This is a genomic window from Streptomyces finlayi, from assembly GCF_014216315.1.
Taxonomy (GTDB): Bacteria; Actinomycetota; Actinomycetes; order Streptomycetales; family Streptomycetaceae; genus Streptomyces; species Streptomyces finlayi_A.
Map to the genome: position 1 here is coordinate 2,799,782 of NZ_CP045702.1, position 114,038 is coordinate 2,913,819.

A 114,038-nucleotide genomic window follows, 5' to 3' on the forward strand; every position below is an offset into this window, starting at 1 on the left:
CCCGACGTGGACAGCCGCATGGCGTGCGGCACGTCCTTGATGTCGTACTCACCCTTGCCGTCGTCGTCGGTGAAGCCGACCGTCGCACCGTCCATCCGGGTCTCCTTGAACTTCTCGGAGATCACCATCTCGCCGTTGTACGTCGGGTTCTCCGAGGAACCGGCGGAGATCGGGATGGTCTTGATCGTCTTGCCGTCCTGGGTGACGGTCATGGTCTTCGCCCGGACGTCGACGGTAGAGACCTGGTTGCGGCCGACCTTGAAGGTGACCGTCTTCTCCTGGACACCGAAGACGCCGTCCGCGCCCTCGACGCCGTCGAGCTCCAGCTTCAGGGTGACGGTGGAGCCGCCCTGCCAGTAGTCCTCGGGGCGCAGGTCGAGCCGCTGCGCGTTGAACCAGTGGCCGGCGACCTCCTGGCCGCTGCTGGACGTGACCTTGATGCCGTCCTGGACGGCCTTCCGGTCGCTGATCGGCTTGTTGAAGTTGATCGAGACCGGCATACCGACGCCGACGGTCGAACCGTCCTCGGGCGTGAAGTTGCCGATGAAGCTGTTGTCGGGCGACACGGTGGTGAAGGAGCTGTTCTCGTGGGCCTCACGGCCCTTGGCGTCCGCCGCCGTGGCGTTGATCTTGTACGTGGTCGAGCGCTCCAGCTGGCCGGCGGGCGCCCAGCTCAGACCGTCCGCGGCGAGGGTGCCCTCGATGCTCTGGCCGGCCGACGTGGTCATGGTGACCTCGGTCAGCTTGCCCTTGGTGACGGTGACCTTGACGTCCTTGTTGATGCCCGCGTTGGTGGCACCGTTCTTCGGCGCGATCGTTATCTGCGCATCCGAGGTTTCCTTGGCCGCCGCCTCGTCCACCTGAGCCTGCGACTTCTTCGAGCTCTCCGCAGTCGGGGCGGCGCTCTTGCCGCCGTCGTCGCTACAGGCCGAGAGCACCAGTACGCCGCCGAGCAGTGCGGACACGGCCGCGAGGCCCCTGCGCCGCTTGCTGTCCGTCATCACACGCTTCTCCATCGTTGCCGATTCCCCAAATCCCCGTAACGGGTTCGCCGGACGGCGTTTCCCCGTCAATGTTCCAAGAACACCCCAAGGGGGTGTCCGGTTCCACATCCTGCGCGGATGTGGGGAACACCACTCACCGACGCGGTGGCGTCGGCGCCGGTTCCCGTCGGCGGACACGTAATGGCGGCCGGCCCGCAGCCGGCCCCGGTCCGCGGTCGGATGCGGGCCGGGGCCGGGTTCTCACGCCTGTGGCCTACCGTTCCGCGTCGGCGCGCTCACCATCGCCCTGCCCATTGTCCTCGACCTCGCCGTCCTCACGTGCGCCCTCGAATCCGTAGCCGCTCTCGTCGTCGTCCTCGTCGCCGTCCCAGTCCTCGGACCAGTCCTCGGCGTCGGGGTCGTAGTCGACGGTCTCACTGCTCCAGGACGCCTGGGCGAGTTCCACCCCGGGCACCTCGCTGACCAGGTCGAAGGGGTCGACGAGTGAAGCAATGGCCTCCGCACCGTCTTCCCGTACGGTGGCCTCCGCATGCGTCCGCTCCTCGGCGGATTCTCCCGGGGCGGGTGCGATGCCCGCTGCCGCGTATTCGGCGGCGATGCCCGCCAGGGCGCTGCCGGTCAGGGCTGCGGCGTCGGTGATCTCCAGCACCATCTCCACGCGAAGCCGAACAAACCTGGATGTCTCTGAAGTGGTCATAGGCGGGAGCGTAAGGCTCCTGGAGTCTGCGGCTTTCCCACGACCCACTGCTTTGCTTAGCATCGGCCCACGGGGCTAACTGATGGTTGTCGCAAGGGGATCGATTCTGTGTCCATCGCTCGTCGCACGCTGCTGACCACGACCGCCGCGGGCACCCTGCTCTGCGCTCTGTGGTTCGTCCCCTCCGCCAACGCGACCGGCGGAAGTCAAACGGAGGACGCCGCCGGCTCCGTGCGGAATCAGTCGGCCGTCACCCCCGCCAGGCGGACGGATGCGGACACCGTGCTCGCCGACACCGGGGCGGGCGTCGACACCACCCCGTATCTGATCGGCGGCACGGCGTTCCTGCTGATCGGCGCGGGTTTCGTCACCTACTCGGCCCGGACGGGCCCGTCGGGGGGCCCGTCCGTCAACTGAGAGCCTCCCCTCAGGCCAGCGGTCCGGTGACCGGCTCCACGGCCGCGACCAGCTTCCCTTCGCGTACGAAGGCGTCGGCGCCGGCCAGGTCGGGGGCGAGGAACCGGTCCGGTCCCGGGCCCTCGACACCGGCCGCGCGCAGCGCCTCGATCGCGGCGAGCGAGGCGGGCGCGGGGGTCAGCCCCTGCGCGACGCGCAGCTCGACGGCGCGGGTCGCCGTGTACATCTCGACGGCGACGATCCTGGCCAGGTGGGTCACGGCGGTACGGAGCTTGCGCGCCGCCGACCAGCCCATGGAGACGTGGTCCTCCTGCATCGCGGAGGACGGGATCGAGTCCGCGGACGCGGGGACGGCGAGCCGCTTCATCTCGCTGACGAGGGCGGCCTGTGTGTACTGGGCGATCATCAGCCCGGAGTCCACCCCGGCGTCGTCGGCCAGGAACGGCGGCAGCCCGTGCGAGCGGTTCTTGTCCAGGAGCCGGTCCGTGCGGCGCTCGGAGATGGACCCGAGGTCGGCGGCGACGATCGCCAGGAAGTCGAGCACGTACGCGACGGGGGCGCCGTGGAAGTTCCCGTTGGACTCGACCCGGCCTCCCCCACCCTCGGCCTCGCTCGAGCCGGAGGTGCTCCCTCGCAGCACGACGGGGTTGTCGACGGCGGCCGCCAGCTCGCGCTCGGCGACCACGCAGGCGTACGCGAGGGTGTCGCGTCCCGCGCCGTTGACCTGCGGCGCGCAGCGCACGGAGTAGGCGTCCTGGACGCGGGGCGCGTCGTCCTGGTGGTGACCGGTGAGGCCGGACCCGGCGAGCACCCGCAGCATGTTGTCGGCGCTGGCGCCCTGGCCGGGGTGCGGGCGGATGGCGTGCAGCTCGGGGGCGAGGACCTTGTCCGTGCCGAGCAGCGCCTCCAGGGAGAGCGCGGCGGTGATGTCGGCCGAGATGTAGAGGTTCTTGAGGTCGGCCAGGGCCATCACGAGCATGCCGAGCATGCCGTCGGTGCCGTTCAGGAGGGCCAGGCCCTCCTTCTCGCGCAGTTCCACGGGGGCGATGCCGTGGGCGGCGAGGAGCTCGCCAGCGGGACGCACCACGCCGTCGGGGCCCTCCGCGTCGCCCTCGCCCATCAGGGCCAGGGCGCAGTGGGAGAGCGGGGCCAGGTCGCCGGAGCAGCCGAGCGAGCCGTACTCGTGGACGACGGGGGTGATGCCCGCGTTCAGTACGTCGGCCATGGTCTGCGCGACCTCGGGGCGTACGCCGGTGTGCCCGGAGGCCAGCGTCTTCAGCCGCAGGAACATCAGGGCGCGGACGACCTCGCGCTCCACGCGGGGGCCCATGCCCGCGGCGTGCGAGCGCACGATGTTGCGCTGGAGCTGGGCGCGGAGTTCGGGGCTGATGTGACGGCTGGCGAGGGCGCCGAAGCCGGTGGAGACGCCGTAGACCGGCTCGGGTTTGGCGGCGAGCGCCTCGACGATCTCGCGGGCTGCGGCAAGCGCGTCCACGGCTGCGGCCGAGAGCTCGACGCGGGCGCCCGCGCGGGCCACGGCGATGACGTCCTCAGCGGTGGTACCGGACGTCCCCACCACGACTGTATGCATATCCATATTCAGAACCCTACGGATTGAATCCCTTCATGTCACTAGGGAACGTCCCTCGCGAATGTCACCAGTGGTCATCCAGTTGACCCCTTACCGTTCCGCGTGCCCTGCGCGCTGCTCGCGTACCGCCGCCCCAGCTCAGGGACGGTTGCCGCGCAGCCTGCGCCGGTCGTGTGCGGACTTCGGCGGGGAGTCGGCGAGCCGGATCACCTCACCGTCACGCCCGGCCACCACGGGCTTCGCGGAGCGCGCCGCCTTCGCCCGGTACTGGGCCGCGTCGGCCAGCCGGAAGAGCCTGCGCGCCGAGTGCAGCGGACCGATGGGGTCCCCGCTCGACGCGACCCCGCAGGCGACCCCGTCACCGAGTTCGAGCACGGCCGCCCGCTCGCAGAGCTCCGTGGCCACCCGGACCACGTCGTCCGCATCGGGCCCGAGGGTCAGCAGACAGAACTCGTCCCCGCCCAGCCGGGCCGCCAGAGCGCCGGGCAGCATCGCGCCGCACAGCGAGAGCACCGAGCCGAAACGTTCCAGCAGGCGGTCTCCGACCGCGTGCCCATGGGTGTCGTTGACCGCTTTGAGGCCGTTCAGATCGCAGACGACCAGGCTCACCACGACCCCGTCGGCGCGATGCCGCTCGACCGCCTCGTCGAGCCGGATGTCGACGGCCCTGCGGTTCGCGAGGCCGGTGAGCGGATCGGTGAAGGCCAGTTTGCGGACCTCCTCCAGCCGCTCCGTCTGAGCGATCCCGGCGGCGACCACGGCGGCCAGGACGGTCGCGAAGTCGACGTCGTCCCGGCCGAACACCGGCTGCGCCGCCGAGCGCGCGACGTACAGCTCGCCCCAGGCGCGCCCGTGCAGCACGATCGGAGCCACCACGCAGCAGCCCCGCCCGCGCCGGCGCAGGGCGGCGACCCGCTGATGACAGAACGGCCGGGCCCCCCGCGCCGGAGCACCGTCGGACGGGGTGCCGTCGGCGGTCTCCACCCAGGCGTCCGGCTCACCACCACCCGCCCAGCGCTCGTGGAGGAACTCGGTGATCTCCGGGAACTGATGCACGGGGTACGCCTCGTCCTCGGGGAACTCCTCCTCCCCCTCGGCCCGTTCGCCCGCGTTCACCAGCACCCGCAACCGCCCGCGATCGCGCTCCCACACGGAGAGCGCGGCGAAGCTGCCGTCCAGCGCCTCGCACGCCCTCAGCGCCGCCGCACGCCACGAGTCCCGCGGGGTGTATGCCGCGGCCATCGACTGCGCAAGGGAAACCACGGCCCGCAGCCGCGCATCATCACCGCCCATTGCCACAGCTTATGTAGTTTTGTGCTTTTTTGATCAGACTGGACCATGCATGATTGCCGGTTCGCGCAGAAAAGGGCGTCTTGTCGTCACTCACGGTCACCTGGTGCCCCGGAGCCGGCCGCCTACTCCCCGGGCCAGTTCGGCTTCCGCTTCTCGTTGAAGGCGGCCACACCCTCCGCGCGGTCCCCCGAGAAGGCCACCGACCGCCAGGCCGCGTCCTCGACCTCCAGGCCGGCCCGCAGGTCGAGCCCGTGCCCCAGTCGCAGCGCCCGCTTGGCCGCGCGCAGCCCCACGGGGGAGTTGGCGGCGATCCGCCCGCCGAGCGCCAGCGCCTCGTCCCGGTCCAGGCCTTCCTCGACCAGCTCGTCGACGAGCCCCAGTTCCCGGGCCTCGGCCGCCTCCACGCGCCGGGCGGTGAAGACCAGCTCGGCCGCGCGGGCCGCCCCGACCCGGCGGGGCAGCAACTGCGTACCGCCGCCACCCGGGATGACCCCGACCGACACCTCGGGCAGCCCGACGACGGCCGTGCGGTCGGCCACGATCAGATCGCAGGCGAGCGCCAGCTCGAAGCCGCCGCCGAGCGCGAAGCCGTGCACCGCGGCGATCGTCGGCATCGGGAGTTCCAGTACGCCGGTGTAGGCGGCGCGGGCGGTGGGCCGCTGCCGCACCAGCTCGGCGTCCGTGAAGGAGTTGCGCTCCTTGAGGTCCGCGCCCACGCAGAAGGCGCGCTCATGGCTGGAGGTGAGCACGGTGACCCGTACGCCACTGTCCGCGCCGAGCGCCGCGCAGGCGGTCCCGATCGAACGGGCCATGTCCGTGGACACGGCGTTCATCGCCTTCGGCCGGTCGAGCACCAGCTCCGCCACGTGCTCCTGGCCCTCGTGGCGCCGTACGACGACGAACTCCCCGTACCGCTGCTCGGACATGACGGTCATATGACTGCACCCCTCCGGTGAACGAGCTCGACAGTTAACGAGCGTTACCGGGCGATCCTAGGTCCTGTCTGGAGTTCCAGCGCGGGAGAAGGAGCGGCGTCCGGTGCCGTCGAATCCAAGGCGGAGGAGGGAGCGATGGCGGAGCCCTCGCGACTGACGACAACGCCGGAGGCGGCGGTGCCGGACGCCGCGACGCCGCGGGGGAACTCCAGACAGGACCTAGAGCGCTCCCCGGCCCAGGCATACGGGCGCCGGGACCCGGAGGCCCTCAGGCCGACGGTCCGGGCGTGCCGCGCCGCGCGAGCAGCCACGGCTCCACGACCCCGAGCCCTCGCACCGGCCGCTGCCACATCGGCTGGAGACCGAAGCGATAGCGCGGCGGGGCGGGCTCCTCCGCCTCGCGGCCCTCCTTCTCGGCCAGCCGCACCCGCTCGGCGGCGGCCGCCGCCTCCTCGGCCGCCTGCGCCTCGGACGCAGGGGCGTCACCGGTCCGTGTGAGCTCCTTGGCGAACGCCCCGTCGACCAGGACGGCGTCCTTCGGAGCTATCGAGGTGAGCCGGCTGGCGAGGTTCACGGTGGTGCCGAAGACATCGCCCATCCGGGTGGTGACCGTGCCGAAGGCGATGCCGACGCGCAGCGCGGGCATGGTCTCGTTCTGGGCCATCGCCTCGACCAGCCGCAGCGCTATCTCGGCGGCCGTGCCCGCGTCGTCGGCGGCGAAGAGCACTTCGTCCCCGAGGGTCTTGATGAGCCGTCCGCCGTGGGCGGCGACCAGGTCGGCGGCGGTCGTCTCGAACGCCTCGACCAGCTCGCCGAGCGCCTCCTCCTCCAGCCGTCGGGTGAGCCGCGTGAAGCCGACCAGGTCCGCGAAGCCGACGGCCAGCCGGCGGTCGACCATCTCCTCGTCGTCGGCCGCCTGCACGACCCGGCCCGTCGCGGCGGCGAGCTGCCGCCGCCACACGTACACCAGGAACTCCTCCAGCTCGGGCAGGAGCAGCTCGACCAGCGGATACGTGACCTCGGTACGGGTCATCCCTGGCTCCGGGGGCTCGGTCAGCCCCTCCAGGAAGGAATCGATCTGCCACTCCGCCAGCCGGGCGGTGGTCTGCCCGGTGGAGCGCGCCACCTGGATCGCCATCGGCTCGCTGAGCAGTCCCGCCTCGACGAGTCCGGCGAGGCGGCGCAGGGCCAGGACGTCGGCCTCGGTGAGCGCCTTGGCCTGGCCGATGTCGGCGAACCCCATGGCGCGCCAGAACCGGGACGCCAGGTCCATGGAGACACCGGCGGTGCGGGCCGCCTGGAACGGCGTGTAGCGGCGGTCGGCCCCCAGGATCAGCTGTTCCAGCCTGATCGCCAGCGGATCGTCGGTCGGCTCCGCCGTGTGATCGACTTCGTGATGCGGTGTCGCGTGGACCGAGGAGTCCGACGGGGGCTCCTCGCCCTCGCCGGACGTCGTGTCGTCGACGGTCACCAGCCGCCTCCTGCCCGTTCCCTGCGCACTGCCCTGCCGATCTGTCGCTGGATCGCCTCAACGATACGGCAGATGTGCGCTACCTCACGTCGCCCCGGCCGTGACCACGAAATGTCACCCGTGTCCGCCCGGCGGCCGTTTTGTCGTCAGCCCTCCGACGGGCCCGCGAACAGGTGCACGATGTCGCCCGCCGACACCGGTTCCTGGAGCCCGTCGCCGGTGGACAGGACGAGGCGGCCGTCCCCGTCGATCGCGACGGCCTCACCGACGAGGGACCGGCCACCCGGCAGCTCCGCCCGTACGGTCCGGTCCAGCGTCGCGCAGCCCGCCGCGTACGCCGCCTGCAGCCCGCTCGCCGCGGCGTCGCCGTCCGCCGCGCGCCACCTCCCGTACCAGTCCTCCAGACCGCGCAGAACGGCCCGCAACAGCGTCTCGCGGTCGGTGGAGACCGCCCCGGCCAGGGCGAGCGAACCCGCCGTGGGCACGGGCAGCTCGTCCGCGCGCAGCGAGACGTTGAGCCCGATACCGATGACGACGCCCTCCCCCGCGCGCTCGGCGAGGATGCCGCCGGTCTTGCGTTCGGCGCCGTCGACCGTGACCAGGAGGTCGTTGGGCCATTTCAGTGTCGTGTCGACGCCCGCCGACTGCGCGAGGGCGGTCGCCGTGGCGACCCCGGCGAGCAGGGGCAGCCATCCCCAGCGCCGGACGGGCACGTCACCGGGCGTGAGGTGGACGGAGAAGAACAGCCCCGAACGCGGCGGCGCCGTCCAGGTCCGGTCCAGCCTGCCCCGCCCCGCGGTCTGCTCCTCGGCGACCAGAACGGTGCCCTCGGCCAGTCCGTCCGCGCGCGCGGCGAGGTCGGAGTTGGTCGAGCCGGTCGTGTCCACCACGTCGACCGAGCTCCACAACGAGTCCGGCCGGAGCAGCCCACGGCGCAGCGCGGCGACGTTCAGGGGCGGCCGGTCCAGGTCCGACCAGCGGTTGTGTGGCGCATCGGAAGGTGTCATGCAAGCCACCCTAGGTGTGGGGAACGACGCACTGCCGAACGGTAGCCGCGCCGATACGCTACGAGTCAGTAGCAACCCGGCCGTCCAGCCCGGCCTGTCGATCCGCGTCCCCCACGCCGTCGCGCACGCCCCGGCCGAGCACCGCTGCTGAACGTTCTAGCCGTCCCCCGTGACCAGGCAGGGAGCCGCCACCCGATGTCCGAGCCGCAGAGCGACATCCACACCACCGCGGGCAAGATCGCGGACCTGCAGAAACGTATTGACGAAGCCACGCACGCAGGCTCCGCACGCGCCGTGGAGAAGCAGCACGCCAAGGGCAAGCTGACCGCCCGCGAACGGATCGGGCTCCTCCTCGACGAGGGCTCCTTCGTCGAGCTCGACGAGTTCGCCCGGCACCGCTCCACCAACTTCGGCATCGAGAAGAACCGCCCGTACGGAGACGGTGTCGTCACCGGCTACGGCACGGTCGACGGCCGGCCCGTGTGCGTGTACTCGCAGGACTTCACGATCTTCGGCGGCTCGCTCGGCGAGGTCTACGGCGAGAAGATCGTGAAGGTGATGGACTTCGCGATGAAGACCGGCTGCCCGGTCATCGGCATCAACGACGGTGGTGGCGCGCGCATCCAGGAAGGTGTGGCAGCGCTCGGGCTGTTCGCGGAGATCTTCCGCCGCAACGTCCACGCCTCCGGTGTGATCCCGCAGATCTCGCTGATCGTCGGACCGTGCGCGGGCGGGGCGGTCTACTCCCCCGCGATCACCGACTTCACGGTGATGGTCGACCAGACCTCGCACATGTTCATCACGGGCCCCGACGTCATCAAGACCGTCACCGGCGAGGACGTCGGCTTCGAGGAGCTGGGCGGCGCCCGCACGCACAACACCACCTCCGGTGTGGCGCACCACATGGCGGGTGACGAGAAGGACGCCATCGAGTACGTCAAGTCCCTGCTGTCCTACCTCCCGTCCAACAACCTCTCCGAGGCACCCGCGTTCCCGGAGGAGGCGGACCTGGAGACGACGGACGAGGACCGCGAGCTCGACACGCTCATCCCGGACTCCGCGAACCAGCCGTACGACATGCACACCGCGATCGAACACGTGCTGGACGAGGGCGAGTTCCTGGAGACGCAGGCCCTGTTCGCGCCGAACATCATCACCGGCTTCGGCCGCGTCGAGGGGCACCCGGTCGGCATCGTCGCCAACCAGCCGATGCAGTTCGCGGGATGCCTGGACATCAACGCCAGCGAGAAGGCCGCGCGTTTCGTGCGGACCTGTGACGCCTTCAACGTCCCGGTCCTGACCTTCGTCGACGTCCCCGGCTTCCTGCCGGGCGTCGACCAGGAGTACGGCGGGATCATCCGCCGCGGCGCCAAGCTGATCTACGCGTACGCCGAGGCGACGGTCCCGCTGATCACGGTCATCACCCGCAAGGCGTTCGGCGGCGCGTACGACGTCATGGGCTCCAAGCACCTGGGCGCCGACCTCAACCTGGCCTGGCCGACCGCGCAGATCGCGGTGATGGGCGCGCAGGGCGCGGTCAACATCCTGCACCGCCGCACGATCGCCGCGGCGGAGGATCAGGAAGCGACCCGCGCCGAGCTGATCGCCGACTACGAGGACGCCCTCCTCAACCCGTACGTCGCCGCCGAACGCGGCTACGTCGACGCGGTGATCATGCCCTCGGACACCCGTGCCCACATCATCAAGGGCCTGCGCCAGCTGCGTACCAAGCGGGAATCCCTCCCCCCGAAGAAGCACGGCAACATCCCCCTCTAGAGAGGACCCAGGCCATGATCAAGGTCGTACGGGGCAATCCGACCCCGGAGGAGCTGGCCGCCGCACTGGCGGTGGTCCAGGCGCGCGCCGCGGCGACGGCCGCCGTGTCGTCCGGCGCGCCGGTACCGCCCGAGCAGTGGTCCGATCCGGGACGCATAGCGCGCCGGGGCGCGATCCGGCCCGGTCCGCGCTCCTGGGCGCGCACCTACTGGCCCGTCTGAGCACCCGCAGGCCGGGGCGCGGTCCGTAGCGCTGTGACGGTTGAGTACCTGTACTCAGGCGTCACAGCGGTCACGGCAGCAGGATCGTTTCCATGCTGTGGTCAGATCCGGAGAACGAGCCGCCCAAGGAGCTCCGCGACGTGCAGGCGATGATGCGCCGCGCGGGGCTGCTGCTGGCGCTCGCCATGGTGATCGCCATGTTCGTCCTCGGCATCCGCTGACCCGGCGCCCACGGACCCTTCGTCCACCGACCCGGCATCCGCGTGAGCAGGCATCCGCCGACCCGGACGTTTCCCCGGCTCCGCGGTGCCTTCTACGATGGCCCGTATGACTGATCAGCGCCGCCTCGTCCTCGCCTCCGCCTCGCCCGCCCGCCTCGGCCTCCTGCGCCATGCCGGTTTCGCGCCCGAGGTGATCGTCAGTGGTGTCGACGAGGACGCGCTGTCCGCACCCACCCCCGGCGAGCTGGCGCTCGTCCTGGCCGAGGCCAAGGCCAAGACCGTCGCGGCCCGCCCGGAGGCGGCCGGCGCTCTGGTCATCGGCTGCGACTCGGTTCTCGAACTCGACGGCGAGGCGCTGGGCAAGCCCGCCGACAGCGAGGAGGCCACCGCCCGCTGGAAGTCCATGCGCGGCCGGGCCGGAATCCTGCGGACCGGGCACAGCGTGATCGACACGGTGAGCGGCCGCACGGTGTCCGCGACGGCGTCCACCGTCGTACGGTTCGGCGAACCGACCGACGCGGAGATCGCCGCCTACGTCGCGTCGGGCGAACCACTGCATGTGGCGGGCGCGTTCACGCTGGACGGCCGCTCGGCACCGTTCGTCGACTCCATCGAGGGCGACCACGGCAACGTCATCGGGCTCTCACTGCCGCTGCTGCGCCGGCTCCTGGGCGAACTGGGCCTCTCCGTCACGGACCTGTGGGTCTGAGGACCGGAGGCGGGGGCTGCTGACCGGGCCGGGTCAGACGGGCACCGGAGCTTCGGCGCCGCTCGACCGCCCCTTGCCCCCGCGCGGTTCCGCGTCCTCGGGGCCGTAACCCAGCAGGGTCAGGACGAGCAGCGCGAGCACGGCCATCATGAAGCCGAACGCCGACCAGCCGACCAGGCCCACCGTCAGGGCACCCAGCACCCCGTGCACGACGGCGCAGCCGATCAGGGCGATCCGTCCGGCGCGGCCCGGCGCCCGGTCGCGGATGCCGGCGACCAGCGCGACGAGACCGCAGAGCACCAGCAGAAGACCGGAACCCCCGCCCATCGCCCAGGTGCCCGCCGACATGGCCCCGGGGTCCATGCCCGCCAGGGACATCCTCTGGTTGTCCACGACGGTCGCGAGCACCGCGTTGATGAGGACGATCCCCACCGCTTCCCCGAACAGCACGATCCCGGTCACCACGGCCACTGGTCTGCGTATCACCGCACCCACCCCCTGTTACCTGTAGTACCTGCGGTATCGCGGACCCTACTAACGGGTAATCGTTCGGACAAGAGGTCGGCCGCCCCTGAGGCACCGGCAAAGAACCGCCGGGTGGTTCGTAGGGACCCGACAAAGAAACACCGGACGTCGTTGACCCTACGGACAGAGACCTGGACCACACCTCGTGGCTACTGTGCGGTTAAGGAACCCGGCGTAACGTGGTGCGACAAGGGATTTCACGACTCCAGCAACCCTCGAATGACACTCCGTGTGGGCAAGCTCACCTGTGGGGACGGGTCGTACGGCCGTGTCGGTAGTCCCTAAACTCAGCTTGTTTCAAGGAGGGAGTCATCGTGCGCAAGGTGCTCATCGCCAACCGTGGCGAAATCGCTGTCCGCGTTGCTCGGGCTTGCCGGGACGCCGGAATCGCGAGCGTAGCCGTCTACGCCGATCCGGACCGGGACGCTCTACATGTCCGCGCGGCCGACGAGGCGTTCGCTCTGGGCGGTGACACCCCGGCCTCCAGTTACCTGGACATGGCCAAGGTGCTCCAGGCTGCCAAGGACTCAGGGGCGGACGCGATCCACCCGGGTTACGGCTTCCTCTCGGAGAACGCCGAGTTCGCCCAGGCCGTGCTCGACGCCGGTCTGACCTGGATCGGCCCGCCGCCGCAGGCCATCCGCGACCTCGGTGACAAGGTCGCGGCCCGTCACATCGCCCAGCGCGCCGGTGCGCCGCTGGTCGCCGGCACGCCCGACCCGGTCTCCGGCTCGGACGAGGTCGTCACCTTCGCCCGCGAACACGGCCTGCCGATCGCGATCAAGGCCGCCTTCGGCGGTGGCGGACGTGGCCTCAAGGTCGCCCGCACGCTCGAAGAGGTCCCGGAACTGTACGACTCCGCGGTCCGCGAGGCCGTCGCCGCCTTCGGCCGCGGCGAGTGCTTCGTCGAGCGCTACCTCGACAAGCCGCGTCACGTCGAGACCCAGTGCCTCGCCGACACCCATGGCAACGTGGTCGTCGTCTCCACCCGTGACTGCTCCCTCCAGCGCCGCCACCAGAAGCTGGTGGAGGAGGCTCCCGCGCCGTTCCTGAGCGAGGCGCAGAACGCCGAGCTGTACGCCGCGTCGAAGGCCATCCTCAAGGAGGCCGGCTACGTCGGCGCGGGCACCGTCGAGTTCCTCGTCGGCACCGACGGCACGATCTCCTTCCTGGAGGTCAACACCCGCCTCCAGGTCGAGCACCCGGTCACCGAAGAGGTCACCGGCATCGACCTCGTACGCGAGATGTTCCGTATCGCGGACGGCGAGGAGCTCGGTTACGGCGACCCCGCCGTGCGCGGGCACTCCTTCGAGTTCCGGATCAACGGCGAGGACCCGGGCCGCGGCTTCCTGCCCGCCCCGGGCACCGTCACCACCTTCGACGCGCCCTCGGGTCCGGGCGTCCGCCTGGACGCGGGCGTGGAGTCCGGCAGCGTCATCGGCCCGGCCTGGGACTCGCTCCTGGCCAAACTGATCGTCACGGGCGCGACCCGTGAGCAGGCGCTCCAGCGGGCCGCGCGCGCACTGGCGGAGTTCAGGGTCGAGGGCATGGCCACCGCCATCCCGTTCCACCAGGCCGTCGTGGTCGACCCCGCCTTCACCGCCGACCCGTTCCGGATCCACACCCGGTGGATCGAGACGGAGTTCGTCAACGAGATCAAGCCCTTCACCCCCGCGAGTGCGGACGCGGAGGACGAGGACGGCAGTCGCGAGACGATCGTCGTCGAGGTCGGCGGCAAGCGCCTGGAGGTCTCGCTGCCCGTCTCGCTCGGGATGAGCCTGGCCCGTACCGGTCTCGCGGCCGGTGCGAAGCCCAAGCGCCGCGCGGCGAAGAAGGCAGGCTCCGCGGCCTCGGGCGACACTCTCGCCTCGCCGATGCAGGGCACGATCGTCAAGGTCGCGGTCGAGGAGGGCCAGGTGGTCAAGGAGGGCGACCTCGTCGTCGTCCTCGAGGCCATGAAGATGGAGCAGCCGCTCAACGCGCACCGCTCCGGCACCGTCAAGGGCCTGGCCGCCGAAGTCGGTGGCTCGGTCTCCTCCGGCGCCATGATCTGCGAGATCAAGGACTGACCCGACCGGCTCCAGGGCCCCGCAGGAGTCGCGCGACTCCTGCGGGGCCCTGGGCGTTCCACGGGACGCGAGGTGATACGGAGGGCACCTCCTGTTACCCGATGGCATCCTGGACCCTGGGGCGTACGCGCGCAGGGGCGTGCACCCGGACGATGTGGAGGACCGTGCGATGGCCACGAGTACGGCACAGACGCCGGCCCGGACCCCGGGGCGGCCGATGCGCGCCGATGCGCGCCGCAACTACGACCGGCTGCTCGACGAGGCGCGTACGTCCTTCGCCGAGCACGGCACCGACGCCTCGCTGGAGGACGTCGCGCGCCACGCGGGCGTGGGTATCGGCACACTGTACCGGCACTTCCCGAACCGCCAGGCGTTGATGTACGCGGTGTTCCAGGAGGCCCTGGACGCCCTGCTGGCCCGCTCCCGCGAGCTGGCGGAGGCGGAGCACCCGTGCCGGGCCCTGGTGGAGTGGCTGGGCGCGATCGTCACGTACGCCGGTGAGTACCGGGGGGTCGCCCAGGCACTCATGTCGGCTTCGCGGGACGAGACTTCGGCCCTGTCGCAGTGCAATGTGCCGCTGCGCGAGGCGGGGGCACGCCTGCTGGCCCGGGCGCAGGAGAGCGGAGCCGTACGGGCCGACGTGTCGATCGAGGACCTGATGCAGCTGACGAACGCCATCGCCCTGGCCGCCGAGCAGTCACCGGACGATCCGGCTCTCGCGGACCGCCTGCTGACGCTGACCCTCCAGGGCCTGAAGGGTCCCCGGACGGAACGGGCCTGACGGGGGCCCGGCACCCCCGCCCTAGGCCCTGCCTGGAGTTCCCCCGCGGCGTCGCGGCGTCCGGCACCGCCGCCTCCGGCGCTGGAACTCCAGACAGGACCTAGCGGCGTCGCAGGTCCGCCACCCGGGCCCGGTCGCCCGGTCCCTGGTCGGCCGGCGCGGCCGCGCTCCGCAGCTGGGGCCCCAGTCCACCGGAACCACCCGCCTGCGTACGGCGCTGGCCCGGCAGCGGCATCTCACGTCTGGTCCGACGGCCGGGCGGGGCCCCGTCACCGACTGACGACGCGTCCGCGCCGGGACCGGCGATCGTGATCTCCACACCCTGGTCGGCCAGGGCCTGAAGCTCGGTCGCGGCCCGCTCGTCATGGACCGGGGGCTCGTCCGTGACCAGCCGGGTGATGAGATCGGTGGGCACCGTCTGGAACATGGTGTCGGAGCCGAGCTTGGTGTGGTCCGCGAGGACCACCACTTCCGCGGCCGCCTGCACCAGTGCCCGGTCCACGCTGGCCGAGAGCATGTTGGACGTGGACAGCCCGCGTTCGGCGGTGAGGCCGCTCCCGGAGAGGAACGCCCGCGAGACCCGCAACCCCTGGAGGGACTGTTCGGCCCCGCTGCCCACGAGCGCGTAGTTGCTCCCGCGCAGCGTGCCGCCGGTCATCACCACTTCGACCCGGTTGGCATGGGCCAGCGCCTGGGCGACCAGCAGTGAGTTGGTGACGACGGTCAGACCGGGAACCCGCGCGAGCCGGCGGGCCAGCTCCTGCGTGGTCGTTCCGGCGCCGACCACGATGGCCTCGCCCTCACCGACCAGACCGGCGGCCAGGTCGGCGATGGCCGTCTTCTCCGCGGTGGAGAGATGGGATTTCTGCGGAAAGCCGGACTCCCGCGTGAATCCGCCCGGCAAAACCGCACCGCCGTGCCGGCGGTCGAGGAGTCCTTCTGCCTCCAGTGCCCGCACGTCCCGCCGTACGGTCACTTCGGAGGTCTGGACGACGCGGGCGAGCTCACGGAGCGATACCGCCCCGTTGGCACGCACCATTTCGAGGATCAACTGACGACGTTCTGCAGCGAACACGGAACAGACAGTAACCTGGCCATCCGTTAGTTCTCAGCAGTTTGCGCCGAATTACAGAAGTTGCCCATGAATGGGGCCGCCGAGTGATATAGGCGGCCCCGCTGTTGTGTCGGAGTCGGAAGAGACCGGACGGGAGCGGTCACAAACGCACCGCCGAGCCGCCCGAGTTGCCGGGGGTTGCCGGGGAATCACCAGGAAGTCACCGGGGAATCACCGGACTTCCCCACGCCCTACGAGTCGCCCGTGAGCTTCCGGGTGTGCAGCTGCCGGGCCACTTCGGCGATCGATCCGGACAGGGACGGGTACACGGTGAAGGCGTTCGCGATCTGTTCGACCGTCAGGTTGTTGTCGACCGCGATCGAGATCGGGTGGATCAGCTCGCTGGCGCGCGGGGCGACGACACAGCCACCGACCACGATGCCGGTGCCGGGCCGGCAGAGGATCTTGACGAAGCCGTCGCGGATGCCCTGCATCTTGGCCCGCGGGTTGCGCAGCAGCGGCAGCTTGACGATCCGGGCGTCGATCTTGCCGGAGTCGACATCGGACTGGCTGTAGCCGACGGTCGCGATCTCCGGGTCCGTGAACACGTTGGAGGAGACCGTCTTCAGGTTCAGCGGAGTGACCGCGTCACCGAGGAAGTGGTACATCGCGATCCGGCCCTGCATCGCGGCCACCGAAGCCAGGGCGAAGATCCCGGTGACGTCACCGGCCGCGTACACGCCGGGGGCACTGGTACGGGAGACCCGGTCGGTCAGGACGTGGCCCGAGTCCTTGAGCCGGACCCCCGCCTCCTCCAGGCCCATGCCCGCGGTGTTCGGGATCGCGCCGACGGCCATCAGGCAGTGCGAGCCGGAGATGACGCGGCCGTCGGCGAGGGTGACCTCGACCCGGTCGCCCACCCGCTTCGCGGACTGGGCGCGGGAGCGGGCCATGACGTTCATGCCACGGCGGCGGAAGACGTCCTCCAGGACCGCGGCGGCGTCCGGGTCCTCACCGGGCAGCACCCGGTCACGGGAGGAGACGAGCGTGACGCGCGATCCGAGCGCCTGGTACGCACCGGCGAACTCGGCACCGGTGACACCGGAACCGACGACGATGAGCTCCTCGGGGAGCTCATCGAGGTCGTAGACCTGGGTCCAGTTCAGGATGCGCTCGCCGTCGGGGAGCGCGTCCGGGATCTCCCGGGGGTGTCCGCCCGTCGCGACGAGCACGGCGTCGGCGGTCAGCGACTCCTCCGTGCCGCCTGCGGCGGTCACGACGACCTGGCGGGAGCCGTCGGCGGCCTGGAGGCCCTCCAGCCTGCCGCGGCCGCGCATCACACGGGCGCCGGCCCGGGTGACGGACGCGGTGATGTCGTGTGACTGGGCCAGCGCGAGACGCTTGACCCGTCGGTTGACCTTGCCGAGGTCGACGCCGACCACGCGCGCCGCCTGCTCCAGGTGGGGCGTGTCGTCCGCGACGATGATGCCCAACTCCTCGTACGAAGAGTCGAAGGTGGTCATCACCTCTGCCGTCGCGATCAGGGTCTTGGAGGGCACGCAGTCGGTGAGGACCGAGGCGCCGCCGAGGCCGTCGCAGTCGACGACGGTCACCTCCGCGCCGAGCTGGGCTCCTACCAATGCCGCCTCGTAGCCGCCGGGGCCGCCGCCGATGATCACGATCCGGGTCACGAAAAGTCCGCCTCGCGTGGTGTCATCCCGCGGCCGTATGCCGCCGCGGCCGGGGTCCGGGGGATCGCCCCGGGGGAAAGCAGTACGTCCTCCATTGTCCCGCACGCGCCAAAGTGCTTCGCCCCGGGGCCCTCCATACGTGGCGGGGGCTCTCCCGGACCGGGTCCGGCGTGCGCGAACGGGGCGCTCCGGCAGTGCCGTGCGCCGAGGAACCGGCACTCCCGCTGCCGCCTCCCGTACCCTCGACCACATGTCGCTCTACGCCGCGTACGCCGGCAACCTCGACGCGCGGCTGATGACGCGCCGCGCCCCTCATTCCCCGCTGCGCGGCACCGGCTGGCTCAACGGCTGGCGGCTGACCTTCGGCGGGGAACAGATGGGCTGGGAAGGCGCGCTGGCCACGGTGGTCGAGGCGCCCCGCTCCCAGGTCTTCGTGGCGCTGTACGACATCGCGCCGATGGACCAGGACTCCATGGACCGGTGGGAAGGTGTCGGCCTCGACATCTACCGGCGGATGCGGGTACGGGTGCACACCCTGGACGGCGAGGAACCGGCCTGGATGTACGTGCTGAACGGCTACGAGGGCGGGCTGCCCTCCGCGCGCTACCTGGGAGAGGTGGCCGATGCCGCCGAGTCCGCCGGAGCCCCGCACGACTACGTGATGGAGCTCCGCAAGCGCCCCTGCTGAGCACCGGCCGCCCCGTGCCGCTGTAGGAACATACGAATACCTCCAGCCAGCCTCTGCGCACGGTCATCTACGCGCGTAGGGATTCACCGGTTACCCTCGTCCGCGTGAACGCATCTGTTATTCCGGACAACATCCAGGGCGACCCGCACGCCGCCGCCGACGCCGCCGCCGCCCGCCTCCGCGAGCTGACCGGCGCCGAGACCCACGACGTCGCCCTCGTGATGGGCTCCGGGTGGGCCCCCGCGGGCGACGCGCTCGGCGCACCGGAGGCCGAGTTCCCGGTGACCGAGCTGCCCGGGTTCCCCGCGCCGGCCGTCGAGGGCCACGGCGGCACGGTCCGCTCGTACCGCATCGGCGGCAAGCGCGTCCTCGTCTTCCTCGGCCGCACGCACTTCTACGAGGGCCGCGGAGTCGCCGCCGTCTCGCACGGGGTGCGCACCGCGGTCGCCGCGGGCTGCAAGACCATCGTGCTGACCAACGGCTGCGGCGGTCTGCGCGAGGGCATGCGCCCCGGCCAGCCCGTGCTGATCAGTGACCACATCAACCTGACGGCGGCCTCGCCGATCATCGGCGCCAACTTCGTCGACCTCACCGACCTGTACTCGCCACGGCTGCGCGCCCTGTGCAAGAAGATCGACGAGACGCTCGAAGAGGGCGTGTACGTGCAGTTCCCCGGCCCGCACTACGAGACCCCGGCCGAGATCAACATGGTCCGCGTCCTGGGCGGCGACCTGGTCGGCATGTCCACCGTGCTGGAGGCCATCGCCGCGCGCGAGGCGGGTGCGGAGGTCCTCGGCATCTCGCTCGTGACCAACCTGGCCGCCGGGCTGTCCGGCGAGCCGCTCAACCACGAAGAGGTCCTTCAGGCCGGCCGCGATTCCGCTGTGCGGATGGGATCTCTGCTCGCACGCGTGCTGGAACGGATCTGACGTTCCCCGGGGCTCAGCCCCACACCCTCACACCCCACACCCCCACACCCCCGCGCCTCGGACGCCGACGGGGCCGGGAAGGCCCGGCTCAGCCGCGTCTCGTAGCCCGTCCGGTGATTGAGGAGCGGGGGTCCGGGGGCAGCGCCCCCGTGCAACAGCCCGCGCCCCACCCCCCGTACCCCAGAGAGGCGGACCCCGTGCAGCAGGACCTCATCGCCCGCGCCAGGACCTGGCAGGCCGAGGACCCGGACCCCGAGACCCGTGACGAGCTCGGCAGGCTCATCGACTCCGAGGACCTCGACGAACTCGCCGCACGCTTCGCAGGCACCCTGCAGTTCGGCACGGCGGGGCTGCGCGGGGAGCTGGGCGCGGGTCCCCTGCGGATGAACCGGTCCGTGGTCATCCGGGCGGCCGCCGGCCTCGCCGCGTATCTGACCGCGCGGGGCCAGGGGGGCGGGCTCGTCGTCATCGGGTACGACGCCCGGTACAAGTCCGCCGACTTCGCCCGGGACACCGCCGCCGTCATGACCGGCGCCGGTCTGCGGGCCGCGGTGCTCCCCCGCCCGCTGCCCACCCCGGTCCTCGCCTTCGCCATAAGGCATCTGGGCGCCGTCGCGGGCGTCGAGGTGACCGCCAGCCACAACCCCCCGCGCGACAACGGCTACAAGGTCTACCTCGGCGACGGCTCGCAGATCGTCTCCCCGGCCGACGCCGAGATCGCCGCCGAGATCGCGGCGGTCGGCCCGCTCGGCACGGTGGCCCGCCCCGACCGGGGCTGGGAGACCCTCGGCGACGAAGTCCTGGACGCCTACCTCGCCCGTACGGACGCGGTCCTCGACGCCGGGTCCCCGCGCACCGTCCGTGTCGTCTACACGGCGATGCACGGCGTCGGTACGTCCGTGCTCACCGCCGCGTTCGCGCGGGCCGGGTTCCCGGAGCCCGTGCTCGTCGCCGAGCAGGCGGAGCCGGACCCGGCGTTCCCCACCGTTGCCTTCCCCAACCCGGAAGAGCCCGGCGCCATGGATCTCGCCTTCGCGACCGCACGCCGGACCGGTCCTGACCTCGTCATCGCCAACGACCCCGACGCCGACCGCTGCGCGGTCGCGGTGCCCGACGCGGCCACCCCGGGCGGCTGGCGGATGCTGCGCGGCGACGAGGTGGGCGCGCTGCTGGCCGCCCATCTTGTCGAGCGCGGCGTCACCGGCACCTTCGCCGAGTCGATCGTGTCGTCCTCGCTCCTGGGCCGCATCGCCGGGAAGGCGGGCCTCGGGTACGAGGAGACGCTGACCGGCTTCAAGTGGATCGCCCGTGTCGACGGGCTGCGTTACGGCTACGAGGAGGCGCTGGGCTACTGCGTCGACCCCGAGGGCGTGCGCGACAAGGACGGCATCACGGCCGCCCTGCTCGTCGCCGAGCTGGCCTCCGTGCTCAAGGAGCGGGGCCGTACACTCCTGGACCTGCTGGACGACCTCGCCGTCACGCACGGACTGCACGCCACGGACCAGCTGTCGGTCCGCGTGGAGGACCTGACGGTCATCGCGAACGCCATGCTGCGGCTGCGGGAGCGGCCACCGGCCGAACTGGCGGGTCTGCCCGTCACCTCGGCCGAGGACCTGTCGCTGGGTACGGAGCTGCTGCCGCCGACCGACGGTCTGCGCTACCACCTGACGGGCGCACGGGTGATCGTCCGCCCGAGCGGCACCGAGCCGAAGCTCAAGTGCTACCTGGAGGTCGTGGTGCCGGTCGCCTCGGCGGACGAGCTCCCCGCGGCCCGCGCCAGGAGCGCGGAACTGCTCGCCGGCATCAAGCGCGACCTCTCGGCGGCGGCGGGGATCTGACGGCGGCGGAGCGGCGGTATCCGGTGACGGCGGTCAGTCCAGCAGGGCCCGGCGGACCGCCGTCACCACGATCAGCACCACGGGCGGGGCGAACCACCACCGGCCCACCGACCCATCGCCCGGCGCACCGAGGGGGCCGCGGTGATCAGCACGGCGAACCCGCTGATCCCGATGGTGAGCATGCAGGAGAGTTCGATGCCGGCCGGCGCGTCGTCGTCCCCCGGGCCCGAGGGCCGGATGGTCAGCGCCCAGGAGCACGCGAGCCCGGCCGACAATGGCGCGCCGGAGGCCGGGCGGAGCCCCGGCAGGGCCCGGATCAGCCGATGGCGAGCAGCACCACGAGCAGCACCACGCCCGCGGTGGCCGGGGCGATGACCTCGTACGCCCAGCGGACCGAGGCCGTCACCGTGGTGGTCGCGTCCTTGCGGTGCCCGGCTTCCTCGGCCAGCTCGCGCAGCTCGGCCGCGGTCCGGTCGGCGGCGGCGACGCGTGCCGCGGTGTCGCGGACGTCGGCGTTGACGGACGACCTGCCGTGCGGGTCGTCCTGGGACTGCCGTGCCGCCTGCCTGGCGGCTCGCTTGCGTTCGCGCAGCGAGACCGGGACGGCCCACAGCTGGTACTTGACGCCCGCCTGGGTGAACAGCTCGGTCGAGTACCCGGCGCGTACGTCGGCGACGTCGGACCAGGGCAGCACGATCGTCCGGAACGGGTTGCGGATACGGACGCGGTCCTCGTTCACGGACACCACGGGCCGCACCGTGAACGCCGCGACCAGCGGAATCACGGCGAGCATCCCCGCGAGTGCCGTCCACGGGGTCCGGCCCTCGCCACGGAACAGGGCGTCGCCGCCGATCCAGGCGGTCAGCGCGATCAGCAGCACCCCGCAGACCAGACCGGGGACCGAACGGAAGGTCCGGTCGGCGTAGGCCGGCTCGGGGACAGGCGTGGGGCTCGTCATGGGCCCGATTCTGCCTGACCGCCTTCCGGGACGGCCGGGCGGCCGTGCCGCGCGGGTGCGGCGCTGGGGCGGCACGGAAGGAAGAAGGGCCCTGTACAGGTCGCTACGCGCGTAGATATGCTCATGTGGTGACCATGCCCACCACTGCACCTTCCCCCAGGCTCTCAGCTGCGTTCGAGCAGGGAGGGGCCCCCCTCGCCGACGCGACGGCGTCCGACAGTGCGCTGCGCCGCTTCCTGCACGGGCTGCCCGGCGTCGACCCTGTCGGCCTCGAAGCGCGCGCCGCCTCCCTCGGGACCCGATCGATCAAGACGACTGCCAAGGCGTACGCCATCGATCTCGCCATCTCGATGATCGACCTGACGACGCTGGAAGGCGCGGACACCCCGGGCAAGGTCCGGGCTCTCGCCGCCAAGGCCGTCAACCCCGACCCCACCGACCGCACGAGCCCGCACACCGCCGCGGTCTGCGTCTATCCCGACATGGCGGCGACCGCCGTCGCGGCGCTGGCCGGCTCCGGAGTGAAGGTGGCGTCCGTGGCGACGGCCTTCCCCGCCGGCCGTGCCGCACTCGCCGTCAAGCTCGCGGACGTCCGCGACGCCGTGGCGGCCGGGGCCGACGAGATCGACATGGTGATCGACCGCGGCGCCTTCCTCTGCGGCCACTACCTGAAGGTGTACGAGGAGATCGTCGCCGTGAAGGCCGAGTGCGGCTCCGCCCGCCTCAAGGTGATCTTCGAGACCGGCGAGCTGTCCACGTACGACAACATCCGACGGGCCTCCTGGCTCGGGATGCTGGCGGGCGCCGACTTCATCAAGACGTCGACGGGAAAGGTCGCGGTCAACGCCACGCCCTCGAACACCCTGCTGATGCTGGAGGCCGTGCGCGACTTCCGGGAGCAGACCGGGGTACAGGTCGGCGTGAAACCGGCCGGCGGTATCCGCACCAGCAAGGACGCGATCAAGTTCCTCGTGCTGGTCAACGAGACCGCGGGCGAGGACTGGCTGGACAACCACTGGTTCCGCTTCGGCGCGTCCAGCCTGCTCAACGACCTGCTGATGCAGCGCCAGAAGCTCAGCACCGGCCGTTACTCCGGCCCCGATTACGTGACGGTGGACTGATCCCCATGGCATCTGCATTCGAGTACGCACCGGCTCCGGAGTCCCGCTCCGTCGTCGACATCGCCCCCTCCTACGGGCTGTTCATCGACGGAGAGTTCACCGACGCCGCCGACGGCAAGGTCTTCAAAACGGTCAGCCCCTCGTCCGAGGAGGTCCTCTCCGAGGTCGCGCAGGCCGGGGCCGAGGACGTCGAACGGGCCGTGAAGGCGGCCCGCAGGGCGTTCGAGAAGTGGTCGGCACTGCCGGGCTCCGAGCGCGCGAAGTACCTGTTCCGCATCGCCCGGATCATCCAGGAGCGCAGTCGCGAGCTGGCCGTCCTGGAGACCCTGGACAACGGCAAGCCGATCAGGGAGACCCGCGACGCGGACCTCCCTCTCGTCGCCGCGCACTTCTTCTACTACGCGGGCTGGGCCGACAAGCTGGACCACGCCGGCTACGGCGCGAACCCGCGCCCGCTGGGTGTGGCCGGCCAGGTCATCCCGTGGAACTTCCCGCTCCTGATGCTGGCGTGGAAGATCGCCCCGGCGCTCGCCACCGGCAACACGGTGGTCCTGAAGCCCGCCGAGACGACTCCGCTCTCCGCGCTGTTCTTCGCGGACATCTGCCGCCAGGCGGGCCTGCCCAGGGGCGTCGTCAACATCCTCACCGGGTACGGCGACGCGGGCGCCGCCCTCGTCGGCCACCCCGACGTGAACAAGGTCGCCTTCACCGGCTCGACCGCGGTCGGCAAGGCCATCGCCCGCCAGATCGCCGGTACGGACAAGAGGGTCACCCTCGAACTCGGCGGCAAGGGTGCCAACATCGTCTTCGACGACGCCCCCATCGACCAGGCGGTCGAGGGCATCGTCACCGGCATCTTCTTCAACCAGGGCCAGGTCTGCTGCGCGGGCTCCCGGCTGCTCGTCCAGGAGTCCGTCCAGGACGAGGTGCTGCACGCCCTGAAGCGCCGCCTGTCCACGCTGCGCCTCGGCGACCCGCTGGACAAGAACACCGACATCGGCGCGATCAACTCCGCGGAGCAGCTCTCCCGGATCACCGCGCTCGTCGAGACCGGCGAGGCGGAGGGCGCCGAGCGCTGGTCCGCGCCCTGCGAGCTCCCCTCGTCCGGCTACTGGTTCGCCCCGACGCTCTTCACGAACGTCACCCAGGCGCACACCGTCGCCCGCGACGAGATCTTCGGCCCCGTGCTGTCCGTCCTCTCCTTCCGTACCCCGGACGAGGCGGTCGCCAAGGCCAACAACACCCAGTACGGCCTCTCGGCCGGCATCTGGACGGAGAAGGGCTCCCGCATCCTCGCGGTGGCCGGCAAGCTCCGTGCGGGCGTCGTCTGGGCCAACACGTTCAACAAGTTCGACCCCACGTCGCCCTTCGGTGGCTACAAGGAGTCGGGCTTCGGCCGCGAGGGCGGCCGTCACGGCCTGGAGGCATACCTCGATGTCCGATAACCGTCTGAGTGTCTTCAAGACCTACAAGCTGTACGTCGGGGGCAAGTTCCCCCGCTCCGAGAGCGGCCGGGTGTACGAGGTGACGGACTCGAAGGGCAGGTGGCTGGCGAACGCGCCGCAGTCATCCCGCAAGGACGCACGCGACGCGGTCGTGGCCGCGCGCAAGGCGTTCGGCGGCTGGTCGGGCGCGACCGCGTACAACCGCGGCCAGGTCCTCTACCGCGTCGCGGAGATGCTGGAGGGCCGCAAGGACCAGTTCGTACGCGAGGTGGCGGACGCGGAGGGCCTGTCGAAGTCCAAGGCTGCGGCCGTCGTAGACGCGGCGATCGACCGCTGGGTCTGGTACGCGGGCTGGACCGACAAGATCGGCCAGGTCGTGGGCGGGGCGAACCCGGTCGCGGGTCCGTTCTTCAACCTCTCCACGCCCGAGCCGACCGGTGTCGTCACGGTCCTGGCGCCGCAGAAGTCCTCGTTCCTGGGACTGGTCTCGGTGATCGCCCCGGTGATCGCCACCGGCAACACGGCCGTGGTCATCGCCTCGGCCGGTGCGCCGCTGCCCGCGCTCTCGCTGGGTGAGGTGCTGGCCACCTCCGACCTGCCCGGTGGCGTGGTGAACATCCTGTCGGGGAGGACGGCGGAGCTCGCGGCCCCGCTCGCCTCCCACCAGGACGTCAACGCGATCGACCTCACCGGCGCGGACGCCTCGCTGGCGAAGGAGCTGGAGATCGCGGCGGCGGACAACATGAAGCGCGTCCTGCGACCGCAGCCCGCCGGCCGCACGGACGGCGCCGCCGAGGACACCGACTGGTCGGCCGATCCCGGCACGCGCCGCCTGACGGCCTTCCTGGAGACGAAGACGGTCTGGCACCCCACGGGCGCCCTGGGGGCCACAGGCTCCTCGTACTGATGCCTGGAGGCCCTTGCGCGGGCCTCGCGGGTCTGCGGGCCGCTCCCTCCGGACGACGGACGGGGCGGCCCGCAGGCGTTCGGCCGGGTCAGCCGGTGAGCAGTCCGGTCGCCTGCCCGACCACGGGCAGGTCACTGATCGCGCCGCCGCTGGTCAGCGGGTCCGTCACGACGGCCGTGGTCAGCGGCTTGAAGTCGGCGATCTGGGTGCCCACCGCGTTGTCCAGCGGGTCGACTCCCGTACCGGCCAGCGGGTCGAGCTGGAGGTCGGTGACGGGTGCGATGCCTCCCGCGAGGGAGTAACCGAGCGCTCCGGTCAGCGCGGGCCCGGCCGTCTCGGCGACCGCACCGAGCGTGCTGTCGGCGCCCGTGGCCGGAGCCGCGGGCATCGGCGCGGCCTGGGCGGCCGCGCCCCCGGCGCCGAGCGCCGCGCCCACCGCCGTGACGGTCAGGCCGGCGCGCAGCAGGATGCGGCGCCGGGTGCGTGAAGGTGCAGACAGTGCGTGACGAGCCATGATTTTCCCACCTGAATAGAGCCTGTTCGGGTAATCGTCTGTGCGCGCAGAGTAGTTGAGGTGTGATGCTCGATACCACCAGGACCTCCGGGGGGTCCCCTGCGCGGGTCAATGCCTCACACTTGTGTTCTGTGAATCCCCCATCGATCCCGGCCCGCGTCGTCCTGCTCGCGGGGCCCTCCGGCTCAGGCAAGTCCTCCCTCGCCGCGCGTACCGGTCTGCCGGTGCTGCGCCTGGACGATTTCTACAAGGAGGGCGACGACCCGACACTGCCGGTGGTCGCGGGCAGCAGGGACATCGACTGGGACTCCGTGCGGTCCTGGGACGCGGACGCGGCGGTCGCGGCCGTCGCGGAACTGTGCCGCACGGGACGTACGGACGTGCCGGTGTACGACCTCGCCACGAGCGCCCGCGTCGGGCACGAGGCGTTCCGCATCGACCGCACGCCCCTGTTCGTGGCCGAGGGCATCTTCGCCGCGGACATCGTGGAGCGCTGCCAGGAGCTGGGCCTGCTGGCGGACGCGCTGTGTCTGCGCGGACGCCCCTCGACGACGTTCCGGCGGCGGCTGCTCCGGGATGTGCGGGAAGGGCGCAAGTCGGTGCCGTTCCTGCTGCGGCGCGGCTGGCGCCTGATGCGGGCCGAACGGCGGATCGTGGCCCGCCAGACGGCGCTGGGCGCGTACGCGTGCGGCAAGGAGGAGGCGCTGGGGCGGCTGGCCGCGGCGGCGGGACGGTCCCGCCGCGCGACGGCGGGACAGGGCGCGTGAACTGGGGCTGAGCCCCGGGATCCGGCGGCCGCACACGCGGAACGGGGGCCGGCGGATACGGAACGGGGTCCGGCGGCCGCACACGCGGAACGGGGGCCGGCGGATACGGAACGGGGTCCGGCGGCCGCACACGCGGAACGGGGGCCGGCGGATACGGAACGGGGTCCGGCGGCCGCACACGCGGAACGGGGTCCGACAGGACCCCCCGGCCCGTCCGACCCCGCTGCGTACCCCCCCCCCCCCCCCCCCCCCCCCCCCCGTACCGCCGCCTCCCCCGAAGCGGCGCCCCCCGTTCCCCCGTCGCCTCAGGCCACCAGCTCGCCGAAGGACTCCTCCTCGTCACGGCCGAAGCTGAGGACCTCGTCCTCACGCAGCCGGCGGAGCGACCGCCAGATGCTGGACTTCACCGTGCCGACACTGATGTCGAGGATGGACGCGATCTCCGGGTCGGTGCGGCCCTCGTAATACCGCAGGACCAGCATCGTGCGCTGGAGTTCCGGCAGCCGCGCGAGCGCCTGCCAGAGCACCGCGCGCAGTTCCGTGCCGCGCATCGCGTCCGTGTCGCCCACCGTCTCCGGCAGCTCCTCGGTCGGGTATTCGTTGAGCTTGCGCCTGCGCCAGGCGCTGATGTGCAGATTGGTCATGGTGCGGCGGAGGTATCCGCCGACCGCCGCCTTGTCGCTGATCCTGTCCCACGCCCGGTACGTCGAGAAGAGGGCGCTCTGCAGCAGGTCCTCGGCCTCGAACCGGTCGCCGGTCAGGTGATAGGCGGTGGCGTACAGGGAGGCGCGGCGCTCCTGGACGTAGGCCGTGAACACCGCTTCGGCGTCCTCGGTCCGCGCTGCGGGCTTCCGCTCCCCCGTGACCTCCCCGTACGCACTTCCCCCGTTACCCCCGAAGGGTGTGTCAACCACCGTCATGTACGACGGGTGCTGACGCCCGGCGCCACGAACGCACCCCCGCGCGTTCACACCGGACTTCTCAGGACCCCGGCCGACGTCGTGGAGACGCGTGACAACTGCGCTCGTCGAGCCGGTGCTGTGCGTTGCGTTCATCTCGCGCCCCCCGTCGGTGGAGTCGGTTGGTTCGTGTGTCAACGAGCTTGCCCCGGCTGTTTCATGGCGTTGTCCCCCGACTGTCACAGGCGTGTCACAGGCCGACTTCCGGGCGTGCCGGAACCGTGAGAGCCGTCCAACTGTCGAACTGAGGCGCCACCATGGGCCAGAATGACCCCCGTGCCTTTCCTGTTGCTGATCGAGGACGACGACGCCATCCGCACGGCTCTCGAACTCTCGTTGTCACGCCAGGGCCACCGAGTGGCCACTGCGGCGACGGGAGAGGACGGCCTGAACCTGCTGCGAGAGCAGCGGCCGGACCTGGTCGTGCTGGATGTGATGCTGCCCGGGATCGACGGTTTCGAGGTGTGCCGGCGCATCCGCCGCACCGACCAGCTGCCGATCATTCTGCTGACCGCGCGCAGCGACGACATCGACGTCGTGGTGGGACTGGAGTCCGGCGCGGACGACTACGTGGTGAAACCCGTGCAGGGCCGGGTGCTCGACGCCCGTATCCGCGCGGTGCTGCGCCGGGGCGAACGCGAGTCCACGGACTCCGCGACCTTCGGGAACGTGATCATCGACCGTTCGGCGATGACCGTCACCAAGGCCGGTGAGGACCTTCAGCTCACCCCCACCGAGCTGCGGCTGCTGCTGGAGCTGAGCCGCAGACCCGGTCAGGCGCTGTCCAGACAGCAGTTGCTGCGCCTGGTGTGGGAGCACGACTACCTCGGTGACTCCCGGCTCGTGGACGCGTGTGTCCAGCGGCTGCGCGCGAAGGTGGAGGACGTGCCGTCCTCGCCGACGCTGATCCGTACCGTGCGCGGAGTGGGCTACCGGCTGGACTCGCCTCAGTGAGTGGACCCGCGAAGCGGACCGTGCTCACCGGTCTGCGCTGGACCAGTCTGCGCCTTCGGCTCGTCGTCGTGTTCGCACTGGTGGCCCTGACCGCGGCGGTGTCCGCGTCGGGGATCGCGTACTGGCTCAACCGCGAGTCGGTGCTGACGCGTACGCAGGACTCCGCCCTCGGCGACTTCCGCCGCCAGATGCAGAACCGGGCGGCCGGCCTGCCCACGTCCCCCACCGGGGACGATCTCCAGAACGCCGCCGTGCAGATGGCGAGCAGCAGCCCCGGTTACGACGTGCTGCTGATCGGCGAGCACGAGGGGAAGCCGGTCGTCGGCTACTCCGACCTGGACTCCTTCACCCGCCAGGACGTGCCGGCCTCCTTGCAGAAGCAGGTGGGCAAGAAGCAGCCGATGACGTCGGGCAACACCTTTGAGTACCACCTGTTCTGGCAGCGCACGAGTATCGGCGGCAGGCCGTACCTGGTGGCCGGTACGAAGATCATCGGCGGTGGTCCGACCGGCTACATGCTGAAGTCGCTCGACCAGGAACGTCAGGATCTCAACTCACTGGCCTGGTCGCTGGGGATCGCCACCGCGCTGGCGCTGGTCGGATCGGCGCTGCTCGCCCAGGGTGCGGCGACGACCGTCCTGCGCCCGGTGCAGCGGCTGGGCGACGCGGCCCGCAAGCTCGGTGAGGGCAAACTCGACACCCGGCTCATGGTGTCCGGCACCGACGAGCTGGCCGATCTGTCCCGTACGTTCAACAGGACCGCGAGCGCGCTGGAGAAGAAGGTCGCGGACATGAGCGCGCGGGAGGAGTCCAGCCGCCGGTTCGTCGCCGACATGTCGCACGAGCTGCGGACCCCGCTGACCGCGATCACCGCCGTCGCGGAGGTTCTGGAGGACGAGGCCGACAGCCTCGATCCGATGATCGCTCCCGCGGTGCATCTGGTGGTCAGCGAGACCCGCAGGCTGAACGATCTGGTGGAGAACCTGATGGAGGTGACCCGCTTCGACGCGGGTACGGCCCGTCTCGTCCTGGACACGGTCGATGTCGCCGACCAGGTCACCGCCTGCATCGACGTCCGGGCCTGGCTGGACGCGGTGGATCTGGACGCCGAGCGGGGCATGATGGTCCGGCTCGATCCGCGCCGGCTCGACGTGATCCTGGCGAATCTGATCGGCAACGCGCTGAAGCACGGCGGTTCACCGGTGCGCGTGTCGGTACGGACCGTCGGCGAGGAGCTGGTCATCGAGGTACGGGACCACGGCCCCGGCATCCCCGAGGACGTCCTTCCGCATGTCTTCGACCGCTTCTACAAGGCGAGCGCCTCGCGGCCCCGGTCCGAGGGCAGCGGTCTCGGCCTGTCGATCGCGATGGAGAACGCGCACATCCACGGCGGCGACATCACGGCCGCGAACTCGCCGGACGGCGACGGCGCGGTGTTCGTACTGCGGCTGCCCGTCGATGCCGAGCGGCTGACCTCCGAGGCCGGGGAGCACGGCGCGGAGGACGGGAACGAGGGGGGCGGCGCCACGTGAGGCGAGGCGACCGGGCGGACGGCGCACGCCCCACCGGGCGGGCGCGGCGTACCGGCAGGGTGCTGGCCGCCGTCGCGACGGTGACGGCGGTGGCGGCGCTGGCCGCCGGGTGCGGGATCAGGTCGACGTCGGTGCCGGTGGACGCGGGCGCCGCACCGTCCCGGGTGCCGTGCCGCACCCCGGCCCATGACGTCACCTCCCAGGCACTGGAGGACATCGAGGTCCAGGTGTATCTGGTCTGCGCCTCGCAGCTGATGACCGTGAACCGTTCGGTGCGGCTGGACTCGGCGGAGCCCGACCGTATCCGCGTCGCGCGGGTCCTGCTGGACGAGTTGCAGAAGGCCCCGTCGGCCGACGAGCGGCAGGCCGGGTTCTCCACCGGTGTACCGACCGGTCTGCGGGTCTCCGCGGCCCGCGCGGATGATCCGGCCGGCACGCTGCGGCTGAACGAGCAGCCCGAGGACCTGCCGGCCGAGGCGCTGGCGCAGATCGTGTGCTCGTACGCGGACAGCGAGACGCTGGTGACCGGGGGCACGGTCGTGCTCGGTGGTCCCGGGGACTACGCGCCCCGGGGCTATCCGTGTGCGTCGGAGACGAAGACCCGGCCCGGTGAGGTGCCCACGCTCGGGGCGCTCGAACGGCCCTGAGCGGCCGTGCCGCATTTCTTCCCCAGACCGCGCGGAACCGATCCTGCCGGTCATGGCGTCTTGGGGGACGTGCGTCAAGGTCCGGACGGCCAGGCCGTCATCCGCTTCCGCGCGGCGGGGGTACTCCTCCTCCTCGGGCATCTGCTGATCGTCGGGTGGCTGACTCTGCGCCCCCTGGATGTGGCGTGGGTGAGCGCCGCGAATTTCCAGCCCCTCGCGGGCATCAAGGCAGATCTGGCTCTAGGCCCGGTCGAGGCCGCGCATCGCTTCGGCTCCGGGCTTCTGCTGCTCGCGCCGCTCGGGGTGCTGCTGCCGATGGCAGGGGGCCGGCTGTTCGTGTCCCCGTGGGCGTCGCTGGCCCGTACGGTCGCGGCCGGGGCGCTGATCTCGCTGGCCATCGAGCTGGCACAGACGGGCGTGGCCGGCCAGGTCGTGGACGTCGACTCGCTGCTGCTGAACACCGTGGGCGTGGCGCTCGCTCATCTGCTGGTCGTGCCGGTCTGCCGGGCGCGGCTGCGGCGGGGGCAGCGGGCGGGGGCGGGAGGACGCACGGCCCGGTTCAGGGACGAAGCTCCTCAGGGCTCGACCCCGAGGATTTCCAGGGTCGGTATGGCCCCGTAGAGCGACGCTTCGCACCCCTTCGCCGAGCCACTATGGATACATCGGGAGCACAGCGACAGGAGCTGCTCCCCGTCGGTTCTCGAAGGAGCCCACCATGGCCGCACTTGCCCGCCCCCGTGACGGACGCATGATCGGTGGAGTGTGCGCAGCGCTGGCACGGCGCTTCGGCATCTCCGCCAGGACGATGCGCGTGATCTTCGTCGTCTCGTGTCTGCTCCCCGGCCCTCAGTTCCTGCTCTACCTGGCGCTGTGGATACTGCTGCCGTCGGAGAAGGCCTCGGCCACGACGGCCTGGTGACCCTGCGGGACCACGGGGAGAACGCGAGGAGAACGCGCGTGGGGCGCGCACCCTGAACGGGTGCGCGCCCCACGTGCGTGTGCGGGTACCGCTCAGCCGCCGAGCGGGAGACCGTTCGCCGACAGGCCCTTGGTGGGCAGGCCGCCGAGCAGGCCGGTGACAGGGGTGGCGACGTCTCCGCCTGCGCTCTCCTGCCCCTTGAGGATCCGGCCGGCCGCGTCCTGCACGGTCGGCAGCGCGTGGCTGACGGCGTCCAGCGCCGTACCGGCGGGCACCGCGGCGGTCGCGGCGTCGACGGGCAGGGACGGGGCGGCCGAGGCCGAACCGGCGGCGGCAGCGGCGAAAGCGGCACCGAGGGCGGCGACGCCGAGAGTCCTGACAGCAGACTGCTTCATAGGAATGTCATCCTTGGGGAAGGGGATGTGAGCGGCTCTGCAACGTAGCCATCCCCTTACCTGTCCCGCAAACATGCCGAGACACGGGAAACGGCCGGGGCATTGCCTGCCCCGGCCGTTTCCCTTACCGCTCGATCAGCCGGTCTTGGCCGAAGAACCGCTGGTCGTGGCGGTCTGGCGGAAAAGCCACTCGGACTTCAGCTCCGCGTATCCGGGCTTGACGACGTCGTTGATCATCGCCAGACGTTCATCGAAAGGAATGAATGCTGATTTCATCGCATTGACGGTGAACCACTGCATGTCGTCGAGCGTGTATCCGAAAGTCTCGACCAGCCGCTCGAATTCCTGGCTCATGCTCGTACCGCTCATCAGCCGGTTGTCCGTATTCACGGTGGCGCGGAAATGCAGCTTCCGGAGCAGCCCGATGGGGTGCTCGGCGTAGGACGCGGCCGCTCCGGTCTGGAGGTTCGAGGTCGGGCAGAGCTCCAGCGGGATGCGCTTGTCGCGTACGTAGGAGGCCAGCCTGCCGAGGGTCACGGTGCCGTCGTCGGCGACCTCGATGTCGTCGATGATCCGGACCCCGTGACCGAGGCGGTCCGCGCCGCACCACTGGAGGGCCTGCCAGATCGACGGCAGGCCGAACGCCTCACCCGCGTGGATCGTGAAGTGGTTGTTCTCGCGCTTGAGGTACTCGAACGCGTCGAGGTGCCGGGTGGGAGGGAAGCCCGCCTCGGCACCCGCGATGTCGAAGCCGACGACGCCGAGATCCCGGTAGCGGTTGGCCAGCTCGGCGATCTCCAGGGCGCGGGCGGCGTGCCGCATGGCCGTGAGGAGGGCGCCGACGCGGATGCGGTGCCCGTTGGCGCGGGCACGGTTCTCGCCCTCGCGGAAGCCCTCGTTGACCGCCTCGACGACCTCTTCGAGGGCCAGGCCGCCTTCCAGGTGCTGCTCGGGGGCGTACCGCACCTCGGCGTAGACGACGCCGTCCTCGGCGAGGTCCTCGGCGCACTCGGCGGCGACCCGGATCAGGGCCTCACGGGTCTGCATGACGGCGCAAGTGTGGGCGAACGTCTCCAGATAGCGCTCCAGCGAACCGGAGTCGGCCGCTTCGCGGAACCAGACGCCCAGCTTGTCGGGCTCCGTCTCCGGCAGTGCGTCATAGCCCCGGGCGAGGGCCAGATCGACGATCGTGCCGGGGCGCAGGCCGCCGTCGAGGTGGTCGTGGAGCAGCACCTTGGGCGCACGCCTGATCTGCTCGGGACTGGGAACGTTGAGGGTCTGGCTCGTCATCTGGGCACTCTAACGCCTACGCGCGTAGAATGCTGGGCGCCGATACGTAACAGAGACCGCGAAGTCAGGTGGAGTACACCTCCCCTTCTGACACTGTTCTGTCATGGCACTGCGCGCACTTCCCCTGCCTGCCGCCAGGCTGGGACGGGCCGTCCTCACGGCCGGAACACCACCCGAGGTCAGCGGCGTCGCCCTGCTGCTCCCGGACGGAGAAGCGGACTCGCACCGCAGACCGTCCCCCTTCTCGTACGCCGTCCAGCTTCCGTTCGCCCGGCATCTCGCCCGCGAGGGCCGGCCGGACGGACTGGCCGTCCATGTCGTGCGGTACCGCTGGCGCGGCTGGAACGCCACGGACGCCGACCTGGCGGCCGACGCGCAGTGGGCGGCGGACGAGGTCGTACGGCGCTACGGCGACGTCCCCGTCTGCCTGGCCGGGCACGGCATGGGCGGCAGGGCTGCGCTGCGGGCCGCCGGGCACGCGGCGGTCACCTCCGTGCTGGCGATGGCCCCGTGGCTGCCCGAGGGAACCGCCGACGAGGCGGAGCCGGTACGGCAGTTGGCGGGACGACGGGTGCTGATCGTGCACGGCACGAACGACGAACGCATCGATCCGGAGCTGTCCTTCCGGCTGGCCGCGCGGGCGAAGAAGTCCAACCGGGACATCTGCCGGTTCGAGGTCCACTCCGACGGGCACGCGTTGCGGCAGCACCGGGCCGAAGTGATGGCGCTGGCCGCGGACTTCGTACGCGGCTCCCTGTTCGCCCGCTCGTACACCCGCCCGGTCGCCGACGCGCTGGCGGCTCCCCCGCCGCTGGGCCTGCGGATGCCGCTGGCGGGGGGCTTCGGACGGTCGTTGCGGCACTAGGTCCTGTCTGGAGTTCCAGCGCGGGAGAAGGAGCGGCGTCCGGTGCCGTCGAATCCAAGGCGGAGGAGGGAGCGATGGCGGAGCCCTCGCGACTGACGACAACGCCGGAGGCGGCGGTGCCGGACGCCGCGACGCCGCGGGGGAACTCCAGACAGGACCTAGAAGATTGCTGAAAATATTGGGTTCTGGCCCCGCTCCGGGTGGAGTGGGGCCAGTCTTGTGTTCATGCAGGGGGAATGGGCTGGGGAGAGCGTCGGCGAGGACGTGTGGGAGACGTGCCGGGAGTTGATCCCGGCCGGGAGTGTGTTCGCGTTTCTGGCTGAGCATCGCGAGGTCATCTTCCCCGGTGCCATGTTCACGGACATGTATCCCTCGACGAACGGGCGTCCCTCGTTGCCGCCGCAGGTGCTGGCCGCCACGGTGGTGCTCCAGAGCCTGCACGGGCTCTCGGATTTCGAGACGGTGCAGGAGTTGCGCTGCGATCTGCGCTGGAAGGCCGCGTGCGGACTCGGGCTGCATGACACTGCGTTTGATCCGTCATTGTTGACGTATTTCCGTCGTCGACTGCAGCGCTCCGGTGACCCGAACCGGCTGTTCGCGAAGGTCAGGGAGGTCGTCGCGGCCACCGGTGTGCTCAAGGGGAAGCAGCGCCGGGCGCTGGACTCGACGGTGTTGGACGACGCGGTCGCCACCCAGGACACGGTCACTCAGCTGGTCGCCGCGGTCCGCCGGGTGGTCCGCGAGGTCCCGGGCGCCCAGCAGGTCGCCGACCGGTGGTGCACCGCCCACGACTACACCGATCCGGGCAAACCGAAGATCGTCTGGAACGACGAGCAGGCCCGCGCCGATCTGGTCGATGCCCTGGTCACCGACGCACTGAACCTGCTGGGCCGGCTGCCCGAGCAGGAGCTGGGAGAGGCTGCGGCGCACGCGGTCGGCCTTCTCGCGCTGGTCGCCGGGCAGGACGTGGAACCCGTCGACGGCTCCGACGGGCGGGACGGGCGGTGGCGCATCGCCCGTCGCACGGTCTACGACCGCACCGTTTCCACGGTCGATTCCGAGGCCCGGCACATCCACAAGAACCGCTCCCGCCACCAGGAGGGTTTCCGTGCCCATGTGGCGTTCGAGCCCGAGGAAGGGCTGTTCACCGAGGTCGCGCTGACCGCCGGCAGCGGAGCCCACAACCACGAGGCAGCCGTCGCCCGGGATCTCCTCGCCGACGAGGAATCCCCGGTCACAGTCCTGGGCGATGCCGCTTACGGCACCGGCGAGTTACGCGAGCACCTGCAAGAGCAGGGACACCACCTGGTCCTCAAGCCACCACCGCTGCGGCCGGCCGTCCCCGGCGGTTTCACCGCCGACGACTTCGACGTCGACACCACGAACGGGCAGGTCACCTGCCCGGCCGGACACACCGTTCCCCTTGGCCAGGTCCGCCGGGGCGGCGAACGCCAGGCCCAGTTCAAGAAACTGTGCACCGGCTGTCCGCTGCGGGAACACTGCACGAAGTCCAAGACCGGCCGGGTCTTCACCGTCCACGCCAAGTACGACCTGCTCAAGGCCGCCCGTGACGAGGCTGCCACCAGCCCCGGCTGGCAAGCCGAGTACCGGCGTTGGCGGCCACCGGTCGAACGGGCCATCGCCTGGCTCGTCGCCAGGGGCAACCGCAGAGTGCCCTACCGCGGCGTCCTGAAGAACGACACCTGGCTCCACCACCGCGCAGCAGCCCTCAACCTCCGCCGACTGATCCACCTCGGACTCACCCGAACCGGCGACACCTGGGCCCTCACCCCGCCCACCGCATAGCGAAAGGGCCGCCCGGCCCACGGCCGGACAGCCCCCACAACAAGATCTTCAGCAGCTTTCTAGGGCGGCGGCGGGGTGCCGCTCAGTCCGGCAGCAGGTGGCCCCGGCGTGACAGCAGGAAGCGCTTGAAGGCGGCGACCGGCGGCGTGTCCGGGTGGCCGTCCAGCCACGCCACCCCGATCTCCCGGGCCGCCCGCGGCGCCGTGACCGTCAGTTCGACGACCCCCGGGCGCGCCACCGCCGGCGGCGGCAGGAGGGCCACGCCCAGGCCCGCCGCGACCAGCCCGCGCAGGGTCTCGGCCTCCTCGCCCTCGAACGCGACCCGGGGCCTGAAGCCCGCCTCCGCGCACAGGTCGTCGGTGATCCGCCGCAGGCCGTACCCCGGTTCGAGGGTGACGAAGGTTTCGTCGGCGGCCTCCGCGAGCCGCACCCGGCGGCGGGAGGCGAGCCGGTGGTCGTCGGGGACGACCAGGCGCAGCCGCTGTTCGTCGAGGCGGCGTGCGACCAGGTCCGGGGCGTCCGGCACGGGCGAGGTGAGGCAGAGGTCGAGGCTGCCCGCGCGGAGCCGTTCGAGCATCGCCTCGCCGTAGTTCTGGACCAACTGGAAGCGGACCCGCGGATGGTCGACGCGGAAGGCGCGGATGAGGGCGGGCACCGTCTCGGACCCCATGGTGTGCAGGAAGCCGAACGCGACCTTGCCCGCGGTCGGGTCGGCGTCCGCGCGTACGGAGTCGGCCGCTTTCTCCACCTCGGTGAGCGCCCGGTCGGCGGAGGCCAGGAACGTACGGCCGGCCGGGGTGAGGGAGACCGTACGGCCCTTGCGTGCGAACAGGGCGACTCCCAGGTCCTGTTCCAGCCTGACCATGGCGCGCGAGAGCGTGGACTGCGGGACGCCCAGCTCGTGCGCGGCACGGGTGACGTGCTCGTGGCGGGCGACCGCCTCGAAGTACGCGAGGCGTGGAGCGAGCACGGCGCGGATGTCTTCTTCGTAACTACTCGGTGACAGCCGGGGCTGTGGCCTGTGTTCATGCGCCATGGGAACGATTATGACGAGTTCGCGCATTGGACGCATGAAACCGGGCGGCCTACTTTCGACGTATGCCTCCTGCCAGTACCGAGGCGTCCATCCGAACGGTGGACGCCCCCGCACCCCCCTCCTCCCCGGTCGCCGCCCAGCGCCTGGAGCCCGGCCGCCCCGGTTACCGCCGGATGAGTTTCGCGCTCTTCGCCGCCGGAGTCGCGGCGTTCGCGCTCCTCTACTCCACCCAGGCGCTGCTGCCCGCCGTCTCCGCCTCGTTCGGCGCCACGGCCGGTCAGGCGAGCTGGACGGTCTCCGCGGCGACCGGCGCGCTCGCGCTGTGCGTCCTGCCGCTGAGCGCCCTCTCCGAGCGTTTCGGCCGGCGCCGGATGATGACCGCCTCGCTGACGGTGGCCGTGCTGGTGGGACTGCTCATCCCCTTCGCCCCGTCCCTCGGCTGGCTGATCGCCCTGCGCGCCGTCCAGGGCGCGGCGCTCGCCGGACTGCCGGCGTCCGCGATGGCGTACCTGACGGAGGAAGTGCGGCCCAGGGCGCTGATCGCCGCGATCGGCCTGTTCGTGGCGGGTAACAGCATCGGCGGCATGAGCGGCCGTATCGTCACCGGCTGGGTGGCCCAGGTCTGGGGGTGGCGGGCGGCGCTCGGCGCGGTCGGGCTGCTCGCGCTGGCCTGCGCGCTCGTCTTCCACTTCATGATCCCGAGGGCCCGGCACTTCACACCCGGCTCGCTCAACCCGAAGGCCCTGGCCAGGACGGTGGGCACACACCTCGCCGATCCGCTGCTGCGCCGCCTGTACGCGATCGGCGCCCTGTTCATGACGGTGTTCGGCGCGGTCTACACGGTGATCGGCTACCGGCTGGCCGGGGAGCCGTTCAACCTTCCTCAGGGCGTGATCGGTTCCATCTTCCTGGTCTATCTGGTGGGTACGGCCTCCTCCGCCGCGGCCGGCAAGCTGGTCGGCAGGCTCGGCCGCCGGGGCGCGCTGTATCTGGCCGTCTCCACCACGGCCGCCGGCCTGCTGCTCTCACTGGCCGACCAGCTGACGGCCGTCCTTCTCGGACTCGTCCTGATCACGGCGGGCTTCTTCGCCGGGCACGCGGTCGCCTCCTCCTCGGTGAGCCGGGCGGCGACGACCGGCCGCGCCCAGGCTTCCGCGCTCTACCAGTCCACGTACTACCTGGGCTCCAGCGCGGGCGGCACCCTCGGAGCGCTCGCCTTCCACGCCGGGGGCTGGGCCGGGACCGTGGCGCTGGGACTGCTCGCCGTCATCGGCGTCGTATCGATCACGCTGTACGGGACCCGGGTGGCACGCGCGGAACGGCGCCTCACCGTACCGGCGGTCGCGCTACCCAACTGAGACCTTCGCGCGCACAACTGGCGCTCCTCTTCGCGCGTCTAAGCAGGCGGTACCAACACACTGCGCGCGAAGAGGAGTTGGCGCACATGGGAGTCATAAGGAACATTTCAGGCATGCGGATACGGCGGGGCGTGGCCCTGTCCGTCGCCGGACTGATGGCGGCACCGGCCCTCGTCCTGAGTACGGGAACGGCAGCGCAGGCGGCGTCCTGCACGACCTCCACCGGGCCGTACCAGAAGAAGGTCGAGAAGTTCCTGGGCCGTCCGGTCGACGGCAGGCAGTCGCCCACCGACTGCAAGGCGATCCGGGCCTTCCAGGCGAAGCACGGCATCACCCCGACCATCGGATACGCCGGACCGATCACCTGGCGCACGATGAACACCATGCTCGCCCAGAAGGCGGCCGGGAAGAATCCGAACACGGCCAGGAAGTGCCCCACGAACAAGGGGCGCATCGCGTGCGTGGACCTGACAAGGCAGCTCAGCTGGGTCCAGGACGGCTCGAAGCTGAAGTACGGCCCGGTGCCGGTACGGACGGGGCGCAACGGCGCGGAGACGCGTACGGGCTCGAGCAAGGTCTACTGGCGCAGCATCAAGCACTGGTCGACGATCTACCACGTGTGGATGCCGTACTCGCAGTTCTTCGACGGCGGCCAGGCGTTCCACTCGGTCACCAAGAGCATGTACAACCCGCCCGGCTCCGGCGGCTGCGTCAACATGCGGTCCAAGGACGCGAAGGCATACTGGAATCTGCTGCGCAACGGCGACGACGTCTACGTGTACGGACGCAAGCCCGGGACGTGAACGGGTGTGGCGCTTCCCGCCTGATTGTCAGTGGCCTGCGGTAGCTTCCACAGTGCTGAGTGAGTGGTGTCACAGCGCAACAGGGGTGGAGCGATGAGTGATCTGAGCGCGACGGCCGATATCGACAGCCGTCTGGAGGGACACCGGGTCGAGCTGACCGGCTACTGCTACCGGATGCTCGGCTCGGCCTTCGAGGCCGAGGACGCGGTCCAGGACACGCTGGTGCGTGCCTGGCGCAACTTCGACAAGTTCGAGGGACGCTCCTCGCTGCGTTCCTGGCTGTACCGCATCGCGACCAACGTCTGCCTGGACATGCTCAACGCGGGCAACAAGCGGGCCAGGCCGGTGGATCTGACGGGCCCGACGCCGCTGGCGCAGGCCGCGCTCAACCCCCTGCCCGAGAACACCTGGCTGGAGCCGATGCCGGACGGCCGCATCCTGCCGTCGGTGGCCGATCCGGCGGAGGCCGCCGTGGCCCGCGAGTCGGTGCGCCTCGCCTTCGTCGCCGCGCTCCAGCACCTGCCGCCCAAGCAGCGGGCCGTGCTCATCCTGCGCGAGGTACTGGCCTGGAAGGCGAGCGAGGTCGCCGAGCTGCTGGAGACCTCGGTCGCCTCGGTCAACAGCGCCCTCCAGCGGGCGCGGGCGACGCTCACGGAGACGGAGGGACGGCCCCCGGACACGGCGAACCCTCTCGACGAGGAGCAGCGCAAGCTCCTGGAGCGGTACGTGTCGGCCTTCGAGGGGTACGACATGGCGGCGCTGACGGCGCTGCTCCACGAGGACGCCGTGATGACCATGCCGCCGTTCGACCTCTGGCTCCAGGGACAGAACGACGTCACCGGCTTCATGCTCTCCGTCGGTGCGAGCTGCGCGGGTTCGCGGCTGGTGGCGACCCAGGCCAACGGGACCCCGGCGTTCGCGCACTACAAGCCGAATCCGGACGGCCCCGGATTCGTCCCGTGGGCGGTGCAGGTCATCGACATCGAGGACGGGGCGATCACCGGGATGCACTGCTTCCTGGACACGCCCCGGTGGTTCCCGCTGTTCGGACTGCCGGACCATCTGGACGCCGATCCGGCGTGAGGCTCCGCAGGCCGGCCGTGATGGTCCGGGCGCTGCTGGTGGCGGGCGACTGGGGCCAGACGCTCCGGCTCGACGAGCCCGCCGCCACCACCACGGAGCCCGGGCCGGGTCCCGCTTCCTCGGCCGGTCCCGACCCGGGGCCGCGGCCCGAGAGCGGCCGACGCCGACCGTCGTCCCCCGCGTCGGCGGTGGAACGGCTACGAAGGCGGGTACACAACCCCCGGCGGCGCGCCTGTACGTCTGTGCCGTGGCCCGCTGACACCGGCGACACCGGGTGGCACCCGCCGGGCCCGCCCGTCACACGGCCTGGTCCCGCGCCCGGCCGGGGTCGGCCGGGCCCAGCACCTCGCCCAGCCCGGTCAGATCGAGGAGCGTCCTGAGCTCGGGCGGTACGTTGCGCAGCCGCAGCTCCCGGCCACCCGCCCTGCGCACGATCAGCCCCAGCCGGGCCAGCGCCTCGACCAGGGCCAGATCAGGACGTACGACTCCGCCCACGTCGCAGTCCACCGCGGGGACGGGCCCGGAGGCGTCCCCCGCGGGGCCGTACAGCAGTGTCTCCAGCTGGGCGCAGAGTCTCGACACGTCGGCCCTGGTGACGCGGCCGGATACGACGAGCTCTATCGGGGTCATGGCGTCCACATGAGAGAGACCGGCACGGAAGCCGAAACTCATCGGAGGCCGGTGCGGGCAACTCCGCCGACGGCCACCACGCCCTTCGCCGGTGAGGGCTGAGCGGTGCCTTCCCGCCAACTCCGTTTTGATGCGCCACTGTTGTGCAACCCAGCGGCGCCTTTCTCCCTCTTGAACCGTGAACCGGTGGCACTGGACGTCACAGCTGCCCCGGACCCGCGGTTCCCAGGAACCACTTCATTCTCCAGGGGGAGAGTTGCGCAGACACGTCAAGAGCGCATGCGTATCGACCATCGCCGCGGCAGCTGCCGTGGCACTCGCGGCGGGGATGACCACCCCGGCCGCGGCACAGCCGGACCGCGCCCCGGCCGGCGGCGAGCGAGCCGCTGCCACGCATCACCTCACTCTCATCACCGGCGACCGCGTCCAGGTGGACGCCAAGGGCCGGATCGTGGGATTCGAGCCCGCGAAGGGCCGCGAGCGCATACCCGTGCAGAAGCAGACACGCGGCGGGCACACACTCGTCGTGCCCGCCGACGCGCGCCGGCTGATCTCGACCGGCAGGCTCGACCAGCGGCTGTTCGACGTCACGGAACTGAGCCGGCCGGAGAACCGGCGGGCCCAGCACCAGGGCCTCCGCCTGATCGTCGGCTACCGGGGCGCCCAGGCAGCCGCGGCGAAGGCCGAAGTGAGGGACGCCGGCGGCACGACCGTCGGCAGGACCCTGAAATCGCTGAACGCCCAGTCGCTGACGACTCCGAAGGCCGACGCGCCCGACATCTGGCAGGCGCTCACCGACACGTCCGGCGGCGGCCGGCGCACAACGGCGGCGGGCATCGACCGGGTCTGGCTGGACGGTGTCCGCCGGGCGAGCCTCGACAAGAGCGTCGCGCAGATCGGTGCGCCGACGGCCTGGGAGGCCGGTTTCACCGGCAAGGGCGTCAAGATCGCTGTCCTGGACACCGGCGTGGACGCCACCCACGCCGACCTCAAGGACCAGGTCGTCGCGCAGAAGAACTTCTCCGACGCCGCCGACGCCCTGGACCGTTTCGGCCACGGTACGCACGTGGCGTCGATCGCCGCCGGTACGGGCGCCGCATCGAACGGCACGTTCAAGGGCGTGGCTCCCGATGCCGAGCTGCTGAACGGCAAGGTGCTCGACGACAACGGTTACGGCAACGACTCCGGCATCCTGGCCGGCATGGAATGGGCGGCCGCGGAGGGCGCCGACATCGTCAACCTGAGCCTCGGTGGCGGGGACACTCCCGAGATCGACCCCCTTGAGGCGGCGGTCAACAAGCTGTCGGCCGAAAAGGGCATCCTGTTCGCCGTCGCGGCGGGCAACGAGGGCGAGGGCGGGGCCTCCACCGTCGGCTCCCCGGGCAGCGCGGACGCCGCGCTGACCGTCGGCGCCGTCGACGACAAGGACGTGCTGGCGCCGTTCTCCAGCCGTGGCCCGCGCATCGGCGACGGCGCGATCAAGCCCGACGTGACGGCCCCCGGGGTGGACATCACGGCCGCCGCGGCGCCCGGCTCGGTCATCGACCGGGAGGTCGGCCAGAAGCCCCCGGGCTACCTGACCATCTCCGGTACGTCGATGGCGACACCGCACGTCGCGGGCGCCGCGGCCCTGCTGAAGCAGCAGCACCCCGCGTGGAAGTACACGGAGCTGAAGGGTGCGCTGACGTCCTCTTCAAAGCCTGGCGCGTACACCCCGTTCGAGCAGGGCTCCGGCCGGATCGCCGTCGACAAGGCGCTCGGTCAGACGATCGTCGCGGACCCGGTGTCGGTCAGCTTCGGGATGCAGCAGTGGCCGCACACCGATGACACCCCGGTCACCAAGAAGGTGACGTACCGCAACCTCGGTACGACGGACGTCACCCTCGATCTGGCGGTGACGGGGACCGGCCCGAAGGGCAAGCCCGCTCCGGCCGGATTCTTCACCCTGGGCACGTCGCAGGTCACCGTCCCCGCGGGCGGCACCGCCGATGTGGCGCTGACGGCCGACACCCGGCTGGGCTCCACGGTGGACGGCACGTACTCCGCCTACCTCGTGGGCACTGGCGGAGGGCAGACGGTCCGGACGGCGGCGGCGGTCGAGCGCGAGATCGAGTCGTACGACGTGAAGGTCACCTACATCGGCCGCGACGGCAAGCCGGCCCGGTACGCCGACAGCGACCTCGTCGGCATCTCGGCCGCCACCGCGGGCATCTGGGCCTCCCCGGGGAACACCGGAGGCAGCGCCTCGCTCCGGGTCCCCAAGGGGACGTACGCGCTGAACGCCAATCTGTATGTGGACCCGGAGGACTCCGCCAAGGGCATCGACTGGCTCGTGCAGCCGAAGCTCGAGGTGAACGGCAAGAAGGCCGTCACGCTTGACGCGCGCACGGCCAAGTCCGTGAACATCACGCTGCCCGAGAAGTCGGTGACTCCCCTGCTGGTGGCACCGGAGTACACCATCAGTTCCGCGTCCGACTCGTTCACGTTCGGCTGGTTCCTGGACACGTACAAGGGCTTCCGGACCGCGCACCTCGGCCCCAAGATCACCGACGGTTCGCTCGCCCAGCACTGGGTGGGCAGCTGGTCCAAGGGGTCGTCCGCCGAGTACGACATCGCGCTCGGCGGCCCGGCACAGCGGTTCGCCACCGGCTACGCGCGCAAGCTCACGGCCGGCCAGTTCGCCAAGGTGAAGATCGCCATGGGCGCACCGGCCCGCAAGAAGACCGGAGAGGTCACGGCCTGGGGCACACTGCCCAGCATGACCGGCGGCACGGCCACCTCGACGACGCAGAAGCTCCCCAGCACCCGCACGGTCTACGTCTCGACCGTCGACAAGGCGCGGTGGAACTTCGACTTCTCGCAGCTCGGCGGCGCCGACGAGGACGGCCGGCCGATGTACGAGTCGAACTACTCGCTCGGTGACCCGCGGGCGTACGCGGGGGGAAAGACATACACGAAGACCGTCAACAGGGCGGTGTTCGGTCCCCTGCTGGACGACTCCTACGGCCTCTCCCGCACGGAGAACGAGATCACCGGTAAGGTGCCGCTCCTCGCCGACGGCAACGGGAACGCCGGATCGTCCGAACTGACCTCGGTCAAGACGGTCCTGTACCGCAACGGCAAGAAGTTCGCCCAGAACAAGGACGCGCTGTACGGTGAAACGCCGTTCGTGGTGCCGTCCGGTGCGGCCGAGTACACGCTGAAGACCTCGGTGCGGCGCAGCGACAGGATCGGTGCGGCCTCCACCAGGATCGACGCGGGCTGGACGTTCCGGTCCAAGAGGACGAGCGACGCCGAGCTCCCGGCCTCCATGGTGCGCTTCACGCCCACCGTGGGCGCGGACAGCAAGGTGGTGGCCGGCAGGGCCGCTTCCGTGCCGGTCCAGGTGCAGGGTTCGGCTGCGGGCAGGAACCTGAAGTCACTGAAGGTGTACGTAAGTTACAACGCCGGGAAGACCTGGAAGAAGGTCGCGGTGAAGAAGGGCGCGATCTCCGTGAAGAACCCCGCGAAGGGCAAGTCGATCTCCTTCGCGGCCAAGGTCACGGACAAGAAGGGGAACCTGTCCACGGTGGCCGTCTACAACGCCTACTACGGCAAGTAGGACCACCCACCGCAGGACAGCGGCCCGCTCGGACGATCTCCTCGTCCGGGCGGGCCGTTCGCGTACGGTGCCGTGCCGCTACGCGATGCGCTCGCGCACCACCGGGGCAGGAGTGAACTCCGTGCCGGCGGGGGCGACGTCATAGGAGTCCGGGAGCGCCTTCAGTGCGTACTCGAACTTCTCCGGGGTGTCCGTGTGCAGCGTCAGCAGGGGCTGGCCCGCCGTGACGGTGTCGCCGGGCTTGGCGTGCATCTCGACGCCCGCGCCCGCCTGCACCGGGTCCTCCTTGCGGGCGCGGCCCGCACCGAGGCGCCAGGCGGCGACGCCGATGTCATAGGCGTCCAGGCGGGTCAGTACGCCGGAGGAGCGCGCGGTCACCACGTGCTGCTCGCGGGCGACCGGCAGCTTCGCGTCCGGGTCACCGCCCTGCGCGGAGATCATGCGGCGCCAGACGTCCATGGCGGAACCGTCGGCGAGGGCCTTCTCCGGGTCGGCGTCCTTGAGACCCGCCGCGTCGAGCATCTCCCGGGCGAGGGCGAGGGTCAGGTCGACGACGTCCTTGGGGCCGCCGCCGGCCAGGACCTCGACGGATTCACGTACCTCCATGGCGTTGCCCGCGGTCAGTCCGAGCGGGGTCGACATGTCGGTGAGCAGGGCGACGGTGCGTACGCCGCTGTCGGTGCCCAGCGCGACCATGGTGGAGGCCAGTTCGCGGGCGTCCTCGATGGTCTTCATGAAGGCGCCGGAGCCGACCTTGACGTCCAGGACCAGCGCGCCGGTGCCCTCGGCGATCTTCTTCGACATGATCGAGCTGGCGATGAGCGGGATGGCCTCGACGGTCCCGGTGACGTCACGGAGCGCGTACAGCTTCTTGTCCGCGGGGGCCAGACCGTCACCGGCCGCGCAGATCACCGCGCCGGTGCCCTCCAGAACGCTCAGCATCTCCTCGTTGGAGAGGTGCGCGCGCCAGCCGGGGATGGACTCCAGCTTGTCGAGGGTGCCGCCGGTGTGGCCGAGACCGCGGCCGCTGAGCTGCGGCACGGCCGCGCCGCAGGCGGCGACGAGCGGGGCCAGCGGAAGGGTGATCTTGTCGCCGACGCCACCGGTGGAGTGCTTGTCCGTGGTGGGGCGGGAGAGCGCGGCGAAGTTCATCCGCTCGCCTGAGGCGATCATCGCGGCGGTCCAGCGGGCGATCTCGGTGCGATTCATGCCGTTCAACAGGATCGCCATGGCCAGCGCGGACATCTGCTCGTCGGCGACCTCGCCGCGGGTGTACGCGTCGATGACCCAGTCGATCTGTTCGGGTGTCAGCTCGCCGCGGTCCCGCTTGGTGCGGATGACGGAGATGGCGTCCATGGGCGGGGAGTCCTTCCGGCCGGGGTGCTACGCAGGAGTCCGATTGACTCTACGCGCATAGAGGTTTGAGCGGACACCGGGCGGACCCGGAACGGGCCCGCCCGGTGTCCGGAGGGAGACAACGGCTTCTAGGGCGTGTTTCGAAAGTCCCGCCTGCTCGGCGACGCCTGGCACGCACGCTCGCCGCGTTGTCGGGATCACCCCGATACATCCAGTATCGGGGCGACCCTCCGCCTTGCGATCGCACGCACCAGACGCCGCCGAGCCCGCCCTCCGGGCGGACGGCGCTACTTTCGAAACACGCCTTAGGCCAGGTGCCCGGGGCCGAACGCCTGCGGAAGCATCTCGTCCAGCGTACGGAAACCGTCCGGGGTCTCCAGGACGAGTTCGGGTCCGCCGAACTCGTACAGCAGCTGCCTGCACCTGCCGCACGGGACCAGGACCGCGCCCGCCCCGTCCACACAGATGAAGTGGGTCAGCCGGCCGCCGCCGCTGGCGTGCAACTGGGAGACCAGCCCGCACTCGGCGCAGAGCCCGATGCCGTACGAGGCGTTCTCGACGTTGCAGCCGACGATCGTACGGCCGTCGTCGACCAGGGCCGCCACGCCGACCGGGTAGCCCGAGTACGGCGCGTACGCCCGGGACATGGCGTCCCGGGCGGCCGCGCGCAGCGCCTCCCAGTCGACGTCCGCGGCGGCCGTCACTTGCCCTGGCCCTTGCGGTAACGCATGCCGTCGGCCTTGGGCATCCGCAGCCGCTGCGCGGAGAGCGAGAGCACGAGGAGCGTGACGACGTACGGCGTGGCGCTCACGAACTCGGTCGGCACCGTGTCCGTGCCGAGGTACCAGACGAGCACGGCGGCGGCGATCGCGGCGCTGATCACACCGGGCACATAGCTCTTGCGGTAGAGCTTCCAGGCCGCGAGGCCCGCCAGCATGACCACCAGGAGCAGCAGCAGCGCGTGGACGGACTCGCCGCCGTTGCGCAGCTGGAGCGCGTCGGCGAAGCCGAACAGTCCGGCTCCCATCGCGAGCCCGCCGGGCCGCCAGTTACCGAAGATCATCGCGGCGAGACCGATGTAACCCCGGCCGCCGGTCTGGCCCTCGTTGTAGATGTGCGAGGTGACCAGCGACAGGAACGCACCGCCGAGACCGGCGAGGCCGCCGGAGACGATCACGGCGACGTACTTGTAGAAGTACACGTTGACGCCGAGCGATTCCGCCGCGATCGGGTTCTCGCCGCAGGAGCGCAGGCGCAGACCGAACGAGGTCTTCCACAGGACGAAGAACGTGGCGATGAACAGCACCACGGCGACCAGCGTCAGCAGCGACACGTTGGTGACCAGGCCGCCGAGGATGCCGGCCACGTCGGAGACGAAGAACCAGTGGTGCGTCTCGACCGAGTGCAGCCAGTCCGAGATGCCCGGGACCGTCACCGTCGTGATCTCCTCGGCCGGAGGCGACTGCTTGGGGCTGCCGCCCTTCGCCGCGGCCTCACCGGAGTTGAACCAGAGCTTGGCGAAGTAGGTGGTGAACCCGAGCGCCAGGATGTTGATGGCGATACCGGAGATGATGTGGTCGACGCCGAAGGTGACGGTGGCGAAGGCGTGCAGCAGCCCGCCGAGCATGCCGCCGACGACACCGGCGAGCACGCCGAGCCACGGGTCGGTCTGCCAGCCGGCCCAGGCACCGAAGAAGGTCCCGAGGATCATCATTCCCTCGAGGCCGATGTTGACCACGCCGGCCCGTTCGGCCCAGAGGCCGCCGAGACCGGCGAGACCGATCGGCACGGCCATCGCGAGGGCGGCGCTGATCTGGCCCGCCGACGTGACGTCCTGGGCGCCGGTGATGGAGCGCACCGCCGACAGCGCGAGCAGCCCGCCCGCGATGATCAGGAGGATGACGGGGAACGAGAAGCGCTTGCGCCCGCCCTTGCCACCGGAAACCTTGGGGGCTGCGGGCGGCGGGGTGGAAGTCGCCGTGGCGGTCACGCCGACACCTCCTGCTGGTCGGAGTTACGGGCGGCCTGTGCGGCGAGTTCCGCGCCGACCTTGCTCTGCTGGCGCTTGAGGCCGTAGCGGCGGACGACTTCGTAGGCGATGACGACGCACAGGACGATGACGCCCTGGATGACGCCGACGATCTCCTTGTCGTACCCCTCGAACTCGAGCTTTCCGGTGCCGCGTTCGAGGAAGGCCCACAGGAGAGCGCCGAGGGCGATGCCGACCGGGTGGTTACGGCCGAGCAGCGCGATGGCGATACCGGTGAAGCCGATGCCGACCGGGAAGTCGCCGCTGTACTCGAAACTGTCGTTGAGCAGCGTCGGCATACCGATCAGGCCGGCCATCGCGCCGGAGATGAGCATCGACGTGACGACCATCTTCTTCACGTCGACACCGCTGGCCTCGGCGGCCGAGCCGGACTGGCCGACGGTCCGCAGGTCGAAGCCGAACCGGGTGCGCGAGAGCACGAACCAGAAAGCGACGCCCGCGACGGCCGCGACGACGATGAAGCCCCAGACCGGGGTCGGCGTGGTCGGGAACTCGAAGAAGTGCGAGGACTCCGGGATCGGCTTGGTCGAGATCTTCGTACCGGCCTCGTCGAGGTGACCGAGTCGGCCCTGCTGGAGCAGATAGCCGATGATCGCCGTCGCGATGGCGTTCAGCATGATCGTCGAGACGACCTCGCTGACGCCGCGGGTGACCTTCAGGACACCGGCGATACCGGCCCACATCGCGCCGACGATCATCGCGGTGAGGATGATCAGCGGGATCTGCAGGGCGCCCGGCAGGGTCAGCGCACCGCCGAGGGCGGCGGCGAAGAAGGCGGCGAGCCGGTACTGGCCGTCGACACCGATGTTGAACAGGTTCATCCGGAAGCCGACGGCGACCGCGAGACCCGCGAGGTAGTAGGTCGTGCCCTTGTTCAGGATGTAGACCTGGCTGTCCGACTTCAGTCCGTACTCGAACATGATGCCGAAGGCGTTGAACGGTTCCTTGCCCGTCGCGGCCAGGACCAGCGCGGTCACCAGGAAGGCGACCACGATCGCGAGCAGCGGGGCCGCGATCCCCAGGAGCAGCCGCTCCTTGTCGAACTTCTTCATCGGTCCTCTCCCCCGTCGGGGTCGTTCACGGCGCGGGTGTCGTCCGCACCGGGTGCGGCGGGTGCGCCGTCCTCGGCCGGGGCTTCCAGGTGTCCGCTCGCCGCGCCCGTCATGGCGGAGCCGAGCTCCTCGGGGGTGATCGTCGCCGGGTCGGCGTCGGCGACCAGCCGGCCGCGGTACATCACGCGCAGGGTGTCGGAGAGCCCGATCAGCTCGTCGAGGTCGGCGGAGATGAGCAGCACCGCCAGGCCCTCACGGCGCGCTTCGCGGATCTGGTCCCAGATCTGCGCCTGCGCGCCGACGTCCACACCACGGGTGGGGTGGGCGGCGATCAGCAGCTTCGGGTGGTGGCTCATCTCGCGGCCGACGATCAGCTTCTGCTGGTTACCGCCGGAGAGCGAGGCCGCGGTGACCTCGATGCCGGGGGTGCGGACGTCGTACTCGCGCACGATCCGCTCGGTGTCGGCGCGGGCCGCCTTCAGGTCGAGGAAGGCGCCCTTGCTGTTGGGGCGTTCGGTGACGTGACCGAGGATGCGGTTCTCCCAGAGGGGTGCCTCCAGGAGCAGACCGTGCCGGTGGCGGTCCTCGGGGATGACGGCCATGCCGTTCTCGCGGCGCTTGCGCGTGGCGGCGTGGGAGATGTCCGTGCCCTCCAGGGTGAGGACGCCGGTGTCCAGTGCGCGCATACCCATGATGGCGTCGACCAGTTCGGACTGGCCGTTGCCCTCGACGCCCGCGATGCCCAGCACCTCACCCTTGTGGATGGTGAAGGCGACGCCGTCGAGCACGGCGCGCACCACCCCGTCCGGGTCGGTGGCGGTCAGCCGCAGGTCGTCGACGGTCAGCATGGGCACGTCGGTGACCGTGGACTCGCGGGTCTCCGGCGACGGCAGCTCGCTGCCGACCATCAGCTCGGCGAGCTGCTTGGTCGTGGTGTGCGCCGGGTCGGCGGTGCCCACGGTCGTACCGCGCCTGATGACGGTGATCTCGTCGGCCACGGAGAGCACCTCGCCCAGCTTGTGCGAGATGAAGATGACGGTGAGGCCCTCGGCCTTGAGCTCGCGGAGGTTGTCGAACAGCGCGTCGACCTCCTGCGGCACGAGGACGGCGGTCGGCTCATCGAGGATCAGCGTGCGCGCGCCGCGGTAGAGGACCTTGAGGATCTCCACACGCTGCCGGTCGGCGACCCCGAGGTCCTCGACCATGGCGTCCGGGCGGATGCCCAGGCCGTACGCCGTGGAGATCTCGTCGATCTTGGCGCGGGCCCGGTCTCCGATGCCGTACAGCTTCTCGGAGCCGAGGACGACGTTCTCCAGGACGGTCAGGTAGTCGGCGAGCATGAAGTGCTGGTGCACCATGCCGATGCCGCGGTCGATGGCGTCGCCGGGGTTGCTGAACGAGACCTGCTCGCCGTCCACCGCGATGGTGCCCTCGTCCGGCTTCTGCATGCCGTACAGGATCTTCATCAGGGTGGACTTCCCGGCACCGTTCTCGCCGACGAGGGCGTGCACGGTGCCGCGGCTCACGGTGATGTCGATGTCGTGGTTGGCCACGACTCCGGGGAATCGCTTGGTGATGCCGCGGAGCTCTACGGCATGAGGACTGCTGGACGCTTTGATGGCGCACTCTCCTTGGCAGGAGCGGAGGGCGGAGGCGGTGACTGGGAACGTCGGCGTGATCAGTGGGTGATCAGTGCGGGGCGTGGCGAAAAATACCGTGCCCCGCGGGCGCTACGCGCGTAGCGCCACCGAATCGTTGGACACCTGGCGGCAGGTGGCGGAAGGAACACGCGGGGCGCGCCCTCCGCACGCGAATCGGGGCCCGGAGACGGCGGCCGAAGCCGCTGCACCGGGCCCCGAGTTCAGCGGGCAGGTCAGAGGGTGGTCTTGACCTTGATGGTGCCGTCGACGATCTGCTGCTTCGCCTCGTCGATCTTGGCCTGGACGTCCTTCAGGTGGTCACCCGTGGTCGTCAGGCTGACGCCGTCCTTGGCGAGGGAGTACGCCTGCGTGCCGGTCAGCGGCTTGCCGTCCTTGACGGACTTGGACAGGTCGTAGACGCCGGCGTCGACGTTCTTGACGACCGAGGTCAGGATCGTGGCCGCGTACTTCGACAGGGCCGGGTCCTTGGCCTGGTCGGAGTCGACACCGATGGACCAGGCGCCCGGCTTGCCCGCGACGGCCTCGATGGAACCGGCACCGGAACCGCCGGCGGCGGCGAAGATGACGTCCACGCCCTTGTCGAGCATGCCCTTGGCGGCGGCCTTGCCCTTGTCGGGGCTGCCGAAGCCGGACAGGTCCGAACCCGTGGACAGGTACTGGATCTGCACCTTGGCCTTCGGGTTCGTGTCCACGACGCCCTGCTGGAAGCCCGCGGCGAACTTCTTGATCAGCGGCAGGTCGACGCCGCCGATGAAGCCGATCTGACCGTCCTTGGACTTCAGCGCCGCCGCGACACCGGCGAGGTAGGAGCCCTGCTCCTCGGTGAAGACGATGTTGGCGACGTTCTTCGCCTCGGCGACCGAGTCGACCAGGCCGAAGCTGACGTCCGGGTACTTCGGCGCGATCTTGTCGACGGCGCCCTTGTACGCGAAGCCCACCGCGATCACGGGGTTGAAGCCGCCCTCGGCGAGGGACTGCAGACGCGTCTCGCGGTCGGCAGGGGTCTCACCGCTCTTGGCGGTGAGCTCCTTGGTCTCGGCGTCGAACTCGGCCTTGGCCTTGTCCAGGCCGCGGGCCGCGGAGTCGTTGAACGAGTTGTCGCCACGGCCGCCGACGTCGTAGGCCATGCCGATCTTCATCTGGTCCTTGTCGGAGCCAGTGTCCTCCGTGGAGGAGTCGCCACACGCGGTGGCGGTGAAGGCGAGGGCCGCAGTGACAGAACACGCGACAGCAATCTTGGATACCCGGCGCAAGGGAAGGCTCCTTCAAACCTGACCGAAGCGCCTCTTCCGGCGCTGGTTTCGCCGCGATCGTAACGCGCGTAGATGTCAGATAAGGACCTGTACGGAAGCCGTTATCGGATCGTCGCGAACAGGAGGTGACCTGTCCGGTTACGTGCGGTTGCCGTCGAGCAACGCGGCGGCCGTGAAGAGCTCCACTCCCACCGTGATCGCTTCCTCGTCCGCGTCGAAGTCTCCCCGGTGCAGGTCGAGGCCGCGCGTGTCGCCCGGCGTGCGCACTCCGAGCCGCGCCATGGCGCCCGGGACGTGCTCCAGGTACCAGGAGAAGTCCTCGCCGCCGAGGCTCTGTTCGGTGTCCTCGATCGCATACGAACCGCGCCGTTCCGTCATCGCGGCGGCCAGCAGATCGACCACCGACGCCTCGTTCACGACGGGCGGCACGCCCCGTACGTACTCGATCACGGTCTTGGCCCCGTACATTCCGGCCACCTCGTCGATCGCCGCGTGCACCAGGTCGGGGGCGTCGCGCCAGGCCGCCAGATCCAGGCAGCGAACCGTTCCGGACATCTCGGCGTGTTGCGGGATCACATTGCAGGCGTGCCCCGTCTCCAGCCGTCCCCAGGTGACGGCGAGCCCGGAGCGCGCGTCGGCGCGGCGGGCGAGCAGGGCGGGCACCTCGGTGGCGACCTTCGCGGCGGCGGTGACCAGGTCGGTGGTGAGGTGTGGCCGGGCGGTGTGCCCGCCGGGTCCGTCGAGGAAGACCTCCAGCCGGTCGCAGGCGGAGGTGATCGCCCCTGCCCTGAGCCCGATCCTGCCCACGTCCACCCGCGGATCGCAGTGCACCCCGACGATCCGGCCGACGCCCGCCAGCACTCCGTCCGCGATCGCGTCGGTCGCGCCGCCGGGCAGCACTTCCTCGGCCGGCTGGAAGATCAGCCGGACAGGGTGCGGCAGCAGCCCCTGGCGGTCGAGCCCGGCCAGGACGAGGCCGGCGCCGAGGACGGCGGCGGTGTGGATGTCGTGCCCGCAGGCATGCGCCCGGTCGGGCACGGTCGACCGGTAGGGCACGCCCGCCTTGGTGTCCGGGATCGGCAGCGCGTCGATGTCCGCGCGCAGCGCCAGCATGGGACGTACGCCGTCCCAGGTACCGACGTCGCACATCAGACCGGTGCCGGTGTCCAGCACCTCGGGCGCGAGCCCGGCCGCCTCCAGCCGGGCCTTGATGGCGGCGGTCGTACGGAACTCCTGGTTGCCGAGCTCGGGGTGCATGTGCAGATCGCGCCGGAAGGCGATCAGCTCAAGCCGGAGCTCGTCGGAGAGAGCACCGGGCAGGGCGCCGGGCCGGTCCGCTTCCCCGGGCAGCTCGGCATCGGAGTGGGTCGCGCGGGACTTCAACTGGTTCACCTGTCGAGGGTAGAGCCCCCACCCCCTCAACTGGCCACTGATCAACAAACTTCAACCGCATAGAGGAACAAAAAGTGGCTCGGCGGCGTGTGGCGTGAGATGGGGGTGGGTAAGCTCGTCCGTCAATCTTGACCCCTCGGGCGTTCTGCCCCTCGGCTACTCCTCGCCGAGAATGCGCAAGTCGTGCTCGTCTTTGTAGTACTCGTAGTCCTTGAGATTCAACGTCGCCAGCGGCAGGTCATACGTGAGACAGCATGCGGCGATCCACATGTCGTTGACCGGCTGCGGCTTGCCCGCCTTCCTACCTGCGGCGGACAGCTTGCCCCAGGTCGCGGCAACAGCTTCGTCACCAGGCAGGACAGGTATCCCGGAGAGCCAGTCGGCAAGCTCGGGCGAAGGTGATCAGCGGCTTGCGGCCGATCAAGCGGGTGGCCAGTGGGCCGGTGAGCTTGCCCTTATGGATGAGGGAAGCGACGTCCGTGTCGAGGATGACCGGTTGCATGGCGGCGGCTCAGGCGACGTCGCGCCGACGCTCGGCGTAGATGAAGGCCAGGAACTCCTCGAGCTCCTCGTCGGACTCGAATGTGTCCGCCTTCAGATCATCGAGCGAGGTGATCGGCTGGGTGTTCTTCGCGGCCAGCAGTTCCTCGACGGTCAGTCGCGGCCGGACCGGCGGATAGATCGGATGCCTGGATTCCGCTGCGCTCATGATGAGGACCTCCCCGCTGACGCCGGTCACTGTCTGCCACGACTCATGATACGACCGCGCCCCTGCGCCCGGAGCGGACTTCTCCGCGCCGCCCTCACGGCCGGACCACCGAGTAGAAGCCTCGCTCATGCGGCACCGTCCCACCTGCGCTCCCCCTCCGCCTTCCATACGCCGCGAGTGATGGTCTGGCCCGTCTCGTTGTACGTGTACGACTCCGCGGTCGTGCCCGTCGGGCCGGTCTGGCTGACCGACAGCAAGGCATCGCATGCTGGAGCCCCCCAGCTGACCCCCCTGCTCTCATGCCTCCCCCACCGCCGTGGAAGTGACCCGCCACGGGGCCAGGCGCTGGACGTCCCTGGCCGTCTCCGTGACGCCGCTCAGGAAGCCCTGGGCGCGCGGGGACGCGGAGTCCCGGAGCCATTCCGGGGCGATGTCGCAGACCGCTACCTTCACTCCGGTGCCCACCAGGGCCAGCGGCAGGGTGTGGACCACCGTGGACGGGAAACTCAGGACCGTGTGGCCGATGGGGCCGCGGCGGGCGATGAGCTCCAGCGGGAGGTCCGGGCGGACGATCTCCAGGCCGGTGGCGGCCTCCAGGGCGTGGAGCTTCTCCGCGGACTCCCGGCGGTGCGCGAAGTAGCGGGTGGCGCCGTGGGTACGGGCCAGGGCGAGGACCGCCTCCTGATACGGGACCGGGTCGATCACACCCGTCTCGACCAGGGAGGTGCCGACCAGGTCGGCGCCCTTGGTGATCAGGGGCGGGCCGAAGCGCGCACGGGTCCAGGCGAACTCGTTCGGGGTCACCACGATGCCGGGCGGAGCCTCGACCGGCATCGCGGTGAACACCTCGACCATGTGGGTCGCCGAAGGGGTGAAGCGGCGGCGGGCGGCGGCCGTGACCGGGGCCAGCACCAGTTCGCGCGGGCCCTTGGCTCCACCCCTGCGGTGCCAGCGCACGAGGCGTTCGCCCCGGGCCAGCTGGGCCACGAACTCCATGGTGGCCGTGCCGTCGTCGACCACCGTGAGGCGCCGGGCACGGACCATCGTGAGGAGGAGCTGCACGTAGCGGGAGAACGGGTCGCCGATGACGACGTGCTCGGCCCGGCGGACGAGGCCCGCCAGGGCACGGAGCGTCTTCAGAGGTGCGCCGGCGTCGCCGCGCGCCTCCTGCCATCGGACGGTGACGCCCTCGTCGCGGGCCAGCTCCGCCATCCGGCGCAGCTGACCGCGCGACATCGGGTCGACCGGGGGGAGGACGACGACCGTGGTGGTGGTCGCGTCAGGTCCTCCCCTTGCATGGGTCCACTCCAGGACGTTCAGGAGCTGGACCGGGCTCTCGACGAAGGCGAGGTTCACCGGTCGGCGCTCAGACCGCGACCGGCTCGGCGGCCGTGTCGCTCTCGGCGACGACGCCCGTGACGCGGCGGAGCTTCTTCATCGGGCCGAGCTCCGACTCGTACACCTTCTTGACGCCGTCGCCGAGGGAGGCCTCGATGGTGCGGATGTCGCGGACGAGGCGGGTCAGGCCCTGCGGCTCGACGGACGCGGCCTGGTCGGAGCCCCACATGGCGCGGTCGAGCGTGATGTGGCGCTCGACGAACGCGGCGCCGAGCGCCACGGCGGCCAGCGTGGTCTGGAGGCCCGTCTCGTGGCCGCTGTAGCCGATCGGGACGTTGGGGTACTCCTGCTGGAGGGTGTTGATGACGCGGAGGTTGAGCTCCTCCGCCTTCGCCGGGTACGTCGAGGTGGCGTGGCAGAGCAGGATGTTGTCCGAGCCCAGGACCTCCACCGCGTGGCGGATCTGACGCGGGGTCGACATGCCGGTGGAGAGGATGACCGTGCGGCCGGTCGCGCGCAGGGCGCGCAGCAGCTCGTCGTCGGTGAGGGAGGCGGAGGCCACCTTGTGGGCCGGGACGTCGAACTTCTCGAGGAAGGCGACGGCCTCGGTGTCCCACGGGGAGGCGAACCAGTCGATGCCGCGCTTGGCGCAGTGCTCGGCGATCGTGCGGTACTCGTCCTCGCCGAACTCGACGCGGTGGCGGTAGTCGATGTACGTCATCCGGCCCCAGGGGGTGTCGCGCTCGATGTCCCACTGGTCGCGCGGGGTGCAGATCTCCGGGGTGCGCTTCTGGAACTTGACGGCGTCGCAGCCGGCTTCGGCGGCCACGTCGATCAGCGCGAGGGCGTTGTCGAGGTCACCGTTGTGGTTGATCCCGATCTCACCGGTGATGTAGACGGGGCGGCCGGGGCCCGCGGTGCGGGTGCCGAGCGTGCGCAGACGAGAGGCGTTGCTCATGGTGGTGCGTTCCTTACTTGGTGGGGGTGGAGACGGGGGAGGTGGAGGTGAGGGTGGGGCCGAGGAGCCAGGCCGCGATCTCGCGGATGGCGCCGAAGCCGCCGGGGCTGGTCGTGACGGCGCGCGCCGCGGCGCGTACCGAGTCGTGGGCGCTGGCGACGGCGACGGGCCAGCCCGCCAGGCCGAAGCAGGGCAGGTCGTTGACGTCGTTGCCGACGTAGAGGACGCGCTCGGGGGCGATGGACTGCTCCTCGCACCACCGCTTGAGTGCCTCGTCCTTGCGGTCGATGCCGTGCAGGACGGGGATCTGGAGCTTGCGGGCGCGCGCGGCGACGACCGGGTTCTGTTCCGTGGAGAGGATCAGCAGCGGCAGGCCCGCCTTGCGCATGGCCGCGATGCCCAGCCCGTCGCCCCGGTGGACGGCGACCGTTTCCCGGCCGTCGGAGTCGATGAGCACCCGGTCGTCGGTCTGCGTACCGTCGAAGTCCAGGACGACCGCGTCGATGTCCTCGCGGGTCGGCAGCGGTGACGGGTCCAGGAGCGGCGCGAGGGCGCGGGCGCGGGCCAGGTCGTGCGGGTCGTCGATCTCCAGGACCCGGGCCGGGTCGGTGCGCACCAGCGCGGTGTGGCCGAAGAAGCGGTGGCGGTGGGTACGGAAGCCCGGTACGGCCATGGCGTACGCGGCGCCGGTCTCCAGCAGGTCCTGGGGGCGGTCCTGGCGGCGGGGGCGTACGGCCTTGTCGTGGTTGACGCCGTACGTGTCGTCCTCCACCGCGTGGCCGTCGCGCCACACGAAGCCGTGGAAGGGGGCGACGGTGACGGCCGTGTCGGCGCCCTCGCGGGCGACCGCGGCGGCGACGCCGTCGATGTCCTCGCGGGTGACGAAGGGGCTGGTGCACTGCACCAGGAGCACCACGTCCGCGGTCCGGCCCGGCAGCTCCTCGTACGTGTCGAGGGCGTGCAGGACGGCGGCCTCGCTGGTCGCGGTGTCCCCGGCGATGGCCGGGGGGCGCTGTACGCAGTGGAGCCGGGCGGCTTCGCCGAGTGCGGCCGCCGCTTCCGTGGCCGCTTCCGCGATGGCCGGGTCGTCCGTGGTGACGACGACGTCGGTGACCTCGGTGGAGCCGAGGCACGCGCGGACGGCGCGGGCCACCAGGGGGACGCCGCCCACCTGGGCGAGGTTCTTGGCGGGGACGCCCTTGGAACCACCGCGTGCGGGGATCACAGCGAGCACGGCCGGGGGCGGTGTGCGCGTCGGCTTCGGCGTCATGGAGGCTCCTGAAGTGGTGTTATCGGCAGGGGAGTTCGCGGGTCGCCCGCTGTCGGGCCGCCCGGTCACAGCTCGCCCATCCGGCGGATCACGGGGGCGACGCGCTGGACGCCCTGCCGGTAGGCCCCGCGTGCCGCGTTGCGTACGGTTTCGCGCACCGCTCCCCTGACCCCGCCGGTCTCCCGGGTTGTCACGGCGCCCGGCAACGGGATGCCGTCGGGGCCCAGGTGGTGGCGGGCGAGGATGCCGGGGAGGTATCCGGGAGCGGTGGCGGGCGTGTAGTAGGGGGCCAGGGGCGGGAGTTGCTCCCGCTTCAGCAGGCCGGTGACCACGGACCGGGCGGTGTCGTACGCCTTGGCGTACGTACCGTCGGCGGCGACGCCCTGGCCGGCGAGCCACTCCTCGTCGGGCCGGGGCCGGAAGCCGCCGTCCAGCCGGTCCCAGGACGTGAGGAGTCCGGAACCGATGAAGTGGTGGTTGCCGAGGGTCTCGCGGACGCCGAGGTCGGAGAGGACCGCGGTCGGGATGCGTCGGTGCAGGGATTCGAGCGCGGCGGTCGAGGAGACGGTGACCAGCAGGTCGGTGCGGTCCAGGACCTCGCCCATGTGCCCGTACACCAGCCGGAAGTTGGGCGGCAGTCCGCCCGGGAGCTTCTCCGCCAGCCGCTGGTAGGGCAGCTCCTCGATGTGCGTGGTGTGCTCGCCCGGCTTGGAGCGCAGCTTCAGCAGTACCTCGCGGCGGGGATGCAGCCGGGCGTGCTCGACGAGCCTGCGCAGCAGGTACGTGCGGTCGGCGCGGGATGCCGGTACGGAGGGCTGGGCGGCGAACACGACCGTGTCGCGCCCCTCCTCCGGCCGGTGCGGCGTTCCGCCGAGGAACGGCAGGGCGGCCTCGGTGACGGCCGAGGCGTCGGCGCCCACGCCCTCGTACACCGCGCGGAAACGCTCCGCGTCGTGCCGGGAGTTGGCGAGGACGACGTCCGCGCCGTGCCTCAGGAGGAGTCCGTCCGCGAGCTTCTCGTAGACGACGCCCACGTACCCGGTGACGATCACGGGCCTGCGGGGCAGCTCCAGTGCGGCGAGTCCGTGCAGCATCGCCTGGACGGCGCCGCCGACGAGGGCGAGGATCACGAGGTCGTAGCCCTCGTCCCGCACGGTGTGCAGGAACTCGACCGCCGTGACCTCACGTACGCGAGCGGCCTCGATGCCCACGTCGCCGACCTCGGCGAGCTGCCGGGGCGTGGGCGTGGCCCGGCCGCGCAGCAGCAGTCCGCTGACCTCGACGGGCCGTTCGTGTTCGAGCGACGCGTCGGTGCCGGTGGTGAGGCGGCGCGCGGTGAGCGCGCCCCATTTCCACCGGGTGTCGGAGTCGGCGAGCACGGCTACGCGGAGCGCCGTGCTGCCGTCGGAGGCGGTAACGGCCTCTTCAGCCGTATTGCTGGTACGTGGGGGCACGTCCTAGAAGTTAGGAAGGCATTCCAAGGAGTGGCCCAACGTGGTGGCAACAGATGGTTAACAGCCCACCGACTGTTGGCGAATCCACTCGGGAATGCGCCGTTCCGGGCCTCAAATACCTTCGGAAGCAACCTGGTTCATCATTCCGACATTCTCCGTTCACTCGGTATCCTTGCCGGGGACAGGGCAAATGCCGGGGTCGGCCCTAGCGTGATGCGGGTGGTTAAGCTCTCCGTCATCGTGCCGTTCTTCAACGTGCAGACATACGCGCCCGACACGCTCAGAAGCCTGCGGGCCAATGCCAGGGAGGACTTCGAGTTCGTTCTCGTCGACGACTGTTCGACCGACGGGACCGCGGACATCCTGCGCCGTGCACGGGACGAGATCCCCGGGGTCGTGCTGAGACGGCACGAGCGGAACGAGGGGCTGGCGACGGCCCGGAACACCGGTCTCGACGCGTCGAGGGGTCAGTACGTCACCTTCCTCGACGGCGACGACTGGCTCGCCCCCGGTCACTGTTCCGGCCTGGTCGCCGCCATGGACCGTCTGAACTGCGACTTCCTGCGCACCGACCATGTCCGGTGCGACGGCAAGTCGCGTTCCCTGCGCCGGGTCCCGCACGGTCTGCGGGACGTCCCGATGAGCCCGCGCGAGGCCATCCTCCCGGCCGGCCGCACGACGTCCGTCGACTATCCGTACGCCTGGGCCGGGGTCTACCACCGCCGCCTGGTCGACCGGGGTCTGATCCACTTCACGGCGGGGCTGCGGACCGCCGAGGACCGGCCGTGGATCTGGCGACTGCACCGGGAGGCGGAATCCTTCGCGGCCGTCGGCCTGCTCGGGATCTTCTACCGGCGCGGTGTCGCCAACTCCCTCACACAGACCGGGGATATGCGCCAGCTGGATTTCATTCGCGCCTTCGACCAGGTCATCGAGGAAACCGCGCAGGACCGGGAGGCGGAAACGCTTCTTCCGAAAGCGGTACGCACCTACTGCGCGATCATCTCCCATCATCTGAGCACCATGTCGAGACTTGAACCCGGTGTGGCACGAACACTGCGCTCGATGAGCGCCGCCGCACTGCGCCGAATGCCGCAGGACATACTGGAGGAGACGATCGACTCCATGGGCATCGACAGGGCCTCCCGTCTGCGGCGGCTGCGCCGCCGTCCCACCACGGGCGCGGGTACGGCGGCATGACGACTCAGATCTTCTGCGCGTCCACCCTGCATGGTGCGGCGACGCTGGCCGCCGCCCTCGACGCGGGCTGCTTCCGCCCCGTCCGCCGGCGGATCCTTCTCGTCAGCAACACGGCCGCCGAGCCCGAGGTCAGCCCCTCGCTGGACGAACTGCCGGGCTTCGACGCACTCCGCGACCGCTTCGACGAGGTGCGTTCCTGGAACGCGGCGATCGCGCCGTTCCATCCGTCGGGCTGGTCGCCCCGGCCGGGCGACGCCCCGATGTGGGAGCGCCATCTGCGCCGGCTGTGGGACCTGAGCGACGACGACGTGGAGTTGACCGTCGAATCGGTCGGGGCCTCACAGACCACCGCCGTCACCGGGATCTTCCTGGGCACACCTGTTCATGTGTACGAGGACGGGCTGGCGGGCTACGGACCCGCCGGCAGCAAGCTCGATCCCCTGCTGGGCACGCGGGTGCGCCGCCTTCTGCACCTCGGTCTGGTCCCGGGTGTGAAGCCGTTGCTGCTGACGGAGTTCGGTGTGGCGGCCGAGGTGATTCCGGACGGCGCGTACCGCGCGGTCCTCCGGAAGGTCGGCGCGGCCTCTCCCGCACCGCGGGTGCCCTACCGCGCTCCCGCCCTCCTTCTCGGCGAGCACCTCGCAGGGCTCCCCGGCACCGGCCCGGAGGCCGAGGCGGAACTGTGTCTGAGGATGCTGCGCGGCGCCGTCGAGCGGGGGCACCGCAGCCTCGTTCTCGTACCGCATCCCATGGCGCCCGCCGAAGCACCTGGTCAGCTCAGGGCGGAGGCCGAACGGCTGGGCGCGGAACTGACCGTGCTGGAACCGTGGGCGCCCGGTGCCGCCCCGCTCGCCGAGACGCTGTTCGAGCAGGTGCGGCCCGCGCTCGTCGTCGGCTGCTTCTCCGCCGCGCTCTTCGCAGCACGGCAGTTGTACGGCCTCGACGTGGCGAGCGCGGGCCCGCGCGAGGTACTGGAACGGCTCACCCCGTTCGAGCACGCCGACCGTGTCCCCCTGGTCCTCGCCCATACGCTGCTGGCGGACCTGGAGACCGGGCTCACCCGGGCGCCCCGCGACCCGGACCGGCTCGTCACCGCGCTCGGGTTCGTGATGCAGCCCCGCGTCCAGGCCGGGCTGCGGCCCGCCGCCACCGGGTATCTCGCGGACGGCATCACCCCCGCCGAACAGGGGCTCTTCCCCCGCCGCAGGCTGACGACGCTCGGGCTGCCAGGTGGCCTGCCCGGCAGGCTCGCCGCCCTCTCCCGTAACCCGGTCCTGCGCCGGGCGGCGGGACGCGCACGCCGGCTGGGACGGACCGTCCGGCGCTGAACGTGCGGAAGCCGGGCCCGCTTCGGAACGCGGGCCCGGCTTCCGTGGGTCCGGGCCGGGCTCGCGTGCGTCCCGGCCCCGGCGCCCGTCCGCGTCTCAGCCCAGCAGGCGGGTCAGACCCAGGCGGCCCCAGAGCAGGGCCGCGCCGAACGACAGCAGTGTGGTCGCCGCGACCAGCCCGATGAGAGAGGCCGCTGCCGCGGCCGTTCCCAGCTCATCGGAGACGAACCACCGCGAGAGCGCGGTGAGCACCAGCAGATGGACCAGATACGCGCCGAACGAGGCGTTGCCCAGCCGGACCAGCCGCGGGCGCAGCCGCTCGGGAATCCGCAGCCGGTGCAGCGAGAGCAGCACACCTCCCGTGAACAGGGCGACGAACAGGCTGCCGTACGGGATCGCGTAGTGGATGTCGTGCTGGTACCAGAGCACGCCCCCGAATCCGGCTGCCGCGAGCAGCACCCACGGGGTGCGCCACCGGCCCGTCGCGCCGGCCGGGAGGGCCACCAGCAGCGCGCCCGCCACCGCGTACACGAGCTGGTACGGGGCGAACGTCCAGCCGAGCCGGGGCATGTCCCAGCCCGTCAGCCGGCCCACGTCACCGAGGAGCACCGGGGCAAGCCCGAGACCGAGGAGGGTGGCGCCGAGGCCCCACGGCCGCTTCCCGGACTTCACCATGACGACGAACGCCAGCAGCAGGATGACCGGCACGTACGCGTACAGGTACCAGAGGTGGAACGCGGGCCTGACCGAGCCGAACAGCGCGTCCCGCGCCAGTGCGCTGACCGGCCCGTCGTTCGTGCCGCGCCATCTGCCCCAGGCGAGGTAGACGGCCGTCCAGGCGCCGAGCGGCACGAGGATGCGCACGATCCGCTGCCGCAGCCGCCTGCCGTCCTTCGGCGGGGCGCCGACCAGGATCACCCAGCCGGCGATCGCGAAGAAGACCGGCACGGCGAACCGGCTGGCGGAGTCGCCGGTGATCCCGGCCCAGTACACGCCCGGGCCGCCCGCGGCCGTACGCCCCACGGAGTCCAGGAACGCCGAGCCGGAATGGCAGAGGATCACTCCCACGGAGGCCAGCAGCCGGATCAGGTCGACGTCGTACCGGTGTTCACGCGCGGGCGGCCCGGCCGGAGCCGGGGCTTCCTGGGGCACGGTGGTCAGGGGAACGGTGGATGACATCGACGTCCTCAGAAGCCCAGGCCCGCACGGGTGCGCCGGGCTGTCCTGCGCAGGAGGACCGCTGCGCCCTGGACACTGCCGCCGGGCAGCGACAGCTTTCCGAGGCGGCGGCGCTTGAAGTAGTGCTGCGTGCTGCTGTCCAGCCGCTCCCGCAGCCAGGCCTCGGCCTCGGCGCGCAGCCGGGGATGGAGGCGGGACTGCATGCAGTAGCCGACGGTACGGACCAGCGGGGCCAGGGTGTCCGGTGCGGTGTCGGGCAGGGCGGGCACCCCGTCCGCCGCGTGCAGTTCCAGATCGGGCACGAGGTGGTCGACGATCGTCAGCGGCACGCGGTTGCTGTTCTCGTAAGGCGTGAGACGGTCCAGCAGCGGGCCGGTGCCGACGCGGGCGACGGGAATGCCGTAGTACGCCGCGGCCGTGAGCATCGCGGTGGAGAAGCAGCCGACGACGAGCGTGGGCGCGCAGCGCTCGAAGAGCGTCTCGGCCAGCAGCGGGGTGTTCATCGTGGTGAGCCGGACCCCGGCCTGGGCCGCCGCGGCGTCCAGCGCCTCGGAGTAGCGGGCGGGGGCGGTGGGGTGCGGTTTGAAGAGGACCGAGGTGTGACCGGCGCGGGCCGCGCCCCGCAGCATCCGGATGTGCAGGTCCTCCTCCTCCTCGGCGGTGAGGATGCCGAGGGCGGCGAGATACTGGCCCAGGAGTACGGCGGTGGGTGCCTGGGCCACCACCTCGGTGAGCTGCCGCTCGCCGTCCGCGGACCCGGCGATCTCACCGAGGACCTTGCGCATGGCGTCGGCGGGGACGAGTTCGGGCTCCACGTCGAATTCGGAGAGCAGCATCGGCCTGAGCCCGGGGACCAGGTCGAGGTGCAGGACGCGGCGGATGCGGCAGCCCAGGGAGACCGGCAGCTTGTTGCGGGTCGGCCCGTAGCTCATGAGGCCGTCCGCGTACACGTGCAGGGGGCTCTCGGAGAAGATCGCCGCGAGCGCGCGGGCCGGGTTGACCTGGATGGATTCCAGGGCCAGTTCGACGGGCCCTTCGCCCAGGCCCCAGGCCAGCCGGAAGGCACGCTGCCAGAGCACCGTCTCCTCGGCACGCGGTCCCCAGCCGTTCGGGTGGTACGGGCGGATCGCCTCGTTCCAGCTGATGACGGTGTCGAAGCGGGCGGCGATGCGGTCGTAACCACGCATCTCGTCCAGGCCGGGACTCGTCTCCGGGACCGAGGCGTTGTTGCACACCAGCAGGATGCGGCGGCTGTCCGACGGTGGTCCGAACTGTCCCGCGTCGAGCGCGGCGGCGAGAGTGGCGGCCCCGTACAGGGTCGACACCTGGAAGATCTGGGTGCGCGTGGGCATGGGTCAGACGGCCTTCTGCTTGTCACGCAGGCGCCGGAGCACTGTGCTGCGCTTGGTGTCCATCGTGTTCAGGGTGTCGTCCAGCACCTGCTGGGGCATGCGGTGCAGGGCGCCGGTCGAGGCGAGTCTCAGCCGGCGCGCGGTCGCGGACTCGTAGTCGGTGGACCGCTCGCCGTGGAAGGCGATCAGCGCGCAGTACGTACGGACCGCCTTGGGCAGCAGCAGGTCCGCGTCCCGGTCCTCCAAGAGCTCCCGGAGCAGGGTGTCGTAGGCGGGGAAGAAGTCCAGCTGACGGGAGTCCTTGATCTGGGTCAGGGAGGTGGTCACTCCGCGCCGGTAGAAGATCCCGTAGAGGCCCAGGGCCGCGTAGCTCCGCGCCTTCAGATGCAGCCGCCAGGTCCACAGGCGGTCCTCGGCGGTGCGCAGTTCCGCGTCGAAGCGCATGGCGCCGTCCTCGAAGAGCCGGCGGTGGTACAGCCCGGCCCAGACGAAGGGGTAGTCGACCATCGTCTCCATGTCGGGGTACGCGATCCCGGCCCGCGGGTCGATCGCCTCGTCCCGGATCCGGGCGGGGGCGCGGCGGATGACACGGGTGGTGTCCGTCGACTGGACGTGGTCGTTGCGGACGAAGTCGACGTCGAGTTCCTCGGCGGCACGCAGCAGTTGGGCCAGATGGCCCGGGGCGTACCAGTCGTCGCCGTCGAGGAAGGTGAGGTACTCACCGCTCGCGGCCTCGATCCCGCTGTTGCGCGCGGCCGCGATGCCGACGTTCGTGTCGTGTCTGATGACCCTGGCCTGCGGGAGCCGCGCGGCCCAGCGGTCGATCACGGCTGGTGTCGCGTCCGTGGAGCAGTCGTCGACCAGCAGGAACTCGACATCCGTATCCGTGTTGCGGGCCAGACTTCCCAGGGTGGTGTCGGCGTACGGGGCGACATTGTGGAGCGGTACGACAACGGACAGTTTCGGCACGCCGGCCCTCGCCTTCGATCATGTAGCCGCCCAAGCTAATGAAGGGCGCCGAGGACCGGGTGGCCGTTGATGCGACAGAGGATGAACTCTGGGCGACGCCGGTATGACACCGGGCGGCGGCACCCCTGCCGACGCATTACTCGGGCACCCTGAACCCCTGGACCTCAAGTGCACTTGAGCCTCTAGCTTCTACGGTTCCGGTCATGGACTACTCACACGGTGACGGCGGGACTCGCACGACAGCCCATCGGTCACTGGAGCTGGGCCGCCCACGAAGCCACCGTGACCCACATCCCCGGGCCGCCCTCGCCGAGCACGCGGCTGTCTGCACGTCGGGGGCGGTAAGGCCTGGCACCACCGAGGTCCGCGGAGGACCGGCCGAGGAGCAGGAACGACAGGGCGGGGTAGGCGTAGCCCGGATCGACGAACTGCACGAAGAACGTTCCAAACTCCAACCGTCTGTAGGCTCACGCCCATGACCGCCACGAAGACCGCTCCCGAGTGGACTCCTGAGGAACTGGCCGAGCTGGCCGAACTCCAAGACAAGAGCCAGGCACTACCGGAGGACGCGCCCCGAGGACTCCTCTCAGTGCGACTGTCGATCCTCACGGAGGACACCACCAGCCCCAATGGTCCTGAGTTAGCTGCCCGGGGTGCGATGATCTTGGGGTGGAGCGGATTGAGGGTGTGGCCGCGGGGCGGCTGACGGATGACGTGTCGATCGGGTTGCTGGCGGCGGTGTTCCCGGAGGAGGCCGTGCGGGCGGCGATCGATGAGGCGGGGGCGCGTGAGGAGCGAACGCGGTCGTTGCCGGCGAAGTTGATGATGTATTTGTCGCTGGCGTTGTGGTTGGAGCCGGGCAAGGGGTACGTGCGCACCCTGCGGGGCCTGCTGGAGGGGCTGCGGTGGTCGCGGGGCGGCTGGGGCGAATACCGGGTGCCCAGTGACGGGGCGATCTCGCTGGCCCGTTACCGGTTGGGTGAGGCGCCGTTGCGGAACCTGTTCGACGAGGTCGCAGCCCCGGTGGCCGATGAGCGCACCCCGGAGGCGTTCTGGCGGGGGCTGCGGTTGATGGCGGTGGACGGCACGGTCTTCGATGTGCCCTCGGGGAAGCGGAACGAGGCGGCGTTCGCGGTTCCGGCCGGTGGAAGCCGGCCGCAGGTCCGCCTGGTGGCGCTGGCCGAGTGCGGCACGCTGGCCCTGACCGGGGCGGCCTTCGACTCCATCGCGGTCGGTGAACGCACCCTGTTCACCCGCCTGTTGGACCGGTTGGCGCCCGGCATGCTGCTGCTGGCCGACCGCGGCTTCCCCTCGTTCGGCCTGTACCGGGCTGCCGCCGCGACGGGCGCACAACTGCTGTGGCGCGTCTCGGCTTCCTTCACCCTGCCCGTCAAGAAACGGCTGGCCGACGGCACGTACCTGTCCGAACTGCGCGGCGAGCGGAAGTCGCAGCGGGTCACGGTACGAGTCATCGAGTACTCCGTCGCCGACGACGGCGGAATCAGCGAGGTCTTCTGCCTCATCACCACCCTGCTGGACCCTGAGCACGCGCCCGCTTTGGAGCTGGCCCGCAACTACGCCGAACGCTGGTCGGTGGAAGTGCTCTTCAAACTGCTCAAGGTCGACCTGCGGCAAAGTGGCGGCATCCTGCGCTCGGGCAAACCCGAGGGAGTACGACAAGAACTGTGGGCGCTACTCTGCGTCTACCAGGCCCTGCGCACCCTGATCGCCAGGGCCGCCGTGATCGCGGGCATCGACCCCGCCCGCATCAGCTTCCCGCCCGTCCTGGACGCCGTCAAAAGCTCCCTCAGGACGGCTTTTTCCCCCTGACCAGCTCGCGAAGGCCCTGCACTTCCTCATAGCCGACCTCCCCGGCATGCACATCCGAGACCGCCCCACCCGCACCACGCCCCGCACCACGAAACGCCCCCATCTCAGCTACCAAACCCGCAGCTCAACCGACCCCGGAACCCGGCGCGTCACCCGCACCATCGTGCTCCACACACTGACACCCGACCCGATCTAACTCATGGCCATTGCCACCAGCCCAGCGCGGCAGGAACTTGACCTTCGTCGCCATGCCATCCGAGAGGGCGTCAGGGTTGTCGGCGTGGCCAGGGACCTCGGAGTGTCTGCAACCAAAAAAGCACCTTGGGAGCGCAAGGAACTCGGGGACTGGCTCAACAACCGCATACCAGAATTTGACATTATCCTGTTCTGGAAGCTGGACCGATTCATCAGGCGTATCTCTGACCTGCACGAAGTCATCAAGTGGTGTGAGAAGTTTGGGAAAAACCTCATTTCTCTCAATGACACGCTGGACCTGTCATCTCCCATGGCTCAAGCAATGGTGACATTCGTCGCGGCAGTTGCAGAGATCGAAGCCGCCAACACAAAAACCCGTGTTTCATCCCACTGGGAATACACCAAGCAGCAAGATCAATGGCGTATCGGTAAGCCGTCATATGGCTACAAGACTGGCAGGGTGGGCGGGAAACTCCGCCTAGTACAAGACCCTAAGCAAGCGCGAGCAGTGCGCTATATGTACCACGCTGCAATGCGCGGGGTTCCGGCAAACCGAATCGCTAAGGTTCTAGACAGGGCTAAGGTTGCAACCTACAGCAACGGGAAGTGGAACAATCAGCAGATTCTCAGGACCCTTAGGAATCCCGCCGTTAAGGGGATTCGCACTGAGGGAGGAACGAAAGCGGCCACCTACAAATCTACGCCGGTGCTAGACAAGAAAGGCCAGGAAATCAGGGTCACGGATCAACCGATCCTTACTGATGAAGAGTTCGAGAACGTACAAGCAGCGCTTTCCCTTCGCTCCAAGAACAAGCGCCACCATGAGAAGAACCGCCGCCCCACCAGGTTCCTCGGCGTCATGAAGCACCAGTGCGGTAGAAACGTCAACGAATCGAACAGCTACAGAACGCTTTCTACCGGCGAAGTGAAAGAGTATCGGTACCTGCGATGCCCCGAGTGCCGGAGGCCAGGATTCGTGACACCGGACCCTGAGCATGTGTATTCGGCTCTGTCGCAAGCCGTCTTTCAGGCCCTGGGGGATTTCGAGGTGATCCGCCGCGAGTACGCCCGAGGCGACGAGAATAGGCGCGAGCGGAAGCGACTGGAAGAGTCCATCGCCTACTACATGTCCGGGCTGGAGCCTGGGGGGAGGTTCGATAAGTCCGGGTTCATTCGAGAGAAGGCAGAGGGCACGCTAGATGCTCTCATGAACGACTTGATGAAGATCGACCCGGATTCTACGAAAGACAGGTGGGTCTACGAAAGCACCGGCATGACCTACAGCCAACACTGGAAGACCGGCGGCGTAGAGGCAATGGAAAAAGATCTATTGAGCGCCGGAATAACTTTCGAACTTGGAAAACAGGACGATGGGGAACTGTTGGGTAAATTGACCATTCCGCATGACGTCAAAAAGCGACTGATCAAAATGGGCAACAACTGGAGTTAGCGATACCAGCACACTCAGCCAAACAGAAATGCCCTCTCCGGAAGGAGGGGGCATTTCTGTTTTCAACTCTCGGAGGGGTAAACGACATCGGCAACGACTCTCCGGTTACCGTCCTGATCCTGGATAACGGTTACAACACGCATATGCCCCCTGCCAGCGCCGAGACCATGCGCCGGGCGCCAGTACCTAAGGAACCTTGCATCGCCACTCCCTGGCGAAGTCAAAGAGAACCGTTTAAACGCCTTTCCTTGCTTCCGCCACCCCGGCCGCGTTAAAACCCAATTGCTAGATCCCACTCAGCGCTCCCCGCCAATACGGGAGCGCTGAGCCAGCACATTTCGGAGGGGGAACCTGTTAGTGAACTTCCTGCACCAGTACGCGGACGCCATAGAGGCGCGTAGGGCGAAGCTCCGTAAGCGCGGGTACGCCCTCGCTGCCGAGACGGCTCCCCCTGACGGTCAGGCGGCCCGCTGGTACGCCGAGGCGGCCCTATGGGTGCCGCGCAGTGGTCAGGCCGTAGCGAGGCAGCTAGCGCGCCTATGCGGCGACCAGGCCGAGGTGACCATCCCGTGGCGCTCGCTTGCCGATGCTGTCGGCGTACGCGACCGGGCGGGGAATCTGCGCCGCTATACCGAGCGCGGCGTTATGGCCCTAACCGACGCCGGATGGCTGGAGGTTGTGACCGTGGGCAGTAAGCGCGGAGCAAGGACGACGTTCCGACTCCTGCCGGGCGTACGCCCGCCAGGGACGCCTAGGCGGTCCGACGATGGCGCCAGGCTGGCCGAGGCGGCCTGAACGGGCCCTCGGCGACTTATGGCCTTAGTAAGGCCCCCTCAGGGGCCCCTAGCTGCTCCGCTCCGCTCCGCAGCCATGCCCTGGCCGATCGAGGCCAGGAGTAGTTACTCCCTTAAGCCGCAGCGCCCCATACGGGCGCTGCTCTGTCGAAGCTCACTTCCGTTCACTTCATGCCCTGGCCGAGTAACGGCGGCCAGGTAGCACAAGCAGCATTGCAACGCCCTGGCGGTCGAGCCAGGGCGGCTTAGCATCAGTAGTAGAACCTTGCTCGCTCCGGCTCTTACGGCCGGAGCCTTCTTAGTCAGCCGTGACCGAGGCCTATAGAGCCGAGGGGCGACTGATTACATAGGAGGCCAGGCCGCTTTCTCGCGGCCTTCTCTCCACTCCCTGCTATTCGAGGCCGGCGGCAGCCACCCACGAAATTTCAACCAACCTAGGCAGCAGAGCGGCCCACGAAGGCCACTGTCAGCCCGTTAGGCCCGCGAGGGGCCCTGCTCTTTCATTTCGGCGGCTACGGCGCCGCTCAGAGCCGTTCAACTGGCTAGAGAGGGGAGGTCCAAGCTTTACGGACGTCCTTTCCCCACATGCGGACCCATCCCGCAAGTGGGAGAATAGTGGCAGGTAAACGGTAAGGGGGTTCAATATGAATGACACCCCGGAAGAATACGAAGAAAACGCAGGCCACTTCGGCTCAGGTCGTAAAGGCCGCTGCCAGCTAGGTCGGCTGCGCTTATGCCCCCGCCCCCAAAAGGGGTGCGGGGGCCTTTTTGTGTCTCCGGAGGCAACATGAAGAAGCCCGCCCCTTTGCCACAGGGGGAGCGACAAGCGGACGGGCCTCGAAAGGGAAAGACGGCCTCGGCCGCGCCCTCGACATGTGCGTGTGCGACGCAAAAGAGCCGATCCTCGTCAAGGTCGGCCCCACCTTTCGAGGGGCGATCATGCACTTAGATCAAGAGATGCACGGGCAGAAGATGGCTCGGAGGGTCTGTGGTGATTCTTAGAATCCGTCACACCCGAGGCTTGCATGCAAGGTCAGGATATAGGCGGCTAGGTCATACCTGTCAAGCGATGCGGCGGTAGCCGAAGCGACAATTAGGAGGTGGCACACATTTGATGGAGTGAGGTCACCCGGTTGCCAGTTGCCCCCTTGCAGGCTCTTGATCTTATCCGTCAAAACCTCAGCTTCCCGGTGACGGTCTTCAACGAGCGCCCCAACGGATGACGGCAATTGTTCGATTGGATTCACTCGCTCCAGTGAGATACGGCTGATCGTTCGCAGGGCAACTTCTGTCCGAGTGGCGACAAAATCTTGAACGGGCTTCACTACTTCACCATCGGAGAGGTGGAGCCACGGGTCCAGGATCTCAGAGTTGGCGAACTGGGCAAGCTCCCCGATTTCTTCCCCGGTCAAGTCCTCACGACTCAGCGAATCTGTCCAAAACTGATCCGCGTTGATCAGCCTTACCGTTCTGAGCGCGTAGTCCAGAGCGGACCACTTCTCAATAATTCCCGGCATTGCATGTCCTCCGCCGTCGTTACATCCTGTCCGTGACAGTCAAGGCCCTCGCCCCGCCTTCCGCACGCGGAGTGCTTCCCTGGGGTGAAGATCAAGATGCAGCTCGCCGACCTGATCGGTCGGGAGCTCGATCGTTCCCGGCGTCAGCCGTCTGCGGCGTTCAAATACTCGATCGCGATGAGCCACCCGCAGAGGGGCCCCACGGCGTCCGTGCTCACTGTCCATCCGTTCCATAGCTTGCGGCTCACCACTCGAAGCCGTCGAGCTTTCCGGCCGCGCACTCGGGACACCGGACCTTCTTCCGGCCTTCGCACGTCGAGCAGCCCTTGAAGCCAGCACAATCGGGGCACCACACGGTGCGGTGGCCAAAGCACGCCCCACAGATGGTGGCGTTATCAATCAACCACTCGACGATGGAGGGGAGTTGACCAGAGTCGCCATAGCCCGTACGGCCGCCCCTGCGGCCCTTCCTGCGCTCCTTGGCCGCTGTCTTGGGCCTCTCTGGGGCAGTAGTCACCCCTGGCCCTTGTGCGGGTGGTTCCGGACTTCACGGGCTGCCTCGAAGCGAGCGCGCGCGTCGCCAGCCTTCTTCGCCTTCTCGATCCACCTGACCGCGTCAGCGCACTTCGCGCACCCCTTGACCGGATGGGCTTCATACAGCCAGTCATCGAGCGGCCCGAGGACGACCGGGGGTTCCCGGAAGATTTCAAGTCCAGTGAGACGGTCGTATCGCTATGGGGTTTGTGGTGCGGGTTCGCGGCGCTTGGCCGGGTCGTTGATCCAGGCCGTCTGGGGTATCTCGGGTGGTCGGGGGCGGCGGCCGAAGCGTTCGGGGTGGCGGGCGTATGCCTCGGCGAGGGTGACCGCGCGCTGGTCGCGGACTTCCTCGGCGGTCCCGAAGTGGACGGAGGCGGGTGTGTGCCAGCCGATGCCGGAATGCCGGTGCTCGTGGTTGTAGTACGCGATGAAGGCGTCGAACCACTCGCGGGCGTGGGTCAGCGAGTCGAACCGTTCGGGATAGTCCGACATGTACTTCGTGGTCTTGAACTGGGCCTCGCTGTAGGGGTTGTCGTTGGAGACCTTCGGCCTCGAGTGCGACCGCGTCACACCCAGGTCGATCAGCAGCTGGGAGACCTTCTTGCTCGTCATCGAGGTGCCGCGGTCCGCGTGCACCGTCTCGGGCACGATGCCGTTGCGGGTGATCGTCTCGCGGATCAGCTCCTCGGCACGCACCGCGGATTCGGCCCGCTCGACGGTGTGGCCGACGATGTACCGGCTGAAGATGTCGATGATCACGTACGCGTGATACCAGACGCCCTTGAGCGGTCCGGCCGCCTTGGTGATGTCCCAGGTGAACACCTGCGACGGCGCGGTGGCGACCAGCTCGGGCACCGCCTTGGCGGGATGGGTGGCCTGCCGCCGGCGCTCGCCGGACTGCCCCCGCTCGCGCAGGATCCGGTACATCGTCGAGACCGAGCAGTGATAGCGCCCCGCGTCCAGCTCACGCGCCCAGATCTGCGCGGGCGCAAGCTCGGCGTACTCCTCGCTGTTCATCAACTCCACTACGGCCGCACGCTCTTCGGCTGTCAGGGCCGACGGCTGCACCTGCGGGACACGTGCTCTGCGCGGTGGTACCGGCCGCAGCCGGCGGTAGTGGGTGGCCCGAGAGCGCCCGGTCAGCCGACAGGCCGCCGTGATGCCCAGCTGAGCCTCGACGCCGGTGAACGCCTCGTCCACGACAGGGCCGGCGGCAGGATTCAGTCCGCGCTCTCGGAGATCATTTCCAAGAGCGCGGAAGCTTTTCCCATCACCTCGAGTGCGGCCTTGTTCCGGGCCAGGTCCTTCTGCAGCCGCTCCACCTGCTGCCGCAGCTTCTCGTTCTCCACCTCCGTGGCGGACTTCTTCACACGGGCCGGGCCGGTCCGGCGGTCGACCAGGTTTTCCAGGGCACCGGCATCCCGCGCGGCCCGCCATTCCTTGACGTGCGAGTGGTAGAGCCGTTCGCGGCGCAGGACCGCACCCTTCTCGTTCCTGGGCGCGCCGTCGTACTCGGCGACGATCCGCAGTTTGTACTCCGGACTGAACGAACGGCGCTTCGGCCTGGGAGCCGGGTCGGATCCGGCGGGCTTGGTGCTGGTCATGAGGCGTGGTTCTCCTGTCGTGCCCTCTCAGGCTAACCCGCCGAAGCGGAACGTCTCACCCAAGGCTGACAGAGAGGGTCCTGGTACGTGCGACGTTCGGTCACACTGCCACCCCCCACACGGCCGTGGGCGGGAGTCTGCGGCCCTTTCCCACGAAGTAGTGGGGGTGATTGCTGATCTCCCGATTCACGCCCGCCTCAGCCTGAGCCACGCCCGCTTCCCGGGCCATCTCACGGGAAATAGCGAGCGCAGCACAGGTCATGCATCCTTCGACGGGGTGAAGGTCGACAGGAGGCAGCGGCGGGGAATCAGTCGGTGACGTGGTTGCCTTTGCACCGATCACTGTTAGGGCCTCCCCGGCTTGGCTTCCCGATGAGAAGCCATGGTCTACCGGGGATCGGGGCAGCCTCTAGTCAGTTTCCTGTTCGCGCAAAAGCTCGTCACGAATCCCTTCGACCAGCGATCGCATGTGGTCTCCGGAAACGGCGATCTTGTTAAATCGTTCGAACTTGGATACGTACAGGGCAACGTCCCTGGGGTCGGTTACCACGGTTTCAGCATGGATCATTTCGACCGTGACTGTCCGGTCATCCTTGATGGAGAACGAATGTCCTGGAAAATCGAGTTGTCGGGCCGACAGTGCAACGATTCGCACATCCACATTGGGTAGCCGAGAGACAGAAATCAACCGATCCAACTGTCCCACCATCACCAGGGGCGGAACAATGCGCCACCGGAGGACCGATTCCGTGATGATGAAGCGGAAGGACTTACCTTCCGAGTACAGGACACTTTGTCGCGCCAGCCTCGCACCGATGGTTCGCTCTAGCTGGTCCTCTGTCAGGTTCCTTCGGGCGAAAACTGCCCGCACGTATTCGGGGGTCTGGAGTAGGCCGGGAATGAGCGAGGGCTGGAACAGTCGCAGCAGTGTTGTTTGCGATTCGAGGGCCTGCACCTGCTGCTGTTTACGGCTGTAGCCCAGGCGGCGAATCAGCCGCCAAGCCGTGACTTCCGTGGCTGCTTCCCTGGCCGCCGCCATGTACTCAGCCTTGACCTCATCCGAAACGCCTATGGCCGTGAGGATGCAGTCAACGTCTGTAACGCTCGGAGCTGTGTTCCCGTTCTCAATCTTGGAGAGCTTGGATCGAGACATAGCAGCGCCACGGGCTACCGCTTTCGCTTCCAGTCCGGAAGTCTCTCGCAGCTCCCGCAGCGCTGACCCGAGGCTAGATCTGTTCACTCGCCGTACTTCGCCCACCATTCAGTGAACGGCACAGCCTGAGCCATAGCCGTGTCCCTGTACGCCAGGAACGTTGACAGGTGGTCTTCTTCAAGGAAATCGACACCCAGATACTTGCCCTCGGAGTCGTAGTTCATGGCTCCGATGACCTTTTCCCCGAACAGCCAAAAATCCGGCGCGCCCGGGATCGGGTTTTCCTCGTTGGTCGTATCCAGGATGAAGAACTCTTCCCCAGCCGCCATGTTGCGACGGTATCCCCAAGAGAGTTCGAACCTCAGGTAGTCGGTCAGCGGGCGGGCGAGGACGTGTACGCGATAGATCCGCTTTCCCGCCTGGACTGCGTTACCGACCGTCGTCACCCATCCAGCCATCTTGAATTCCTCCGACTGGGGTTCGCCGGCCAGGAATGCACGATAGGCGTCCACGCCACCGGATTTGCTGTAATCGTCCAGCGTTTCCAATCGAAAGGCTTCCCGATCGAAGTCTTTGAACCAGTCCCCCAGTGTCTTAGATGAGGTTGTCACGAATGGCCTTTCGGATGAGCTCGATGGGGATTTCCACCATGGTTTCGTGAGCTGGAATCTGCTTCCCGTGGTCAGACACGCGGTCCCCCTGAACTACCAGCGTTCCCCGGTCAGTGGAAAACAAGGTTGGGCACTCCCCCTCATCACAAGTGCTCACCAGTCGTGTCAGCTTCACGGCCTGCCCCCTCGTCGTCGGGTGTTGGGCCCGATGCTTCCGGGCGCACTCCAGAGGGGCAAGGGGTTCGAGTTTCCGGAACTGGAAACCGGCCCGGAGGAGGCTGAGCCGGACCCGCTTCACTGCTTCAACGGGCCGCATCTGAAGGGCTCTCGGGGCTACTCACGGCCTTCACTGTGAGTGGCTGCCGCTTCCGCCTGCCCGGGGTGCTGGCAAGGGCAGAGAACGGGGTGACCTTGGGGGGGTCCTGGGGCTCCTTCGGGAGCTTCTCGGGCAGGCCGAGGGCTCGTAGTGCCTCTTGCTGCTCCTGGAGGCTCATGCGGGCGAACAGGGCCGCAGTGTCGTCAAGGTGAGACATGCCAACCCCCTACGCGCTTGCCAGAGACAGCTTGACGGCGAACCCCAGGAAGAGCACCCCGGCGGCCGAGGTGGCCCCTGCGCTGAGCGTCCTCCGACGACGGAACACAGCAGCCAGACGAGACCCGCCGAAGATGAGCGCAGACAGGTACAACACGCTTGCCATCTGGAGGAGTACGCCTAGAGTCACGAACCCCGCGACCGGGTTGGACTCTGAAACGAACTGCACGAAGAACGAGATCAGGAACAGGATCGCCTTCGGGTTGAGAAGGCTGACGACCAGGGCACGGCGGTAGGGCCGCTCCACCGAGGCCGCCACCGGCGCGTCCGGATCCGCCGTCAGCTCCTCCACCCGTCGGTGCCGCTCCCGCCACATGGAGACGGCGGCCCTCAGCATCCCGATGGCCAGCCAGGTCAGATAGCCCGCACCCGCGTACTTCACGACGGCGAACAGCACCGGGGTCGTCTGGAGCAGGGAGGCGGCACCCAGCGCCGACAGGGTCATCAGCACGGCATCGCCGGTCCAGACCCCGGCCGCGGCCACATAACCGGTCCGTACGCCACGGCGGGCGGCGACGGACAGCACGTACAGCGAATTCGGCCCCGGCAGAAGAATGATCAGCAACAGGCCGGCGAGATAGGTCGGAAGATCGGTGACACCCAGCATGAACGGAGTGTCGCACGGGGGTACGACACCGCGTCCAGGGGTTTCAGCGGGTGTTCGGCGTCTCGGTCGCCGCCGCCGGGAACCCCTCGGGAGGCGCCCCTCGCGCGGCAGCCCGTCTCAAGGCAACCCGGCTCAAGGCAACCCGTTCAGAACGCGTCCGTGGGGACGTACGTCCCCCAGACCTCCCGCAGCGCGTTGCAGACCTCGCCCACCGTCGCCCGCGCCTTCAACGCGTCCTTCATCGGGTAGAGGACGTTGGCTGTGCCCGCGTCGCTCTCCGCCGCCTTCTTCAGTTCCGCCAGCGCCGCGTCCACCGCGCCCTGGTCGCGTTCGGCGCGCAGCTTCGCCAGGCGGGCCGCCTGCTGGGCCTCGATCGCCGGGTCCACGCGCAGTGGCTCGTACGGTTCCTCCTCGTCGAGCTGGAAGCGGTTGACGCCGACGACCACGCGCTCCGCGCTGTCCGTCTCCAGCGCGACCCGGTAGGCGCTGCGCTCGATCTCGTTCTTCTGGAAGCCGCGCTCGATCGCGTTGACGGCACCGCCCATGTCCTCGACCCTGCGCATCAGGTCCAACGCCGCGGATTCGACGTCATCGGTCATCTTCTCGACGACATACGAACCGGCGAACGGGTCCACGGTGGCGGTGACGTCCGTCTCGTACGCCAGGACCTGCTGCGTACGCAGGGCGAGGCGGGCGGACTTGTCGGTCGGGAGGGCGATCGCCTCGTCGAAGGAGTTGGTGTGCAGCGACTGGGTGCCACCGAGGACAGCGGCCAGGCCCTGCACGGCGACGCGCACCAGGTTGACCTCGGGCTGCTGGGCGGTGAGCTGGACGCCCGCGGTCTGGGTGTGGAAGCGCAGCATCAGCGACTTGGGGTTCTTCGCGCCGAACTCCTCCCTCATCACCTGCGCCCAGATCCGGCGGGCGGCCCGGAACTTGGCGACCTCCTCGAGGATCGTCGTCCGGGCGACGAAGAAGAAGGAGAGCCGGGGCGCGAACTCGTCGACGTCCATGCCGGCCGCGACGGCGGTACGCACGTACTCGATGCCGTCGGCCAGGGTGAACGCGATCTCCTGCGCGGGCGAGGCACCGGCCTCCGCCATGTGGTAGCCGGAGATGGAGATCGTGTTCCACTTCGGGATCTCGGCCCGGCAGTACTTGAAGATGTCGGCGATCAGCCGCAGGGAAGGCTTCGGCGGGAAGATGTAGGTGCCCCGGGCGATGTACTCCTTCAGCACGTCGTTCTGGATCGTGCCGGTGAGCCGGTCCGCCGGGACTCCCTGCTCCTCCGCGACCAGCTGGTACATCAGGAGCATCAGCGCGGCGGGGGCGTTGATCGTCATCGACGTCGACACCTCGTCCAGCGGAATCCCGCCGAACAGCACCCGCATGTCATCGATCGAGTCGATCGCGACGCCGACCTTGCCGACCTCTCCGGACGCCAGGGGCGCGTCGGAGTCGTGCCCCATCTGCGTGGGCAGGTCGAAGGCGACGGACAGACCCATCGTGCCGTTGGCGATGAGCTGCTTGTAGCGGGCGTTCGACTCGGTGGCCGTGCCGAAGCCCGCGTACTGCCGCATGGTCCACGGCCGGCCGGTGTACATGCTGGGGTAGACACCACGAGTGAAGGGGTAGGCTCCCGGCGCGCCCAGCTTCTGGGCCGGGTCCCAGCCGTCGAGGGCCTCCGGTCCGTAGACCGGCTCGATGGGCAGTCCCGACTCGGACTCACGTGTCATGTGCGGTGCCTCCCGTGCATACCGGCCAGCGATATCGAGGTTCGCGAGGGACTTTAGCGGCGGCCTGCCGGGCTGCGGAGGGCCACCGGCTGGGGCCTTGCTCACAGGACCGGCCACGGGGGCCGGACCGACGCTTTCCATCATGCGCAGGATTCGGCAACCGGGCAGGGCGGGAATCCGTCCAAGGAGACACCTGAGCAGTACCGGAGCAGTACCGGAGCAGTACCGGAGCAGTACCGGAGCAGTGGACGAGCCCAGGGGGGCAGCGATCATGCGCACCATCGGGAACGCGAAGGGCGGCGGAGTACGCGCCACGCAGGGCGGGGCGAGCACCACGGTGTTCGCACCACGGACCACCGCCGGCCGAGCGCGTACGACCGCGACGGTCGCCGCCGGGATGCTCACCGTCACCCTCCTCGCCGCGGGCTGTGCGCCGGAGGAAGAGGGCGGGGCCCAGCGGGTGGCTCCCCCGGCGACGGACAGCCCCACCGCCGATGGGAAACCAGGGGGCGGCGCGAACCCGGGGGGCGGCGCGAACCCGGGGGGCGGCGCGAACCCGGGGGGCGGCGCGAACCCGGGGGGCGGCGCGAACCCGGGGGGCGGCGCCAGCAGCCCTGCCGCCACCCCGGCCACGATCCCGCCGGAGGCTTCTCCCTCACCGGCACCGGCCGAGAGCACCGAGGCGCCTCCGAAGCCCCGGGTCCTGATGTCGACGGGTTCTCAGGGCGCGCAAATACGGGAGCTCCAGGCCCGGCTTCGACAGATCGGTCACTTCGACCGCAGCCCCACGGGCTACTACGGGTCCGTCACCGTCACCGCCGTGCAGTCCTTCCAGGGCAAGCGGGGCCTTCCCCGCACGGGCGGGACCGACACCGTCACCTGGCAGAAGCTCCTCGGAATGACGCGGAAACCGACGGCCGCCGAACTGACCCCGCCCACAGAGCGGGTCGCGGCCGAGCCGGACAAGCGCTGTATGACGGGCCGTGTCCTGTGCATCAGCAAGAACAGCCGGACCCTGTCGTGGATGATCGACGGCCGGGTCCTGTCGTCCATGGACGTGCGGTTCGGCTCGCAGTACACGCCGACCCGCGAGGGCACGTTCTCCGTGTACTGGAAGTCCCGTCATCACGTCTCGACGCTCTACGACACCCCGATGCCGTACGCGATGTTCTTCAGTGGCGGGCAGGCGGTCCACTACTCGCCGGACTTCGCGGCCAGCGGCTACAACGGCGCTTCCCACGGCTGCGTGAACGTCCGGGAAGAGGGGAAGATCGCCTCGCTCTTCGCCCAGGTGAAGAACGGCGACAAGGTCGTCATCTACTGGTGAGCGGGAAGAGCGCGGGACGTCCGCGTGGTGAATTCCGCGTGGTGAATAAGGGGCGCGGGCGGGACCGGGGGAACGTGTCCCGCCCGCGCCAGGTGCGCTGAGCCGAAGGTACGGGGGGAACCCCGGCTCATTGCGCGGCCGATGACCAGTCGGCTCACTCAGTACTGCGCCCGGGAGCCCAAAAGTGTCACACCTGGGGTCCGGGCAGTCGCCCGGAAGGGTGAACGGGAGGGGAAACGGGAGGGGAAACGGGACGGCAGACAGGACGGGAGACAGGCCTCAGCGGGCAGAGGGCGCAGTGGTGGCGGACGCCGCCGGAGCGGACCAGGTGCCCGCGCCGGTGCCCGCGCTCACCCCGGCGGAGACATCGGGCGACGCGTCGGGGGACGGCTCGGCCGTGCGGAAGGAGACCGACGGGAGCGAGCCCGAGCCGTCCTCCCCCTGTTGGCCGCCGCCGCTGCTGCTGCCGCCGCTTCCGCTTCCGTCATCGGAGCCCGGAGCAGCATCCGGTACACCCGGATCGGGTACACCCGGATCGGGTGCGCCGGCATTGGGTGCGCCGGAATCGGGTGCGCCGGAATCGGGTGCGCCCTGTCCGGAGCCGCCGTTCCTGTCGTCCTCGCCGTCGAGGCGGGCGCAGAACCGGTCCAGGTTCTTCTCGCTCTTGGCCATTTCGACGAGCCGGCGCTTGGCTGCCCGGTCGAGCGTGCCCGCACGGTACTCCCGGCACGCCTGGACGGCCTTCTCGTACACCTCGCCGGAGCCAATTCCCGGGCCCTGGGACGCGTGGTTCCCGTCGGCCCCGCCCGGGCGGTGGGACGTACTCCCGGACCCCTCCGGATCGCTGTCACCGGCACCCGGGCCTTCGGTGGGGCCACCGACGCTGTCGCGGCTGCTGTGACCGCTTCCCGTCGAGGAGTCCTCGGACGGGCCCGGCGTACCGGGAGTCGGGTCCTTGCCGGGTGGGGTGCGGGAGGACCCCCGGTCCGACGGCAGTCCGGAGGCCAGCTCCTCCGGGGAGGCAGCGGACGACACGGAGGCCGCCGGGAGCGGTGACTCCTGGCCCCCGAACGGTCCGGGGAAGATCCCGGCACCCGAGGCCACCGCCACTCCGCCGATCGCGCAGCCCGCGAGCGAGAGCACGAGGCCGTAGCGGACGGGACGGCTCCAGCGCGGCCGACGCGCGACGGGCCGGCGACCGCCCCCGATCAGTACGGACGGAAGCCTGTCCTGCCACGCCACGGGCTGCTGCCCCGCCTTGGTCTCCAGACCCTTCGGCATAGCCCGCCGCGCACCGGCACCGCTGCGCTGCCGGGCGTGGGCCGCCTGGCGGAACGCGGCGAGCGCGGTGTTCTCACCGGGGAGTTCACCGACGGCCGACGGCAGGTTCCTGGCCGCTTCCAGTGCGGCGGTGAGCCTCAGGGCATCGCTGCGGGCGCGATCGTCGGCCGGCTCGACCGGCTCACCACGGAGCAGGTGCTCCGCCGCTTCCTTGTCGAGCCATTCGTACCGCTCGTCGGCCATCACATGTCCTTCTGCGTCCACGGACGCGAATGCGTCACACCGTGGGTGACACCTGTGGGAGCCACACCGTTGCGAGCCGGGCGCTGCGAGGGTACAGCTCCGAGCTCTCCGCCCTGCCCCGTGATGGCGCGTTCCGGATCGGTGGAGCCCGGTCCCGTACCGGCCGGGGCGGGGCCCGCCGGTCCGTCGTCCGGAAGACCGCCCTGCGGGCCCTGGTCCACGCCGACCAGCTCCGCGAGCCTCTTCAGCCCCCGGTGGGCCGCCGTGCGTACGGCGCCGGGGCGCTTGCCGAGCGTCTGCGCCGCGCTCTTCGCATCGAGTCCGACGACGACCCGGAGAACGACGGCTTCGGCCTGGTCCTGCGGCAGCTGGGCGATGAGTGCCATGGTCCGGCCGGTGGCCAGCGCCTCGATCGCCTCGCCCGCTGTGTCCGATTCAGCCGGTTTGCCCGTCAGTTCGGTTTCGTCACCACCGATGGCGGGCCGCCTGCTGCGCATCCGCAGGTGATCGAGGGAGCGGTTGCGCGCGACGCGTGCCGCCCACCCCCGGAACCGGTCGGCGTCACCGCTGAACCGGTCGAGATCCCGGGCTATCTGCAGCCAGGACTCCGACGCCACGTCCTCGGCGTCCGGGTCACCGACCAGTGTCCGTATGTAGCCCAACAGCCTCGGCTGCACAGCGCGGTACACAGCACGGAAGGCGTCCTCGTCCCCGTCCTGTGCCGCGAGCACCGCGGCAGTCAGCTCCGCGTCGTCCCCCAGCACTCCCTCAACCCGCCCTGCTGTCATGAATCGCAGCTGGTCACCACTGCTGCGCCACTCTGCGCGATTCAGCACGCTACGTGCTCGCCCGGTGCCGCGTCCATGACTTGTCCAACACGCAACAGCTTGCTGACGTCAGGCGGTGTGACAGAAAACGCATCCATGACGCTGAGATGAGTACGGGGCTGTTCTACGGCCTCGTGGAAGACGGCCGGGGCCTCTCCTGTGGGGGGTGGCGGCCCCGGTCGTCGTCCCACTCCCCTCCGTTCCGAGCAGGCACTACTCAGAGCAGGGGCCTCTGTACGACCAACCGTGGCCAACGCGTGGCCAACGCATCCGGGGCGTTCCCTCGATCCTCCCCGGACCAATGCGCTGCGCCGCCCCCGATGCGAGCTTCCGGGCCCCGTCCGCTCGGCGCTTACGCACTGGGCCATCGTGTAGCCCGGCAAGTGACGTCGCACGTCAGCGACAACCTCGACGGGGTTCTCTCCCCCGCGTCCCGGTTGCTGGCGACCTTGCTGTGCCTCCAGCCATGGAAGCGGAACGTTACGTACAGAGCTCTCCCGCCCGCAGAAAAGCCGGGTGACACCCAGCACCATCCCAGCACGGGAGCTCTATCCCGGCACCGTGCTGCGCAGAGCCTGTCGGGTGGCCGGTTGATCACGCTGCGATGAGGTCCTCGACGGTCTTGGCTCGGGCGGTCTCTCGTGGCGCGGCGCGGTGGGCAGCCGGCGCTCCACGGAGCGCCGGGCTCATCGCAGCCACCGCCGCTCCCGTGAGGGCATGACCGCACTGCCCGACGGGATGCGCCCGCTCCGCGCGGAGGGCTGGTTCGCGGAGGACCTGGATCACCTCCCCGAGGCCCCGCGCCACACCGAGCTGATCGACGGAGCCCTCGTATTCATGATGTCGCCCCAGCGGTCCTGGCGCGGCCGTCTCATCACCGCCCTGACCACGACGCTCATGGCGCAGGCACCGACCGGCGTCGAGGTCGAGCGAGAAATGACGATTCGCCTCGATGCCCGAAACCGCCCCGAGCCCGACCTCCTGCTGACGCACCTGACCTACGGCGGGTGGCCCCACCGAGGTTGGGGGGGGTAACCGCAGTGAGTGGGGGCGGTGCTCCGCGTAGCGTCTGACGGTGTGAAACATATGCGGAACGGGGTGCAGAGATCCCTCTTCGGCAGGCGTCAACCGGACTGCTCCGCAGCGGTGTCGGCTGTCCCCTCGGGCGTGGTGGCGGTTCCCGCCCACGGCGAACGAGGCACGTACGAGTGGCACTCCCGACCGCAGCACCCAGCACCTCAAGGAGACTTCGTGATCACCCCCGGCCCTTCCGCGCGCCGCGCCTCCGCTCTGGGCCTCGCCCTCGCCGCCTGCCTCGGCGCGGCTCCCGCCGCCACGGCCACGGCGCCCCCCGCCTCGTCGAGGTCCGGGGCCGGACTCGACCGTTACTACGACCAACTCCTGGGCTGGGGCAGCTGCTCCAAGGGCCCGGAAGACACCATGGGGCGCGATCTGGACAAGGCCGGCGTGCAGTGCGTGGACGTCACCGTGCCGCTCGACTATTCCAAGCCCCGGGGCCGTACGATCACCGTCGCGATATCCCGGCTGAAGGCCACCGACACCCGTCACCGCATCGGCTCGATCCTGCTCAACAACGGCGGTCCCGGCAACACCGCCCTCCAGTCCCCGCCGGAATTCCACGCGTGGATGAAGAAGACAGGACCGCGTTACGACATCGTCGGCTTCGACCCGCGCTTCGTCGGCCGCAGCACCCCGCTGGACTGCGGCTGGCCCGTCGGCACCAACCTCTTCTCCGCCGGGCTCGGCAGGGCGAGCTTCGAGCGCCAGGTCGCCCTCCACAAGGACCTGGCCGCCAAGTGCCGTACCACCAACGCCGATGTGCTGCCGCACGTCACCACCCGCAACACGGCCCGCGACATGGACGTGATCCGCGGCGCGCTCGGCGAGAAGAAGATCTCCTACTTCGGCTACTCGTACGGCACCTACCTGGGCACTGTCTACACCCAGATGTTCCCCGGTCGCACCGACCGCATGGTCCTGGACGGCGCCATCGACCCGCGCGAGTTCGGGCCCCGGCTGCTCCGGGAGGCAGTCGGCGAGAACGAGCAGGCGCTCGCCGACTGGGCCACCTGGGCGGCCCGGCGGCACGACACCTACGGCCTCGGCCGCACCCGCGCCCAGGTCCTCGCCACCGTCGACCGCGTCATCCGGCAGGCCGCACGCGGCCCGCTGACCGTCGGCACCGCACCGGACACCTTCCGGCTCGATGACACCCAGGTCCCGTTCGTCCTCCTCGCAGGGCTCGACAGCGACACCGACACCTCCCGGGCGTCCCTCGGTGAGCAGGTGTCCGTGCTGAACAAGGCCGCGGCCGGGCAGTCGACCAAGCTCTCGCCGCAGTTCGCCGGACTGCTGCGCTTCGCGACGACCGGCGACCAGTCGCACATGGGCAGTGCGCAGACCGCGGTCATCTGCGGGGACGTGGCCGCCCCGCGCGACCCCGAGGTCTACTGGCGGGACATCCAGCGCAGCCGCGCCGCGTACCCGCGCTTCGGCGCGATGAACAACAACATCGGCCCGTGCGCCTTCTGGGACCTGCCCCGCGAACAGCCCACCCGGGTGAAGCACGATGCCGAGGCGCTGATCGTGTCCGCCACCGGCGACCCGCGCACCACGCACAAGGGTGCCGTTGCTCTGCACGGGCTGCTGCCGAGCTCCAGGCTGATCACCGTCGAGGGCGCCAACCGGCACGCGGTCTACGGCCTCTACGAGAACGCCTGCGTCGACACCAAGGTCAACCGGTACCTGGCCACCGGCAAACTGCCCGCCGACGACCGGACCTGCTCCAAGCGGGCCGGGCTGCAGCCCAGGTAAGCGGTGCGTCCCGCAGCCCGGCAGGTGGTGCCGCACGTCAGCGGAGACCTCGATGTGACTCTCCCCTCGTCCAGCACGGGGAGGGGCGCCCCAGCACCCACCGCGCACTCAGCGATCGGTAGCGATATCGGGCGGCGAGGATGGCGATCCCCTTGTCCGTGACACGCCGGCCCCGGCCGCCGGGACCAAGCCCTCCGGCCGCGGCGCCCCGGCTCCGTGTAGAGCCCGTTCGCGCCGGTCAGCCGGCGGCCGCGCCGTTCCTGCCGCCGATCTCGGCACCGCTTGCACCGCCACCGGACGCTCCGGCCGCTCCGGACGCTCCGGCCGAGGCACCGTCGTCCGTCCCGTTCGGCGGCACCGGACCGTCCTGCTTCGCCTTGCCGCTCCCGTCCGGATCCCCCGGCTCGTCCGGAGCGCCCTTCGAGCCCGGCGCCGGCCGTCCGAGCAGTACGCCGCAGTAAGCGGTCACTGCCGCCTCCGACGCCTCGCCCGCGGCCTCCTGCAGACGGGTGAAGGCGGTGGAGGCCGCCACCTTCCCCTCGCCCCGGTCCTTGACGTACACCCGGCAGAGCGCGGCCTCGGCCCTTCCGCCGGGGCCCCCGGGTCCGCCAGGCCCCCCGGGTCCCCCGGGCCTCTCGGACGGCAGGAGGAAGCCCGGCTCGGTCGTCGCCGCCCTCCCCCTACCGTCATCGCCCGGTGTCGGCCCGCTCCCGGCGGAGCGATGTCCGTCGGGAGTCGCCGACGTGCCGCCCGTGGGGTGTGTGGACTCCGTCGGCCCGCCCTTCTCGCTGCCCCGGGAGAACGGAGTCGGGAGCGCCCCGCTGCCGGCCGCCACAGCGACCCCGCCCAGCGTCGCCGCCACGACGAACCCGCCGAGCATCATCCGGACCGGGCGCGTCCCCCGCCACGACCTCACCGGACGCCAGTCGTCGCGCCGCCGCCACCAGGGCGACCGCACGGCGTGGGCTCCCCCGTCCCGCGCCGCGCGGAAGGCCGCGGTCGCGCGCAGCTCGTCGTCCGCGCCGGGTGCCTCCGTGCGCCGAGCCGCCGCGAGCAGCGCGGCGAGTTCGGGTGTCTCCGGCGCTTCGGGCTGCCGCTGCGATTCGTTTCTCATACTTCATCCCTCAGCGTGCGGCGCGTCCTGTTTGTCACAGCGCCCGTCCCGCCCGGGGACAACTGCTCGGCCAGTCTCTTGAGTCCGCGGTACGCGGACGTGCGCACGGCACCCGCACGCTTGCCGAGCACGCGCGCCGTCGCGGCGCCGTCCAGACCGACCACCACCCGCAGCAGCACGGCCTCGGCCTGTTCACGGGGCAGCGCGCCGATGATCTCCAGAGCGGCTTCGGTGGAGAGCGACTCCAGGGCCGCGGCCGCGGTGTCGTGTCCACCGGGAAGCTGAAGGACGTCCTGCTCGATCACGGTGGTGCGGGGCCGCCGCTTCTGCTTCCTGAGGTGGTCGAGCGCCCTGTTGCGGGCGATCATCGCTGTCCAGCCGCGAAACCCTGCCCCATCGCCGCGAAACCGCCCCAGGTCACGGGCTATCTCCAGCCATGCCTCCGAGGTCACGTCCTCGGCGTCCTCGCCCACCAGCCCCCGCACATAGCCCAGCAGGCCGGGCTGCACCCGCCGGTACGCGATGGCGAAGGCCCCCTCGTCCCCCTGCTGCGCCCGCTCGACGGCATCGCCGAGCTCGGCGTCGTACTGCTCCTTGCGGCGCTGTTCCCCGCCCGTGCCCAACACTTCCCTAATCAAAGCCCGTTCCGGCACCTGCCCCGCCGTGCCCTTACTCACATGGGGACAGCGGCCCCTCTTCCCGTTCTGCGCCCCCAGACACAGAAACGTCACAGGAATATGTCCGGCGGAATCGAACACGCTACCCGCATACGGCCTTTCGCCGAGCCAAGCGGCCGTGCAGCGAGAGATACAGCCGCTGCACCGACTCCTCGGAACCCGACTCGAAGCGGTTGACGACCTTGCCGAGCGGATTCCACACCCGCCCGTCGGGCATACGCACGCCTACGGTCTGATGGAACAACTCCCTTTGCGCGGGGTCGAAGTCCACCCACACACCTCCGGCCCTGCGGACGATCACCTCGCCGGTGTACGCGCCGAGGCCCAGCAGGATTCCGTCGACCCGGTCCCGCCGGGGCTGGTCGCGCCGCAGGCCGTCGACGACGAGATCGACGAGCCGGAGACTGGCGACGGAGTAGTCCAGGGGCAGCCGGTTGCGTTCGGTGAGCCGGGTGACGAACGCCGATGTGTAGGAGCGCATCGTCAAGGCTCCTGGCAAGACCGCCCGCTCGTCCCCACTCATGATTCCCCCTGCCCTCGCCGTGCCGGCGATCACCGACACTGAACCAGCGACGAGGAGCCCGGAAACATCACGCGGACGGAGCTGTGTTCGTTCTCATGAGCAGGATCAGGACGATTCCATCCGGCCGACACAACCATTGCCCGTCTCCGGGCGTCCGTGCCGCCGCTGACGCCGTGGAGGCGGGTGCCGCATGCCTCGCGGCCACGCGTTCCCGCCGAGGTGGGGGCGGTTCGGGCAGGGCGAACGCCTCCTCCTCCCGGACGGTCCGGGTCACCCGACGGTTCCACTCGGGCAGTTGGTGACCCCTACGCGGGCTCGGGGCTGCGCGCCGGCCCCGCCATCGCCTTCTCGTACTGCATCGAGGTGATCCGGCGGACCATCGCGGCCGCCAGGCAGGCGGCGATGAGGTCGAGGAGCGAGAAGCCGACCGAATACGCGGCGGCGGTATCGAACAGGGAAGTCCCCATGTCCTTTTCCGCCATCTCGGGTGCCGCCGTCTCGGCCTGGCAGACCAGCCAGAGGCCCCACCAGAGATTGATGAGACCCGTTCCGGTGGCGCCCGGCCGGTCGGGGGCACTGGCCCGCCAGACGTCCACGAGGATGCGGCGCGGGTACCAGAAGCTGACGAACGGCACGAACCAACCACACCAGATCCACGGGCGGCTGTGCTTGTGGCCGTCGGGGCGGAAGGCCTCCGCGTTGAACCGGACCCGCCACAACCAGGCGCAGAAGACGATCCCGCAGGCGACGAAGGCGAACCCCTGCATACCCAGCAGTGCTCCGTGGAGCGCGTCGAAGCGGCCCGGGTTGGCGACGAGGCCGGACTGCGCCATCGCGGAGAGGCTGAACAGGATGTCGAAGAGGTCGGTCAGCGCACACAGGCCCAGCAGGACCACGGCGGCATACGAGAGCCCTGCCGGCGAACGCAGTTGCGGAACGGACATGACCTGGAAACCCCCACGGTTCGGCGCCACCCTGCGAGCCTCTTGCGGTTCCGCGGTGACGAGCCAGTGGATCCTACTGAGGTTGAACGCGAAACAACGGCTCGTCCACCGCCGAGGTGTCGCGCCGCCGGCAGCCACCGCCCTGTCGGCGCGCAGTACCACCGGGGCCGCGACACACACCGGCGGCACCAGCCCTCGCAGTCGGCCCGCGCCGAGCCGCGATCGCCGTAGGCAAACCGTCCTCGGCTTTCTCCCCCGACGGGCCTGACCCCTCCGATCACCTCCGGCCACACCTGTGATTCACGTCACCCCGATGGCGATCGGGGTGACGTTTGATCCTCGGAGGCCGCTGGGGATTTCGGGGCGCTCGTGTGACGGGCGAGGCCACATTGAACTTATGGGTATTCGAAATCTATTGAGGGGTGGGGCATTTGAGCCCGCGCAGTTCGCATGCGTACAGACCGATGAGCCTGAAGCGCCGCGCCTGGCTCACCATTGGCGCGGTCGTGCTCGGGGGTGCGGGGGCGGTCACTGTCGCCATAGCCAATCCGGACGCCCCCGAGGACCACGGGGCCAAGCCCCGTAAGGCGTCGGTCCACGAGCTGACGCTCAAGGGCACGGGGGATTCCAGGCGGTCCCTGCCGCGTACCGACACCGACCCCTTCTCGATGGTCGGCGTCGTCTGGGCGGACCCGGAGGCCACGGTCGACGGCAAGGCGGAGGTACGCACCCGCAGCCGTGAGACCGGGCAGTGGAGCGGCTGGCTGGAGGTGCACCTGGAGCAGCACCTCGGCGCGGAGCGCGACGACGACGAGGCGAAGCTGCCCGGAATGTCCGAGCCGCTGTGGGTCGGGCCCTCCGACGCCGTCGAGGCGCGGGTCGTCCGCGCGGACGGCACGGCCGCCGACGGGCTGCCCAAGGGCCTCGAACTGTCACTGGTCGACCCGGGCGTCACCGCCAAGGAGGCCGCGGCGCCGGGCGCCGACGCGCAGAGCGCGTCGTTCGCCGTCGAGGAGACCGTGACGCCCACGCCCACGGACAGCGAGACGGCGACCGCCACGCCGAGCGAAACGCCGAGCGAAACCGCTTCGGAGACCGCGACACCGACCGAGACGGCCACCGAGACGGCGACCGCCACGCCGACGGACACCACCTCGCCGCCCGCGACCCCGACCGACACCCCGTCGCCCACGCCGACCGTACCGACGGCGCCGCCGTCCACGGTGAACCGGCCCGCGATGACGCTGCGCGCCGGCTGGGGCCCGGACAAGTCGCTCGCGACGAACTACAGCGACCCCGAGTACATCGACAAGGTCCAGGCCGTCTTCGTCCACCACACGGTGGGCTCGAACGACTACAGCTGCGCCGAGTCCGCCGCCCTCATCCGCGGCATCTACGCCTACCACGTCACCCCGCGCAGCGGTTACGACGGCTGGAAGGACATCGGTTACAACTTCCTCGTCGACAAGTGCGGTCAGATCTTCGAAGGCCGTGAGGGCGGCGCCGACCTGCCGGTCCTCGGCGCGCACACGTACGGCTTCAACTCCTACTCCACCGGCATAGCCGTGCTGGGCAACTTCGAGACGGGCAAGCCCACCCCGGCCGCCCTCAACTCGGCCGCCCGCGTTGCCGCCTGGAAGCTCGGCCAGTACGGCGTGAGCCCGACCGGCTCGGTCACCCTGACGGCCGCCGCCGACACCGGTGTGTACAAGAAGGGCGCGCAGGCCACGCTCAAGACGATCTCCGGTCACCGCGACGGATTCGCCACGGTGTGCCCCGGCCCCACCCTGTACGCCAAACTGCCCGCGATCCGGGCGTACGCCGCCGGAGCGGGCCGCAACTCGGTCGTCCCGACGGCCGACTTCAACCGGGACGGCATCAGCGACCTCGTCGTCGGCCTCCCGAAGGTCTCCGGCAACGCCGGCCGGGTCACCGTGGTGCCGGGCAGCCAGAACGGCCCCGACGCCGCGTCGAAGCGCATCATCGACCAGGGCAGCCCCGGCGTCCCCGGTGGCAACGAGTCGTACGACTACTTCGGTTACTCCAACGCCTGGGGCGACCTGAACGGCGACGGCCACGCGGACCTGGTCATCGGTGCGCCGGGCGAGGACATCTCCCAGTCCGACAACGGCACGGTCGTCGCGATGTACGGCCCCGGTCTCACCACCGGCAAGGGCCACGCGATCACCAGCTCCTACCGCGTGGGCGGCGAGAAGCTCGGTTACGCCGTCTCCGCGGGCGACTTCAACGCCGACGGCATGGACGACGTCTTCGCCGTGGCTCCCGGCAAGCCCGGCCGCTGGTGGAGCTGGGACAGCAGGTCCGGCAAGGCGACGGCAGGTTACCTGAACACCACCGCGTACACCGGAGCCGTCGGCTACCCGACCTCCGCCACCGGCGACTTCAACAAGGACGGCTACACGGACGTCGCGGTCGGCTTCCGCGACCCGGGCGGCAAGGGCCGCCTGCTGTGGCTGAAGGGCTCCGCGACGGGCCTCCAGCGGGTCGGCGTGCTCGCCGCGCCCGGCGGACGCTCGCTCGCCACGGGCGACGTGAACGGCGACGGCGCCACCGACCTCGTGGTCGGACAGCCGTACAACAGCGAGTCCGGCCACACCGCCAAGGGCGGCGCGGTCACGGTCGTGTTCGGCTCCTCGACCGGTCTCACCTCGACCGGCCGCAAGCTGTACCACCAGGACACCTACGGAGTGCCCGGCGGCGGCGAGAGCGGCGACAACCTGGGCTGGTCGGTCTCGGTCGGTGACGTCGACCTCGACGGTTACGCCGACATCCTCGCCGGTCTCCCGGGTGAGGACCTGACTCGCTCCGGCGCGTCCCGTACCAACGCCGGCGCCGCCCTCATGGTGCGCGGAACCGCCAGCGGTCCCACGAGTTCCGGGGCCGTCGTGATCAGCCAGGACACCCCGGACATCCCGGGTGTCACGGAGACCGACGACCGGCTCGGCTCGTCCGTCTCGCTGGCGGACCTCACGGGTGACACCCGGGCGGACATGGCCCTCGGCGCGGACGGCGAGGACAGCGAGAACGGCACCGTGCTCCAGCTCGACAACATCGCGGGCAAGGGCATCCTGCCGTCGAGCGGCTACTACTACGGCACGTACCAGCTGGGCGCCCCCAAGGGCGTCCGGATCGGGCTGAACGTGCTGGCCCCGTAACACCCCGCCGGTCCGCGCCTCGCGCGGCCACCGACACCGGAGCCCCTCGGCCTGACCCGAGGGGCTCCGGCCTTTGGGCGGCGCAGTACGGCGCACATACGGCGCAGGCTCGCGTCCGGCTCTCTTCGGTCAGGACCGGCCGCGTGACCGGCGCGAGATCACCGCGCGCAGCACGCGCCGGCCCTCGGTCGACCGTTCCAGGGCGCCACGCAGCCCGCTCGCACCGCCCGCCCCGCTCTCCGGGTCCGAAGCCTCCGCGAGGGCCTCCAGGATCTCGGCCTGGCGCCGGAGTTCCCCCGCCACGAGGGGTCCGTCCCCGGCCGCCCCTCCGCCGACGGGCATGTCGAACCGGCGGTGGAACTCCAGCGAGAGCAGCGAACAGGTCCGCGCCCACTCCCGCAGCGGTTCGACGGCCCAGTCGGACGGGGCGGTGCGGAGCATCTCCGGTACGGGCGAGGCCTCTTCGTCCACGTCCGCCGTCGCCGCACGGGCGGTGTCCAGGCGGCCGGCCCAGTCACGGCCGTCCTCACAGCTCGCCCAGAGCGGGCGCAGCGGTTCGGATTCGCCGCCGCCTACGGCGACGGGCGGCAGACAGCGTTCGAGGCAGGCAAGCGCACTCGCGGCCAGCCCCCGCTCGTCGGCCTCGGCGATCCGTTCCTGCAGGCTCATCAGCGTCTCCCTCATGGCGCGTGGCATCCCCCCCTGCCCCGTACTGCGCCGAGTGGCTGAAAATCGTCACTGAGCGGCGAATTCAGGTCACTGCGCTCCGGTCAGCGCACACCGGCCGGCATCTCGATCTCCCCCTCGAACACGCCCTGGTTCTCCTGCCGGACGTCCTGATCGAACGCGATGTCCTGTCCGCCGTACGGGACGAGGAAACCGAACGTGAACCGATAGCTCCTGATCCGGTACGTCGTCGCGTCCAGCACGAGCACCTCCTCCAGCCCGGACAGCGTGACCTGGGCTTCGTCCACCGGGATGCCGGCCTCGCGGAGCTGTTCGGCGGTCGGCTCGAACTCCCGTACCGCCTTCTTCACCCAGCTCCGGTCACGGACCGCCGCCAGCCTCTCCTCGCCGCTGCGGACGCGGAGTTCGACCGCGCCGTCCACCAGGACCGGTTTCACGCCGTCGCCAGTGGCGGCGCGCGCGTACGTCCGGAAGTCCTCGATGACCGCGACGGCGTCCTCGACCTTGTTCCGCATCTCGGAATCCGAGGCGGGGGCCGCCTTCCAGGGCGCGTCACCGTCCCGGAGGTGGGCCGTACCGTCCGCGACGTAGATCTCCTCGTCCTTCTTCACGCCCTTGCTGCTGATGCTGACCCCCTGCGAGTACAGCGCCTGCGGCGCCATGGCGCGCCGGACCGTGGCCCGGTAGGACGCGGCACTCCGCTGGCCCTGATGCGTCAGCCCTTCCTCCCCCTTCACGGAGAACGTCCACGCGCCTTCCTCGGCCATCGCCTCCGCGGCAAGCGCGAGGAAGTCCTCCGGGGACTCGGGCGCGGGAGCGGGAGCAGAGGTGCGCTTCGGTGGCTGCCGCTCCTCCGGGTCCTTCCCGTCCTCCGCACCGCAAGCGGCGAGGGGGAGCGACAGCGAGAGAACCAACGCGGCACACCTGGAACGACTTCGCACGTACCTGTTCCTTTACGTTCGTCACGGCCGTGGAGCCCGTAGAGCGGCCGGACTGTACAGCAGCGCTCACCGCGCGATCACGCCGAAGGACATCCGCGGCGAATCGACCGGACCGGGCGTCGCCCCGGCGCCCCCCGGCAGCTCGCACCACACCGTCTTGGCCCCGGGTCCCTGCTCCACACCCCAGCGCAGGGTCAGGCCGTCGAGCAGCGCGAGGCCACGGCCGGCCTCGTCGCCGTCGGCCGCCCGGCACAGCACGGGCAGGGCCCGCGGGTCGGGGTCGGTGACCTCGAGCCGCGTACGGCCGCCGTCGGCGCAGAACAGACGGACGGTCACGGGCGCCCCGTCACCGACGTGCCGGACGACGTTGGTGATCAACTCAAAGGCGCAGTACAGCGGGGACACCATCGACGATCCGGCCCTCGTGAAGCGCTACCGCAAGGCATACGATCGGCTCAGGGCCGCCGCACTGCCACCAGAGGCGTCCCTCGCTCTGATCGAGGATGCTGCTGAGGATGGTCGAAATGGCAAGCAACGGGAATGATTTGAGCACGGCCGTCTGGCGCAAGAGCAGTTACAGCAACGGCGACGGCGGGAACTGCGTCGAGGTCGCCGGCGGCCTCGTGGGCATCGTCCCCGTCCGCGACTCCAAGGTCCCCCACGGCCCGGTCCTCACCGTCACGGCCCCGGCCTGGACGTCCTTCGTCACGCTCCTCAAGAACGCGTCGTAAACGCCGTCAACTCACGCACCACCGAGGGCAACTGACCTCTGCCCCAGGTCGGTTTCACCCTATTCATTCGCTCGCTCGCATCGCGAGATCCGTGCGGTGTATAACCGCCCGGTGCCTGGCCCGCCGCAAGTCCGGCAGGGCCACCGCGATCCACGGCTTGACGAGGGATGAACATGAGTCCGAGTGGCACCCGCGCACGGCGGGCGAGGAAAGCACCACGCACGATCTGGCTGGTGGCAGGAGCAGTCGTCGTCGGAGCCACCGGAGTGACGGCCGTGGCCGCCACCGGAGACTCCGATAACACCGAAACCATCAGCAACTCCCGTCCCGCGAAGGCTCATACGCTCGCGCTGGACGGCAAGGACCAGAAGAAGCGGACCCTTCCGCGCACGGAGACACAGACGTTCTCACTCGTCGGCGTCTCCTGGGACGACAGCACCGACGCCTTCGAGGGGACAGCCCAGATTCGGACCCGCGGCGCCGACGACGGCACGTGGACGGACTGGAGCGACCTCGACTTCGGCATCCGGGCACCGGAGTCGGCAGAGGGCAAGGACTCCGGCGTGCGCGGTGCATCCGAGCCGCTGTGGGTCGGGCCGTCTGACGCCATCGAGGCACGCGTCCTGGCCGACGGCGAGGAGACAGCCGTACCGAAGGCGCTACGGCTCGACATGATCGATCCGGGCGTGACGGTCAAGAGACAGGGCAAGGGGAGCGTGAAGGGCGACGGGAAGCCGTCGGCGCGGCCCAAGGAGTCCGACGCCCCCGCTCCGAGCCCTTCGGCCTCCGACGGCGACACGGCTCCGAGCACGACACCCGAGCCGACCGTCTCCCAGCCGAGTGAGCCGAGCGGGCCGAGCGGGCCGAGTGAGCCGACGGACGCACCGGTCACCGAGCCGCCGTCCACGCCCACGTCTCCGGCCACCTCCGACGCGCCGCAGGAACCGAGCGCCGAGCCGAGCACCTCCGCCCCCGGCGAGGACCCGACGACGAAACCCACGACGGAACCCACGGCCCCGACCGCCCAGCCGGACCCGACGGACCCGACCACTCCCGCCACGGAGGAACCGCAGGAGCCGACGGCCGAGCCGAGCCCCACCACCCCGAGCGAGAACCCGACGACGGAGCCGAGCAGCATCCCGGACGCGCGGCCGACGGCGTCGACGAGCGCGAAGCCCGACCCCACCGGGTCGACGGGTCCGGTCACTCCGCCCGCACCGCAGATCGTCAGCCGCGCCGCATGGGGCGCGGACGAGACGCTCGTCACCGACCCGCCCTCCTACCTGGCCAAGGTCGACGCGGTCTTCGTCCACCACACGGCCGGCACGAACAGCTACGAGTGCGCCGAGTCACCCGCCATCATCCGGGCGATCCTCACGTACCACGTGAAGTCGAACGGCTGGAGCGACATCGGCTACAACTTCTTCGTCGACAAGTGCGGAACGGTGTTCGAGGGCCGCGCGGGCGGTACCGACAAGCCCGTGCGGGGGGCCCACACCTACGGGTTCAACGGCTACTCCTCCGGCGTCTCCCTCCTCGGTGACTACGAGAACGGAGGCACGCCGACGGCCGAGGCCAAGCAGGCGATCGCCGATGTCTCCGCCTGGAAACTGGGCCTGCACGGCGTTGACCCGGAAGCGAAGGTGACGCTCACCGCCGCGGGTGACACCGGCGTCTGGAAGACCGGCGACCGGGCCACGCTCAACACCGTCTCGGGTCACCGCGACGGCTACGCCACGCTCTGCCCGGGAGCCACGCTCTACTCGGCGCTGCCGGAGATCCGCCGCACGGCGGGCACCTCGGTGTACGCGGCCGGCTGATCCCACCTGCCCGGCCGCTTCCCGCACGGATGCGGGAAGCGGCCGGCCCGGGGACGCCCCGGCCGCGACCCGCCCTTCAGCCCGTCGCACCGGCCCGTTCGCCATCGACCTCCTGGGCCAGCTCCTGGAACTGCGCCCAGCTCAGCGCGGGCTTGCGCGGGTCCCAGAGCTTCTGGGCCGTTGCCTGGAGCGGCCGGTGGATTCCGGCCGCGACCTGGTCCTGGGTCTGGGAGTTCGCGAGGTCGCACCAGACCGCGAACCGGCCGCCGAGGATCTGGCCGGAGTACTTCTCCGGCACCGCCTCCGTGCCGCGCAGGACGAGCGGGGTCCACTGTTCGTAGATGCGACGGCCCGTCGGGTACGTGAACTGGTTCGGTTCACCGAGTACGTAGTAGAGGAACTCGTCGTTGAGGTTGACCACCTTCCGGCCCTCGGCCAGGTACTCCAGGGGCGGGCGGGCGCCGATCTCCTTGCCGGTCCAGTACTCGACCTCGATGCCCTTGTCCGCGGTGACCTTCCCGCCGCTGAAGAAGCCGTCGTTCCACGCCTTGGGGGTCTTCTCCGCCTCGCGGACGACCGCGGCGCGGTCGTTGAGCCAGCCCTCCGCCAGGTCCTGGATGGTGGCGCCCTCGCCGTACTTCTGGCGGGCGGCCGCGGCCAGCTGCGGGTAGGAGGCCTGCGGGCTGCTCACCGTGAGCGCCTGGTACTCGTCCGCGCCGACGTGGAACCAGCCGCCGGGGAACAGCTCGGCGTACTCACGCAGCAGGTCGTCGACGATGCGGGCCGCTGCGGGATCGGAGATGTCGATGGCGCCCTGCCGGGCCACGCCCTGGGTGTTGCGCAGCTGGAGGTCCGGGTGCGCCCGCATCACGGCACCCAGGTGTCCCGGTGAGTCGATCTCCGGAACGACCGTGACGTGCAGGCGGGCCGCGAGTGCCAGGATCCCGCGGACCTCGTCCTTGGTGAGGTGCTGCTCGGACACCACTTCGGGGTGCGATTCCGACTCGATGCGGAACGCCTGGTCGTCGGAGAAGTGCAGGCCGAGCTGGTTGAGTTTCAGGTCGGCCATCTCGCGTATCCGGTCCTCTATCCAGCCCGCCGTGAAGTGCTTGCGGGCGATGTCGAGGTTGAGGCCGCGCTGGGGGCGGTCGGGCCGGTCGCGTATCTCCCCCTCGGGCACGACCCCTCCGGTGCGCAGCGCCTGCTTCAGGGTGCGGGTCCCGTAGAAGACCCCCGCCTGGTCGGGGCCGCTGATCGTCACGCGCCCTTCGCCGGTCTTCAGCGTGTACGACTCGGGGGCGCCCTTCCCCGCGGTGCCGAGGGCCAGCTCGACATCACCGGCGCGGGCTGCGACCTCGCCCCGATAGCGGATCTTCAGCTCCTTGGCGAGCAGCTGGGCCTCGTCCGCGAGGGCGTCGCTGCCGTCGGCTATGACGACCGTGCTGTTCCGGCCCGGCTCCCAGCCGGGCCCGCGGGCGGCCTCGTGCTCGCGTACGGCGGGGATGGTGCGGGGCTCCGTGGAGAGCGGGTAGCTGCGCGAAGGGGAGGCGGAAGGCGTGGCGCGGGCCGGTGACGCCGCCGTACCGGTCGTGCGCGCGTCGTCGGAGTCATCGGGCCGGACGACGACGGTGAGGGCGACGGCGGCCGCAGCCGTGACCGCCGCACCGGTCAGAAGAGCACCGCGTGAGGGCGACATCGGTCAGTACCTCCGAAATAGGGGACAAAAGGTCAAAATGAGAGTGAAACGGTGATCCGAAACTCTGCCGTCCGGGTGATTTTCATGCGTATGTCGGACGGCCGTTGCCCTCCCTGGCTAGCGTTACGGCACATTCGCCTCTCCCTTCACCTTCTTCACTCTCTCCACCCGTGCAACCTCGTTGCCCTCCGTCCCCTCTTAGAGGGGCACAGATGTCGTCCGTTCGAGGAGTCCACGCTGTCCAGGTCCAGCGAGTCCCACACCGGCCTGCCGGAGCGACCGCACCAGCGGGCCGGGCGGTCGGCCCTACCGGTCCAGAGCCGCGGCCCCACGGGCGTGGGCGACCACTCCGCGGGCCTCGCCCGCTTCAACGCCGCACCGCGCGCCGAGGCCGAAGCCGCGCTCCTGGAGTGCTGCGGCAGCCACCGCTGGGCCCTGCGGATGGCCGCCCACCGCCCGTTCCCGGATCTCGACGCCCTGCTCGCCGCCTCGGACGAAGCGGGTTACGACCTGTCTCCCACGGATATCGCCGAGGCGCTCGCCGAAGAGACCGCCCCCTGCCTCCACCACGCCGCGCCGCGCGCCGCGCACCTCGCCCTCCAAGCCGCCCACGCCGCGTACGAGAGCCGCTTCGGCCATGTCTTCGTGATCAGTCCGGACGCCCACCGGCCCTCCCAGCACGTGGATCAGGTGCTCGCCGGGATCAGGGCACGACTGGCGCACGACCCGGACGAGGAACGGGCGGTCACGGTGGACGAGATGCGGCGGCTCGCCCGGGAGCGCATCATCGAGCTGGTGACGGACGAGGGCCTGATGAGGGGCTCGGACCGAAGTGCGCCCTTTGGGATGCTCTAGCCCGTCCGTGCCTGTTTGATTGCCACTTTGATCACACCAGAGGCCCCGGGGCGAACGAACCGACAAAGCGTCGCTACGATGGCCGGGGCCGGTGGACCGTACCCGGCCGGGTCAGACCGACAGTCAAGCCGGCCGACCCTAATCCCCGCTCCCGGAGGGTTCTTCCGTGCCGGCTGGAACGCTGTACCGCGGCCGGGAAGGCATGTGGTCATGGGTGGCTCATCGAGTCACCGGTGTCCTCATTTTCTTCTTCCTGTTCGTACACGTCCTGGACACCGCTCTTGTCCGCGTCTCGCCCGAGGCATACGACGAAGTCGTGGCCACGTACAAGACGCCGCTTGTCGCGCTCCTCGAATACGGCCTCGTGGCCGCCATTCTCTTCCACGCGCTGAACGGTCTCCGCATCGTTGCCGTGGACTTCTGGGCCAAGGGCCCGCGCTTCCAGAAGCAGATGTTCTGGACCGTGCTGGGCATCTGGGCCGTGCTGATGGTCGGGGCGCTGTATCCCGTCCTCGGCCACGCCGTACGCGAAGTCTTCGGGAGCTGATGCCAATGTCCACCGAGAGCACTTCCGCGATCGGCGACGTCGAGGGCGTGGCCCTCTACGACGTCGACCACCCCGCCCCGGTGATCGAGCCCCCGCGCAAGCGGACCGGCAAGACGCCCAAGGGCTCGCGCACCAACTTCGAGATGTACGCCTGGCTCTTCATGCGCCTGTCGGGCATCGTGCTGGTCGTCCTGGTCATCGGCCACCTGCTGATCCAGCTCGTGCTGGACGGCGGCGTGTCCAAGATCGGCTTCGCCTTCGTGGCGGGCCGCTGGGCTTCGCCGTTCTGGCAGGTCTGGGACCTCACCATGCTGTGGCTCGCCATGCTGCACGGTGCCAACGGCCTCCGTACGGTCATCAACGATTACGCCGAACGGGACAACACCCGCTTCTGGCTGAAGATGCTCCTGTACACCGCCACGGTGTTCACCGTCCTGCTGGGCACGCTGGTGATCTTCACCTTCGACCCGAACATCCGCTAGGCGCCGGGACAGAGGGACCAGAGGAAACCATGCAGATCCACAAGTACGACACCGTCATCGTCGGCGCAGGCGGCGCCGGTATGCGCGCGGCCATCGAGTCGACGAAGCGCAGCCGCACCGCCGTGCTGACGAAGCTCTACCCCACCCGCTCCCACACGGGCGCGGCGCAGGGCGGCATGGCCGCCGCCCTCGCCAACGTGGAAGAGGACAACTGGGAGTGGCACACCTTCGACACGATCAAGGGCGGCGACTACCTGGTCGACCAGGACGCCGCCGAGATCCTGGCGAAGGAGGCCATCGACTCCGTCCTCGACCTGGAGAAGATGGGCCTGCCGTTCAACCGCACGCCCGAGGGCAGGATCGACCAGCGCCGATTCGGCGGTCACAGCCGTAACCACGGCGAGGCCCCGGTCCGCCGCTCGTGCTACGCCTCGGACCGCACCGGCCACATGATCCTCCAGACGCTGTACCAGAACTGCGTCAAGGAGGGCGTGGAGTTCTTCAACGAGTTCTACGTCCTGGACCTCCTGCTCCAGGAGGTGGACGGCGTCAAGAAGTCCGCCGGCGTCGTGGCGTACGAGCTGGCCACCGGCGAGATCCACGTCTTCCAGGCGAAGTCGATCATCTTCGCCTCCGGCGGCACCGGCAAGTTCTTCAAGGTGACGTCGAACGCGCACACCCTGACCGGTGACGGCCAGGCCGCCGCGTACCGCCGCGGTCTGCCGCTGGAGGACATGGAGTTCTTCCAGTTCCACCCGACGGGCATCTGGCGCATGGGCATCCTGCTGACGGAGGGCGCCCGCGGTGAGGGCGGCATCCTCCGCAACAAGGACGGCGAGCGCTTCATGGAGAAGTACGCGCCCGTCATGAAGGACCTCGCGTCCCGTGACGTCGTGTCCCGCTCCATCTACACGGAGATCCGTGAGGGCCGCGGCTGCGGTCCCGAGGGCGACCACGTCTACCTCGACCTCACGCACCTTCCGCCGGAGCAGCTGGACGCGAAGCTTCCGGACATCACGGAGTTCGCGCGTACGTACCTCGGCATCGAGCCCTACACGGACCCGATCCCGATCCAGCCGACCGCGCACTACGCCATGGGCGGCATCCCGACCAACGTCCAGGGTGAGGTCCTCGCGGACAACACCACGGTCGTCCCGGGTCTGTACGCCGCGGGCGAGGTCGCCTGCGTGTCGGTGCACGGCGCCAACCGGCTCGGCACCAACTCGCTGCTCGACATCAACGTCTTCGGCAAGCGGTCGGGCATCGCCGCCGCCGAGTACTCCGCGAAGAACGACTTCGTCGAGCTTCCCGAGAACCCGGCGCAGCTCGTCGTCGACCAGGTCGAGCGCCTGCGGAACTCGACGGGCACCGAGCGCGTCTCGACGCTCCGCCTGGAGCTGCAGGAGTGCATGGACGCCAACGTCATGGTGTTCCGCACCGAGCAGACCATCAAGACGGCCGTCGACAAGATCGCCGAGCTGCGGAAGCGCTACCTGAACGTGTCCATCCAGGACAAGGGCAAGCGGTTCAACACCGACCTCCTGGAAGCCGTCGAGCTGGGCAACCTCCTCGACCTGGCCGAGGTCATGGCGACGTCCGCGCTGGCCCGCAAGGAGTCCCGCGGCGGTCACTACCGCGAGGACTACCCGAACCGCGACGACGTCAACTTCATGCGCCACACCATGGCGTACCGCGAGGTCGCCGACGACGGCACCGAGTCGATCAGGCTCGACTACAAGCCGGTCGTCCAGACCCGCTACCAGCCGATGGAGCGTAAGTACTGATGGCTACCCCCACCCTGGAGAAGTCCGGCAAGGCTCCCGAGCCCGAGGCCGGCTTCGCCGACTCCCCGTACATCACGGCCACGTTCCGGATCCGCCGCTTCAACCCGGAGGTCTCGGAAGAGGCCCAGTGGCAGGACTTCCAGATCTCGATCGACCCGAAGGAGCGTGTCCTCGACGCCCTTCACAAGATCAAGTGGGAGCTGGACGGCACGCTGACCTTCCGCCGGTCCTGCGCGCACGGGATCTGCGGCTCCGACGCGATGCGGATCAACGGCAAGAACAGGCTCGCCTGCAAGACGCTGATCAAGGACCTGAGCCCGGAGAAGCCGATCACGGTCGAGGCCATAAAGGGCCTCACGGTCCTCAAGGACCTCGTGGTCGACATGGACCCGTTCTTCCAGGCCTACCGCGACGTCATGCCCTTCCTCATCACCAAGGGGAACGAGCCGACCCGCGAGCGTCTGCAGTCCTCCGAGGACCGCGAGCGCTTCGACGACACCACCAAGTGCATCCTGTGCGCCGCGTGCACGTCCTCGTGCCCGGTGTTCTGGAACGACGGGCAGTACTTCGGCCCGGCGGCGATCGTCAACGCGCACCGCTTCATCTTCGACTCGCGCGACGAGGGCGGCGAGCAGCGCCTGGAGATCCTCAACGACCGTGACGGTGTGTGGCGCTGCCGCACGACGTTCAACTGCACGGACGCCTGCCCGCGTGGCATCGAGGTCACCAAGGCGATCCAGGAAGTGAAGCGCGCGCTGATCACGCGTCGTTTCTGATCGTTCTGTTTCACGCATGCCCCAGGGGCCCCGGCCGCCGCCGTATCACGGTGGTGGCCGGGGCTTCCCGCTGCGTCGACCCCTGGGGGGCGGTACGGTCGTGCGGAGCTTGTGACCAAGGAGAACGGGGAAAGCCGTGAGCGATCCGAATCCGTACGCGGACGACTCGTACACGTGGGGACCGCCGCAGCAGCCCGGCAACCCGCCCACCATGCCCGACGGGCAGGCGTACGGCCTTCCGGGGGGCGCCACCCAGGGCTACGGCTACCCGCAGCCCCTGCCGGACAACGCCGCGCAGCCCGGTCCGGCCTACGGCTACCCGACGGCCGGACACGGTCAGCCGACGATGCCCGGCTCCTACCTCCCGCAGCCGGCCTGGACGCACGGCGGGGTGCCGGTGCTGGCGCTCGGCGACATCACCGTCGTGAACGACTCGATCGTCACGCCGGCCGGGACCATGCCCCTAAAGGGCGCGATGTGGACGGCCACCGACCTGTCGCGCACCGAGGAGAAGATCCCCACCGTCGCGATCGTGCTCGCGATCGTCTTCGCGCTGCTGTGCCTGCTCGGCCTGCTCTTCCTCCTGATGAAGGAGAAGCAGACCACCGGCTTCATCCAGGTCACCGTCACCAGCGGCGGCAGGCACCACTCGACGCTGATCCCTGCGACGGGGCCGTACACGTTCCCCATGGTCATGGCCCAGGTCAACGCCGCCCGCTCGATGAGCGCCTGAGCGGACCGCCCGCCACCCCTGTTCCTCTTCGGCCGGCGGGGTCCGCGTACCGACGGTGTGAGTCCCGCCGTCCGCCGCCGCGCAGCTGACCGCCCTCAGGACCGGCACGTGCCGGTCCCCCGGCCCGCTGCTTGCCGTCCCCGCACCCGGGTCCGCCCGGCCTCGGCGCCCGTCGTCGGCGCCCGTCCTCGGCGCCCACTTCCGCACCCGATCCGCGCCCGTCCGCGCCCTCGACGCCGGGCGCGGCTTCCTCATGTCCGGATATGGCCGGCGCACCTGTCCTTGCCTTCCGATCACCGTCTTGAACATGTTCAATTTTAGGCCTACAGTCCATGACAACAACTTTTGAACACGTTCAAGGGAGCTCGGGGCATGGATCTCAACGTTGTCGCCTACGTCATCTACCTGCTGATAAGCGTCGCCCTCACGGTCTGGGTCGCCCGCACACTCAGCCGCAACGGGAAGGTGTTCCTGGCCGACGTCCTGCACGGGAACGAGAAGCTGGCTGAGGCGGTCAACCACCTGCTGGTGGTCGGCTTCTACCTGGTCAACCTGGGCTTCGTGACTCTCTACCTGAAGAACGCCGACAGCGTGACCGACGCCAGGCAGCTCTTCGAAGCACTGTCGACGAAGGTCGGCGTCGTCCTGCTGGTCCTCGGCGGGATGCACCTCGGCAACGTCTACGTACTCAACAAGATCCGCCGCCGCGGCCTGATGGAGCGCGAGCAGACCCCGCCGGTACCGCCGCAGGGCTGGACCGGGCCCGCGAACCAGGGCCCGTGGGCCGCACCGGCCGCCGGGAAGTGACACCCGTGACGACCAGCGGACCGCGCACGCCGGTCGCCCGCCTCACCGTCCTCTACGACGCCCAGTGCTCGCTCTGCGTCCACGTGCGCCACTGGCTGCTGAAGCAGCGTCAGCTCGTCCCGCTGGACCTCGTGCCGGCCGCCTCCGAGGAGGCGCGCCGGCGCTTCCCCGGGCTCGACCACGCGAGCACACTCACCGAGATCACGGTGATCGGCGACCGGGGCCAGATCTACCGCGGGACCTCGGCGTGGATCGTCTGCCTCTGGGCCCTGGCCGAGCACCGGCACCGGGCCCACTGGCTGACCACCCCGGCGGGCCGGCCCTTCGCACGGGCGACGGTGCTGGCCGCCGCGAAGTACCGCTCGGTGACCGCGGCTCCGTGCGGCGGCCAGGGTGCGGCCTGCGAGGTTCCGGGCGGCGGAGTCCCGGTCCCGGGCAGCGGGCCGGGCGGTTAGCCTTGGGCCCGTGGCGAGCGACGAACAGAACAAGACGGGCGACCCGGGTGTGACGGGCATGACGGACGAGCACAGCGGGAAAAACGCAAAGCCGGTCAAGGCCCAGAAGAGCGAGCAGACCCGCACCCTCATCCTCGAAACGGCGCTCCGGCTCTTCCAGGAGCGCGGCTTCGACAAGACGACGATGCGGGCCATCGCCAAGGAGGCGGGGGTCTCCGTCGGCAACGCCTACTACTACTTCGCCAGCAAGGAACACCTCGTCCAGGGCTTCTACGACCGGATCGGCGCCGAACACAAGGCGGCGGCCCGTGAGGTCCTGGACAAGGAGACGGACCTGGAGACCCGGCTCGCCGGAGTGCTCACCGCCTGGCTGGACATCGCGGCCCCGTACCACGAGTTCGCGGCGCAGTTCTTCAAGAACGCCGCCGATCCGGAGAGCCCGCTCAGTCCCTTCTCCGCCGAATCGGAGCCGGCCCGGGAGGCGTCCATCGCGATCCACCGCGAGGTGCTGGCCGGTTCGAAGGCGAAGATCCCCGCGGAACTTGAGGACATCCTCCCCGAGCTGATGTGGCTCTCCCAGATGGGTCTCGTCCTGTACTGGGTGTTCGACCGCTCGCCGGAACGCGAGCGCAGCCGCCGCCTCGCGGGCCGCGGCGCCCGCCTCACCACCCAGGGCGTCGCGCTCGCCCGGTTCCGCGTGCTGCGGCCACTGGTCCACGAAGTGCACGAGCTGTTCACGGACTTCCTGCCGGGTATGGCCGAGACCGCCACGGCCCGCAAGAAGCCTTAGGTCCAATGCCGTTCGGTTAGGGGTTCGGTCAGCGGCGCAAACTCTCGGCGTTTCGGCTGGTGATACGGGTGCAGCCCCTGTAGTGGTTCTCGGGTCCGCCAAGACTCGTGTTCCTCCACAAGGGCTGCAGTGTCTGATTCTGTCATTACGCATGCCCCCGGTGTCTTTGCCGTGGGGCACTTGGGCGAGTTGACCCAGGTTGTCCCGTTCGATCTCGTCGACGAGGCACTCGCATCCGCAGGTGGTCTGCAGCAGCGGGTTCGACGGCTGCCGTCGCGGGTGGTGGTCTACCTCCTGCTCGCAGGCGCACTGTTCACCGGGCTCGGCTGGACCGGGATCTGGTCCCGGCTGACCGCCTCACTGCCCGCACCGCTGCCCGTGCCAGCGGGTTCATCGATCACGGCCGCGATGCGACGGGTCGGCCCCAAACCATTGAAAGCACTGTTCGCCGAGTAGCCGGAGGGAATCTCACCCTCCGGCTCTCACAGAACCGTGCGTAACAGTCTCCCGTTACACGGCTCTTGTCGCTCTGATCGTCAGACCGTCACGGCGGTGGGGGTGATGCGCCAGTGCGCGAACATGCGGGGGTATCGCTGAGCGATCTCCTGCATCTTCGCGATGGCCTTCCGCTTGGCCGCGAGCCGTTTGTACTTCTGGCGGATCCAGCGCACCAGGTAGGCGTTGATGCGCATCACGAAGGGGATCAGCTCCCAGGGCCTGAAGCGGCTGTAGTAGTTGATCCAGCCCGCCACCACAGGATTGATCCTGCGGGCGAGCTCGCGGAAGGACAGATCTGAGCGGGTGTGCAGTCGCCAGGACCGTAGCTCCCGCCCCATCCTCTTCAGGGCGTCGTTGCTGACCGCCGGATCGAACCCGAGGAACAAGTTCCCGTGTCGACTCCGGTTCTTCCTGGCGCGGAACGTGTACCCAAGGAAGGTGAACGCCGTGTGCTCGTGCGAGCCGCGGCGGCTGCCGTCCTTGCAGTAGATGATCCGGGTCTTGTCCGGGTGCAGCCGCAACCCGACTTCGGCCATCCTGTCCGTGAGCGCGGCCAGCACCTGGCGTGCCTGGCGCTCAGTGACGCAGTGCAGCACTGCATCGTCCGCATAGCGTTCGAACCAGACGGACGGAAACTCCCGAACCATCCAGGCATCGAACGCATAGTGCAGGAACAGGTTCGCCAGGACGGGAGACACCGGCGCGCCCTGAGGCGTCCCGCACTCCCGCTCCAGCAGCAAGCCGCTGGGCAGTTGAAGCGGCGCACGAAGCCACCGATCAACATACAACTTCACCCAAACGGCGTCGGTGTGCGCTTCCACAGCCTTGACCAGCAGGTCCCAGGGCACGCTGTCAAAGAACTTGGCGATGTCGAACTCCACCACCCAGTCCCGCTTCCAGCAACGCTCCCGGCATTTTCCCACCGCGTCCAAAGCTGACCGTCCGGGCCGATATCCGAAACTGTCCGGATGGAAAATTGGCTCCACCCTTCGCATCAGATGCCGGGCGACCACGGTCTGTGCCACACGGTCGGCGACAGCGGGAATGCCAAGCATTCTCACACCACCATGCGGCTTAGGAATGGCCACCGCACGCACCGGAGGAGGAAAATAGGAGCCCGACGACATCCGATTCCAGATCTTGTAAAGATTGTTCTTCAGATCCTTCTCGAAGTCCGCGATACTCTGCCCATCCACCCCAGGCGCGCCTTTATTCGCCCTGACTTCCTCCCACGCTTCCCTGACTTCCCACTTCGAAATATCAAACGACTTGGTCGATGACTTCAACTGGCCCATCGGACTCCTCCCGGACAGCGTCCGGTTGATGCGATCAACACAGTCACGAACGACCCGGCCCCTTCACTCCACCCCCGTTACAGGGGCTTCACCGCTACTACGAACCGGTCCGCCGGCCTGCCCCGCCTCGGTACTCGACCCCTCACAGTTGCTGCTGCTTGGGGCACTCCCTCTCGCCAGCCGCCACGCGGCCGGCAGTATCGGGGCACGCCTTCTCCTGTTCCATACGGAAGCCGCAGACCGGACTCACGTCGCCTACATGCCGGACACCACCTGGCCAATAAACGGGCACCCGCCAGGCTCATCCCAGAGTTCAGGTCACACCCCGGTTTCGATGTCATCTGTTTTGTTTTCGACACGTCAGCAGCGATTCACTTACGTTCGTCTTCCCGGTCCCCACCTGACGTCTCTTACGACGCCTTTTCCTCATCGCTCACCACGACGGTCTTCAGCCAACGCAGCATGAGGCGGTTTGAAGCCTCCCCCCGCAGGGCGGCTCCGAAGGGCCATACACCTTCATCTCCCGTACAGCACCATTTTCCGAAGTGGCCCTATAACCAACTCCCTTTCATGTTCAGGACACAAGACCTGGTCAAAGGCCCCGCAGCGGTGACCGCGACACAGACGACACGGTTCGCGGGCAGGCTGGTCGTCGCGATCGACGGAACCCAGCTCGCCCTGCCGGACACACCCGCGAACCTCGCGGTGTTCCCCAAGGCGAAGGCAGGACAGAACGGGCCGTCCGGATACCCGATGCTGCGCCTGGTCACGCTGGTGGCCTGCGGGACCCGAACCCTCATGGACGCCGTCTTCGGCACCGACGCGACCGGCGAGCTGACCTACGCCCGAGACCTGATCACCACCGCGGGCACGACCGGAGCACTACGGCCCGGGACGCTGCTTCTGGGTGACCGGAACTTCTCAGCCACCGCCTTCGTGCGCACGGTCGCGTCCACGGGCGCGGACTTCCTCATCCGCGCCAAGACCCACAGCACCGCGCTCAAGCTGCCGATCCTGCGTCGTCTGCCCGACGGAACGTTCCTGTCCCGCATAGGCGAAGTCACCGTCCGCGTCATCGACGCCACCATCACCCTCGCCCCCACCGACGGCGCCGACAAGCGTCCCGCCACCCACAGCACCTACCGGCTCGTCACCAGTCTGCTCGACCCCGACGAGGCACCCGCCACCGCTCTGGTCAGGCTCTACCGCGAACGCTGGGAGATCGAGACCAGCTACTGCGAGCTGAAATCGACCATCCTCGGCGGCAGAGTCCTGCGCGGCCGCTACCCGGCAGCCGTCACCCAGGAAACCTGGGCGCTTCTGGTCGCCTACCAGGCACTACGCACCGCGATGAGCGACGCCGTCCTGCACCGGCCCAACATCGACCCCGACCGCACCGCATTCACCATCGCGCTGAACACGGCACGTGACCAGATCATCCGTGCCGCCGGCATCATCCCCCACACCAGGATCGACCTCGTCGGCCGGATCGGCACCGCCATACTCAACGGCCTCCTACCCGCCCGCCGAGACCGGTCCCGGCCCCGCGTGAAGAAACGAGCGATCAGCTCCAAGTACCGCGCCGTCGGCCGCAACATCGACCACCGCACCCACAGGACCACCGTCCACATCGAGATCAACGCATTGCCAAGCCCACCGGACGGCTAACCGAACGGCATTGGACCTAGGTCCTGTCTGGAGTTCCAGCGCGGGAGAAGGAGCGGCGTCCGGTGCCGTCGAATCCAAGGCGGAGGAGGGAGCGATGGCGGAGCCCTCGCGACTGACGACAACGCCGGAGGCGGCGGTGCCGGACGCCGCGACGCCGCGGGGGAACTCCAGACAGGACCTAGCCTGCCGGGTCACGCGGAGCGGCCCCGTACCTTTCCACGAGGAAGGTACGGGGCCGCTCCGCGAACGGGCCGCTCAGATCCAGTTCAGTTCCCACAGGCGCCAGATGCCGGTGCCGTCCGAGAGGTACTGCGAACCGGACACGTCCGTCTTGCTGACGACGTAGTCCTTCTTCTGCCACAGCGGAACGAGCGGCACGTCCTCGCCGACCAGCGCCTGGAGCTCCTTGAAGTCCGACGAGGTGCGGCTGCGGTCGCTGTACTGGAGCGTCGAGGCGATCAGCGAGTCCATCCGCTTGCTGGCGTAGCCGTTGTGGAGGCTGTTCTGGCGGCCGACCAGCGGCTGGCTGAAGGTGTCGGGGTCCGGGTAGTCGGGGAGCCAGCCGACGGTGTACGCGTCGTACTTGCCCGCCGCGTACCCCTTCTGGAAGTCCTCCCACGCCACGGCCTTCACCGAGACCTTGAACAGGCCGTCCTTCTCCAGCTGGCGGCGCAGCTCCGCGGTCTCCTTGGTGTAGGAGGCGTCGGCGCGGTAGGCGAAGTCGATGTTCAGCGGCGTCTGCACGCCTGCTTCGGCCATCAGCTGCTTCGCACGCTTGGCGTCGGGCTGCGGGTACGCGTCGAAGAACGGGGTGCTGTGCCCGATGTAGCCCTGCGGGATCAGCGAGTAGAGCGGTTCGACGGTGCTCTTGTACACGTCGGTCACCAGCGGGCCGCGGTCGATGATCGACGCGATGGCCTGGCGGACCTTCTTGTTCGCCAGCGGGCCGCCCTCACGGACGTTGAAGACGAGGTTGCGGATCTCCGCGCTGTCCGCCTCGGTGACACGCAGTTCGGGGTCGGCCGGGTTCAGCTCGGCGAGCCTGGCGGGCGGCAGCTGACGGTGCGTGATGTCCAGCACCGAGGCGTTCCACGCCGTCAGGAGCTCTTCGGACCCCTCGTAGTAGCGGATGGTGATCGGCACGCCGCTCTTCTTCAGCGCGCCCTTGTACTTGGGGTTGGGTGCCAGCTCGGCAGTCGCGCCGGGTTCGAACGCCTTGAGGACGTAGGGCCCCGAACCATCGACCTGGTTCCCCGTGCGCAGCCTGTCGTCCGGGTACTGCTCGCGGTCGACGATCGAGCCGGCACCGGTGGCCAGCTTCTGCGGGAACGTCGCGTCGCGCGCGCTCAGGTTGAAGGTGACGGTCCGGTCCTCGGCCACGATCGACTTGAGGGTCGGGAAGAGCACCGACGGACCGACGTCCTCCTTGATCCTGAGCATCCGCTCGAAGGAGTACTCGACGTCCTTCGCCGTGATCTTCCGGCCGTTGGAGAACGTCAGGTCGTCGCGGAGCTCGCACTGGTACGTCTGGAGCTTCTGCCCGATGAAGCCGCAGCTCTCGGCGGCGTCGGGCTCCGGCACGATCGCACCGGACTTGAACGTCATGAGGGACTGGTACAGGTTGCTGTAGATCGCCCAGGAACCCGCGTCGTAAGCGCCCGCCGGGTCCAGGGAGGTGACCGCGTCCGTCGTACCGACGGAGATGGGGTCGTCCTTCACCTCGTCCGAGGGAAGCAGTTGCCAGGCGCCGACGCCTGCGATGACCAATACCGCGAGTATCGCGAGAATCCGTACCCGGACCGACCGCATTGCCGTGCTCTCCCTTACCAGCCCCACCTCGGCAGATGCACAGAGACGCGCACATCACCGCATGTTTCGTGCATACCTAATCACACGATTTTCACATCTGGAAGAGTAAATCGGACACTCACAGGCTTTTGTTCGGCACTTGAAACCAGGCAGGTCCGAAATGGCTGAATTAACTGCTTCCGTCAGGAGATTTCGTCGCTGGCTGTAATGATCCTGTGCGTTTTTCATGCCCATGGGGGCGGGAGCTACGCCTGCCGGGAAGCGAGCTCCACGACGGTGATGTCGGACTGCGCGCCCACCCGCACGGGGGGACCCCAGGCTCCCGCGCCGCGCGAGACGTAGAGCTGGGTGTCGCCGTAGCGTTCGAGCCCGGCGACCGTCGGATTGGCCAGCCCGGCAAGGAAGTTGCCGGGCCAGAGCTGACCGCCGTGGGTGTGCCCGGAGAGCTGGAGGTCGACGCCGTAATCGACGGCGTCGTGGATGACGACGGGCTGATGTGCGAGGAGGACGGAGGCGCGGCTGCGGTCCCGGTCGCCGAGTGCGCGTACGAAGTCGGGACCCTCGCCCTCGCTCTCCCCCGCGACGTCGTTGACGCCGGCGAGGTCGAAGCCGTCGATCTCGACCCGGGCGTTCTCCAGCGGGCGCAGGCCCAGCTCCCGTACGTGGTCCACCCATTGGGCGGCACCGGAGAAGTACTCGTGGTTCCCGGTGACGAAGTAGCTGCCGTGACGGGCCCGAAGCCCGGCCAGCGGCTCGGCGGCGGTGCCGAGATCGGCGACGGAACCGTCGACGAGGTCCCCGACGACAGCGATCAGATCCGGCCGCGTCCGGTTGATCGTGTCGACGATCCGGCGGGTGTGGGCGCGCCCGAGGATGGGCCCGATATGGATGTCGCTGACGACGGCGACGCGGTAACCGTGCGCGGAGCGCGGCAGCTTGGCGATAGGTACGGTGACCCGCTCGACCCGGGGGCCGCGCAGCACGCCATAGGTGCCGTAACCGACGGTGCCGAGCCCGGCGACCGCGGCCGCGCCGCCGACCGCCCTGGCGACGAACAGCCGCCGCGAAGGCAGCGCGAGGGAGGGCGCGGCGGTGGGTCCGGGGGCGGCGGGTCCGGGGGCGGTGCGTTCGGTGACGGTGCGTTCGGGTGTGGGGCCCGCGTCGGCCGCCGCGTCGCGCTCGGCAGCCGGTGACGGCCGGGCGGGCGCACCCGACGGGACCAGTACGTCGTTACGGTCCTTGGCATCGGTACGCGGCTCGGTGCCCACGTCCGCACGCACCGCGGGCGCCGGCTGCCGCGCCGCGGCCGCGGCGCGGTCCCGGTGGGCGAGCACCCGGCGCAGGACGGGCCGTACGGCCTCACCCACCAGCAGAGCGAGCGTCAGGTACAGCAGCGACGCCAGCCACAGGAAGCCCGGCCAGGCCAGCACCTGCTGGAGCCGGAAGGGAGCACCCGCACGGCCGGAGACCATCGCCCCGACGGACAGCAGCGGCAGGACGAACGCCGCCACGGTGCCAGCCCTGCGCAGCGCGCTGCCCGGTGCCGTCGTGTCACCGACGAGACGCCGCCACAGATAGCGGTGCACGCCCGCGAGCAGCGTCACCACCGCGACGGCCACCAGCACGAAGACCACTACCACTTGCGCTCCCCCACACCTGCGTCGGCCGGCACCCGCTCGGGCCCCGGCTTGTCCTTCGTCCCCCGGCTCGACGGGCCCGGCCGGCTGCCCGGCCCGGGCCCGTCAGGTGCGCTCTGCGCGCAAAGCCCTGACGCCACGCAACCCGATCACGCCGACTGCCGTCCCCAGAAGAAACGACGCGATGGCGAGCAGCAGATGTACCCAGAAGTACGCCGTGGGGTCGCCCGCGTCGTCGAACGCGAGCCCGCTGCCGTCCTCCCAGAGATTCCTGGCGAAAGTGATCCAGATGAACCAGCTCCACACCCCGAAGGCGAGCAGGAACCAGGAGACGGGGCGGCTGAGCTTCATGGATTCAGTATCGCCTCCGTCGGCCGGACGGCTCGGCCGGGGTGGGGACCGCGAGGAGGGACCGGCCGGTGGGCCGGGTGGGCTGTCCCGGCGAGATGCCCGGCGGGTCAGAGCATCCGGGTCCCCATCCACACCTTCGCCCTGTACGTTTTTGACCGTGCCTGCACTGAAAAAGATCGCACTGACGATCACCTCCGCCGCGTTGCTGTCCGTATGCGCTGTCAGCCCCGCTTCGGCGGCCGACAAGGACAAGACCGACGACAAACAGCCCAAGCCCACCGCGCCGATGTCGAAGGTCGGCGGGGAACAGCTGGGACAGGCGGGCATCCAGGTGAGGCTGGGCCCCGGCGCCCCGGTCCTGCCGAAGAAGCTCACCGCCCGGTCGTGGATCGTCGCGGACGCGGAGAGCGGCCAGGTACTCGCCGCGAACAACTCCCACTGGCGGCTGCCGCCCGCCTCGACGCTGAAGATGCTCTTCGCGGACACGCTCCTGACGCAGCCGGAACTGCTGCCGAAGTCCAAGGAGCACAAGGTGACCGGGCCGGAACTCGCCGACGTGGGCGAGGGAAGCAGCCTCGTGGGCATCAAGGAGGACCACACCTACTCGGTGCACGACCTGTGGCTCGGTGTGTTCCTGCGCTCGGGCAACGACTCGGTGCACGTCCTGTCGTCGATGTACGGCGGTGTGCCCAAGGCCGTCGCCGCCATGCAGAAACACGCCGAGGAGCTGCAGGCTCTCGACACGACGGTCGTCTCGCCCGACGGGTACGACTCCCCGAAGCAGGTCTCCAGCGCGTACGACCTCACACTCTTCGCCCGCAGCGGGCTGCAGAAGCCGGACTTCCGGGAGTACGCCGCCACGGCCAGCTCCTCGTTCCCCGGTGAGAAGAAGAAGGGGAAGAAGCGCGAGACCTTCGAGATCCAGAACACCAACCGGCTCATGACCGGTGACATCGGCGTGGACCCGTACAGGGGCATCGCCGGTGTGAAGAACGGCTACACCACCCACGCGGGCAACACCTTCACCGGTGTCGCCGAGCGCGACGGCAGGGTGCTGCTCGTCACCGTCATGAATCCGTCGTCCGACGAGAGCCATGCCGTCTACAAGGAGGCGGCGAACCTCCTCGACTGGGGTTTCGCCGCGAGCGGCAAGGTGACCCCCATCGGCGAACTGGTGCCTCCGAAGTCCGTGGACACCGGGGCCGGGAAGGGCGCCCAGCCCGCCAGTGGTGCCAACACGGCGGAGCAGGACAAGAAGAACGCCAAGGCCGTCGCCGCCGGGGCCGGCTCCAGCGGGGTCGGGATCGCCCTGGCCATCGTCGGCGGGCTGCTGCTGATGCTGTCGGCCGCCGTGTTCCTGGTCAACCGGCGCTGGCCGCTGCCCGACCTGGTGCGGCGCCTTCCCCGCCGCTGACGTCCCGCTGCGCGGCCGGCGCCTCGTCGCCCCGCGCCTCGTCGCCCCGCACCTCGTCCGGCTCATCCGACTGCTGCTGGCTCCCCGTCGCCGTCCAGGCGGCGCAGAAGAGCAGCAGCTTCGCGCTGAAGTTGATCCACAGGAGCAGGGCGACCGGAACGCCGAACGCGCCGTACATGCTCTTCCCCGCGACGTCCCTCATATAGCTGCCGAGCAGCAGTTTGAGCAGCTCGAAGCCGACCGCGCCGATCAGGCCCGCGACCACGAGCCGGCGCCGCGGGGGCTGCACTCCCGGAAGCAGCGTCAGCAGGTAGAGCAGCAGCAGGAAGTCGGCGAGCACCGCCACGACGAGAGCGGCGATCTGCAACAGCACACCGCCCCAGCCGTCACCCGGAATGCCCAGCAGGTCAGCGGTCCAGCCGACCGCCACGGACCCGATCCCGGAGACGGCGAGCGTCACGAGTGCCGCTCCTCCGAGCCCGAGAAGCACTCCGGCGTCCTTGAGCTTGCGCAGGACAGGATTGCCCTCGTCCGCGTCGTCGATCCCCCAGACCGCCCGCAGGCAGTCCCGCATCGAGCCGACCCAGCCGATACCGGTGAAGAGCAGCAGCGCACCGGCGACCAGTCCGACCGTGCCCGCGTGGGCCACCAGATTGTCGATGCCGAGCTGGTCCGAGATGCCGGGGACCTGATCGGAGATCTTGTCCTCGATCTCCTTCAACCGCTTCTCCGAGAGCAGCGCGGCACCGATCGCAGCGCCGACCGCGATCAGGGGGAAGAGCGCAAGAAAGCTGATGAAGGTGATCGCGGCGGCGAGCCTGGCCCAGTTGGCACGCTCCAGCGTTTCGTACGAGCGATACGCGTGCGTCAGCATCAGCCGGGACACGAGCGGCCCGATGACGGGAAGTTTCTTCAGCCAGTCCATCACCTACGCCTACCCCCGGGGCGCGGAAATCCGGATGTCCCCCTCCGGTTGTCTTCGAAAGATTTCCCTCATCGGGTCCCGGCACCCACTCAATCCACCATTTCGGTGAGTGTTGTAACAAATCCCTCAAAGGGGTTTTCCGGGGCGATAACGTCACCACCATGTCTGTCGACACCGTCTCCATGACCGGCTGGGGCCGCACCGCCCCGACAACCGCCCTGCGGTTCCGGCCCCGTACGTACGAGGAGGCGGTGGCCGCGGTGCGCGGCTGCGGTCCCCGTGGCTCCATCGCCCGCGGCCTCGGCCGCGCGTACGGCGACGCCGCGCAGAACGCGGGGGGTTCCGTCCTCGACATGACCGCCCTCAACCGCATCCGCGGCACCGACGCCGCGGGGTCCACCGTGACCTGCGACGCCGGGGTGAGCCTGCACCGGCTGATGCGTGCGGTGCTGCCGCTCGGCCGGTTCCCGCCGGTCACTCCCACGACCCGGTACGTCACCGTGGGCGGCGCGATCGCCTCCGACGTCCATGGCCGGAACCAGCGGGTCGCGGGGTCCTTCTCCCGGCACGTACAGGCCCTGGAGTTGCTGACCGCCGACGGTGACGTGCGTACGGTCCGCCCCGGCACCGCTCTCTTCGACGCGACGGCGGGCGGCATGGGGCTGACCGGTGTCATCCTCTCCGCCACGATCCGACTCCGCCCGGTCGCGACGTCGTTGATGTCCGTCACCACCGA

General features: G+C 69.8%; 104 protein-coding genes and 5 pseudogenes (2 of these 109 running past the window's edge). 50 read left to right on the top strand and 59 right to left on the bottom strand.

What is annotated here, in order from left to right:
* Both F0344_RS12745 and F0344_RS12750 read right to left on the bottom strand, forming a co-directional pair.
* A protein-coding gene (locus F0344_RS12745) for a L,D-transpeptidase (protein ID WP_185298905.1) crosses the window boundary here: on the bottom strand, nucleotides 1–1,016 show its 5' portion. Its footprint begins 256 nt before the window's first position; only the first 1,016 of its 1,272 coding nucleotides appear in the window; its start codon is at nucleotides 1,014–1,016; the stop codon falls past the left edge of the window.
* A 241-nt stretch (nucleotides 1,017–1,257) separates the two neighbouring features.
* Nucleotides 1,258–1,701 carry a hypothetical protein gene (locus tag F0344_RS12750; RefSeq protein ID WP_185298906.1) on the bottom strand — a complete coding sequence of 148 codons (444 nt, stop codon included), beginning with the start codon at nucleotides 1,699–1,701 and terminating at the stop codon, nucleotides 1,258–1,260.
* Nucleotides 1,702–1,809: 108 nt separating this feature from the next.
* Here F0344_RS12750 and F0344_RS12755 point away from each other — a divergent pair, with 108 nt between their 5' ends.
* On the top strand, nucleotides 1,810–2,118 hold the full coding sequence (locus tag F0344_RS12755; RefSeq protein ID WP_185298907.1) for a hypothetical protein: 309 nt from the start codon (nucleotides 1,810–1,812) through the stop codon (nucleotides 2,116–2,118).
* Between the two features lie 10 nt (nucleotides 2,119–2,128).
* Here the strand turns inward: F0344_RS12755 and hutH are convergent, their stop codons facing one another.
* From hutH to F0344_RS12780, 5 genes and pseudogenes are all read right to left on the bottom strand, one after another.
* Nucleotides 2,129–3,715: a histidine ammonia-lyase gene (hutH, locus tag F0344_RS12760; RefSeq protein WP_185298908.1), complete on the bottom strand. Its 1,587-nt coding sequence runs from the start codon at nucleotides 3,713–3,715 to the stop codon at nucleotides 2,129–2,131.
* A gap of 132 nt (nucleotides 3,716–3,847) precedes the next feature.
* On the bottom strand, nucleotides 3,848–5,002 hold the full coding sequence (locus F0344_RS12765; protein ID WP_185298909.1) for a GGDEF domain-containing protein: 1,155 nt from the start codon (nucleotides 5,000–5,002) through the stop codon (nucleotides 3,848–3,850).
* A 122-nt stretch (nucleotides 5,003–5,124) separates the two neighbouring features.
* A complete protein-coding gene (locus tag F0344_RS12770) occupies nucleotides 5,125–5,937 on the bottom strand; it encodes an enoyl-CoA hydratase/isomerase family protein (RefSeq protein ID WP_185298910.1) in 813 nt (270 codons plus the stop codon).
* 268 nt (nucleotides 5,938–6,205) lie between these two features.
* On the bottom strand, nucleotides 6,206–7,408 hold the full coding sequence (locus F0344_RS12775) for an adenylate/guanylate cyclase domain-containing protein (RefSeq protein WP_185298911.1): 1,203 nt from the start codon (nucleotides 7,406–7,408) through the stop codon (nucleotides 6,206–6,208).
* A 114-nt stretch (nucleotides 7,409–7,522) separates the two neighbouring features.
* A pseudogene (locus F0344_RS12780) lies at nucleotides 7,523–8,415 on the bottom strand (biotin--[acetyl-CoA-carboxylase] ligase).
* 195 nt (nucleotides 8,416–8,610) lie between these two features.
* Here F0344_RS12780 and F0344_RS12785 point away from each other — a divergent pair.
* The 4 genes from F0344_RS12785 (at nucleotide 8,611) to F0344_RS12795 (ending at nucleotide 11,342) form a co-directional block, all read left to right on the top strand.
* Nucleotides 8,611–10,191 (top strand): acyl-CoA carboxylase subunit beta, encoded by a 1,581-nt coding sequence (locus F0344_RS12785; protein WP_185298913.1) that lies wholly within the window; start codon nucleotides 8,611–8,613, stop codon nucleotides 10,189–10,191.
* Nucleotides 10,192–10,205: 14 nt separating this feature from the next.
* Nucleotides 10,206–10,412 carry an acyl-CoA carboxylase subunit epsilon gene (locus F0344_RS12790; protein WP_185298914.1) on the top strand — a complete coding sequence of 69 codons (207 nt, stop codon included), beginning with the start codon at nucleotides 10,206–10,208 and terminating at the stop codon, nucleotides 10,410–10,412.
* A gap of 92 nt (nucleotides 10,413–10,504) precedes the next feature.
* Nucleotides 10,505–10,633 (top strand): morphogenic membrane protein MmpB, encoded by a 129-nt coding sequence (gene mmpB / locus F0344_RS35715; protein WP_258049908.1) that lies wholly within the window; start codon nucleotides 10,505–10,507, stop codon nucleotides 10,631–10,633.
* A gap of 97 nt (nucleotides 10,634–10,730) precedes the next feature.
* Nucleotides 10,731–11,342 carry a nucleoside triphosphate pyrophosphatase gene (locus F0344_RS12795; protein ID WP_185298915.1) on the top strand — a complete coding sequence of 204 codons (612 nt, stop codon included), beginning with the start codon at nucleotides 10,731–10,733 and terminating at the stop codon, nucleotides 11,340–11,342.
* A gap of 33 nt (nucleotides 11,343–11,375) precedes the next feature.
* Here the strand turns inward: F0344_RS12795 and F0344_RS12800 are convergent, their stop codons facing one another.
* Nucleotides 11,376–11,825 (bottom strand): hypothetical protein, encoded by a 450-nt coding sequence (locus tag F0344_RS12800; protein ID WP_185302651.1) that lies wholly within the window; start codon nucleotides 11,823–11,825, stop codon nucleotides 11,376–11,378.
* 356 nt (nucleotides 11,826–12,181) lie between these two features.
* On the opposite strand from F0344_RS12800, the gene F0344_RS12805 reads away from it, so the two are divergent.
* The gene (locus F0344_RS12805; protein WP_185298916.1) at nucleotides 12,182–13,936 is read left to right on the top strand and encodes an acetyl/propionyl/methylcrotonyl-CoA carboxylase subunit alpha; all 1,755 of its coding nucleotides are present in this window, start codon (nucleotides 12,182–12,184) and stop codon (nucleotides 13,934–13,936) included.
* Between the two features lie 169 nt (nucleotides 13,937–14,105).
* On the top strand, nucleotides 14,106–14,717 hold the full coding sequence (locus tag F0344_RS12810) for a TetR/AcrR family transcriptional regulator (RefSeq protein WP_185298917.1): 612 nt from the start codon (nucleotides 14,106–14,108) through the stop codon (nucleotides 14,715–14,717).
* A 100-nt stretch (nucleotides 14,718–14,817) separates the two neighbouring features.
* Here the strand turns inward: F0344_RS12810 and F0344_RS12815 are convergent, their stop codons facing one another.
* Nucleotides 14,818–15,792 carry a DeoR/GlpR family DNA-binding transcription regulator gene (locus F0344_RS12815; RefSeq protein WP_185298918.1) on the bottom strand — a complete coding sequence of 325 codons (975 nt, stop codon included), beginning with the start codon at nucleotides 15,790–15,792 and terminating at the stop codon, nucleotides 14,818–14,820.
* 230 nt (nucleotides 15,793–16,022) lie between these two features.
* The gene (locus F0344_RS12820) at nucleotides 16,023–17,462 is read right to left on the bottom strand and encodes an NAD(P)H-quinone dehydrogenase (RefSeq protein ID WP_185298919.1); all 1,440 of its coding nucleotides are present in this window, start codon (nucleotides 17,460–17,462) and stop codon (nucleotides 16,023–16,025) included.
* Between the two features lie 250 nt (nucleotides 17,463–17,712).
* On the opposite strand from F0344_RS12820, the gene F0344_RS12825 reads away from it, so the two are divergent.
* The 3 genes from F0344_RS12825 to F0344_RS12835 all read left to right on the top strand — a co-directional run bounded on the left by F0344_RS12825 (nucleotide 17,713) and on the right by F0344_RS12835 (nucleotide 20,917).
* Nucleotides 17,713–18,150: a gamma-glutamylcyclotransferase gene (locus F0344_RS12825; RefSeq protein WP_185298920.1), complete on the top strand. Its 438-nt coding sequence runs from the start codon at nucleotides 17,713–17,715 to the stop codon at nucleotides 18,148–18,150.
* 104 nt (nucleotides 18,151–18,254) lie between these two features.
* A complete protein-coding gene (locus F0344_RS12830; protein ID WP_185298921.1) occupies nucleotides 18,255–19,079 on the top strand; it encodes a purine-nucleoside phosphorylase in 825 nt (274 codons plus the stop codon).
* Nucleotides 19,080–19,276: 197 nt separating this feature from the next.
* Nucleotides 19,277–20,917, top strand: coding sequence for a phospho-sugar mutase (locus F0344_RS12835; RefSeq protein WP_185298922.1), 1,641 nt, complete (start codon nucleotides 19,277–19,279; stop codon nucleotides 20,915–20,917).
* 71 nt (nucleotides 20,918–20,988) lie between these two features.
* Here the strand turns inward: F0344_RS12835 and F0344_RS12840 are convergent, their stop codons facing one another.
* Nucleotides 20,989–21,192, bottom strand: a complete 204-nt coding sequence (locus F0344_RS12840; RefSeq protein WP_185298923.1) for a hypothetical protein — start codon at nucleotides 21,190–21,192, stop codon at nucleotides 20,989–20,991.
* Nucleotides 21,193–21,233: 41 nt separating this feature from the next.
* On the bottom strand, nucleotides 21,234–21,875 hold the full coding sequence (locus tag F0344_RS12845) for a PH domain-containing protein (RefSeq protein ID WP_185298924.1): 642 nt from the start codon (nucleotides 21,873–21,875) through the stop codon (nucleotides 21,234–21,236).
* A gap of 134 nt (nucleotides 21,876–22,009) precedes the next feature.
* On the opposite strand from F0344_RS12845, the gene deoC reads away from it, so the two are divergent.
* Genes deoC through F0344_RS12860 form a run of 3 tightly spaced genes read left to right on the top strand, consistent with a single transcriptional unit; the run spans nucleotide 22,010 to nucleotide 25,348 of the window.
* On the top strand, nucleotides 22,010–22,996 hold the full coding sequence (deoC, locus tag F0344_RS12850) for a deoxyribose-phosphate aldolase (protein ID WP_258049909.1): 987 nt from the start codon (nucleotides 22,010–22,012) through the stop codon (nucleotides 22,994–22,996).
* A 5-nt stretch (nucleotides 22,997–23,001) separates the two neighbouring features.
* Nucleotides 23,002–24,441: an aldehyde dehydrogenase family protein gene (locus tag F0344_RS12855; protein ID WP_185298925.1), complete on the top strand. Its 1,440-nt coding sequence runs from the start codon at nucleotides 23,002–23,004 to the stop codon at nucleotides 24,439–24,441.
* Entirely contained in the window at nucleotides 24,431–25,348 is a 918-nt protein-coding gene (locus tag F0344_RS12860; RefSeq protein ID WP_185298926.1) for an aldehyde dehydrogenase family protein, read from the top strand. Before F0344_RS12855 ends, F0344_RS12860 begins: the two co-directional genes overlap by 11 nt.
* A gap of 88 nt (nucleotides 25,349–25,436) precedes the next feature.
* Here F0344_RS12860 and F0344_RS12865 read toward each other — a convergent pair whose 3' ends face one another.
* On the bottom strand, nucleotides 25,437–25,862 hold the full coding sequence (locus tag F0344_RS12865) for a hypothetical protein (RefSeq protein WP_185298927.1): 426 nt from the start codon (nucleotides 25,860–25,862) through the stop codon (nucleotides 25,437–25,439).
* Nucleotides 25,863–25,927: 65 nt separating this feature from the next.
* Here F0344_RS12865 and F0344_RS12870 point away from each other — a divergent pair, with 65 nt between their 5' ends.
* Nucleotides 25,928–26,629, top strand: a complete 702-nt coding sequence (locus tag F0344_RS12870) for a uridine kinase family protein (protein ID WP_185298928.1) — start codon at nucleotides 25,928–25,930, stop codon at nucleotides 26,627–26,629.
* 305 nt (nucleotides 26,630–26,934) lie between these two features.
* On the opposite strand, the gene F0344_RS12875 is transcribed toward F0344_RS12870, so the two are convergent.
* A complete protein-coding gene (locus tag F0344_RS12875) occupies nucleotides 26,935–27,684 on the bottom strand; it encodes a SigE family RNA polymerase sigma factor (RefSeq protein WP_185298929.1) in 750 nt (249 codons plus the stop codon).
* Nucleotides 27,685–27,864: 180 nt separating this feature from the next.
* Between F0344_RS12875 and afsQ1 the strand changes: the two genes are divergently transcribed.
* The 5 genes from afsQ1 to F0344_RS12900 all read left to right on the top strand — a co-directional run bounded on the left by afsQ1 (nucleotide 27,865) and on the right by F0344_RS12900 (nucleotide 31,640).
* A complete protein-coding gene (afsQ1, locus tag F0344_RS12880; protein WP_185302653.1) occupies nucleotides 27,865–28,542 on the top strand; it encodes a two-component system response regulator AfsQ1 in 678 nt (225 codons plus the stop codon).
* Nucleotides 28,539–30,074 (top strand): sensor histidine kinase, encoded by a 1,536-nt coding sequence (locus F0344_RS12885; RefSeq protein ID WP_185298930.1) that lies wholly within the window; start codon nucleotides 28,539–28,541, stop codon nucleotides 30,072–30,074. Before afsQ1 ends, F0344_RS12885 begins: the two co-directional genes overlap by 4 nt.
* Nucleotides 30,071–30,721 (top strand): hypothetical protein, encoded by a 651-nt coding sequence (locus F0344_RS12890; protein WP_374940085.1) that lies wholly within the window; start codon nucleotides 30,071–30,073, stop codon nucleotides 30,719–30,721. The genes F0344_RS12885 and F0344_RS12890 overlap by 4 nt, the downstream gene beginning before the upstream one ends.
* Nucleotides 30,722–30,790: 69 nt before the next feature.
* Nucleotides 30,791–31,342, top strand: a complete 552-nt coding sequence (locus F0344_RS12895; RefSeq protein ID WP_185302655.1) for a VanZ family protein — start codon at nucleotides 30,791–30,793, stop codon at nucleotides 31,340–31,342.
* A gap of 94 nt (nucleotides 31,343–31,436) precedes the next feature.
* The gene (locus F0344_RS12900; protein WP_185298931.1) at nucleotides 31,437–31,640 is read left to right on the top strand and encodes a PspC domain-containing protein; all 204 of its coding nucleotides are present in this window, start codon (nucleotides 31,437–31,439) and stop codon (nucleotides 31,638–31,640) included.
* Nucleotides 31,641–31,732: 92 nt separating this feature from the next.
* Here F0344_RS12900 and F0344_RS12905 read toward each other — a convergent pair whose 3' ends face one another.
* Nucleotides 31,733–32,035: a hypothetical protein gene (locus F0344_RS12905; protein ID WP_185298932.1), complete on the bottom strand. Its 303-nt coding sequence runs from the start codon at nucleotides 32,033–32,035 to the stop codon at nucleotides 31,733–31,735.
* Nucleotides 32,036–32,170: 135 nt separating this feature from the next.
* The gene (locus F0344_RS12910; RefSeq protein WP_185298933.1) at nucleotides 32,171–33,325 is read right to left on the bottom strand and encodes an adenosine deaminase; all 1,155 of its coding nucleotides are present in this window, start codon (nucleotides 33,323–33,325) and stop codon (nucleotides 32,171–32,173) included.
* A 103-nt stretch (nucleotides 33,326–33,428) separates the two neighbouring features.
* On the opposite strand from F0344_RS12910, the gene F0344_RS12915 reads away from it, so the two are divergent.
* Both F0344_RS12915 and F0344_RS12920 read left to right on the top strand, forming a co-directional pair.
* Nucleotides 33,429–34,190: an alpha/beta fold hydrolase gene (locus F0344_RS12915; RefSeq protein WP_185298934.1), complete on the top strand. Its 762-nt coding sequence runs from the start codon at nucleotides 33,429–33,431 to the stop codon at nucleotides 34,188–34,190.
* A gap of 225 nt (nucleotides 34,191–34,415) precedes the next feature.
* Entirely contained in the window at nucleotides 34,416–35,996 is a 1,581-nt protein-coding gene (locus tag F0344_RS12920) for an IS1182 family transposase (RefSeq protein WP_185298508.1), read from the top strand.
* An 82-nt stretch (nucleotides 35,997–36,078) separates the two neighbouring features.
* Here the strand turns inward: F0344_RS12920 and F0344_RS12925 are convergent, their stop codons facing one another.
* Entirely contained in the window at nucleotides 36,079–37,032 is a 954-nt protein-coding gene (locus tag F0344_RS12925; protein ID WP_185298935.1) for a LysR family transcriptional regulator, read from the bottom strand.
* Nucleotides 37,033–37,094: 62 nt separating this feature from the next.
* On the opposite strand from F0344_RS12925, the gene F0344_RS12930 reads away from it, so the two are divergent.
* From F0344_RS12930 to F0344_RS12940, 3 genes are all read left to right on the top strand, one after another.
* Nucleotides 37,095–38,390 carry an MFS transporter gene (locus F0344_RS12930; protein WP_185298936.1) on the top strand — a complete coding sequence of 432 codons (1,296 nt, stop codon included), beginning with the start codon at nucleotides 37,095–37,097 and terminating at the stop codon, nucleotides 38,388–38,390.
* 113 nt (nucleotides 38,391–38,503) lie between these two features.
* Nucleotides 38,504–39,193, top strand: coding sequence for a L,D-transpeptidase family protein (locus F0344_RS12935; RefSeq protein WP_258049912.1), 690 nt, complete (start codon nucleotides 38,504–38,506; stop codon nucleotides 39,191–39,193).
* Nucleotides 39,194–39,286: 93 nt separating this feature from the next.
* The gene (locus tag F0344_RS12940; protein WP_185298938.1) at nucleotides 39,287–40,276 is read left to right on the top strand and encodes a sigma-70 family RNA polymerase sigma factor; all 990 of its coding nucleotides are present in this window, start codon (nucleotides 39,287–39,289) and stop codon (nucleotides 40,274–40,276) included.
* 297 nt (nucleotides 40,277–40,573) lie between these two features.
* On the opposite strand, the gene F0344_RS12945 is transcribed toward F0344_RS12940, so the two are convergent.
* The gene (locus F0344_RS12945) at nucleotides 40,574–40,948 is read right to left on the bottom strand and encodes an STAS domain-containing protein (protein WP_185298939.1); all 375 of its coding nucleotides are present in this window, start codon (nucleotides 40,946–40,948) and stop codon (nucleotides 40,574–40,576) included.
* 214 nt (nucleotides 40,949–41,162) lie between these two features.
* On the opposite strand from F0344_RS12945, the gene F0344_RS12950 reads away from it, so the two are divergent.
* Nucleotides 41,163–44,507 (top strand): S8 family peptidase, encoded by a 3,345-nt coding sequence (locus tag F0344_RS12950; protein WP_445585673.1) that lies wholly within the window; start codon nucleotides 41,163–41,165, stop codon nucleotides 44,505–44,507.
* A gap of 78 nt (nucleotides 44,508–44,585) precedes the next feature.
* Here F0344_RS12950 and F0344_RS12955 read toward each other — a convergent pair whose 3' ends face one another.
* The 14 genes from F0344_RS12955 to F0344_RS13010 form a co-directional block, all read right to left on the bottom strand.
* Nucleotides 44,586–45,863, bottom strand: a complete 1,278-nt coding sequence (locus tag F0344_RS12955; protein ID WP_185298940.1) for a thymidine phosphorylase — start codon at nucleotides 45,861–45,863, stop codon at nucleotides 44,586–44,588.
* A gap of 305 nt (nucleotides 45,864–46,168) precedes the next feature.
* Nucleotides 46,169–46,567, bottom strand: a complete 399-nt coding sequence (locus F0344_RS12960; RefSeq protein ID WP_185298941.1) for a cytidine deaminase — start codon at nucleotides 46,565–46,567, stop codon at nucleotides 46,169–46,171.
* Entirely contained in the window at nucleotides 46,564–47,853 is a 1,290-nt protein-coding gene (locus F0344_RS12965) for an ABC transporter permease (RefSeq protein WP_185298942.1), read from the bottom strand. Before F0344_RS12965 ends, F0344_RS12960 begins: the two co-directional genes overlap by 4 nt.
* Nucleotides 47,850–48,965 carry an ABC transporter permease gene (locus F0344_RS12970; protein ID WP_185298943.1) on the bottom strand — a complete coding sequence of 372 codons (1,116 nt, stop codon included), beginning with the start codon at nucleotides 48,963–48,965 and terminating at the stop codon, nucleotides 47,850–47,852. Before F0344_RS12970 ends, F0344_RS12965 begins: the two co-directional genes overlap by 4 nt.
* Nucleotides 48,962–50,584: an ABC transporter ATP-binding protein gene (locus F0344_RS12975; RefSeq protein ID WP_185302657.1), complete on the bottom strand. Its 1,623-nt coding sequence runs from the start codon at nucleotides 50,582–50,584 to the stop codon at nucleotides 48,962–48,964. Before F0344_RS12975 ends, F0344_RS12970 begins: the two co-directional genes overlap by 4 nt.
* Nucleotides 50,585–50,838: 254 nt before the next feature.
* Entirely contained in the window at nucleotides 50,839–51,879 is a 1,041-nt protein-coding gene (locus tag F0344_RS12980; protein ID WP_185298944.1) for a BMP family lipoprotein, read from the bottom strand.
* 138 nt (nucleotides 51,880–52,017) lie between these two features.
* Nucleotides 52,018–53,262: an amidohydrolase gene (locus tag F0344_RS12985; protein WP_185302658.1), complete on the bottom strand. Its 1,245-nt coding sequence runs from the start codon at nucleotides 53,260–53,262 to the stop codon at nucleotides 52,018–52,020.
* Between the two features lie 165 nt (nucleotides 53,263–53,427).
* On the bottom strand, nucleotides 53,428–53,637 hold the full coding sequence (locus F0344_RS36800) for a hypothetical protein (protein ID WP_374940151.1): 210 nt from the start codon (nucleotides 53,635–53,637) through the stop codon (nucleotides 53,428–53,430).
* 145 nt (nucleotides 53,638–53,782) lie between these two features.
* Complete coding sequence (locus tag F0344_RS12990; RefSeq protein WP_185298945.1) at nucleotides 53,783–53,980, bottom strand: hypothetical protein; 198 nt, start codon at nucleotides 53,978–53,980, stop codon at nucleotides 53,783–53,785.
* Between the two features lie 125 nt (nucleotides 53,981–54,105).
* A complete protein-coding gene (locus F0344_RS35720; RefSeq protein WP_258049915.1) occupies nucleotides 54,106–54,237 on the bottom strand; it encodes a hypothetical protein in 132 nt (43 codons plus the stop codon).
* Between the two features lie 40 nt (nucleotides 54,238–54,277).
* Nucleotides 54,278–55,336 (bottom strand): hypothetical protein, encoded by a 1,059-nt coding sequence (locus tag F0344_RS12995; protein ID WP_185298946.1) that lies wholly within the window; start codon nucleotides 55,334–55,336, stop codon nucleotides 54,278–54,280.
* Between the two features lie 10 nt (nucleotides 55,337–55,346).
* On the bottom strand, nucleotides 55,347–56,276 hold the full coding sequence (locus tag F0344_RS13000) for an N-acetylneuraminate synthase family protein (RefSeq protein WP_185298947.1): 930 nt from the start codon (nucleotides 56,274–56,276) through the stop codon (nucleotides 55,347–55,349).
* Between the two features lie 13 nt (nucleotides 56,277–56,289).
* Nucleotides 56,290–57,546 carry an acylneuraminate cytidylyltransferase gene (locus tag F0344_RS13005; protein WP_185298948.1) on the bottom strand — a complete coding sequence of 419 codons (1,257 nt, stop codon included), beginning with the start codon at nucleotides 57,544–57,546 and terminating at the stop codon, nucleotides 56,290–56,292.
* A gap of 65 nt (nucleotides 57,547–57,611) precedes the next feature.
* Nucleotides 57,612–59,000, bottom strand: coding sequence for a DUF6716 putative glycosyltransferase (locus tag F0344_RS13010; protein WP_185298949.1), 1,389 nt, complete (start codon nucleotides 58,998–59,000; stop codon nucleotides 57,612–57,614).
* A 213-nt stretch (nucleotides 59,001–59,213) separates the two neighbouring features.
* Here F0344_RS13010 and F0344_RS13015 point away from each other — a divergent pair, with 213 nt between their 5' ends.
* Nucleotides 59,214–60,200, top strand: a complete 987-nt coding sequence (locus F0344_RS13015; RefSeq protein ID WP_185302659.1) for a glycosyltransferase family 2 protein — start codon at nucleotides 59,214–59,216, stop codon at nucleotides 60,198–60,200.
* Nucleotides 60,197–61,528, top strand: coding sequence for a polysialyltransferase family glycosyltransferase (locus tag F0344_RS13020; protein ID WP_185298950.1), 1,332 nt, complete (start codon nucleotides 60,197–60,199; stop codon nucleotides 61,526–61,528). Before F0344_RS13015 ends, F0344_RS13020 begins: the two co-directional genes overlap by 4 nt.
* 96 nt (nucleotides 61,529–61,624) lie before the next feature.
* On the opposite strand, the gene F0344_RS13025 is transcribed toward F0344_RS13020, so the two are convergent.
* The 3 genes from F0344_RS13025 to F0344_RS13035 are packed head-to-tail and all read right to left on the bottom strand — an operon-like array spanning nucleotide 61,625 to nucleotide 65,028.
* Nucleotides 61,625–62,707, bottom strand: a complete 1,083-nt coding sequence (locus tag F0344_RS13025) for an acyltransferase (RefSeq protein ID WP_185298951.1) — start codon at nucleotides 62,705–62,707, stop codon at nucleotides 61,625–61,627.
* Nucleotides 62,708–62,715: 8 nt separating this feature from the next.
* The gene (locus tag F0344_RS13030; RefSeq protein ID WP_185298952.1) at nucleotides 62,716–64,059 is read right to left on the bottom strand and encodes a polysialyltransferase family glycosyltransferase; all 1,344 of its coding nucleotides are present in this window, start codon (nucleotides 64,057–64,059) and stop codon (nucleotides 62,716–62,718) included.
* A 3-nt stretch (nucleotides 64,060–64,062) separates the two neighbouring features.
* Entirely contained in the window at nucleotides 64,063–65,028 is a 966-nt protein-coding gene (locus F0344_RS13035) for a glycosyltransferase family 2 protein (RefSeq protein ID WP_185298953.1), read from the bottom strand.
* Between the two features lie 203 nt (nucleotides 65,029–65,231).
* Between F0344_RS13035 and F0344_RS35725 the strand changes: the two are divergent.
* A pseudogene (locus F0344_RS35725) lies at nucleotides 65,232–65,345 on the top strand (MarR family transcriptional regulator); the annotation flags it as partial.
* A gap of 60 nt (nucleotides 65,346–65,405) precedes the next feature.
* On the opposite strand, the pseudogene F0344_RS13040 reads toward F0344_RS35725, so the two are convergent.
* Nucleotides 65,406–65,471 (bottom strand): annotated as a pseudogene (locus F0344_RS13040) (leucine efflux protein LeuE); the annotation flags it as partial.
* A gap of 226 nt (nucleotides 65,472–65,697) precedes the next feature.
* Here F0344_RS13040 and F0344_RS13045 point away from each other — a divergent pair.
* Entirely contained in the window at nucleotides 65,698–66,858 is a 1,161-nt protein-coding gene (locus F0344_RS13045; RefSeq protein ID WP_185297178.1) for an IS4 family transposase, read from the top strand.
* 199 nt (nucleotides 66,859–67,057) lie between these two features.
* Nucleotides 67,058–68,503: a recombinase family protein gene (locus F0344_RS13050; RefSeq protein ID WP_185298954.1), complete on the top strand. Its 1,446-nt coding sequence runs from the start codon at nucleotides 67,058–67,060 to the stop codon at nucleotides 68,501–68,503.
* Nucleotides 68,504–70,295: 1,792 nt separating this feature from the next.
* Here the strand turns inward: F0344_RS13050 and F0344_RS13055 are convergent.
* The 8 genes from F0344_RS13055 to F0344_RS13085 all read right to left on the bottom strand — a co-directional run bounded on the left by F0344_RS13055 (nucleotide 70,296) and on the right by F0344_RS13085 (nucleotide 77,654).
* Entirely contained in the window at nucleotides 70,296–70,814 is a 519-nt protein-coding gene (locus F0344_RS13055) for a hypothetical protein (protein ID WP_185298955.1), read from the bottom strand.
* A gap of 732 nt (nucleotides 70,815–71,546) precedes the next feature.
* Nucleotides 71,547–72,551 (bottom strand): IS3 family transposase, encoded by a 1,005-nt coding sequence (locus F0344_RS13060; RefSeq protein WP_185298956.1) that lies wholly within the window; start codon nucleotides 72,549–72,551, stop codon nucleotides 71,547–71,549.
* Nucleotides 72,552–72,571: 20 nt separating this feature from the next.
* Nucleotides 72,572–72,955, bottom strand: coding sequence for a transposase (locus F0344_RS13065; RefSeq protein WP_185298957.1), 384 nt, complete (start codon nucleotides 72,953–72,955; stop codon nucleotides 72,572–72,574).
* Between the two features lie 409 nt (nucleotides 72,956–73,364).
* Nucleotides 73,365–74,195 carry a helix-turn-helix domain-containing protein gene (locus F0344_RS13070; RefSeq protein ID WP_258050260.1) on the bottom strand — a complete coding sequence of 277 codons (831 nt, stop codon included), beginning with the start codon at nucleotides 74,193–74,195 and terminating at the stop codon, nucleotides 73,365–73,367.
* Nucleotides 74,192–74,719 carry a DUF6879 family protein gene (locus F0344_RS13075; RefSeq protein WP_185298959.1) on the bottom strand — a complete coding sequence of 176 codons (528 nt, stop codon included), beginning with the start codon at nucleotides 74,717–74,719 and terminating at the stop codon, nucleotides 74,192–74,194. Before F0344_RS13075 ends, F0344_RS13070 begins: the two co-directional genes overlap by 4 nt.
* A complete protein-coding gene (locus tag F0344_RS35730) occupies nucleotides 74,703–74,894 on the bottom strand; it encodes a hypothetical protein (protein WP_258049918.1) in 192 nt (63 codons plus the stop codon). The genes F0344_RS13075 and F0344_RS35730 overlap by 17 nt, the downstream gene beginning before the upstream one ends.
* 367 nt (nucleotides 74,895–75,261) lie before the next feature.
* Entirely contained in the window at nucleotides 75,262–75,918 is a 657-nt protein-coding gene (leuE, locus tag F0344_RS13080) for a leucine efflux protein LeuE (RefSeq protein ID WP_185298960.1), read from the bottom strand.
* A gap of 146 nt (nucleotides 75,919–76,064) precedes the next feature.
* On the bottom strand, nucleotides 76,065–77,654 hold the full coding sequence (locus tag F0344_RS13085) for an acyl-CoA mutase large subunit family protein (protein ID WP_185298961.1): 1,590 nt from the start codon (nucleotides 77,652–77,654) through the stop codon (nucleotides 76,065–76,067).
* A gap of 397 nt (nucleotides 77,655–78,051) precedes the next feature.
* Between F0344_RS13085 and F0344_RS13090 the strand changes: the two genes are divergently transcribed.
* Nucleotides 78,052–78,981, top strand: coding sequence for a L,D-transpeptidase family protein (locus F0344_RS13090; RefSeq protein ID WP_185302660.1), 930 nt, complete (start codon nucleotides 78,052–78,054; stop codon nucleotides 78,979–78,981).
* A 279-nt stretch (nucleotides 78,982–79,260) separates the two neighbouring features.
* Here F0344_RS13090 and F0344_RS13095 read toward each other — a convergent pair whose 3' ends face one another.
* Nucleotides 79,261–80,505 (bottom strand): hypothetical protein, encoded by a 1,245-nt coding sequence (locus F0344_RS13095; RefSeq protein WP_185298962.1) that lies wholly within the window; start codon nucleotides 80,503–80,505, stop codon nucleotides 79,261–79,263.
* A complete protein-coding gene (locus F0344_RS13100; protein ID WP_185302661.1) occupies nucleotides 80,505–81,269 on the bottom strand; it encodes an RNA polymerase sigma factor in 765 nt (254 codons plus the stop codon). Before F0344_RS13100 ends, F0344_RS13095 begins: the two co-directional genes overlap by 1 nt.
* A 780-nt stretch (nucleotides 81,270–82,049) precedes the next feature.
* Between F0344_RS13100 and F0344_RS13105 the strand changes: the two are divergent.
* Together F0344_RS13105 and F0344_RS13110 are read left to right on the top strand one after the other, a co-directional pair.
* A pseudogene (locus tag F0344_RS13105) lies at nucleotides 82,050–82,334 on the top strand (Uma2 family endonuclease); the annotation flags it as partial.
* Between the two features lie 249 nt (nucleotides 82,335–82,583).
* On the top strand, nucleotides 82,584–84,167 hold the full coding sequence (locus F0344_RS13110) for an alpha/beta hydrolase (RefSeq protein WP_258049919.1): 1,584 nt from the start codon (nucleotides 82,584–82,586) through the stop codon (nucleotides 84,165–84,167).
* A 238-nt stretch (nucleotides 84,168–84,405) separates the two neighbouring features.
* Here the strand turns inward: F0344_RS13110 and F0344_RS13115 are convergent, their stop codons facing one another.
* The 4 genes from F0344_RS13115 to F0344_RS13130 all read right to left on the bottom strand — a co-directional run bounded on the left by F0344_RS13115 (nucleotide 84,406) and on the right by F0344_RS13130 (nucleotide 87,425).
* Complete coding sequence (locus F0344_RS13115) at nucleotides 84,406–85,281, bottom strand: hypothetical protein (protein ID WP_185298964.1); 876 nt, start codon at nucleotides 85,279–85,281, stop codon at nucleotides 84,406–84,408.
* Entirely contained in the window at nucleotides 85,278–85,904 is a 627-nt protein-coding gene (locus F0344_RS13120; RefSeq protein ID WP_185302663.1) for an RNA polymerase sigma factor, read from the bottom strand. The genes F0344_RS13115 and F0344_RS13120 overlap by 4 nt, the downstream gene beginning before the upstream one ends.
* Nucleotides 85,905–86,040: 136 nt before the next feature.
* The gene (locus F0344_RS13125) at nucleotides 86,041–86,439 is read right to left on the bottom strand and encodes a hypothetical protein (RefSeq protein ID WP_258049920.1); all 399 of its coding nucleotides are present in this window, start codon (nucleotides 86,437–86,439) and stop codon (nucleotides 86,041–86,043) included.
* A 347-nt stretch (nucleotides 86,440–86,786) separates the two neighbouring features.
* Nucleotides 86,787–87,425, bottom strand: a complete 639-nt coding sequence (locus F0344_RS13130) for a DUF4328 domain-containing protein (protein WP_185298966.1) — start codon at nucleotides 87,423–87,425, stop codon at nucleotides 86,787–86,789.
* Nucleotides 87,426–87,889: 464 nt separating this feature from the next.
* Here F0344_RS13130 and F0344_RS13135 point away from each other — a divergent pair, with 464 nt between their 5' ends.
* Complete coding sequence (locus F0344_RS13135) at nucleotides 87,890–90,601, top strand: FG-GAP-like repeat-containing protein (protein WP_185298967.1); 2,712 nt, start codon at nucleotides 87,890–87,892, stop codon at nucleotides 90,599–90,601.
* Between the two features lie 129 nt (nucleotides 90,602–90,730).
* On the opposite strand, the gene F0344_RS13140 is transcribed toward F0344_RS13135, so the two are convergent.
* From F0344_RS13140 to F0344_RS13150, 3 genes are all read right to left on the bottom strand, one after another.
* Nucleotides 90,731–91,270 (bottom strand): hypothetical protein, encoded by a 540-nt coding sequence (locus tag F0344_RS13140; RefSeq protein WP_185298968.1) that lies wholly within the window; start codon nucleotides 91,268–91,270, stop codon nucleotides 90,731–90,733.
* Nucleotides 91,271–91,371: 101 nt separating this feature from the next.
* Nucleotides 91,372–92,202 (bottom strand): hypothetical protein, encoded by an 831-nt coding sequence (locus tag F0344_RS13145; protein ID WP_258049921.1) that lies wholly within the window; start codon nucleotides 92,200–92,202, stop codon nucleotides 91,372–91,374.
* 93 nt (nucleotides 92,203–92,295) lie between these two features.
* Nucleotides 92,296–92,637, bottom strand: a complete 342-nt coding sequence (locus tag F0344_RS13150) for an ATP-binding protein (RefSeq protein ID WP_258049922.1) — start codon at nucleotides 92,635–92,637, stop codon at nucleotides 92,296–92,298.
* Between F0344_RS13150 and F0344_RS35140 the strand changes: the two are divergent.
* From F0344_RS35140 to F0344_RS13160, 3 genes and pseudogenes are all read left to right on the top strand, one after another.
* A pseudogene (locus tag F0344_RS35140) lies at nucleotides 92,612–92,773 on the top strand (Scr1 family TA system antitoxin-like transcriptional regulator); the annotation flags it as partial. The gene F0344_RS13150 and the pseudogene F0344_RS35140 sit on opposite strands and share 26 nt — an antisense overlap.
* Nucleotides 92,754–92,960, top strand: coding sequence for a DUF397 domain-containing protein (locus F0344_RS13155; RefSeq protein WP_185298970.1), 207 nt, complete (start codon nucleotides 92,754–92,756; stop codon nucleotides 92,958–92,960). The pseudogene F0344_RS35140 and the gene F0344_RS13155, both read left to right, overlap by 20 nt.
* Before the next feature lie 233 nt (nucleotides 92,961–93,193).
* Entirely contained in the window at nucleotides 93,194–94,780 is a 1,587-nt protein-coding gene (locus F0344_RS13160) for a peptidoglycan recognition protein family protein (protein ID WP_258049923.1), read from the top strand.
* Nucleotides 94,781–94,856: 76 nt separating this feature from the next.
* Here the strand turns inward: F0344_RS13160 and F0344_RS13165 are convergent, their stop codons facing one another.
* Entirely contained in the window at nucleotides 94,857–96,476 is a 1,620-nt protein-coding gene (locus F0344_RS13165; RefSeq protein WP_185298972.1) for a family 20 glycosylhydrolase, read from the bottom strand.
* Nucleotides 96,477–96,812: 336 nt separating this feature from the next.
* Here F0344_RS13165 and F0344_RS13170 point away from each other — a divergent pair, with 336 nt between their 5' ends.
* From F0344_RS13170 to F0344_RS13215, 10 genes are all read left to right on the top strand, one after another.
* Nucleotides 96,813–97,331, top strand: a complete 519-nt coding sequence (locus tag F0344_RS13170) for a 2-oxo-4-hydroxy-4-carboxy-5-ureidoimidazoline decarboxylase (RefSeq protein WP_258049928.1) — start codon at nucleotides 96,813–96,815, stop codon at nucleotides 97,329–97,331.
* A gap of 166 nt (nucleotides 97,332–97,497) precedes the next feature.
* A complete protein-coding gene (sdhC, locus tag F0344_RS13175) occupies nucleotides 97,498–97,878 on the top strand; it encodes a succinate dehydrogenase, cytochrome b556 subunit (RefSeq protein ID WP_185298973.1) in 381 nt (126 codons plus the stop codon).
* Between the two features lie 5 nt (nucleotides 97,879–97,883).
* On the top strand, nucleotides 97,884–98,360 hold the full coding sequence (locus tag F0344_RS13180) for a succinate dehydrogenase hydrophobic membrane anchor subunit (protein ID WP_185298974.1): 477 nt from the start codon (nucleotides 97,884–97,886) through the stop codon (nucleotides 98,358–98,360).
* A gap of 29 nt (nucleotides 98,361–98,389) precedes the next feature.
* Nucleotides 98,390–100,144 (top strand): succinate dehydrogenase flavoprotein subunit, encoded by a 1,755-nt coding sequence (gene sdhA, locus F0344_RS13185; protein ID WP_185298975.1) that lies wholly within the window; start codon nucleotides 98,390–98,392, stop codon nucleotides 100,142–100,144.
* Nucleotides 100,144–100,920, top strand: coding sequence for a succinate dehydrogenase iron-sulfur subunit (locus F0344_RS13190; RefSeq protein ID WP_185298976.1), 777 nt, complete (start codon nucleotides 100,144–100,146; stop codon nucleotides 100,918–100,920). Before sdhA ends, F0344_RS13190 begins: the two co-directional genes overlap by 1 nt.
* A 136-nt stretch (nucleotides 100,921–101,056) precedes the next feature.
* A complete protein-coding gene (locus F0344_RS13195) occupies nucleotides 101,057–101,653 on the top strand; it encodes a hypothetical protein (RefSeq protein ID WP_185298977.1) in 597 nt (198 codons plus the stop codon).
* 372 nt (nucleotides 101,654–102,025) lie between these two features.
* On the top strand, nucleotides 102,026–102,460 hold the full coding sequence (locus tag F0344_RS13200) for a hypothetical protein (RefSeq protein WP_185298978.1): 435 nt from the start codon (nucleotides 102,026–102,028) through the stop codon (nucleotides 102,458–102,460).
* Complete coding sequence (locus tag F0344_RS13205) at nucleotides 102,457–102,915, top strand: thiol-disulfide oxidoreductase DCC family protein (RefSeq protein WP_185302666.1); 459 nt, start codon at nucleotides 102,457–102,459, stop codon at nucleotides 102,913–102,915. Before F0344_RS13200 ends, F0344_RS13205 begins: the two co-directional genes overlap by 4 nt.
* Nucleotides 102,916–102,973: 58 nt before the next feature.
* Nucleotides 102,974–103,705 (top strand): TetR/AcrR family transcriptional regulator, encoded by a 732-nt coding sequence (locus tag F0344_RS13210; RefSeq protein WP_185302665.1) that lies wholly within the window; start codon nucleotides 102,974–102,976, stop codon nucleotides 103,703–103,705.
* A gap of 180 nt (nucleotides 103,706–103,885) precedes the next feature.
* Nucleotides 103,886–104,161: a transposase domain-containing protein gene (locus F0344_RS13215; protein ID WP_185298979.1), complete on the top strand. Its 276-nt coding sequence runs from the start codon at nucleotides 103,886–103,888 to the stop codon at nucleotides 104,159–104,161.
* Between the two features lie 80 nt (nucleotides 104,162–104,241).
* Here F0344_RS13215 and ltrA read toward each other — a convergent pair whose 3' ends face one another.
* The gene (gene ltrA / locus F0344_RS13220; RefSeq protein ID WP_185298980.1) at nucleotides 104,242–105,498 is read right to left on the bottom strand and encodes a group II intron reverse transcriptase/maturase; all 1,257 of its coding nucleotides are present in this window, start codon (nucleotides 105,496–105,498) and stop codon (nucleotides 104,242–104,244) included.
* A gap of 570 nt (nucleotides 105,499–106,068) precedes the next feature.
* Here ltrA and F0344_RS13225 point away from each other — a divergent pair.
* Nucleotides 106,069–107,166 (top strand): IS4 family transposase, encoded by a 1,098-nt coding sequence (locus F0344_RS13225; RefSeq protein ID WP_185298981.1) that lies wholly within the window; start codon nucleotides 106,069–106,071, stop codon nucleotides 107,164–107,166.
* Nucleotides 107,167–107,421: 255 nt separating this feature from the next.
* Here the strand turns inward: F0344_RS13225 and F0344_RS13230 are convergent, their stop codons facing one another.
* From F0344_RS13230 to F0344_RS35735, 3 genes are all read right to left on the bottom strand, one after another.
* A complete protein-coding gene (locus F0344_RS13230) occupies nucleotides 107,422–108,975 on the bottom strand; it encodes an ABC transporter substrate-binding protein (protein WP_185298982.1) in 1,554 nt (517 codons plus the stop codon).
* Nucleotides 108,976–109,220: 245 nt separating this feature from the next.
* Entirely contained in the window at nucleotides 109,221–110,609 is a 1,389-nt protein-coding gene (locus F0344_RS13235) for a metallophosphoesterase (protein ID WP_185302667.1), read from the bottom strand.
* Nucleotides 110,610–110,717: 108 nt separating this feature from the next.
* Nucleotides 110,718–110,963 carry an SCO4848 family membrane protein gene (locus tag F0344_RS35735; protein WP_258049930.1) on the bottom strand — a complete coding sequence of 82 codons (246 nt, stop codon included), beginning with the start codon at nucleotides 110,961–110,963 and terminating at the stop codon, nucleotides 110,718–110,720.
* Nucleotides 110,964–111,120: 157 nt separating this feature from the next.
* Here F0344_RS35735 and F0344_RS13240 point away from each other — a divergent pair, with 157 nt between their 5' ends.
* Complete coding sequence (locus F0344_RS13240; RefSeq protein ID WP_374940086.1) at nucleotides 111,121–112,377, top strand: D-alanyl-D-alanine carboxypeptidase family protein; 1,257 nt, start codon at nucleotides 111,121–111,123, stop codon at nucleotides 112,375–112,377.
* Here the strand turns inward: F0344_RS13240 and F0344_RS13245 are convergent.
* The gene (locus F0344_RS13245; protein ID WP_185298984.1) at nucleotides 112,325–113,302 is read right to left on the bottom strand and encodes a YihY/virulence factor BrkB family protein; all 978 of its coding nucleotides are present in this window, start codon (nucleotides 113,300–113,302) and stop codon (nucleotides 112,325–112,327) included. The two genes, F0344_RS13240 and F0344_RS13245, sit on opposite strands and share 53 nt — an antisense overlap.
* A gap of 161 nt (nucleotides 113,303–113,463) precedes the next feature.
* On the opposite strand from F0344_RS13245, the gene F0344_RS13250 reads away from it, so the two are divergent.
* A protein-coding gene (locus tag F0344_RS13250) for an FAD-binding protein (RefSeq protein ID WP_185298985.1) crosses the window boundary here: on the top strand, nucleotides 113,464–114,038 show its beginning. 775 nt of this gene lie beyond the right edge of the window; only the first 575 of its 1,350 coding nucleotides appear in the window; it begins with the start codon at nucleotides 113,464–113,466; the stop codon falls past the right edge of the window.

Excerpts from the sequence above, each read along its gene's own strand:
- F0344_RS13165 (WP_185298972.1), bottom strand. The coding sequence starts at position 96,476 with ATGTCGCCCTCACGCGGTGCTCTTCTGACCGGTGCGGCGGTCACGGCT.
- F0344_RS13020 (WP_185298950.1), top strand. The coding sequence starts at position 60,197 with ATGACGACTCAGATCTTCTGCGCGTCCACCCTGCATGGTGCGGCGACG.
- F0344_RS13230 (WP_185298982.1), bottom strand. The coding sequence starts at position 108,975 with ATGCGGTCGGTCCGGGTACGGATTCTCGCGATACTCGCGGTATTGGTC.
- F0344_RS12790 (WP_185298914.1), top strand. The coding sequence starts at position 10,206 with ATGATCAAGGTCGTACGGGGCAATCCGACCCCGGAGGAGCTGGCCGCC.
- F0344_RS13000 (WP_185298947.1), bottom strand. The coding sequence starts at position 56,276 with ATGAGCAACGCCTCTCGTCTGCGCACGCTCGGCACCCGCACCGCGGGC.
- F0344_RS12910 (WP_185298933.1), bottom strand. The coding sequence starts at position 33,325 with ATGACGAGCCAGACCCTCAACGTTCCCAGTCCCGAGCAGATCAGGCGT.
- F0344_RS13210 (WP_185302665.1), top strand. The coding sequence starts at position 102,974 with ATGACGGACGAGCACAGCGGGAAAAACGCAAAGCCGGTCAAGGCCCAG.
- F0344_RS12825 (WP_185298920.1), top strand. The coding sequence starts at position 17,713 with ATGTCGCTCTACGCCGCGTACGCCGGCAACCTCGACGCGCGGCTGATG.
- F0344_RS13055 (WP_185298955.1), bottom strand. The coding sequence starts at position 70,814 with ATGCCGGGAATTATTGAGAAGTGGTCCGCTCTGGACTACGCGCTCAGA.
- F0344_RS12795 (WP_185298915.1), top strand. The coding sequence starts at position 10,731 with ATGGCCCGTATGACTGATCAGCGCCGCCTCGTCCTCGCCTCCGCCTCG.
- F0344_RS12865 (WP_185298927.1), bottom strand. The coding sequence starts at position 25,862 with ATGGCTCGTCACGCACTGTCTGCACCTTCACGCACCCGGCGCCGCATC.
- F0344_RS12770 (WP_185298910.1), bottom strand. The coding sequence starts at position 5,937 with ATGACCGTCATGTCCGAGCAGCGGTACGGGGAGTTCGTCGTCGTACGG.
- F0344_RS13090 (WP_185302660.1), top strand. The coding sequence starts at position 78,052 with ATGCTCACCGTCACCCTCCTCGCCGCGGGCTGTGCGCCGGAGGAAGAG.
- F0344_RS13085 (WP_185298961.1), bottom strand. The coding sequence starts at position 77,654 with ATGACACGTGAGTCCGAGTCGGGACTGCCCATCGAGCCGGTCTACGGA.
- F0344_RS12940 (WP_185298938.1), top strand. The coding sequence starts at position 39,287 with ATGAGTGATCTGAGCGCGACGGCCGATATCGACAGCCGTCTGGAGGGA.
- F0344_RS13140 (WP_185298968.1), bottom strand. The coding sequence starts at position 91,270 with ATGAGCCTGCAGGAACGGATCGCCGAGGCCGACGAGCGGGGGCTGGCC.
- F0344_RS12970 (WP_185298943.1), bottom strand. The coding sequence starts at position 48,965 with ATGAAGAAGTTCGACAAGGAGCGGCTGCTCCTGGGGATCGCGGCCCCG.
- F0344_RS12955 (WP_185298940.1), bottom strand. The coding sequence starts at position 45,863 with ATGGACGCCATCTCCGTCATCCGCACCAAGCGGGACCGCGGCGAGCTG.
- F0344_RS13150 (WP_258049922.1), bottom strand. The coding sequence starts at position 92,637 with ATGGTGTCCCCGCTGTACTGCGCCTTTGAGTTGATCACCAACGTCGTC.
- F0344_RS12765 (WP_185298909.1), bottom strand. The coding sequence starts at position 5,002 with ATGGGCGGTGATGATGCGCGGCTGCGGGCCGTGGTTTCCCTTGCGCAG.
- F0344_RS12860 (WP_185298926.1), top strand. The coding sequence starts at position 24,431 with ATGTCCGATAACCGTCTGAGTGTCTTCAAGACCTACAAGCTGTACGTC.
- F0344_RS13050 (WP_185298954.1), top strand. The coding sequence starts at position 67,058 with ATGGCCATTGCCACCAGCCCAGCGCGGCAGGAACTTGACCTTCGTCGC.
- F0344_RS13005 (WP_185298948.1), bottom strand. The coding sequence starts at position 57,546 with ATGACGCCGAAGCCGACGCGCACACCGCCCCCGGCCGTGCTCGCTGTG.
- F0344_RS13125 (WP_258049920.1), bottom strand. The coding sequence starts at position 86,439 with ATGCGCTCCTACACATCGGCGTTCGTCACCCGGCTCACCGAACGCAAC.
- F0344_RS13130 (WP_185298966.1), bottom strand. The coding sequence starts at position 87,425 with ATGTCCGTTCCGCAACTGCGTTCGCCGGCAGGGCTCTCGTATGCCGCC.
- F0344_RS13030 (WP_185298952.1), bottom strand. The coding sequence starts at position 64,059 with ATGCCCACGCGCACCCAGATCTTCCAGGTGTCGACCCTGTACGGGGCC.
- F0344_RS13200 (WP_185298978.1), top strand. The coding sequence starts at position 102,026 with ATGGATCTCAACGTTGTCGCCTACGTCATCTACCTGCTGATAAGCGTC.
- F0344_RS12905 (WP_185298932.1), bottom strand. The coding sequence starts at position 32,035 with ATGAAGCAGTCTGCTGTCAGGACTCTCGGCGTCGCCGCCCTCGGTGCC.
- F0344_RS13115 (WP_185298964.1), bottom strand. The coding sequence starts at position 85,281 with ATGAGAAACGAATCGCAGCGGCAGCCCGAAGCGCCGGAGACACCCGAA.
- F0344_RS35735 (WP_258049930.1), bottom strand. The coding sequence starts at position 110,963 with ATGAAGCTCAGCCGCCCCGTCTCCTGGTTCCTGCTCGCCTTCGGGGTG.
- F0344_RS12915 (WP_185298934.1), top strand. The coding sequence starts at position 33,429 with ATGGCACTGCGCGCACTTCCCCTGCCTGCCGCCAGGCTGGGACGGGCC.
- F0344_RS12810 (WP_185298917.1), top strand. The coding sequence starts at position 14,106 with ATGGCCACGAGTACGGCACAGACGCCGGCCCGGACCCCGGGGCGGCCG.
- F0344_RS13190 (WP_185298976.1), top strand. The coding sequence starts at position 100,144 with ATGGCTACCCCCACCCTGGAGAAGTCCGGCAAGGCTCCCGAGCCCGAG.
- F0344_RS13095 (WP_185298962.1), bottom strand. The coding sequence starts at position 80,505 with ATGGCCGACGAGCGGTACGAATGGCTCGACAAGGAAGCGGCGGAGCAC.
- ltrA (WP_185298980.1), bottom strand. The coding sequence starts at position 105,498 with ATGGGCCAGTTGAAGTCATCGACCAAGTCGTTTGATATTTCGAAGTGG.
- sdhA (WP_185298975.1), top strand. The coding sequence starts at position 98,390 with ATGCAGATCCACAAGTACGACACCGTCATCGTCGGCGCAGGCGGCGCC.
- F0344_RS12930 (WP_185298936.1), top strand. The coding sequence starts at position 37,095 with ATGCCTCCTGCCAGTACCGAGGCGTCCATCCGAACGGTGGACGCCCCC.
- F0344_RS12870 (WP_185298928.1), top strand. The coding sequence starts at position 25,928 with ATGCTCGATACCACCAGGACCTCCGGGGGGTCCCCTGCGCGGGTCAAT.
- F0344_RS12920 (WP_185298508.1), top strand. The coding sequence starts at position 34,416 with ATGCAGGGGGAATGGGCTGGGGAGAGCGTCGGCGAGGACGTGTGGGAG.
- F0344_RS12935 (WP_258049912.1), top strand. The coding sequence starts at position 38,504 with ATGCGGATACGGCGGGGCGTGGCCCTGTCCGTCGCCGGACTGATGGCG.
- F0344_RS12900 (WP_185298931.1), top strand. The coding sequence starts at position 31,437 with ATGGCCGCACTTGCCCGCCCCCGTGACGGACGCATGATCGGTGGAGTG.
- F0344_RS13180 (WP_185298974.1), top strand. The coding sequence starts at position 97,884 with ATGTCCACCGAGAGCACTTCCGCGATCGGCGACGTCGAGGGCGTGGCC.
- F0344_RS12750 (WP_185298906.1), bottom strand. The coding sequence starts at position 1,701 with ATGACCACTTCAGAGACATCCAGGTTTGTTCGGCTTCGCGTGGAGATG.
- mmpB (WP_258049908.1), top strand. The coding sequence starts at position 10,505 with ATGCTGTGGTCAGATCCGGAGAACGAGCCGCCCAAGGAGCTCCGCGAC.
- leuE (WP_185298960.1), bottom strand. The coding sequence starts at position 75,918 with ATGCTGGGTGTCACCGATCTTCCGACCTATCTCGCCGGCCTGTTGCTG.
- F0344_RS12925 (WP_185298935.1), bottom strand. The coding sequence starts at position 37,032 with ATGGCGCATGAACACAGGCCACAGCCCCGGCTGTCACCGAGTAGTTAC.
- F0344_RS13015 (WP_185302659.1), top strand. The coding sequence starts at position 59,214 with ATGCGGGTGGTTAAGCTCTCCGTCATCGTGCCGTTCTTCAACGTGCAG.
- F0344_RS12945 (WP_185298939.1), bottom strand. The coding sequence starts at position 40,948 with ATGAGTTTCGGCTTCCGTGCCGGTCTCTCTCATGTGGACGCCATGACC.
- F0344_RS13225 (WP_185298981.1), top strand. The coding sequence starts at position 106,069 with ATGTTCAGGACACAAGACCTGGTCAAAGGCCCCGCAGCGGTGACCGCG.
- deoC (WP_258049909.1), top strand. The coding sequence starts at position 22,010 with ATGCCCACCACTGCACCTTCCCCCAGGCTCTCAGCTGCGTTCGAGCAG.
- F0344_RS13155 (WP_185298970.1), top strand. The coding sequence starts at position 92,754 with ATGGCAAGCAACGGGAATGATTTGAGCACGGCCGTCTGGCGCAAGAGC.
- F0344_RS13245 (WP_185298984.1), bottom strand. The coding sequence starts at position 113,302 with ATGGACTGGCTGAAGAAACTTCCCGTCATCGGGCCGCTCGTGTCCCGG.
- F0344_RS12990 (WP_185298945.1), bottom strand. The coding sequence starts at position 53,980 with ATGAGCGCAGCGGAATCCAGGCATCCGATCTATCCGCCGGTCCGGCCG.
- F0344_RS13135 (WP_185298967.1), top strand. The coding sequence starts at position 87,890 with ATGAGCCTGAAGCGCCGCGCCTGGCTCACCATTGGCGCGGTCGTGCTC.
- F0344_RS13025 (WP_185298951.1), bottom strand. The coding sequence starts at position 62,707 with ATGTCATCCACCGTTCCCCTGACCACCGTGCCCCAGGAAGCCCCGGCT.
- F0344_RS12875 (WP_185298929.1), bottom strand. The coding sequence starts at position 27,684 with ATGAACGCAACGCACAGCACCGGCTCGACGAGCGCAGTTGTCACGCGT.
- F0344_RS12845 (WP_185298924.1), bottom strand. The coding sequence starts at position 21,875 with ATGACGAGCCCCACGCCTGTCCCCGAGCCGGCCTACGCCGACCGGACC.
- F0344_RS12855 (WP_185298925.1), top strand. The coding sequence starts at position 23,002 with ATGGCATCTGCATTCGAGTACGCACCGGCTCCGGAGTCCCGCTCCGTC.
- F0344_RS13065 (WP_185298957.1), bottom strand. The coding sequence starts at position 72,955 with ATGACCAGCACCAAGCCCGCCGGATCCGACCCGGCTCCCAGGCCGAAG.
- hutH (WP_185298908.1), bottom strand. The coding sequence starts at position 3,715 with ATGGATATGCATACAGTCGTGGTGGGGACGTCCGGTACCACCGCTGAG.
- F0344_RS12785 (WP_185298913.1), top strand. The coding sequence starts at position 8,611 with ATGTCCGAGCCGCAGAGCGACATCCACACCACCGCGGGCAAGATCGCG.